At 53.6% G+C, this 115,343-nt stretch carries 113 protein-coding genes, 1 other RNA gene, 2 pseudogenes and 1 other annotated feature (1 of these 117 running past the window's edge); of the genes and pseudogenes, 54 read left to right on the forward strand and 62 right to left on the reverse strand.

Translation table 11 applies throughout. The annotated features are described in order from the left end of the window. Positions 1–210: 210 nt before the first annotated feature. From clpB to rluD, 3 genes are all read right to left on the reverse strand, one after another. Positions 211–2,784, reverse strand: coding sequence for an ATP-dependent chaperone ClpB (gene clpB / locus ACOTYH_RS09350; protein ID WP_017692862.1), 2,574 nt, complete (start codon positions 2,782–2,784; stop codon positions 211–213). Between the two features lie 129 nt (positions 2,785–2,913). Further along, entirely contained in the window at positions 2,914–3,645 is a 732-nt protein-coding gene (gene yfiH / locus ACOTYH_RS09355; protein ID WP_040118001.1) for a purine nucleoside phosphorylase YfiH, read from the reverse strand. After that, positions 3,642–4,622: a 23S rRNA pseudouridine(1911/1915/1917) synthase RluD gene (gene rluD, locus ACOTYH_RS09360; protein ID WP_003863165.1), complete on the reverse strand. Its 981-nt coding sequence runs from the start codon at positions 4,620–4,622 to the stop codon at positions 3,642–3,644. Before rluD ends, yfiH begins: the two co-directional genes overlap by 4 nt. 131 nt (positions 4,623–4,753) lie before the next feature. Here rluD and bamD point away from each other — a divergent pair, with 131 nt between their 5' ends. The 4 genes from bamD to pheA all read left to right on the forward strand — a co-directional run bounded on the left by bamD (position 4,754) and on the right by pheA (position 7,521). Beyond that, positions 4,754–5,491: an outer membrane protein assembly factor BamD gene (gene bamD, locus ACOTYH_RS09365; RefSeq protein ID WP_003863164.1), complete on the forward strand. Its 738-nt coding sequence runs from the start codon at positions 4,754–4,756 to the stop codon at positions 5,489–5,491. Between the two features lie 267 nt (positions 5,492–5,758). Then, complete coding sequence (gene raiA, locus ACOTYH_RS09370; protein WP_003863162.1) at positions 5,759–6,100, forward strand: ribosome-associated translation inhibitor RaiA; 342 nt, start codon at positions 5,759–5,761, stop codon at positions 6,098–6,100. Between the two features lie 104 nt (positions 6,101–6,204). Beyond that, positions 6,205–6,330: a sequence feature (Phe leader region), on the forward strand. Further along, positions 6,206–6,253, forward strand: a complete 48-nt coding sequence (pheL, locus tag ACOTYH_RS09375; RefSeq protein WP_100229775.1) for a pheA operon leader peptide PheL — start codon at positions 6,206–6,208, stop codon at positions 6,251–6,253. (Overlaps the previous feature by 48 nt.) 30 nt (positions 6,331–6,360) lie before the next feature. Next, complete coding sequence (pheA, locus tag ACOTYH_RS09380; protein WP_045906907.1) at positions 6,361–7,521, forward strand: bifunctional chorismate mutase/prephenate dehydratase; 1,161 nt, start codon at positions 6,361–6,363, stop codon at positions 7,519–7,521. On the opposite strand, the gene ACOTYH_RS09385 is transcribed toward pheA, so the two are convergent. Genes ACOTYH_RS09385 through aroF form a run of 3 tightly spaced genes read right to left on the reverse strand, consistent with a single transcriptional unit; the run spans position 7,518 to position 10,653 of the window. Then, positions 7,518–8,390 carry an SMP-30/gluconolactonase/LRE family protein gene (locus ACOTYH_RS09385; protein WP_058689497.1) on the reverse strand — a complete coding sequence of 291 codons (873 nt, stop codon included), beginning with the start codon at positions 8,388–8,390 and terminating at the stop codon, positions 7,518–7,520. The two genes, pheA and ACOTYH_RS09385, sit on opposite strands and share 4 nt — an antisense overlap. Before the next feature lie 60 nt (positions 8,391–8,450). Then, positions 8,451–9,572 (reverse strand): bifunctional chorismate mutase/prephenate dehydrogenase, encoded by a 1,122-nt coding sequence (gene tyrA, locus ACOTYH_RS09390; RefSeq protein ID WP_006811631.1) that lies wholly within the window; start codon positions 9,570–9,572, stop codon positions 8,451–8,453. Between the two features lie 10 nt (positions 9,573–9,582). Next, on the reverse strand, positions 9,583–10,653 hold the full coding sequence (gene aroF, locus ACOTYH_RS09395) for a 3-deoxy-7-phosphoheptulonate synthase AroF (protein ID WP_058689498.1): 1,071 nt from the start codon (positions 10,651–10,653) through the stop codon (positions 9,583–9,585). A gap of 213 nt (positions 10,654–10,866) precedes the next feature. Between aroF and ACOTYH_RS09400 the strand changes: the two genes are divergently transcribed. The 4 genes from ACOTYH_RS09400 (at position 10,867) to ACOTYH_RS09415 (ending at position 13,642) form a co-directional block, all read left to right on the forward strand. Continuing rightward, positions 10,867–11,241, forward strand: coding sequence for a DUF2799 domain-containing protein (locus ACOTYH_RS09400; protein ID WP_045333286.1), 375 nt, complete (start codon positions 10,867–10,869; stop codon positions 11,239–11,241). A gap of 153 nt (positions 11,242–11,394) precedes the next feature. After that, positions 11,395–11,931 (forward strand): YfiR family protein, encoded by a 537-nt coding sequence (locus ACOTYH_RS09405; RefSeq protein ID WP_015571570.1) that lies wholly within the window; start codon positions 11,395–11,397, stop codon positions 11,929–11,931. Next, a complete protein-coding gene (gene dgcN / locus ACOTYH_RS09410) occupies positions 11,924–13,144 on the forward strand; it encodes a diguanylate cyclase DgcN (protein WP_017692859.1) in 1,221 nt (406 codons plus the stop codon). The genes ACOTYH_RS09405 and dgcN overlap by 8 nt, the downstream gene beginning before the upstream one ends. A gap of 12 nt (positions 13,145–13,156) precedes the next feature. Then, a complete protein-coding gene (locus ACOTYH_RS09415) occupies positions 13,157–13,642 on the forward strand; it encodes an OmpA family protein (protein WP_017382956.1) in 486 nt (161 codons plus the stop codon). A 2-nt stretch (positions 13,643–13,644) separates the two neighbouring features. Here ACOTYH_RS09415 and ACOTYH_RS09420 read toward each other — a convergent pair whose 3' ends face one another. The 7 genes from ACOTYH_RS09420 to ffh all read right to left on the reverse strand — a co-directional run bounded on the left by ACOTYH_RS09420 (position 13,645) and on the right by ffh (position 19,062). Further along, positions 13,645–15,015, reverse strand: coding sequence for a PepSY-associated TM helix domain-containing protein (locus ACOTYH_RS09420; protein ID WP_047062398.1), 1,371 nt, complete (start codon positions 15,013–15,015; stop codon positions 13,645–13,647). 38 nt (positions 15,016–15,053) lie between these two features. Then, positions 15,054–15,458 (reverse strand): DUF2946 domain-containing protein, encoded by a 405-nt coding sequence (locus tag ACOTYH_RS09425; protein ID WP_032654636.1) that lies wholly within the window; start codon positions 15,456–15,458, stop codon positions 15,054–15,056. A gap of 132 nt (positions 15,459–15,590) precedes the next feature. Next, a complete protein-coding gene (gene rplS / locus ACOTYH_RS09430; RefSeq protein ID WP_002914145.1) occupies positions 15,591–15,938 on the reverse strand; it encodes a 50S ribosomal protein L19 in 348 nt (115 codons plus the stop codon). 43 nt (positions 15,939–15,981) lie between these two features. After that, entirely contained in the window at positions 15,982–16,749 is a 768-nt protein-coding gene (gene trmD, locus ACOTYH_RS09435) for a tRNA (guanosine(37)-N1)-methyltransferase TrmD (RefSeq protein WP_014832949.1), read from the reverse strand. Positions 16,750–16,780: 31 nt separating this feature from the next. Further along, on the reverse strand, positions 16,781–17,320 hold the full coding sequence (gene rimM / locus ACOTYH_RS09440; protein ID WP_015571575.1) for a ribosome maturation factor RimM: 540 nt from the start codon (positions 17,318–17,320) through the stop codon (positions 16,781–16,783). Between the two features lie 15 nt (positions 17,321–17,335). Next, positions 17,336–17,584 carry a 30S ribosomal protein S16 gene (rpsP, locus tag ACOTYH_RS09445; RefSeq protein ID WP_003863133.1) on the reverse strand — a complete coding sequence of 83 codons (249 nt, stop codon included), beginning with the start codon at positions 17,582–17,584 and terminating at the stop codon, positions 17,336–17,338. Positions 17,585–17,700: 116 nt separating this feature from the next. After that, positions 17,701–19,062: a signal recognition particle protein gene (gene ffh, locus ACOTYH_RS09450; RefSeq protein ID WP_003863132.1), complete on the reverse strand. Its 1,362-nt coding sequence runs from the start codon at positions 19,060–19,062 to the stop codon at positions 17,701–17,703. 166 nt (positions 19,063–19,228) lie between these two features. Between ffh and ACOTYH_RS09455 the strand changes: the two genes are divergently transcribed. Continuing rightward, positions 19,229–20,020: a cytochrome C assembly family protein gene (locus ACOTYH_RS09455; protein ID WP_014832951.1), complete on the forward strand. Its 792-nt coding sequence runs from the start codon at positions 19,229–19,231 to the stop codon at positions 20,018–20,020. 19 nt (positions 20,021–20,039) lie between these two features. Then, complete coding sequence (locus ACOTYH_RS09460) at positions 20,040–21,326, forward strand: HlyC/CorC family transporter (protein WP_026094274.1); 1,287 nt, start codon at positions 20,040–20,042, stop codon at positions 21,324–21,326. Between the two features lie 51 nt (positions 21,327–21,377). Here the strand turns inward: ACOTYH_RS09460 and grpE are convergent, their stop codons facing one another. Continuing rightward, on the reverse strand, positions 21,378–21,971 hold the full coding sequence (gene grpE / locus ACOTYH_RS09465) for a nucleotide exchange factor GrpE (protein WP_003863126.1): 594 nt from the start codon (positions 21,969–21,971) through the stop codon (positions 21,378–21,380). A 122-nt stretch (positions 21,972–22,093) separates the two neighbouring features. Between grpE and nadK the strand changes: the two genes are divergently transcribed. From nadK to bamE, 3 genes are all read left to right on the forward strand, one after another. After that, a complete protein-coding gene (gene nadK, locus ACOTYH_RS09470; RefSeq protein ID WP_017383004.1) occupies positions 22,094–22,972 on the forward strand; it encodes an NAD(+) kinase in 879 nt (292 codons plus the stop codon). A gap of 85 nt (positions 22,973–23,057) precedes the next feature. Continuing rightward, complete coding sequence (gene recN, locus ACOTYH_RS09475; protein WP_421637711.1) at positions 23,058–24,719, forward strand: DNA repair protein RecN; 1,662 nt, start codon at positions 23,058–23,060, stop codon at positions 24,717–24,719. Positions 24,720–24,857: 138 nt separating this feature from the next. Then, complete coding sequence (bamE, locus tag ACOTYH_RS09480; RefSeq protein WP_003863121.1) at positions 24,858–25,196, forward strand: outer membrane protein assembly factor BamE; 339 nt, start codon at positions 24,858–24,860, stop codon at positions 25,194–25,196. A 108-nt stretch (positions 25,197–25,304) separates the two neighbouring features. Here bamE and ACOTYH_RS09485 read toward each other — a convergent pair whose 3' ends face one another. After that, complete coding sequence (locus ACOTYH_RS09485) at positions 25,305–25,592, reverse strand: RnfH family protein (RefSeq protein WP_077580378.1); 288 nt, start codon at positions 25,590–25,592, stop codon at positions 25,305–25,307. Next, positions 25,582–26,019, reverse strand: coding sequence for a type II toxin-antitoxin system RatA family toxin (locus ACOTYH_RS09490; protein ID WP_003863117.1), 438 nt, complete (start codon positions 26,017–26,019; stop codon positions 25,582–25,584). Before ACOTYH_RS09490 ends, ACOTYH_RS09485 begins: the two co-directional genes overlap by 11 nt. Before the next feature lie 156 nt (positions 26,020–26,175). Between ACOTYH_RS09490 and smpB the strand changes: the two genes are divergently transcribed. From smpB to ACOTYH_RS09505, 3 genes are all read left to right on the forward strand, one after another. Next, a complete protein-coding gene (gene smpB, locus ACOTYH_RS09495) occupies positions 26,176–26,658 on the forward strand; it encodes an SsrA-binding protein SmpB (protein ID WP_003863115.1) in 483 nt (160 codons plus the stop codon). Between the two features lie 89 nt (positions 26,659–26,747). Further along, positions 26,748–27,111, forward strand: a transfer-messenger RNA (tmRNA) gene (gene ssrA, locus ACOTYH_RS09500). Positions 27,112–27,315: 204 nt separating this feature from the next. Further along, the gene (locus ACOTYH_RS09505; RefSeq protein WP_231668798.1) at positions 27,316–28,557 is read left to right on the forward strand and encodes an integrase; all 1,242 of its coding nucleotides are present in this window, start codon (positions 27,316–27,318) and stop codon (positions 28,555–28,557) included. A 166-nt stretch (positions 28,558–28,723) separates the two neighbouring features. On the opposite strand, the gene ACOTYH_RS09510 is transcribed toward ACOTYH_RS09505, so the two are convergent. Beyond that, complete coding sequence (locus ACOTYH_RS09510; RefSeq protein ID WP_231668800.1) at positions 28,724–29,446, reverse strand: hypothetical protein; 723 nt, start codon at positions 29,444–29,446, stop codon at positions 28,724–28,726. Positions 29,447–29,571: 125 nt separating this feature from the next. Here ACOTYH_RS09510 and ACOTYH_RS09515 point away from each other — a divergent pair, with 125 nt between their 5' ends. From ACOTYH_RS09515 to ACOTYH_RS09555, 9 genes and pseudogenes are all read left to right on the forward strand, one after another. Beyond that, the gene (locus ACOTYH_RS09515; protein ID WP_421637712.1) at positions 29,572–29,805 is read left to right on the forward strand and encodes a helix-turn-helix transcriptional regulator; all 234 of its coding nucleotides are present in this window, start codon (positions 29,572–29,574) and stop codon (positions 29,803–29,805) included. 167 nt (positions 29,806–29,972) lie between these two features. Beyond that, positions 29,973–31,187 (forward strand): hypothetical protein, encoded by a 1,215-nt coding sequence (locus tag ACOTYH_RS09520; RefSeq protein WP_231668801.1) that lies wholly within the window; start codon positions 29,973–29,975, stop codon positions 31,185–31,187. 604 nt (positions 31,188–31,791) lie between these two features. Further along, the gene (locus ACOTYH_RS09525; RefSeq protein WP_063162156.1) at positions 31,792–32,520 is read left to right on the forward strand and encodes a DUF3944 domain-containing protein; all 729 of its coding nucleotides are present in this window, start codon (positions 31,792–31,794) and stop codon (positions 32,518–32,520) included. A 59-nt stretch (positions 32,521–32,579) separates the two neighbouring features. Next, the gene (locus ACOTYH_RS09530) at positions 32,580–33,257 is read left to right on the forward strand and encodes a helix-turn-helix transcriptional regulator (RefSeq protein ID WP_045901451.1); all 678 of its coding nucleotides are present in this window, start codon (positions 32,580–32,582) and stop codon (positions 33,255–33,257) included. A 107-nt stretch (positions 33,258–33,364) separates the two neighbouring features. Beyond that, the gene (locus tag ACOTYH_RS09535; protein WP_421637765.1) at positions 33,365–33,775 is read left to right on the forward strand and encodes a hypothetical protein; all 411 of its coding nucleotides are present in this window, start codon (positions 33,365–33,367) and stop codon (positions 33,773–33,775) included. A gap of 54 nt (positions 33,776–33,829) precedes the next feature. Further along, positions 33,830–34,189, forward strand: coding sequence for a hypothetical protein (locus ACOTYH_RS09540; protein WP_063162155.1), 360 nt, complete (start codon positions 33,830–33,832; stop codon positions 34,187–34,189). A gap of 80 nt (positions 34,190–34,269) precedes the next feature. Beyond that, positions 34,270–34,482 carry a hypothetical protein gene (locus tag ACOTYH_RS09545; protein ID WP_063162154.1) on the forward strand — a complete coding sequence of 71 codons (213 nt, stop codon included), beginning with the start codon at positions 34,270–34,272 and terminating at the stop codon, positions 34,480–34,482. Positions 34,483–34,592: 110 nt separating this feature from the next. Further along, complete coding sequence (locus ACOTYH_RS09550; protein ID WP_063162153.1) at positions 34,593–35,414, forward strand: DUF932 domain-containing protein; 822 nt, start codon at positions 34,593–34,595, stop codon at positions 35,412–35,414. Positions 35,415–35,585: 171 nt separating this feature from the next. After that, positions 35,586–35,765 (forward strand): annotated as a pseudogene (locus ACOTYH_RS09555) (type IV toxin-antitoxin system YeeU family antitoxin); the annotation flags it as partial. A gap of 130 nt (positions 35,766–35,895) precedes the next feature. On the opposite strand, the gene ACOTYH_RS09560 reads toward ACOTYH_RS09555, so the two are convergent. From ACOTYH_RS09560 to ACOTYH_RS09580, 5 genes are all read right to left on the reverse strand, one after another. Next, positions 35,896–37,257 carry an anti-phage deoxyguanosine triphosphatase gene (locus ACOTYH_RS09560; RefSeq protein ID WP_421637713.1) on the reverse strand — a complete coding sequence of 454 codons (1,362 nt, stop codon included), beginning with the start codon at positions 37,255–37,257 and terminating at the stop codon, positions 35,896–35,898. A gap of 221 nt (positions 37,258–37,478) precedes the next feature. After that, the gene (locus ACOTYH_RS09565) at positions 37,479–38,396 is read right to left on the reverse strand and encodes a hypothetical protein (protein WP_231668802.1); all 918 of its coding nucleotides are present in this window, start codon (positions 38,394–38,396) and stop codon (positions 37,479–37,481) included. Between the two features lie 89 nt (positions 38,397–38,485). Beyond that, the gene (locus tag ACOTYH_RS09570) at positions 38,486–41,470 is read right to left on the reverse strand and encodes an AAA family ATPase (RefSeq protein WP_087760463.1); all 2,985 of its coding nucleotides are present in this window, start codon (positions 41,468–41,470) and stop codon (positions 38,486–38,488) included. Further along, positions 41,467–42,066, reverse strand: coding sequence for an ABC-three component system middle component 1 (locus ACOTYH_RS09575; RefSeq protein ID WP_063162150.1), 600 nt, complete (start codon positions 42,064–42,066; stop codon positions 41,467–41,469). The genes ACOTYH_RS09570 and ACOTYH_RS09575 overlap by 4 nt, the downstream gene beginning before the upstream one ends. A gap of 1 nt (position 42,067) precedes the next feature. Then, positions 42,068–43,975, reverse strand: coding sequence for an ABC-three component system protein (locus tag ACOTYH_RS09580; protein WP_063162149.1), 1,908 nt, complete (start codon positions 43,973–43,975; stop codon positions 42,068–42,070). Positions 43,976–44,504: 529 nt separating this feature from the next. On the opposite strand from ACOTYH_RS09580, the pseudogene ACOTYH_RS09585 reads away from it, so the two are divergent. The 8 genes and pseudogenes from ACOTYH_RS09585 to ACOTYH_RS09620 all read left to right on the forward strand — a co-directional run. Then, positions 44,505–44,745: pseudogene (locus tag ACOTYH_RS09585) on the forward strand (hypothetical protein); the annotation flags it as partial. 709 nt (positions 44,746–45,454) lie between these two features. Further along, complete coding sequence (locus tag ACOTYH_RS09590; RefSeq protein WP_421637714.1) at positions 45,455–46,693, forward strand: PfkB family carbohydrate kinase; 1,239 nt, start codon at positions 45,455–45,457, stop codon at positions 46,691–46,693. 121 nt (positions 46,694–46,814) lie between these two features. Then, positions 46,815–47,444: a hypothetical protein gene (locus ACOTYH_RS09595; RefSeq protein WP_421637715.1), complete on the forward strand. Its 630-nt coding sequence runs from the start codon at positions 46,815–46,817 to the stop codon at positions 47,442–47,444. A gap of 108 nt (positions 47,445–47,552) precedes the next feature. Beyond that, positions 47,553–47,738, forward strand: coding sequence for a hypothetical protein (locus ACOTYH_RS09600; RefSeq protein WP_421637716.1), 186 nt, complete (start codon positions 47,553–47,555; stop codon positions 47,736–47,738). Further along, a complete protein-coding gene (locus tag ACOTYH_RS09605; RefSeq protein WP_017692842.1) occupies positions 47,738–48,637 on the forward strand; it encodes a carbohydrate ABC transporter permease in 900 nt (299 codons plus the stop codon). The genes ACOTYH_RS09600 and ACOTYH_RS09605 overlap by 1 nt, the downstream gene beginning before the upstream one ends. 14 nt (positions 48,638–48,651) lie before the next feature. Further along, positions 48,652–50,052: an extracellular solute-binding protein gene (locus ACOTYH_RS09610; protein WP_040118006.1), complete on the forward strand. Its 1,401-nt coding sequence runs from the start codon at positions 48,652–48,654 to the stop codon at positions 50,050–50,052. Beyond that, positions 50,049–51,260, forward strand: coding sequence for an ADP-ribosylglycohydrolase family protein (locus ACOTYH_RS09615; RefSeq protein WP_045906902.1), 1,212 nt, complete (start codon positions 50,049–50,051; stop codon positions 51,258–51,260). The genes ACOTYH_RS09610 and ACOTYH_RS09615 overlap by 4 nt, the downstream gene beginning before the upstream one ends. A gap of 1 nt (position 51,261) precedes the next feature. Continuing rightward, entirely contained in the window at positions 51,262–52,317 is a 1,056-nt protein-coding gene (locus ACOTYH_RS09620) for an ABC transporter ATP-binding protein (RefSeq protein WP_421637717.1), read from the forward strand. A gap of 65 nt (positions 52,318–52,382) precedes the next feature. Here the strand turns inward: ACOTYH_RS09620 and ACOTYH_RS09625 are convergent, their stop codons facing one another. From ACOTYH_RS09625 to flgB, 19 genes are all read right to left on the reverse strand, one after another. Beyond that, the gene (locus ACOTYH_RS09625) at positions 52,383–52,886 is read right to left on the reverse strand and encodes a chemotaxis protein CheW (protein WP_015571587.1); all 504 of its coding nucleotides are present in this window, start codon (positions 52,884–52,886) and stop codon (positions 52,383–52,385) included. Continuing rightward, entirely contained in the window at positions 52,883–54,871 is a 1,989-nt protein-coding gene (gene cheA, locus ACOTYH_RS09630; RefSeq protein ID WP_421637718.1) for a chemotaxis protein CheA, read from the reverse strand. Before cheA ends, ACOTYH_RS09625 begins: the two co-directional genes overlap by 4 nt. Further along, on the reverse strand, positions 54,858–55,763 hold the full coding sequence (gene motB, locus ACOTYH_RS09635) for a flagellar motor protein MotB (RefSeq protein WP_017692838.1): 906 nt from the start codon (positions 55,761–55,763) through the stop codon (positions 54,858–54,860). Before motB ends, cheA begins: the two co-directional genes overlap by 14 nt. Beyond that, complete coding sequence (motA, locus tag ACOTYH_RS09640) at positions 55,760–56,656, reverse strand: flagellar motor stator protein MotA (protein WP_017692837.1); 897 nt, start codon at positions 56,654–56,656, stop codon at positions 55,760–55,762. The genes motB and motA overlap by 4 nt, the downstream gene beginning before the upstream one ends. A gap of 85 nt (positions 56,657–56,741) precedes the next feature. Beyond that, entirely contained in the window at positions 56,742–57,314 is a 573-nt protein-coding gene (flhC, locus tag ACOTYH_RS09645) for a flagellar transcriptional regulator FlhC (RefSeq protein ID WP_015571589.1), read from the reverse strand. Position 57,315: 1 nt separating this feature from the next. Continuing rightward, the gene (gene flhD, locus ACOTYH_RS09650; RefSeq protein WP_421637719.1) at positions 57,316–57,666 is read right to left on the reverse strand and encodes a flagellar transcriptional regulator FlhD; all 351 of its coding nucleotides are present in this window, start codon (positions 57,664–57,666) and stop codon (positions 57,316–57,318) included. A 356-nt stretch (positions 57,667–58,022) separates the two neighbouring features. After that, a complete protein-coding gene (gene fliA / locus ACOTYH_RS09655; protein WP_026094273.1) occupies positions 58,023–58,751 on the reverse strand; it encodes an RNA polymerase sigma factor FliA in 729 nt (242 codons plus the stop codon). Positions 58,752–58,920: 169 nt separating this feature from the next. After that, entirely contained in the window at positions 58,921–60,549 is a 1,629-nt protein-coding gene (locus ACOTYH_RS09660) for a methyl-accepting chemotaxis protein (protein WP_032649212.1), read from the reverse strand. 65 nt (positions 60,550–60,614) lie between these two features. Next, complete coding sequence (gene flgL / locus ACOTYH_RS09665) at positions 60,615–61,508, reverse strand: flagellar hook-associated protein FlgL (protein ID WP_017692833.1); 894 nt, start codon at positions 61,506–61,508, stop codon at positions 60,615–60,617. An 11-nt stretch (positions 61,509–61,519) separates the two neighbouring features. Next, complete coding sequence (flgK, locus tag ACOTYH_RS09670; RefSeq protein WP_017692832.1) at positions 61,520–63,160, reverse strand: flagellar hook-associated protein FlgK; 1,641 nt, start codon at positions 63,158–63,160, stop codon at positions 61,520–61,522. 104 nt (positions 63,161–63,264) lie between these two features. Continuing rightward, a complete protein-coding gene (flgJ, locus tag ACOTYH_RS09675; protein WP_015571592.1) occupies positions 63,265–64,194 on the reverse strand; it encodes a flagellar assembly peptidoglycan hydrolase FlgJ in 930 nt (309 codons plus the stop codon). Then, positions 64,194–65,258 (reverse strand): flagellar basal body P-ring protein FlgI, encoded by a 1,065-nt coding sequence (locus tag ACOTYH_RS09680; RefSeq protein ID WP_045324746.1) that lies wholly within the window; start codon positions 65,256–65,258, stop codon positions 64,194–64,196. Before ACOTYH_RS09680 ends, flgJ begins: the two co-directional genes overlap by 1 nt. A gap of 58 nt (positions 65,259–65,316) precedes the next feature. Further along, complete coding sequence (locus ACOTYH_RS09685; RefSeq protein ID WP_015571594.1) at positions 65,317–66,030, reverse strand: flagellar basal body L-ring protein FlgH; 714 nt, start codon at positions 66,028–66,030, stop codon at positions 65,317–65,319. A 62-nt stretch (positions 66,031–66,092) separates the two neighbouring features. Further along, entirely contained in the window at positions 66,093–66,875 is a 783-nt protein-coding gene (gene flgG / locus ACOTYH_RS09690; RefSeq protein WP_015571595.1) for a flagellar basal-body rod protein FlgG, read from the reverse strand. A gap of 18 nt (positions 66,876–66,893) precedes the next feature. Then, a complete protein-coding gene (locus ACOTYH_RS09695; protein ID WP_015571596.1) occupies positions 66,894–67,631 on the reverse strand; it encodes a flagellar basal body rod protein FlgF in 738 nt (245 codons plus the stop codon). 9 nt (positions 67,632–67,640) lie between these two features. Continuing rightward, positions 67,641–68,855 (reverse strand): flagellar hook protein FlgE, encoded by a 1,215-nt coding sequence (gene flgE / locus ACOTYH_RS09700; protein WP_015571597.1) that lies wholly within the window; start codon positions 68,853–68,855, stop codon positions 67,641–67,643. Between the two features lie 28 nt (positions 68,856–68,883). Beyond that, complete coding sequence (locus ACOTYH_RS09705; RefSeq protein ID WP_015571598.1) at positions 68,884–69,582, reverse strand: flagellar hook assembly protein FlgD; 699 nt, start codon at positions 69,580–69,582, stop codon at positions 68,884–68,886. An 8-nt stretch (positions 69,583–69,590) separates the two neighbouring features. After that, positions 69,591–69,995 (reverse strand): flagellar basal body rod protein FlgC, encoded by a 405-nt coding sequence (flgC, locus tag ACOTYH_RS09710; RefSeq protein WP_015571599.1) that lies wholly within the window; start codon positions 69,993–69,995, stop codon positions 69,591–69,593. A gap of 4 nt (positions 69,996–69,999) precedes the next feature. Then, positions 70,000–70,410, reverse strand: a complete 411-nt coding sequence (gene flgB / locus ACOTYH_RS09715; RefSeq protein ID WP_015571600.1) for a flagellar basal body rod protein FlgB — start codon at positions 70,408–70,410, stop codon at positions 70,000–70,002. 259 nt (positions 70,411–70,669) lie between these two features. On the opposite strand from flgB, the gene flgA reads away from it, so the two are divergent. The 3 genes from flgA to ACOTYH_RS09730 all read left to right on the forward strand — a co-directional run bounded on the left by flgA (position 70,670) and on the right by ACOTYH_RS09730 (position 72,199). After that, positions 70,670–71,368: a flagellar basal body P-ring formation chaperone FlgA gene (flgA, locus tag ACOTYH_RS09720; RefSeq protein WP_015571601.1), complete on the forward strand. Its 699-nt coding sequence runs from the start codon at positions 70,670–70,672 to the stop codon at positions 71,366–71,368. A gap of 73 nt (positions 71,369–71,441) precedes the next feature. Then, the gene (flgM, locus tag ACOTYH_RS09725) at positions 71,442–71,732 is read left to right on the forward strand and encodes a flagellar biosynthesis anti-sigma factor FlgM (protein WP_017692828.1); all 291 of its coding nucleotides are present in this window, start codon (positions 71,442–71,444) and stop codon (positions 71,730–71,732) included. Between the two features lie 23 nt (positions 71,733–71,755). Beyond that, on the forward strand, positions 71,756–72,199 hold the full coding sequence (locus ACOTYH_RS09730) for a flagella synthesis protein FlgN (RefSeq protein WP_015571603.1): 444 nt from the start codon (positions 71,756–71,758) through the stop codon (positions 72,197–72,199). 116 nt (positions 72,200–72,315) lie between these two features. Here the strand turns inward: ACOTYH_RS09730 and fliT are convergent, their stop codons facing one another. From fliT to fliD, 3 genes are read right to left on the reverse strand one after another with little or no spacing between them, the layout of a single operon-like run. Next, on the reverse strand, positions 72,316–72,624 hold the full coding sequence (fliT, locus tag ACOTYH_RS09735; RefSeq protein ID WP_032654672.1) for a flagellar protein FliT: 309 nt from the start codon (positions 72,622–72,624) through the stop codon (positions 72,316–72,318). Then, the gene (gene fliS, locus ACOTYH_RS09740; protein WP_017692827.1) at positions 72,617–73,024 is read right to left on the reverse strand and encodes a flagellar export chaperone FliS; all 408 of its coding nucleotides are present in this window, start codon (positions 73,022–73,024) and stop codon (positions 72,617–72,619) included. Before fliS ends, fliT begins: the two co-directional genes overlap by 8 nt. A gap of 44 nt (positions 73,025–73,068) precedes the next feature. Then, positions 73,069–74,571: a flagellar filament capping protein FliD gene (fliD, locus tag ACOTYH_RS09745; RefSeq protein ID WP_017692826.1), complete on the reverse strand. Its 1,503-nt coding sequence runs from the start codon at positions 74,569–74,571 to the stop codon at positions 73,069–73,071. A 310-nt stretch (positions 74,572–74,881) separates the two neighbouring features. On the opposite strand from fliD, the gene ACOTYH_RS09750 reads away from it, so the two are divergent. The 3 genes from ACOTYH_RS09750 to ACOTYH_RS09760 all read left to right on the forward strand — a co-directional run bounded on the left by ACOTYH_RS09750 (position 74,882) and on the right by ACOTYH_RS09760 (position 78,535). After that, positions 74,882–76,366, forward strand: a complete 1,485-nt coding sequence (locus tag ACOTYH_RS09750) for a flagellin (protein ID WP_033487533.1) — start codon at positions 74,882–74,884, stop codon at positions 76,364–76,366. An 863-nt stretch (positions 76,367–77,229) separates the two neighbouring features. Beyond that, positions 77,230–78,048 (forward strand): transcriptional regulator, encoded by an 819-nt coding sequence (locus tag ACOTYH_RS09755; RefSeq protein ID WP_039269992.1) that lies wholly within the window; start codon positions 77,230–77,232, stop codon positions 78,046–78,048. Beyond that, positions 78,014–78,535, forward strand: a complete 522-nt coding sequence (locus ACOTYH_RS09760) for a hypothetical protein (protein WP_015571609.1) — start codon at positions 78,014–78,016, stop codon at positions 78,533–78,535. The genes ACOTYH_RS09755 and ACOTYH_RS09760 overlap by 35 nt, the downstream gene beginning before the upstream one ends. Before the next feature lie 4 nt (positions 78,536–78,539). On the opposite strand, the gene fliR is transcribed toward ACOTYH_RS09760, so the two are convergent. The 13 genes from fliR to fliF form a co-directional block, all read right to left on the reverse strand. Further along, positions 78,540–79,319, reverse strand: a complete 780-nt coding sequence (gene fliR, locus ACOTYH_RS09765; RefSeq protein ID WP_080478573.1) for a flagellar biosynthetic protein FliR — start codon at positions 79,317–79,319, stop codon at positions 78,540–78,542. Next, positions 79,319–79,588, reverse strand: a complete 270-nt coding sequence (fliQ, locus tag ACOTYH_RS09770) for a flagellar biosynthesis protein FliQ (protein ID WP_017692822.1) — start codon at positions 79,586–79,588, stop codon at positions 79,319–79,321. The genes fliR and fliQ overlap by 1 nt, the downstream gene beginning before the upstream one ends. 9 nt (positions 79,589–79,597) lie before the next feature. Next, positions 79,598–80,341 carry a flagellar type III secretion system pore protein FliP gene (fliP, locus tag ACOTYH_RS09775; protein ID WP_152044132.1) on the reverse strand — a complete coding sequence of 248 codons (744 nt, stop codon included), beginning with the start codon at positions 80,339–80,341 and terminating at the stop codon, positions 79,598–79,600. Further along, complete coding sequence (gene fliO / locus ACOTYH_RS09780) at positions 80,338–80,733, reverse strand: flagellar biosynthetic protein FliO (RefSeq protein WP_045328321.1); 396 nt, start codon at positions 80,731–80,733, stop codon at positions 80,338–80,340. Before fliO ends, fliP begins: the two co-directional genes overlap by 4 nt. Then, entirely contained in the window at positions 80,733–81,116 is a 384-nt protein-coding gene (gene fliN / locus ACOTYH_RS09785; RefSeq protein WP_015571612.1) for a flagellar motor switch protein FliN, read from the reverse strand. Before fliN ends, fliO begins: the two co-directional genes overlap by 1 nt. 7 nt (positions 81,117–81,123) lie before the next feature. After that, positions 81,124–82,116, reverse strand: coding sequence for a flagellar motor switch protein FliM (gene fliM / locus ACOTYH_RS09790; protein WP_015571613.1), 993 nt, complete (start codon positions 82,114–82,116; stop codon positions 81,124–81,126). A gap of 5 nt (positions 82,117–82,121) precedes the next feature. After that, positions 82,122–82,628, reverse strand: a complete 507-nt coding sequence (gene fliL, locus ACOTYH_RS09795; RefSeq protein ID WP_421637720.1) for a flagellar basal body-associated protein FliL — start codon at positions 82,626–82,628, stop codon at positions 82,122–82,124. A 127-nt stretch (positions 82,629–82,755) separates the two neighbouring features. Further along, positions 82,756–83,817, reverse strand: coding sequence for a flagellar hook-length control protein FliK (locus ACOTYH_RS09800; protein WP_045341456.1), 1,062 nt, complete (start codon positions 83,815–83,817; stop codon positions 82,756–82,758). Next, positions 83,814–84,245: a flagellar export protein FliJ gene (fliJ, locus tag ACOTYH_RS09805; protein ID WP_015571617.1), complete on the reverse strand. Its 432-nt coding sequence runs from the start codon at positions 84,243–84,245 to the stop codon at positions 83,814–83,816. Before fliJ ends, ACOTYH_RS09800 begins: the two co-directional genes overlap by 4 nt. Positions 84,246–84,266: 21 nt before the next feature. After that, a complete protein-coding gene (gene fliI / locus ACOTYH_RS09810; protein ID WP_017692818.1) occupies positions 84,267–85,640 on the reverse strand; it encodes a flagellar protein export ATPase FliI in 1,374 nt (457 codons plus the stop codon). Continuing rightward, on the reverse strand, positions 85,637–86,341 hold the full coding sequence (locus ACOTYH_RS09815; RefSeq protein WP_017692817.1) for a flagellar assembly protein FliH: 705 nt from the start codon (positions 86,339–86,341) through the stop codon (positions 85,637–85,639). The genes fliI and ACOTYH_RS09815 overlap by 4 nt, the downstream gene beginning before the upstream one ends. Then, positions 86,328–87,314, reverse strand: a complete 987-nt coding sequence (fliG, locus tag ACOTYH_RS09820) for a flagellar motor switch protein FliG (RefSeq protein WP_015571619.1) — start codon at positions 87,312–87,314, stop codon at positions 86,328–86,330. Before fliG ends, ACOTYH_RS09815 begins: the two co-directional genes overlap by 14 nt. Then, entirely contained in the window at positions 87,311–88,981 is a 1,671-nt protein-coding gene (gene fliF, locus ACOTYH_RS09825; RefSeq protein WP_032669355.1) for a flagellar basal-body MS-ring/collar protein FliF, read from the reverse strand. The genes fliG and fliF overlap by 4 nt, the downstream gene beginning before the upstream one ends. A 264-nt stretch (positions 88,982–89,245) precedes the next feature. Here fliF and fliE point away from each other — a divergent pair, with 264 nt between their 5' ends. From fliE to ACOTYH_RS09865, 8 genes are read left to right on the forward strand one after another with little or no spacing between them, the layout of a single operon-like run. After that, entirely contained in the window at positions 89,246–89,569 is a 324-nt protein-coding gene (fliE, locus tag ACOTYH_RS09830) for a flagellar hook-basal body complex protein FliE (protein WP_020480519.1), read from the forward strand. A 15-nt stretch (positions 89,570–89,584) separates the two neighbouring features. Beyond that, on the forward strand, positions 89,585–90,439 hold the full coding sequence (locus ACOTYH_RS09835; protein WP_015571622.1) for a CheR family methyltransferase: 855 nt from the start codon (positions 89,585–89,587) through the stop codon (positions 90,437–90,439). After that, entirely contained in the window at positions 90,436–91,497 is a 1,062-nt protein-coding gene (locus ACOTYH_RS09840; protein WP_023295295.1) for a protein-glutamate methylesterase/protein-glutamine glutaminase, read from the forward strand. Before ACOTYH_RS09835 ends, ACOTYH_RS09840 begins: the two co-directional genes overlap by 4 nt. Then, positions 91,487–91,873 carry a chemotaxis response regulator CheY gene (gene cheY, locus ACOTYH_RS09845; protein ID WP_015571623.1) on the forward strand — a complete coding sequence of 129 codons (387 nt, stop codon included), beginning with the start codon at positions 91,487–91,489 and terminating at the stop codon, positions 91,871–91,873. The genes ACOTYH_RS09840 and cheY overlap by 11 nt, the downstream gene beginning before the upstream one ends. A gap of 5 nt (positions 91,874–91,878) precedes the next feature. After that, the gene (gene cheZ / locus ACOTYH_RS09850; RefSeq protein WP_015571624.1) at positions 91,879–92,520 is read left to right on the forward strand and encodes a protein phosphatase CheZ; all 642 of its coding nucleotides are present in this window, start codon (positions 91,879–91,881) and stop codon (positions 92,518–92,520) included. An 18-nt stretch (positions 92,521–92,538) separates the two neighbouring features. Then, complete coding sequence (gene flhB / locus ACOTYH_RS09855; RefSeq protein WP_015571625.1) at positions 92,539–93,684, forward strand: flagellar biosynthesis protein FlhB; 1,146 nt, start codon at positions 92,539–92,541, stop codon at positions 93,682–93,684. Beyond that, positions 93,684–95,777, forward strand: a complete 2,094-nt coding sequence (gene flhA, locus ACOTYH_RS09860; RefSeq protein ID WP_015571626.1) for a flagellar biosynthesis protein FlhA — start codon at positions 93,684–93,686, stop codon at positions 95,775–95,777. Before flhB ends, flhA begins: the two co-directional genes overlap by 1 nt. Further along, positions 95,774–96,193, forward strand: coding sequence for a flagellar protein FlhE (locus ACOTYH_RS09865; protein WP_223230136.1), 420 nt, complete (start codon positions 95,774–95,776; stop codon positions 96,191–96,193). The genes flhA and ACOTYH_RS09865 overlap by 4 nt, the downstream gene beginning before the upstream one ends. Here ACOTYH_RS09865 and ACOTYH_RS09870 read toward each other — a convergent pair. The 5 genes from ACOTYH_RS09870 to ACOTYH_RS09890 form a co-directional block, all read right to left on the reverse strand. Then, positions 96,190–97,560, reverse strand: coding sequence for an amidase (locus ACOTYH_RS09870; protein WP_015571627.1), 1,371 nt, complete (start codon positions 97,558–97,560; stop codon positions 96,190–96,192). The two genes, ACOTYH_RS09865 and ACOTYH_RS09870, sit on opposite strands and share 4 nt — an antisense overlap. Before the next feature lie 53 nt (positions 97,561–97,613). After that, positions 97,614–98,909 carry a histidinol dehydrogenase gene (gene hisD, locus ACOTYH_RS09875; RefSeq protein WP_063413152.1) on the reverse strand — a complete coding sequence of 432 codons (1,296 nt, stop codon included), beginning with the start codon at positions 98,907–98,909 and terminating at the stop codon, positions 97,614–97,616. Continuing rightward, complete coding sequence (locus ACOTYH_RS09880) at positions 98,910–100,052, reverse strand: ester cyclase (protein ID WP_033487538.1); 1,143 nt, start codon at positions 100,050–100,052, stop codon at positions 98,910–98,912. Between the two features lie 105 nt (positions 100,053–100,157). Then, positions 100,158–101,129 carry a nuclear transport factor 2 family protein gene (locus ACOTYH_RS09885; protein WP_015571630.1) on the reverse strand — a complete coding sequence of 324 codons (972 nt, stop codon included), beginning with the start codon at positions 101,127–101,129 and terminating at the stop codon, positions 100,158–100,160. Continuing rightward, on the reverse strand, positions 101,126–102,196 hold the full coding sequence (locus tag ACOTYH_RS09890; RefSeq protein WP_003862277.1) for a LacI family DNA-binding transcriptional regulator: 1,071 nt from the start codon (positions 102,194–102,196) through the stop codon (positions 101,126–101,128). Before ACOTYH_RS09890 ends, ACOTYH_RS09885 begins: the two co-directional genes overlap by 4 nt. A 308-nt stretch (positions 102,197–102,504) precedes the next feature. On the opposite strand from ACOTYH_RS09890, the gene ACOTYH_RS09895 reads away from it, so the two are divergent. The 7 genes from ACOTYH_RS09895 to ACOTYH_RS09925 all read left to right on the forward strand — a co-directional run. Next, positions 102,505–103,743, forward strand: coding sequence for an MFS transporter (locus ACOTYH_RS09895; protein WP_032669352.1), 1,239 nt, complete (start codon positions 102,505–102,507; stop codon positions 103,741–103,743). 75 nt (positions 103,744–103,818) lie between these two features. Beyond that, the gene (gene hisD, locus ACOTYH_RS09900) at positions 103,819–105,141 is read left to right on the forward strand and encodes a histidinol dehydrogenase (RefSeq protein WP_421637721.1); all 1,323 of its coding nucleotides are present in this window, start codon (positions 103,819–103,821) and stop codon (positions 105,139–105,141) included. A gap of 2 nt (positions 105,142–105,143) precedes the next feature. Beyond that, complete coding sequence (locus ACOTYH_RS09905; protein WP_332993658.1) at positions 105,144–105,908, forward strand: SDR family NAD(P)-dependent oxidoreductase; 765 nt, start codon at positions 105,144–105,146, stop codon at positions 105,906–105,908. An 8-nt stretch (positions 105,909–105,916) separates the two neighbouring features. Next, positions 105,917–106,660: an alpha/beta fold hydrolase gene (locus ACOTYH_RS09910; RefSeq protein ID WP_033487540.1), complete on the forward strand. Its 744-nt coding sequence runs from the start codon at positions 105,917–105,919 to the stop codon at positions 106,658–106,660. Then, the gene (locus tag ACOTYH_RS09915; protein ID WP_033487541.1) at positions 106,642–107,433 is read left to right on the forward strand and encodes an HpcH/HpaI aldolase family protein; all 792 of its coding nucleotides are present in this window, start codon (positions 106,642–106,644) and stop codon (positions 107,431–107,433) included. Before ACOTYH_RS09910 ends, ACOTYH_RS09915 begins: the two co-directional genes overlap by 19 nt. Before the next feature lie 11 nt (positions 107,434–107,444). Beyond that, on the forward strand, positions 107,445–108,620 hold the full coding sequence (locus ACOTYH_RS09920; RefSeq protein WP_040118015.1) for a hypothetical protein: 1,176 nt from the start codon (positions 107,445–107,447) through the stop codon (positions 108,618–108,620). A gap of 864 nt (positions 108,621–109,484) precedes the next feature. Further along, positions 109,485–115,343: the 5' portion of a BapA/Bap/LapF family large adhesin gene (locus ACOTYH_RS09925; protein WP_421637722.1), read on the forward strand. Its footprint extends 5,565 nt past the window's final position; the window shows 5,859 of its 11,424 coding nt (coding positions 1–5,859); the start codon lies at positions 109,485–109,487; its stop codon lies off the right edge, out of view.

A 115,343-nucleotide genomic window follows, 5' to 3' on the forward strand; every position in this document is an offset into this window, starting at 1 on the left:
TTGCTTTTCTCTGCTGACCCGGCGGCTTGCGTGCCGTTGTTCCGTGTCAGTGGAGGCGCATTATAGGGAGTAATTCCGAACCTGCAAGGATAAAGTGAAAATTATTTACTGACCGCTCATTTTCCAGGCAAATCACATCCCAGACCTCAATTTTCGCCTGGTTTTTAAACAAAAACGAGCCGCAAGCGGCCCGTTTTTGCGTTTTGTGACTTACTGCACTGCCACAATGCGATCGTCGTTGGCTTCCAGACGAATAACTTTGCCCGGAACCAGCTCCCCAGAGAGGATTTGCTGTGCCAGCGGGTTTTCGATCTGCTGCTGGATAGCACGTTTTAACGGACGCGCACCATAAACAGGATCGTAACCATTCTCGCTCAGCAGTTTCAGCGCATCGTCGGAAATGTGGATTTCATACCCACGCTCTTCCAGACGTTTGTACAGACGCTGCAACTGGATCTGCGCAATCGACGCGATGTGTTTCTCGCCCAGCGGATGGAACACGACCACTTCATCAATACGGTTGATGAACTCCGGACGGAAGTTTTGGCTGACCACACCCAGCACAAGATCTTTCATATGGCTGTAATCCAGCTCACCGAAGCGTTCCTGAATCAAATCGGAACCCAGGTTCGAGGTCATGATCACCACCGTGTTACGGAAGTCGACCGTTCTTCCCTGCCCGTCCGTCAGACGCCCATCATCCAGCACCTGCAACAGAATGTTAAACACGTCAGGATGAGCCTTTTCCACTTCATCCAGCAGGATGACGGAATAAGGACGACGACGAACCGCTTCCGTCAGGTAACCGCCCTCTTCATAACCGACATATCCCGGAGGCGCACCGACCAGACGCGAGACGGAGTGTTTCTCCATAAACTCGGACATATCGATACGCACCATTGCGTCATCGCTGTCGAACATAAAGTTAGCCAGCGCTTTACACAGCTCGGTTTTACCGACACCGGTTGGCCCCAGGAAAAGGAACGAGCCGATTGGACGATTCGGATCGGACAGCCCCGCACGGCTACGACGAATGGCGTTAGATACCGCTTCGACCGCTTCGTTCTGTCCAATGACGCGCTGATGCAGATCCTGCTCCATACGCAGCAGTTTCTCACGTTCGCTTTCCATCATGCGAGCCACAGGAATGCCCGTCCAGCGCGCCAGCACTTCGGCAATCTCGGCATCCGTCACTTTATTACGCAACAGACGCATGGTTTTGCCTTCCGACTGCGTGGCGATCTCAAGCTGTTTTTCCAGCTCAGGGATCTTGCCGTACTGTAGCTCGGACATCCGCGCCAGATCTCCTACGCGACGGGCCTGCTCAATGGCAATTTTCGCCTGCTCCAGCTCCGCCTTGATTGTCTGGGTGCCAGAGAGGGAGGCTTTCTCAGCTTTCCACTCTTCTTCCAGCTCAGAATACTGACGCTCTTTCTCGTCCAGTTCTTCGTTAAGCATATCGAGGCGTTTCTTACTCGCTTCGTCAGACTCTTTGTTCAGCGCCTGCTGTTCCAGCTTGAGCTGGATAATACGGCGATCGAGTCGGTCCAGCTCTTCCGGTTTCGAGTCAATCTGCATACGGATGCTGGACGCCGCTTCATCGATAAGGTCGATGGCTTTATCCGGCAACTGACGGTCGGCAATGTAACGATGCGAAAGCGTCGCCGCCGCAACGATGGCCGGGTCAGTGATCTGCACGTGATGGTGCAGCTCATAACGCTCTTTCAGACCACGCAAAATAGCGATGGTATCTTCAACGCTTGGTTCAGCGACAAACACCTTCTGGAAGCGACGCTCCAGCGCGGCATCTTTTTCAATGTACTGACGATACTCGTCCAGCGTAGTGGCGCCAACGCAGTGAAGTTCACCACGCGCCAGCGCAGGTTTCAGCATGTTCCCGGCATCCATTGCGCCGTCAGCTTTACCCGCGCCCACCATGGTGTGCAGTTCGTCGATAAACAGGATGACGTTACCTTCCTGTTTCGCCAGATCGTTCAGCACGCCTTTCAGACGCTCTTCAAATTCACCGCGGTATTTCGCCCCGGCCACCAGCGCGCCCATATCCAGCGCCAGTACGCGACGGCCTTTCAGCCCTTCGGGCACTTCGCCATTAACGATACGCTGCGCCAGCCCTTCAACGATGGCGGTTTTACCGACGCCAGGCTCACCAATCAGCACCGGGTTGTTTTTGGTACGACGTTGCAGTACCTGGATAGTCCGACGAATTTCTTCGTCACGGCCGATCACCGGGTCAAGTTTGCCCTGCTCGGCACGTTCGGTCAGGTCGACCGTAAATTTCTTCAAAGCCTGACGTTGGTCTTCGGCTCCCTGGTCGTTCACGCTTTCACCTCCGCGCATTTTCTCAATCGCCTGGGTCACATTAGCGGTGGTTGCACCGGCGGATTTCAGCAGGTCGGTTAAGGTACCGCGTGATTCAAGCGCCGCCAGAACAAACAGCTCTGACGAAATAAAGTTGTCCCCACGTTTTTGCGCCAGCTTGTCGCAAAGGTTCAGCACGCGCACCAGATCCTGCGACGGCTGCACGTCGCCGCCGGTACCTTCTACCTGCGGTAAACGGCTCAGCGCCTGATCGATGGCGGTGCGTAACTGGCCAGCATTAATGCCAGCGGACGTTAATAAAGGACGTACCGATCCCCCTTCCTGATTCAGCAAGGCGCTCATTAAATGAAGAGGTTCGATAAATTGGTTGTCGTGCCCCAGTGCAAGGGACTGGGCATCGGCGAGAGCAAGCTGGAATTTATTAGTAAGACGATCCAGACGCATAACTCCTCCCATAACAGGTCAAATTTGCTACTGGAGATTAAATGAGGTCATCCCTCAATTATTCAAGGTTAATAACCTGAATTATGTGAAAAGAAAACGGCGCGTACCGGATCGTCTTGATTCTTTAGGTTATATCAGCCAAATGAAACTTGCCATACGACCTGTCGTCTTGTCGCGGCGATAGGAGAAAAAATCACCCTTTTCGCTGAAGGTACAGCGATCTCCGCCGAAGATTTGGGTCACGCCGACGTTATTCAGGCGCTGGCGGGCAAGCTGATAAATATCGGCCAGATATTTATCTCCGGAAGCCACAAACGCTTCGACCGCTTGCGGATCTTTTTCCATAAAGGCATCGCGCACTTCGGGCCCGACCTCAAACGCCTGCGGGCCAATCGCCGGGCCAAGCCAGGCGATGAGATTTGCAGAATCGTCATGGAAGCAGGCAACGGTCTCTTCCAGCACGCCTTCGCACAGGCCTCGCCATCCGGCGTGGGCAGCAGCCACTTCAGTTCCTGCCTTATTGCAGAACAACACCGGCAGGCAATCAGCAGTCATCACCGCGCAAACCGTTCCCGGCGTATTGCTGTACGAAGCATCGGCGCGCTTAGACGCATAGGGCTCCCCCGTCAGCTTCAGCACCGCTTTACCGTGCACCTGCTCAAGCCAGACCGGTTTTGAAGGAAGGTTTCCCGCAGCAAAGAGGCGTTTACGGTTCTCTTCAACGTGCTCCAGGTTATCACCACAGTGCGCACCGAGGTTCAGAGACTCCCACGCGCCCTGGCTCACGCCACCTATACGGGTTGAACTACAGGCGGCCACGCCTTCAGGCAGTGGCCATTCCGGGACAATCAGTTTGGTCATAACCAGTCCACGTGATCCTTATGTTCTTCGAAATCTGCGCGCATCGCGTCGATAAGTTCCACCATATCCTGTGGGATCGGCGCATGCCATTCCATCTGAATTCCGGTGATTGGGTGGTAAAGACGTAGCATCGTCGCATGCAGCGCCTGGCGATCGAATTTACGCAGCACGGAGATGAATTCATCCGATGCGCCCTTTGGTGGACGCGGACGACCGCCGTAAACCGGGTCACCCACCAGCGGATGGGTAATATGCGCCATGTGTACGCGGATCTGGTGAGTACGCCCGGTTTCCAGACGCAAACGCAGGCGCGTATGAATACGGAAATGTTCCATGATGCGGTAATGGGTCACCGCCGGTTTGCCCATCGGGTGTACGGACATATGCGTACGCTTGGTTGGGTGACGGCTGATAGGCTCTTCCACCGTGCCGCCAGAGGTCATATGACCAATCGCCACCGCTTCATACTCACGGGTGATTTCGCGCAGTTGCAACGATTCCACCAGGCGAGTCTGGGCGGGAACCGTCTTCGCCACCACCATCAGACCCGTGGTGTCTTTATCCAGACGGTGAACAATACCGGCACGCGGTACGTCGGCAATCGGCGGATAATAATGAAGGAGTGCGTTAAGTACCGTACCGTCAGGATTGCCCGCGCCCGGGTGAACAACAAAGTCGCGCGGCTTGTTGATGACCAGAATATCGTCATCTTCGTAGACGATATCCAGCGGGATATCCTGGGGCTCGAAGCGGATTTCCTCTTCGATTTCAGCATTGATGGCGACAGCTTCCCCACCAAACACTTTCTCTTTTGGTTTGTCCCAGATCTTGCCGTTTACCAGCACGCGCTGGTCAAGGATCCATTCTTTTATGCGTGAACGCGAATAATCAGGGAACAATTCGGCCAAAGCCTGATCTAAGCGTTGACCGAGCTGATTTTCGGAGACTGTTGCGGTGAGTTCTACTCGTTGTGCCATAAACTGCTTCTTCGTTTAACGTTGGGTTTTACGGCTTTGCCGTTTAATATAGTGTGCTATTGTAGCTGGTCTTAATCGGGAGCAGGAACTGAGTTTCTCCCGGACAAACATTTGAGGAAAGTCAAAACGTCATGACGCGCATGAAATATCTGGTGGCAGCGGCCACGTTGAGCCTGGCTTTGGTGGGCTGCTCCGGTTCGAATGAACAGGTCCCTGACAATCCGCCGAATGAAATCTATGCGACTGCACAACAAAAGTTGCAGGACGGTAACTGGAAACAGGCGATAACGCAACTGGAAGCGTTGGATAATCGCTATCCGTTTGGTCCGTATTCGCAGCAGGTACAGTTAGATCTCATCTACGCCTACTACAAAAATGCCGATCTGCCGCTGGCTCAGGCAACGATCGATCGTTTCATGCGTCTGAATCCTACCCATCCTAACATCGATTACGTGATGTACATGCGCGGCCTGACTAACATGGCGCTGGATGACAGTGCATTGCAGGGCTTCTTCGGGGTGGATCGTTCCGACCGTGACCCGCAACATGCGCGTGATGCTTTCAATGACTTCTCCAAACTGGTGCGTAGCTACCCGAACAGCCAGTACATTACCGATGCCACTAAGCGTCTGGTGTTCCTGAAAGATCGTCTGGCGAAATACGAGTACTCCGTTGCGGAATACTACACCCGCCGTGGCGCATGGGTTGCCGTGGTTAACCGTGTAGAAGGCATGCTGCGTGATTATCCGGATACGCAGGCCACGCGTGATGGCCTGAAACTGATGGAGAATGCGTATCGCCAGATGCAGATGACGGCTCAGGCGGACAAAGTGGCGAAAATCATCGCCGCGAACAGCAGCAACACCTGATACCGCTACAACGCATAACGGCAGCCTGCGGGCTGCCGTTTTTTTATTCTTTCAGACTTACGCTGAAGCGGTTTAGCTTCAACACATCCATTCAACTATGACCGCAATTGTTGGCTTCGACAAGGTAAATCTCACCTCTTCCTGCCCTGCCTCACAAAAAAGATTCCCTGACAAAAACCGACAAAATAACGTGATCTAAATCACACATTTTGACATTAGGTCGGGTATGCTGGAATCACCAAGACGGAAAGACAAGAGGTAAAATTTATGACAATGAACATTACCAGTAAACAAATGGAAATTACTCCGGCAATCCGCCAGCACGTCGCAGACCGTCTCGCCAAACTGGATAAATGGCAAACACATTTGATTAATCCACATATCATCCTGTCCAAGGAGCCGCAGGGTTTCATCGCTGATGCAACTATCAATACTCCAAACGGCCATCTGGTCGCCAGCGCAAAACACGAGGATATGTACACCGCAATTAACGATTTGATCAACAAGCTGGAACGGCAGCTCAATAAAGTGCAACACAAAGGTGAAGCACGTCGCGCCGCAACCTCGGTGAAAGACGCCAGCTTCGCGGAAGAAGTTGAAGAAGAGTAATCCTCTAAAATTGAGTGTACCGACAACGCGCCTTCGGGCGCGTTTTTTATTGACAGGATCAAAACAGTGCAGGTACTTTAACCCTATCAATTTCAGGATGACTTTATGAAACAGACGCCGTTTTTCTTCGCATTCTTTTTTACCTTCCCCTGACCGGGAGGCGTTTCGTCGTGTGATAAAGAATGCGAAGACGAACAAAAAGGCCTCCCACACCGGGAGGCCTTTTTTATTGATAACGATAAAATGAGACAGACAACACTATGACACCGGAAAACCCGCTCCTGGATTTACGCGTAAAAATCAGTGCACTCGACGAAAAATTACTGGCCCTGCTGGCAGAACGCCGCGCGCTCGCCGTTGAAGTGGGCAAAGCCAAGCTCGAGTCCCATCGGCCGGTGCGCGATATCGATCGCGAACGTGATTTACTGGAACGGTTGATTCAACTCGGCAAAGCGCATCATCTGGATGCGCACTACATCACCCGCCTGTTCCAGCTCATCATCGAAGACTCCGTTCTGACGCAACAAGCCCTGCTCCAGCAGCATCTTAACAAAACCAACCCGCACTCTGCTCGTATCGCTTTCCTCGGCCCGAAAGGCTCCTATTCTCACCTGGCGGCTCGCCAGTACGCAGCCCGACATTTCGAAGAGTTTATTGAGAGCGGCTGCGCGAAATTTGCAGACATCTTCAACCAGGTCGAAACCGGCCAGGCAGATTACGCCGTGGTGCCTATTGAGAACACCAGTTCCGGCGCCATCAACGATGTTTACGATCTGCTCCAGCACACCAGCCTGTCGTTAGTCGGCGAGTTGACTATCCCTATCGATCACTGCGTGCTGGTCTCTGGCTCAACCGATCTGAGTCAGATCGAAACGGTGTACAGCCACCCGCAGCCGTTCCAGCAGTGCAGCCAGTTCCTGAACCGTTATCCGCACTGGAAAATTGAATACACCGAAAGCACCTCGGCGGCGATGGAAAAAGTGGCGCAGGCAAACTCTTCTGCCATCGCGGCTCTCGGTAGCGAAGCGGGCGGCGCGCTGTATGGCTTACAGGTGCTGGAACGCAATCTGGCCAACCAGACGCAGAATATCACCCGTTTCGTGGTTCTGGCCCGCAAGGCCATCAACGTGTCGGACCAGGTCCCGGCGAAAACCACCCTGCTGATGGCGACCGGCCAGCAGGCGGGTGCGCTGGTTGAAGCGCTGCTGGTGCTGCGTAATCACAACCTGATCATGACGAAGCTGGAATCCCGCCCAATACATGGCAACCCGTGGGAAGAAATGTTTTATCTCGACGTTCAGGCCAACCTGGAGTCTGCGTCCATGCAGAAAGCCCTGCGCGAACTGGGCGAGATCACACGCTCCATGAAAGTGCTGGGCTGCTATCCGAGCGAAAACGTGGTCCCGGTCGATCCGGCTTAACGTTCGATAAAGCGGCTTTTCTTCATCCCTGCCACATTTACAGGCAGGGTGAAGATGGCACCGGAAAGCGGATATTTCGCCAGCTCCTCCGCCTCCATATTTTCCCGCGTGGTGGTGATAAACAGCGTTTTCATATCGTCGCCGCCAAAGCACACCATTGTCGGGCAGCGTACCGGCAGCCGATACTCTTCCAGCTGTTCGCCTTGCGGTGAAAACCGTGCGATACGCCAGCCGTCAAACAGTGCGCTCCAGTAGCAGCCTTCCTCATCCATTGCCGCTCCATCGGGTATACCTTCTCCCTCGCTAAACCGGCGAAACTCTTTGCGCTTACCGGGTTCCCCCTGCTCATCAAGCGGCGTACGGTAGATTACACCGTTCGGCGTATCAGAAGTAAACATCCATCGTTTGTCAGGACTAAACGCTAAACCGTTATGCCCGTGAATATCGCACTGGATCACTTTCGGCGTCAGGTCGTTGTCGATACGCATCAGCATGGCGCCGTTATAATCCCCCGGCCCCCAGAAGGTGCCCGCATAAAACCGTCCCTGATGATCGGTACCGCCATCGTTAAAGCGTGCAAGCTGCGGGTTGGACGGGTTATCGCAAACCTTCCGCTGGAGCAGGCCGTGTTTATCGGTCAGCCAGATGGCGTTTCGCATCGCGACGATAAATCCGCCGCGTTCACGCAGGGCAAAACACCCAACTTCTTCATGGAATGAGAGCACCGAGTGTTCCGCGGTGGGCAGATGGTACCGATGGATCTCCCCTTCCAGGATATCCGCCCAGTAGAGCGCCTTCTCGTCTGCACTCCACGTCGGGCATTCGGGCAGATGCCCGGTATAGTTCAACAGCAGCTGCGGTTCGGCCATGACAGTTCCCCAAAATGAAAAAAGCCAGCAATGCTGGCTTTCAGTATATACATCATCGCATTACTGGCGACTGTCATTTGCCTGGCGCAACAGCGTACGGCTTTCACTCTGGAATCGCGTGGCGTAATCACCGAACCAGTGCTCCACTTTACGGAAACTGTCGATAAAGGCTTGTTTATCGCCGTGTTCCAGCAAGGTGATCGCTTCGCCAAAACGCTGATAATAGCGCTTGATCAGCGCCAGATTATTTTCAGACGACATGATGATGTCGGCGTAAAGCTGCGGATCCTGGGCAAACAGTCGCCCGACCATCGCCAGCTCCAGACGATAGATTGGCGAGGAAAGCGCCAGCAATTGTTCAAGCTGAACGTTCTCTTCCGCCAGGTGCAGCCCATAGGCGAAGGTTGCAAAGTGGCGCAGCGCCTGAATAAACGCCATGTTCTGGTCATGCTCTACCGCGCTAATGCGGTGCAAACGTGCTCCCCAGACCTGGATCTGTTCCAGGAACCACTGGTAGGCTTCCGGCTGCCGTCCGTCACAGTAAACCACTACCTGCTTCGCCAGGCTTCCGCTGTCCGGGCCAAACATCGGGTGTAACCCAAGCACGGGGCCAGTGTGCGCCGCCAGCATTGCCTGTAGCGGACCATTTTTAACGGAGGCCAGGTCCACCAGTATGCAATCTTCCGGCAGCGGAGGAAGTTTCGCGATTATTTGCTCCGTCACATGGATCGGCACGCTGACGATAACCATTCCGGCGTCTTTCATCAGCTCCGGCGCGTGCGACCAGTCCTCTTTCTCCAGAATACGCACCTGATAGCCAGAAAGCGTCAGCATTTTCTCAAACAGACGCCCCATCTGCCCGCCACCACCGACGATAACCACCGGGCGCAGCGACGGACAGAGGGTTTTGAAGCCCTTGTCGTTTTCGCTGGAATAGGACTCGCGCATCACGCGACGCAGGACGTCCTCAATCAAATCAGGTGATACGCCCAGGGCCTGCGCCTCTTTACGGCGGGAGGCGAGCATAGAGGCCTCGCGCTCCGGAACGTAAATCGGCAGTCCGTATTTACTTTTAACCTCGCCGACCTCAGCAACCAGTGCCATGCGGCGCGCCAGAAGATCCAACAACGCCTTATCCACTTCATCAATTTGATCGCGTAATGCGGTCAATTCAGCAACCATAACTACCCTCTTATGCCAGACGCGTCGCCAGCTGGCCGTTCAAATCTTTGTGGATCTCACGCAGCAGCGCATCGGTGGTTTCCCAGCTAATGCAGGCATCGGTGACCGAGACGCCGGGCTTCATCGCGCTACGCGGCTGTTCCGATGACTGATTGCCTTCATGAATATTACTTTCAATCATCAGGCCGATAATTGAACGGTTGCCATCTTTAATCTGAGCAATCACAGATTCTGCAACCGCAGGCTGGCGACGGTAATCTTTATTCGAATTACCATGACTGCAATCTACCATCAGCGCCGGATGCAGTCCCGCCTGTTCCATCTCTTTTTCACACTGCGCGACATCCGCCGGGCTGTAGTTTGGCGCTTTACCACCGCGCAGGATCACATGCCCGTCCGGGTTGCCCTGCGTTTGCAGCAGGCATACCTGGCCCGCCTGGTTGATCCCGACAAAACGATGGGGCATGGCGGCGGCGCGCATGGCGTTAATCGCCGTGGCCAGGCTGCCGTCGGTACCGTTTTTAAAACCAACCGGCATAGACAGGCCAGACGCCATCTCGCGGTGGGTTTGTGACTCGGTGGTGCGCGCCCCAATCGCAGACCAGCTAAACAGATCGCCGAGGTACTGCGGGCTGTTCGGATCCAGCGCCTCGGTTGCCAGCGGCAGCCCCATGCTGACCAGCTCTACCAGCAGGCGACGCGCAATCTTCAGGCCGGCTTCCACATCAAACGAGCCATCCATGTGCGGATCGTTGATCAACCCTTTCCAGCCAACGGTCGTACGTGGCTTCTCAAAATAGACGCGCATCACCAGATAGAGGCTATCGCTGACCTCCTCCGCTAATGCTTTAAATCGACGAGCGTACTCAATGGCGGTTTCAGGATCGTGAATAGAGCAAGGACCACATACCACCAGCAGGCGCGGATCGCGGCCAGCGATAATGTCAGAAATGGTCTGGCGCGAGTGCTCAATCTGAGCTTCCTGCGCGACGCTTAGCGGGAATTCCGCCTTCAGTTGATCCGGGGTGATTAACACCTGTTCGTCAGTGATATGTACGTTGTTCAGCGCGTCTTTTTGCATGATTGCGATCCTGTCAAACTCGTTTGCGATAGTGGTTTTCCTCGAAGAGGTGACACAACGATATCACATTAAGTAAAGATTTCAATCCAAAATACGTACACATTACTTTACACCAGCCCTTTAATTGCAAAAATCATTGCCTAAAATCGTAAAGTTAAAATTACACACGCACACCTGTAACCCAAGCTATGCTCACAAACAAGGAGAATAGCCATGCGTTCAATTGCTTTTATGTTGTTGTCGCTGATTTTGTCGGGTTGCCAGATCAATCCTTATACTTTTCAGCCTGACTGGACCAGCCCGGACTGGTTCACGGCCGGTAAAGAAGACGCTATGAATGGTGTTCCGGTTAAAGATAACCAGGCTCTGGCCGATAGTTTTAATGACCCTCAGGTTGATCGAGCGGAATATCTTCGTGGCTACGCTAACGGACAGAAAAAAATATGCGAAGAGGGCTTTATTCACGCCTGGGGATTAGCGGGCAAATCATTTCCTGCCAGCTGCGATGCAACTGAAAATGCAGTAAAACTGCATGAATCCTGGCAACAAGGATTGGATGAAAGTATGCGTTCCAGCAGGCTTAATTGAGCCTGCCTTAATTCCTCTGAATATAGCTCACTGTAAGATTTAGCTTAGGTCAAAACAGGGATATTTCTGACATAATGACGGCTTTGATAAACAATGGTATTCTGCCGACAATTCTTAAGGACATCTATTTCCGGGGCGGTTTGGCGGATTCTGATGAGAAATGCAATCTTGATCGCTTTGCTCCGACTCCCCCTGGTGCTAATACTGTTCATTTTAGTAGCCCCTGCAACGGCAGGCTCGTTCACGGAAACGGATAAATCAGTACGTTCGATTGTTTCTGGCATTGTGAGCTACACCCGATGGCCAGCACTGTCCGGCCAGCCTAAGCTCTGTATTTATGCCTCTTCCCATTACAGACAGGCGCTCAGCAGTGAAGATGAACACAACCCGTTGCCCTATAGTCCTGTCATTGTGCATAGCGATCGGGAAGCACTCGCAGCAAGGTGTGATGCCCTCTATTTCGGGAGCGAGTCGCCGGCAAAACAACAGGAAATAATAAATCAATATCAGGGCCAGGCGTTGCTATTAATGTCAGAACAAAATCCTGAATGCGTTATTGGCAGCGCATTTTGTCTGATAATAGAGCACAACCTCGTCAGGTTTTCCGTAAATCTGGATGCGCTGGCGCGCAGTGGCGTAAGAGTCAATCCGGATGTATTAATGCTCGCACGGAATAAGAAGCATGAATAAGGAAGTCGCACCAACACCGCGTCCGACGTTTAAAAGAACGTTGCGACGAATCAGCATGATAAGCGTCATTATAACGATGACGTTTATATGGTTGCTGCTGTGTTTCGCTTCCGTGGTGACATTAAAGCAATACGCGCAAAAAAACCTCGAACTTACCGGCGCCACCATGAGCCACAGCCTTGAAGCCTCTCTGGTGTTCAACGATGCCGTGGCGGCAAATGAAACGCTGGCGACCCTCGGCAAGCAGGGGCAGTTCGCCGTGGCGGAAGTGCTTAACGCACATCATAAACGGTTTGCCTGGTGGTCATGGAACCCGGCGGATAATACCGACACGCTGGGCGCGCTGGTCAACCGGTGGTTGTTCCCTGTTCCTGTCGCACAGCCCATCATACATAACGGCAATGTGATTGGCGAAATTCGTCTGACCGCGCGAGACAGCCTGATTAGCCACTTTATCTGGCTCTCATTTGCGGTCCTCACCGGCTGCATTCTTTTTGCCTCTGCCGTCGCATTGACCATCACCCGCTCGCTACATCATGGCATGGTTGTTGAAATGCAAAACATCACTGACGTTGTGCATGACGTTCGCACTAACCGCAACTTCTCTCGCCGGGTAACGGAAGGCCGCATTGAAGAGTTCCACCAGTTTGGTGAAGACTTCAACAGCCTGCTGGATGAAATGGAAGAGTGGCAGCTCAAGCTACAGGCGAAAAACGCTCAACTGTTGCGTACCGCCATGCACGATCCGCTCACGGGGCTTGCAAACCGCGCCGCGTTTCGCAACAACATTGCGGCATTAATGAACGACGCTTCAGCAAAAACCAATTCTGCCCTGCTCTTCCTGGACGGTGATAACTTTAAGGTTATCAATGACACCTGGGGTCATGCCGCGGGTGACTGCGTACTGATCGAAGCCGCCAAAAGGATGGTCGAGTTTGGCGAAAAACGTCATCAGTCTTACCGTCTTGGCGGCGATGAATTTGCCATGATCCTTTACGGCGTCCACACCGCACGTGAGGTCGAATTTATTTGCGCTGCGCTGTCGCAGCAATTTATCCGTCCGTTTGATCTGCATAACGGGCACACAGCATCAATGTCCCTCAGCATTGGCTTTGCTCTGGCGTGGGAAAATGCCTCCGTTGAAGCATTACTGGAGCAAGCCGATCGCAATATGTATCTGGTCAAAAACCAGCGTTCGAAAACAATATCCTGAAAGGAAGACGATATGTTAAAGCGATACTTTGCGCCGTTAATACTGGCATCACTGGTAATGTCCGGATGCCAGTCATCCCCTGAAGGGAAATTCACGCCAGAGCAAATTGCGGCCATGAAATCCTACGGCTTTAACGAACTGAATGGCGACTGGTCTCTGGGCCTGTCGGATAAGATCCTGTTTGATAAAAATGACGCCAGGCTGCGCCCGGAAAGTGAAACGCAGATCCAGACTATGGCCTCACGCCTGGCGGCAACCGGTCTGAACCACGCCAGGATGGATGGCCATACGGATAACTATGGCGAAGAGAGCTACAACGAAGCGCTTTCGTTAAAACGTGCCAATGTTGTGGCGGATGCCTGGGCGAAGGGCGCGAACATCCCGCGCAGCAATCTCACTACGCGGGGCTTAGGCAAAAAATACCCTGTCAGCAGCAACCGCACTGCGCAGGGGCGCGCTGAAAACCGCCGGGTTGCGGTAGTCATCAGCACGCCTTAAGGCTATTTAACGGATGTTCCGGCGAGCGACACGCCTGAAACCGCTCGCCAGCGCAGCCAGTCAATCACAATAAAGACCGCCAGACTGACGCCCATTACCGGCAACGCCAGCCCCAGCAGGAGGCTTATCAGGAACGTCACTCCCCTTCCCCACAGCGGCAATGCCAGCCAGCTTTGACAGAGCGTCTGTACCGGGTTCGCGGCTAACGTTGCAGGGCGACGCATCCACCACATCCGGTACCCCCAGATAATTAACACACACAGCGCAACGCCAAACGCGATGAGCAGCAGCTGATTTGCCAGACCAAACAGGATCCCCATATGGAAATCCACGCCCCAGCGGGTGAGTTTAGCCATCAGCGGGAAATCCCCGAAGCGAGTGCTGTCCAGCACCTTCAGTGAGTGGGGATCCACGGCAACGGCATCAACCTGCGTAGGCCAGCGGCGATCGATTTCCGTCACCGTCCAGGCCTGGTCGACCCTGCTTGCCGGACGGATCTCAACGTTGTTCGCATCAATCCCTGACTGGCGGGCGACCTGCAATACGTTGTCAAAAAGCGACAGTTTGACTGGCATTTCAGGCATCGTCATTCCCCCGTGATGACCACGATGTTCGGCGTGTTCATCCCTCATTTCCGGCGCACCGGAAAGGGTGGTGTTTACCTGCGGCGTCAGCCAGTTCATCTCTGCACGCAGCTTATCGACGTTGCCACCGGCCCATTGTGACCAGGTTAACCCGGTGACTGAGAACAGCAGCATTCCCGCCAGTAACGTCCAGCCTAAGATCACATGCAGGCGGCGACGATTCTGGAAACGATTGTTAATACGGCGCTTAGGTCGGGTGTAGAACCACAGCGCGATCCCGCCCAGGGCAGCAACCCACATCCACGAGGCGGCTAACTCGCTATAGAGGCGCCCGATGTTGCCCAGCATCAGCGAGGTATGCAGATAATCGATAGTCTGACGCAGCGGTAAAATCCCGCTGGTGCCGTACACGGTCATATCCCCTCGAATCTCAAGGCTGGTGGGATCAATAAAAATAGCCCGATGCTCGGAGGGACCCAGCGCCGGGTCGGCAAACATCACGCGGGTCGTTTCGCCCTCTTCCAGCCCCGGACGTACAGCATGTAAACGCAGCGCTGAACCCACGGCCTTTTCCGCCACGGCAATTTGTTCAGCAAGAGGCTGCGCCTCACCCACGGCATCCGTGTGGAGTGCATGATGGTACAGCGCCTTTTCAAGCTGCGGCGTGGCGACATACAGCGTTCCGGTCAGCGCTGCGAAGAAGATAAACGGACCGACAAACAGCCCGATATAGAAATGGAGGCGACGCAGCAGGTTTCCCCATGCCGCGCGCGGAGTGCAGGTAGTCATACTTTTCCTTTTTAAGGCAAAAAGTGAGTGATTTTGTTTTAAAGGGAGAAAGCAGACCGACGCGGCGGCGCGCGGGTATCGGGGTAAAGCCAGGGGAAAAAGTGCCAGTGGCTGACCGCCTGACGAGGCGGTTTCACGCGCAGCCGCTGCAACACCACGCTGAGCAGAACGATAAGCGCCAGCATCACGCCCGGCACATGCGCTAACAGCACGCAGTAGCCGCATGCTTCCGCATGGTCAACTGGCATAGAATGCGGCATATCACTATGTTGCTCGTCCATCGACATCATGCTCATGTCATGGTGCATACCCGGCATGGCGCTCATGGGATCTTTTTGCAGCGAGACGGAGATCAGCGGCGCCACGACGATCAGCAGGATCGCAAACAGCGCGGTCAATGCCGCTGCGCGTTTCCAGTTACGCTGATGCAGTACGTTATCCACTTACCCTCCACCCAAGAGGCGAACATTGTAAATGATTTATGACGGAAGGGTTAACGCGAGAGGTGCGATGGGATAAAAAAAGGGCCAGCCTTTCGGCCAGCCCTTTCTAACAGGATGTCGCTTAAGCGAATCTTAGTTCAGACGCTCTTTAATACGAGCAGACTTACCAGTACGCTCACGCAGGTAGTACAGTTTAGCTTTACGTACAGCACCACGACGTTTAACAGCAATGCTGTCAACTACCGGAGAGTGAGTCTGGAAGACACGCTCAACGCCTTCGCCGTTGGAAATTTTACGAACAGTGAATGCAGAGTGCAGACCGCGGTTACGAATAGCGATAACCACGCCCTCGAATGCCTGCAGACGTTTTTTGGAACCTTCAACAACCCATACTTTCACTTCCACGGTGTCACCTGGACGGAAGGAAGGTACGTCCTGCTTCATCTGCTCTTGTTCAAGTTGCTTAATAATGTTGCTCATAATTTAATCTCTTATCCTGGGTAAACTGATATTCGGGAGCGTATTACGCATTCCCATCATGTTCATGCTGCTGGTGCGCGTGTTCAGTTTTGAACTCGGCCAGCAACTTTGCTTGCTCTTCAGTCAGAGCCAGGTTTTCCAGAAGTTCAGGTCTTCTAAGCCAGGTTCGGCCCAGCGACTGCTTCAAACGCCAGCGACGTATCTCGGCATGGTTTCCAGACAGTAATACTGCCGGGACTTCCATCCCTTCTAACACTTCAGGACGAGTATAGTGTGGACAGTCCAGCAATCCATCGGCAAACGAATCTTCTGTCGCCGAAGCTTCATGGCCCAGTACACCCGGAATGAACCGGGCAACGGAGTCAATCAGCGTCATTGCTGGTAACTCACCACCGCTGAGAACGTAATCGCCGATAGACCATTCTTCGTCAATCTCGGTTTGAATTACGCGCTCATCTATCCCTTCGTAGCGACCACAGACCAGAATCAGCTTTTGATTCGTCGCCAGTTCGCTCACGCCCGCTTGATCAAGCTTGCGTCCCTGAGGTGACAGATAAATCACCTTCGCGCCTTCACCTGCCGCGGCTTTTGCTGTGTGAATGGCGTCCCGTAAGGGTTGCACCATCATCAACATCCCCGGTCCGCCGCCGTAAGGACGATCGTCCACGGTACGGTGCCGGTCGTGCGTGAAGTCACGAGGACTCCAGCTCTGGATGCTCAGCAGGCCATTCTTTACTGCCCGGCCAGTTACCCCGTAATCGGTAATCGCGCGGAACATTTCAGGAAACAGGCTAATTATGCCAATCCACATAGCGCCGTCTTTTACCGTTTATCCGGAGAATTTAAAAACCAGGATCCCAATCTACTTCAATGGTTTGAGTAGTGAGATCGACTTTCTTGATAACCTGTCCATCGAGGAACGGAACCAACCGCTCCTTGATGCCAAATGCATCTTTCAGGTTTGCCTTAATGACGAGAACGTCATTTGACCCGGTTTCCATCATGTCGATGACTTTCCCCAGGCTGTAGCCTTCAGTGGTCACTACCTGGCAACCCATAAGGTCTTTCCAGTAGTAGTCACCCTCTTCCAGCTGTGGCAACTGCGACGAATCCACGACAATTTCACAATTAGTCAGCGCATTCGCGGCATCACGATCGTCAATGCCTTTCAGCTTGATGATGATGTCCTGATTGTGGTGACGCCAGCTTTCCAGCTCGACCTCTTCCCACTTACCGGCTTTCTGGATAAACCAGGGCTGGTAATTAAAAATGCTATCAGCGTCTTCAGTGGAGGAAAACACTCTGAGCCAACCACGGATACCGTAGCAAGAACCCATTTTTCCCAATACGATCGGTTCAACAGGTGCTTTATTGCTCATCATGACCACCGTGACAGATTAAGCTGCTTTGTTTGCTGCTTTGATCAGCGTAGCAACGCGATCGGAAACAGTAGCGCCCTGGCCAACCCAGTGAGCGATACGATCCAGATCCAGACGGGTTTCTTCTTCTGCGCCAGCGGCCAGTGGGTTGAAGAAACCAACGCGCTCGATGAAGCGACCGTTGCGTGCATTACGGCTGTCAGTCACAACAACCTGGTAGAACGGACGCTTTTTAGCGCCGTGACGAGCTAAACGAATAGTTACCATAACATCCTCTTGTGTGAATAAAACAACCGGGCCCCATCGAGGAACGGAGCCCGGGTGTCATATTAAAAGCCCGAAAATTTTACTCATTTTCGGGCAAAAAGCAATCTCAAAAGCGATTAACGCCCAGGAAAACCGGGAGGCATCATGCCTTTCATGCCGCGCATCATCTTCGCCATGCCGCCTTTCTTCATTTTCTTCATCATGCGCTGCATGTCGTCGAACTGTTTCAGAAGGCGGTTAACGTCCTGCACCTGCATGCCGCAACCGGCTGCGATACGGCGTTTACGGGAACCTTTGATGATTTCTGGCTTCGCGCGCTCTTTCAGCGTCATCGAGTTGATGATGGCCTCCATACGCACCAGCACTTTGTCATCCATCTGGGATTTGACGTTGTCCGGGATCTGGCCCATGCCTGGCAGTTTGCCCATCAGGCTTGCCATGCCGCCCATGTTTTTCATCTGACGCAACTGCTCAAGGAAGTCGGTGAGATCGAAACCGTCGCCTTTTTTCAGCTTGCTGGCCAACTTCTCGGCCTGCGCGCGGTCAACCTTGCTCTCGATATCTTCGATCAGCGACAGCACGTCGCCCATGCCGAGAATACGGGAGGCAATACGGTCCGGATGGAACGGCTCCAGCGCTTCGGTTTTCTCGCCCACGCCGAGGAACTTAATTGGCTTACCGGTGATATGACGAATAGACAGCGCCGCACCGCCGCGGGCATCGCCGTCGACTTTGGTCAGCACCACACCGGTTAACGGCAGGGCTTCGTTAAACGCTTTCGCGGTGTTTGCCGCATCCTGACCGGTCATGGCGTCAACAACAAACAGGGTCTCTACCGGATTGATAGAGGCATGCACCTGCTTAATTTCGTCCATCATCGCTTCGTCAACGTGCAGACGACCGGCGGTATCCACCAGCAGCACGTCGTAGAATTTCAGCTTCGCCTCTTTCAGCGCCGCGTTAACGATATCGACAGGCTTCTGCGCCACGTCGGACGGGAAGAAGTCTACGCCAACCTGCTCGGCCAGCGTTTCCAGCTGTTTGATCGCCGCCGGGCGATACACGTCCGCCGACACCACCAGCACCTTTTTCTTGTGCTTTTCACGCAGGAATTTCCCCAGCTTACCGACACTGGTGGTTTTACCCGCACCTTGCAGACCCGCCATCAGCACGACGGCCGGCGGCTGAGCCGCCAGGTTTAGCACCTGGTTCTCTTCGCCCATCGCCGAAACCAGCTCGTTACGGACGATTTTGACGAACTCCTGACCCGGAGTCAGGCTCTTGTTCACTTCATGGCCAACCGCTTTCTCTTTCACGCGGTTGATAAAATCACGTACGACCGGCAACGCGACGTCTGCTTCCAGCAGCGCCATGCGCACTTCGCGCAGCGTTTCCTTGATGTTCTCTTCGGTGAGGCGTCCACGGCCGCTGATGTTGCGCAGCGTGCGCGACAAACGATCGGTTAAATTATCAAACATTGTCTCTCGCCTGGGGTAGAAACGTTAGGTCGCCTGGGCGACACATACACAGAATTTTGCCGGAGTATAACATGAAGGCGCCTTTGTTGTTATGCAACGGTTGGAGCAGGCGTCACGTAACGTTATACTGCTTCTCTTTCTTATTAAGACAACTGTCGACGCCTATATGCCTGTTTTCGCACTGATCGCCCTTGTTGCCTACTCTGTCAGCCTCGCGCTGATCATTCCTGGCCTGCTGCAAAAAAACAGCGGCTGGCGGCGCATGGCTATTCTTTCGGCAGTGATCGCACTGATTAGCCACGCGTTTGCGCTGGAATCACGCATCATTCCCGGCGACGGCAGCGTGCAAAATCTGAGCGTACTGAACGTCGGCTCGCTGGTCAGCCTGATGATCTGTACGGTCATGACCATTGTCGCGTCTAAAAACCGTGGCTGGCTGCTGCTGCCGATAGTCTACGCCTTTGCGCTGATCAACCTGGCGTTAGCCACGTTCATGCCCAATGAGTTTATTACTCACCTGGAAGCCACGCCGGGGATGCTGGTGCATATTGGCCTGTCGCTGTTCTCCTACGCGACGCTGATCATCGCCGCCCTTTACGCCATGCAACTCGCCTGGATTGACTACCAGCTGAAAAATAAAAAGCTGGCGTTTAACCACGAAATGCCGCCGCTGATGGTGATTGAGCGTAAGATGTTCCACATCACCCAGGTCGGTGTGGTTCTGCTGACGCTGACGCTGTGCACGGGCTTGTTTTATATGAAGAACCTGTTCAGCGTGGAGAATATCGATAAAGCGGTCCTCTCCATCATCGCGTGGTTTGTCTATATTGTCCTGTTATGGGGCCATTATCATGAAGGCTGGCGCGGTCGTCGCGTGGTCTGGTTCAACGTAGCGGGTGCGGGCATTCTCACGCTTGCCTATTTTGGTAGCCGCTTCATACAGCAATTTGCTGGCTAAGTAACAAAAGGAGTTCCCCCTGGAACACATCTCTACCACCACGCTGATCGTCATTCTGGTCATCATGGTGGTCATCTCCGCTTATTTCTCTGGCTCTGAAACCGGCATGATGACGCTGAACCGCTACCGGTTACGTCATCGCGCCAAGCAGGGTAACCGTGCCGCGCGTCGTGTCGAAAAGCTTCTGCGTAAGCCGGACCGGCTGATTAGCCTGGTGCTTATCGGTAACAACCTGGTCAATATTCTCGCTTCTGCGTTGGGCACCATCGTCGGGATGCGTCTGTACGGCAACGCAGGCGTGGCGATTGCCACAGGTGTGCTCACGTTTGTGGTGCTGGTGTTTGCGGAAGTGCTGCCCAAAACCATCGCCGCTCTTTACCCGGAAAAAGTCGCCTACCCGAGCAGCTTCCTGTTAGCACCGCTGCTTATTCTGATGATGCCGCTGGTCTGGCTGCTGAATATGGTGACACGGGTGCTGATGCGCATGGTCGGTATAAAGGCAGACGTCACCATTAGTAGCGCGCTCAGCAAAGACGAACTGCGTACCATCGTGAATGAATCCCGCTCGCAGATCTCCCGCCGCAATCAGGACATGCTCCTGTCGGTGCTGGATCTGGAAAAGGTCAGCGTTGACGACATCATGGTGCCGCGCAATGAAATCGTCGGGATTGATATCAACGACGACTGGAAGGCCATTGTCCGCCAGCTGACACACTCCCCGCACGGGCGTATCGTCCTCTATCGCGATTCCCTCGACGATGCCATCAGCATGCTGCGCGTGCGCGAGGCCTATCGTCTGATGACTGAGAAAAACGAGTTCACCAAAGAGGTGATGCTGCGCGCCGCCGACGAAATTTACTACGTGCCGGAAGGCACCCCACTCAGCACGCAACTGGTGAAGTTCCAGCGAAACAAGAAGAAAGTCGGCCTGGTGGTGGATGAATACGGCGATATACAGGGGCTGGTGACGGTCGAAGATATTCTGGAAGAGATTGTCGGGGACTTTACCACGTCAATGTCGCCTTCCCTTGCGGAAGAAGTCACCCCGCAAAACGACGGGTCAGTGCTTATCGACGGCAGCGCCAACATTCGTGAAATCAATAAAGCGTTCAACTGGCATTTGCCGGAAGACGAAGCGCGGACGATGAACGGAATGATCCTGGAAGCGCTGGAAGAGATCCCGGCGGCAGGCACGCGCGTGCGCATTGAACAGTATGATATTGATATTCTGGACGTTCAGGACAACATGATTAAGCAGGTGAAGGTCCTGCCCGTTAAACCTTTACGCGAAAGTATCGCCGAATAAAATGTAGGCCGGGTAAGGCGAACGCCGCCACCCGGCACTACAGGCAGCACGTTATGCTTTCGCTTTCGCCACGGTCACCATCGCAGCGCGAATAGTACGACCGTTCAGGGTATACCCTTTCTGCATCACGCCCAGCACGTTACCCGCGGCAACGTCTTCGGATTCCACCATCGCAATGGCCTGGTGAACGTTTGGATCCAGCGGTACATCCGTATCGGCAATCACTTCAACACCGAACTTACGCACCACATCCAGCATGGATTTCAGCGTCAGCTCAATGCCTTCAATCATCGCCGCGTTATCCGGGTTAGCTTTATCCGCCACTTCTAGCGCGCGATCCAGGCTGTCGATCACCGGAAGCAGTTCGTTGACGAATTTCTCCAGCGCAAATTTGTGCGCCTTTTCAACGTCCAGCTCGGTACGACGGCGCAGGTTTTCCATTTCCGCTTTGATACGCAGTACGCCATCGCGTTCGCGATTCTGCGCTTCTACCAACTGAGCTTCCAGGTTGGCAATTTTTTCATCGCGCGGGTCCACCTGCTCAGCAGACGTGTCTGGCTCTACTGCCTCAACTTCATCGTGCTGTTCCGTGATAATTTCTTCAGGGGCTTGCCCCTCAGGCGTTTTCTGTTCTTTACTACTCATGAATTTCTCCGCGTTTTTCTGCATTCATCTCGCTAACTTCGCTTATTATGGGGATCAGTTTCCTGGATTCAAGGGAACAAGGCAGATTGTCATCATTCATCAGGCACAAGGACCTCCAGAAAATGAATAATCATTTCAGGTGTATTGGGATCGTCGGCCATCCGCGTCACCCTACCGCATTGACGACACATGAAATGTTGTATCGCTGGCTGTGTGGTAAAGGCTATGAAGTGATGGTCGAGCAGCAGATCGCCCAGGAGTTGCAGCTTAAAAGCGTCAGAACCGGCACGCTGGCGGAAATTGGCCAGCAGGCGGATCTCGCCGTGGTGGTCGGTGGCGACGGCAATATGCTGGGCGCGGCGCGAACGCTGGCTCGCTATGATATTAAGGTTATTGGTATTAACCGTGGCAATCTCGGTTTCCTGACCGACCTCGACCCGGACAATGCGCAGCAGCAGCTGGCGGACGTGCTGGAAGGCCACTATATCAGTGAAAAACGGTTTTTACTGGAAGCCCAGGTGTGTCAGCAGGACTGCCAGAAGCGCATCAGCACCGCCATTAACGAGGTGGTTCTCCATCCCGGTAAAGTGGCGCACATGATCGAGTTCGAAGTCTATATCGACGAAATCTTCGCTTTCTCGCAGCGTTCTGACGGGCTGATTATTTCAACCCCGACGGGGTCAACTGCCTACTCGCTTTCAGCCGGAGGCCCAATCCTGACGCCATCGCTGGATGCCATTACCCTGGTGCCGATGTTCCCGCATACGCTCTCGGCGCGTCCGCTGGTGATCAACGGCGACAGCACCATCCGCCTGCGTTTTTCCCATCGCCGTAACGACCTGGAGATCAGCTGCGACAGTCAGATTGCGCTCCCCATTCAGGAAGGTGAAGATGTCCTCATTCGCCGCTGCGATTACCATCTGAACCTGATTCACCCGAAAGATTACAGCTATTTCAACACATTAAGCTCCAAGCTCGGCTGGTCAAAAAAATTGTTCTGATTTTGCATCCAGCACTTTACTGTATATAAAACCAGTTTATACTGTATACAAACACAGTTATGGTTTTTCATACAGGAAAACAATTATGCTGGCACAACTGACCATCAGCAACTTTGCCATTGTTCGTGAGCTTGAGATCGACTTCCATAGCGGAATGACGGCGATTACCGGAGAAACCGGTGCAGGTAAATCCATTGCCATTGATGCCCTCGGCTTGTGCCTCGGCGGTCGTGCTGAGGGGGATATGGTGCGCACAGGCGCCGCCCGTGCCGATCTCTGCGCCCGCTTCTCGTTGAAAGACACACCTGCCGCCCTGCGCTGGCTGGAAGCGAACCAGCTCGAAGACGGACGTGAGTGTTTACTTCGCCGCGTCATCAGCAGCGATGGCCGCTCCCGCGGTTTTATCAATGGTACAGCGGTTCCCCTTTCCCAGCTTCGCGAGCTGGGCCAGCTGCTCATCCAGATCCATGGTCAGCATGCGCACCAGCAGTTAATCAAACCCGAACAGCAGAAAGCCCTGCTTGATGGCTACGCAGGTGAGTACGCGCTTACTCAACTCATGGCGGAGCACTATCGTCAGTGGCATCAAAGCTGCCGCGAACTTGCGCAGCATCAGCAGCAAAGCCAGGAGCGTACCGCGCGCGCCGAGCTGCTGGAATATCAGCTGAAAGAGCTGAACGAATTTAACCCGCAGGCGGGTGAATTTGAGCAAATCGACGAAGAGTACAAACGTCTGGCCAACAGCGGTCAGCTGCTTTCCACCAGCCAGACTGCCCTTAATATGCTGGCGGATGGCGAAGACGTGAATTTGCAGAGCCAGCTGTATAACGTGCGTCAGCTTGTGACCGAACTGACCGGCATGGACAATAAGCTTTCTGGCGTACTGGAAATGCTGGAAGAGGCCGCGATTCAGATTTCAGAAGCCGGGGATGAACTGCGCCACTACTGTGAACGTCTGGATCTCGACCCGAACCGTCTGTTCGAACTTGAGCAACGCATCTCCCGTCAGATTTCACTGGCGCGTAAGCATCACGTAACCCCGGAAGAGCTGCCGAATTACTATCAGTCTCTGCTGGAGGAACAGCAGCAGCTGGACGATCAGGCCGATTCCCTTGAAACCTTGTCTCTGGCGGTTAATCTGCATCATCAGCAGGCGCTGGAAACGGCGAAACGGCTGCATGACGTGCGGCAACACTATGCGCTGGAGCTTAGCCAGCACATTACCGACAGCATGCATACGCTGGCGATGCCGCATGGGGTGTTCACCATAGATGTTCGCTTTGAAGAGAATCACCTGACGGCGGAAGGCGCAGATCGCGTAGAATTCCGCGTCACCACCAACCCGGGCCAGCCTTTGCAGGCGATTTCGAAAGTGGCTTCCGGCGGTGAACTGTCGCGTATCGCCCTGGCCATTCAGGTGATTACCGCCCGTAAAATGGAAACCCCGGCGTTGATTTTCGACGAAGTGGATGTGGGTATCAGCGGCCCGACCGCGGCCGTTGTCGGCAAACTGCTGCGTCAGTTAGGTGAATCGACGCAGGTCATGTGTGTGACTCACCTGCCGCAGGTCGCCGGTTGTGGTCATCACCACTTTATCGTCAGCAAGGAAACCGATGGCGAAATGACGGAAACGCACATGAAGCAGCTGGATAAACGCTCACGCTTGCAGGAGCTGGCACGCCTGCTCGGCGGCAGTGAAGTCACCCGCAATACGCTTGCGAATGCGAAAGAACTGCTGGCGGCATAAACTTTTTCGGGATCTCAGGGTCATACAGAACAACAAAAACGCCGCCAGACCGGTTTCAAAGTGGGGCAAGGTCTATTATCATCGGCATATTACATATGAGCCGCGTACTGCTCGGGCCCGAAAAGGAATCAAATCACTATGCGCTGTAAAACGCTGACCGCTGCCGCAGCGGTTCTTCTGATGTTGACCGCAGGCTGTTCCACTCTGGAGAAAGTGGTTTACCGTCCTGACATCAACCAGGGGAACTACCTTACCCCTAACGATGTGTCCAAAATCCGCGTGGGTATGACACAACAGCAGGTCGCTTATGCCCTGGGAACCCCGATGATGTCCGATCCGTTCGGCACAAACACCTGGTTCTATGTATTCCGCCAGCAGCCTGGTCATGAAGATGTGACCCAGCAAACCCTGACGCTGACCTTCAGCAGTGCCGGCGTGCTGACCAACATCGACAACAAGCCTGCCCTGACCAAATAATCAGGCGTCAGCAACGCAAAAAGGTGCTCATTGAGCACCTTTTTTGTATCTGAATTCTTACGCAGAATCGTAGTCCCGGTAAGCGAAGCGCCACCGGGGGAGAAAGCGTTACTTACCCGATTTCTCCGCTCGCTGACGGCGCAGCTCTTTCGGGTCAGCAATCAGCGGGCGATAAATCTCAACCCGATCGCCATCCTTCAGCGTATCAGCAAGCTTTACCGGACGGCTATAAATGCCGACTTTATTCTTCGCCAGGTCAATATCACGGCGAAGTTCAAGGATGCCGGAGGCCCGGATAGCCGCCTCAACGGTGGCACCCTCTTCAAGCATCATGCGCTGCAAATACTGCTTCTCCGGCAGCGCATACACCACCTCAACAGCAATCTTATGCGACACTGTAAACCTCTTTGGCGCGCGTGGTGAACGCCTGAACCATATTCGAGGCCAGCTCTTTAAAGATACGGCCAAACGCCAGTTCGATCAGCTTATTGGTAAATTCAAAATCCAGATGAAACTCAATGCGGCAGGCGTCAGCGCTCAGCGGCGTAAACTTCCACCCCCCCATCAGTTTTTTAAACGGACCATCCACCAGATGCATCAAAATACTCTGATTGCTCGTCAGGGTATTGCGCGTGGTGAACGTTTTGCTGATCCCCGCTTTGGAGACATCCACGGCCGCAGTCATCTGCGTCGGGCCGGATTCCAGCACCCGGCTACCGGTGCATCCCGGAATAAATTCCGGATAGGACTGAACGTCGTTCACTAACTGATACATTTGTTCCGCGCTGTAGGGAACAAGCGCGGTACGGCTAATCTGAGGCATAGCATTTTCCATGGTCACACAACAGACAAATAATAACATTTATCACCTGTTAAAAAAACGCTAAGCCTTATCTCGTGCTAAGATAGCGCGTTAGACCTCACAGGACGCAATGAGGTGACTTTTTAAAATCAGATTACCGACGGCTTTACGACACTTATGACGAAGAAAAAAGCACATAAACCTGGTTCGGCGACCATTGCGCTTAACAAGCGTGCTCGCCACGAGTATTTCATCGAAGAAGAATTCGAGGCCGGCCTTGCGTTGCAGGGCTGGGAAGTAAAATCGCTGCGTGCCGGGAAAGCCAATATCGGCGACAGCTACGTGATCCTGAAAGACGGTGAGGCCTTCCTGTTCGGCGCGAACTTTACGCCGCTGACCGTCGCCTCTTCACATTACGTCTGCGATCCTACCCGCACCCGGAAGCTGCTGCTGAACAAGCGCGAACTGGAATCCCTCTACGGACGCATCAACCGCGAAGGCTTCACCGTGGTGGCGCTCTCTTTGTACTGGAAAAATGCCTGGTGCAAAGTGAAAATCGGCGTGGCGAAAGGTAAGAAACAGCACGACAAACGTACTGACCTGAAAGCACGCGAGTGGCAGCTCGACAAAGCACGTATCATGAAAAACGCAGGACGTTGATTCTGCGCACTTATTGTACTATTCAATAAGTTAGCGTTTCGGGCTGGTGTCGAGGAAGTAAAATCTGGTATACTGAGTTCAACACTATTGGGGCTGATTCTGGATTCGACGGGATTTGCGAAACCCAAGGTGCATGCCGAGGGGCGGTTTGCCTCGTTAAAAGCCGCAAAAAAATAGTCGCAAACGACGAAAACTACGCTTTAGCAGCTTAATAACCTGCTAAGAGCCCTCTCTCCCTAGCTTCCGCTCTTAAGACGGGGATCAAAGAGAGGTCAAACCCAAAAGAGATCGCGTGGAAACCCTGCCTGGGGTTGAAGCGTTAAAACTAATCAGGCTAGTTCGTCAGTGGCGTGTTTGTCCGCAGCTGGCGTGCGAATGTAAAGACAAACTAAGCATGTAGTACCGAGGATGTAGAAATTTCGGACGCGGGTTCAACTCCCGCCAGCTCCACCAAAATTCTCCATCGGTGATTACCAGAGTCATCCGATGAAGTCCTGAAAGCCCGCACGGCGCAAGCCCTGCGGGCTTTTTTGTGCCTTGAATTTGTCCCGCGAAGTCTGATGCCAACTAATTAAATCCGAACCTTTTAGGCACCTTGTTAGGCACCTTATAAAGCTTTATTGTTTTTGAGGTGCCTAAAACTATGGAAACCCGGCAATGGCAAGACAAACCAAACCCCTATCCGTTAAAGAAATCGAATCTGCTAAACCCAAGGAAGCGGACTACGTTCTCTATGATGGCGATGGCCTTGAGCTACTGATCAAATCCAGCGGGAGTAAAATCTGGCAATTCCGCTACATTCGCCCCGTCACCAAGAAACGAGCGAAAAAGAGCATTGGCCCCTACCCGTCAGTTACGCTTGCCGATGCCAGAAACTATCGCGCAGAGTCTCGTTCTCTTCTGGCGAAACAAATCGACCCTCAGGAACATCAGCAAGAACAACTACGCAGCTCACTGGAAGCTAAAACCAATACTTTCCAACTCGTAGCTGAACGTTGGTGGAATGTGAAGAAAGCCAGTGTGACAGAGGACTATGCCGACGATATCTGGCGCTCTCTTGAAAGAGATGTCTTTCCTGCAATTGGCGACGTTAGCGTTACAGATATTAAAGCTCACACGCTGGTTCAGGCCGTCCAACCGGTTCAGGCCAGAGGAGCACTGGAAACCGTTCGTCGCCTGTGCCAACGCATTAATGAGGTCATGATCTATGCACAAAACACAGGGCTGATTGATGCTGTTCCCAGCGTTAATATCGGTAAAGCCTTCGAGAAGCCTCAGAAAAAGAACATGCCCAGCATTCGACCGGATGAGCTACCTCAACTGATGCAGACAATGCGAACAGCCAGCATTAGCCTTTCCACACGCTGCCTATTCATGTGGCAACTTCTTACTATTACCCGCCCTGCCGAAGCGGCTGAAGCTCGCTGGGAAGAAGTAGACATAGAAGCGCGGGAGTGGAAGATTCCTGCAGCACGCATGAAAATGAACCGCGACCATACTGTTCCATTGTCAGATGAAGCAATTGCAATACTGGAGATGATGAAGCCGTTGAGTGGAAATCGAGAATTTATCTTTCCCAGCCGCATCAAGCCTAACCAGCCGATGAACAGCCAGACAGTTAACGCATCGCTCAAACGCGCAGGTTTTGGTGGGGTGCTCGTTTCACACGGTCTTAGATCTATTGCCAGTACAGCCCTCAACGAGCAAGGCTTTCCGCCTGATGTTATTGAAGCTGCACTGGCCCACGTGGATAAGAATGAGGTTCGTCGCGCTTATAATCGCAGCGATTATCTGGAACAGCGGCGACCTATGATGCAATGGTGGGCTGACTTCGTGATGGCTGCAGATCGCGGAACTATCATTGAGGTGGGGATAAAAGGAATGCGGCTCGTTGGGTAGAAAACATACGATGATGTTAAATTATAGTTTAGTTAAAATGCCGCCTTCTGTGAAGGCGGCATTGATTCCATCTTTTAAAAGCGAGTTGCTTATAGGTGGATACTTACCGGTTTCGGCTGTTTAAATGTACTCCTTCACCACAATGCCAATGTCCATATGGGTAAAATCAATCCACGCGGTTATTTTTCATGTTCTTTTTTAAAGAACTCTCCAATACGTCTCGTAAATCATCATATCTCTTACACCATGTTAATATGGCATTATCAAGATTATCGGTTTTCAAATTTATTTTTTGTTTTTTAACAAAAACCTCAAGTTGATCTACAACGGCACCGATTGCTGCAGTTTTAGTTTTCCATCCTTCTGCCGGGCAGTTTATTTTAAGCAACCGCTTCAACTCATCCCGTGCGGGTGCTAAAGCCGAGCCTGTAGCCTCTCCTCCCTTCTTTCCATGATCTTGCTTTTTCTTTAACGCCAATTCAGCAGTCTCTACACGGTCAGCGTATAGCCCAGCCCCCTGCCAGACTCCACCACAACCAGCTGCTCTTGCCATAAATAGCAATCCTTCACGCCGGTGCCCAGAGGAATAACAATACTGCCCCCAGTGGTAAAAGAAGAATGCAATGGCAAGATACGTTCCAAACTTTCCATTCCATTGTGCAGAAAAATTAGCATCGTAAAGCATGCATTCAAAATCATCATCCATGATGTGGCAGCCTTCCTCCTTGAATTTATTAATTTTTTCTTTTGCTTTTCTCTCGCACCGGTCACGGAGTTCATTGTAACTACTGACATCATCATCATCACTACCGCTGTAGCACGATATAAAACGCTCAGCTTCGCTCTTTAGTGAATCAAAAATGCCATCCAGAACACTATCGTCTGTCATCCCAACCTCGCTTAAAACGTCACATTCCACAGTTTTTTTTTACTTTTGGTACATATCTGGATCCCATTTTGCCCTCTCGGTAAAGTTAGCCCCATCCATACAGGGCCAACAAGGAACAAATCGGTATGAAAACTCAACACATTAAAATCCTGCGTATGTCTAGTGTTGTCAACAAGATAGGCGTAGCCCGTTCTACCATCTACGACTGGATTAACCCCAAGTCACCACGATACGACGCCACATTCCCTAAACAACGTCGCCTAGGCATGCAATCTGTCGGCTGGCTTGAGTCTGAACTGGATGATTGGTTGCTGAAACGTCATCTGGCATCATCAACTACTATTGCCGAACGACCATAAATGCAGCGTTATCTGCTGTCCACTTAGCAATGACACGTGATAAAAAGAGCACTAACAATTAATTTATTATTACACCACTAGTATATTTCAGCTTCATTTGAGACATAAACACCTTAATTACTAACAATATATTAAAAAATGCCATCAATTATGATCATGATTAATGAGTGGCTATTTATTTATCATGCAACATGATTAACTGTGATAAGAGTCTTATTATGGCTATTTGTAAAAGAAATAACTGTACGCTCTCAATTGGTGAATTACCTGATGAGCGTAAATTCCGCTTATGTTCTGTACATTATCAGGGTAAGCTTTCTAAAGCAGCTAAAAGAGCGCAAAGGTGGAATCTGACGTGTCAGTACCCGCCCTGTGGTATTAGCCTGTCTGGTACTCGCAATCAACGGTATTGTTGTATTGGGCATCGTAATAAAGATAGAAGGCTCATAGATGACGATGCCATTGTCAGTCTGGTAAAACATTCTTACTGGATCAACGTAGAGTCCAAGCTAAAGAATAATCCCCTCGGGCTGGGAAGTATCACCAGCCCTGATGACATTGCTGATCTCATCCGGTTGTACCAGCGCAAAGCAGACTACCAGAAAGCTTACAATACTCTAAATGGGCAAAGGGTTATTGATTCACAGGGGCAGGTTATTAAACGCCTGATACCCTGGCTGGAGCTGGAGTTATGTCACATATATCCGAATTCCAAAGGGGGGGCCAATACAGCGGATAACATCATTATTGCCCCTGCGTTGATTAACAGGATGATGAAGGACACTATTCCCGTGAGCAAAACCCGAGGAACGTTCAGCGGCATAAAAGCGGCAGGTTCTCCCCTGCCTGTAAAATCGACGTTATTAAAGGCGCTCACTATGCAATATGGTCAGGATAAAATACAGGAAGCGCTAGCCTCTGTAAAACATGTGACCTTTGCAGATCTGAGTGTACCACGCAGGCTGTTTGGTACGGACATTTATGCTTACCCACCATTACTGAAACTTTTAAACGATCAGGCAATGCGCTTGGGTCTCTGGCGTTTGAGGGAGTCCATTAATTCTATTGAAAGCAGTCACTGGCTGTCTGCAGGTCCTGCAAATGAGTTATTTGCTGCTGCTGCTTTTCATGCCATGTTAAATGGGGATAAGGATGACTTAATTGAGGTATTTTCAAGTCTGCACGAAGACATAATTGAACGAGCCAGGAACAAAGAAAAATTAAACCATAATTATTATCAAAACATTCTGGAACGGTATGTATCCCGCTATTTCCAAATAGACTTACACAATCAGGAGTCGTGTATTTTATTTTACAATTCATTTTTCACAGTGCCGCCTTTGGACAAACATGGGGTTTTAATCATACCACATCACTTCTAATGGTAAGTTGCGCACTAGCATCTGGCACCTTACCTGGGACAGCTAAAGTCAGCTAAATCCGGCTTTCTTTCAACTAAAAAATGGAAAAAACCGGCCTATTGTTAACGCAAAGAGGTCAGATTTAACATATTAGAAAGGTGGCACCATCATACACTTTGCCACCTTACCTATTACGTTCCAAACGGATACCTTCCTGAAGCCTTACTCAGCAAGACCTCTCTTTTATACTTCAATCACTCCTCCACAAATAATCTATAGTACTAAAATTAAAATTGTCGTTAGCCATCAAAGTGGAAGACATCGATTACCAAACACTACGAAACAACACGCTACAAAAGAAAAAATGTAAGCTCATTAATATTTGGGAAATATATAATCACTCTAAAGCAGCAAAAAAAACAAACTCACTAGCCATTATCATTATATTGATAACACTCAGGCACGATAAAAATCGTTATGGCTGTTTGGTTCCTCCCATATTTTTCCAGCCACACCCTGTCCGTATATCTTTCTATAGAGCATATATTAACCATTTTTGACGACACATCCGTGCAATAGCCCCTTTTACAGTGTGACCTCACATCACACTGACTGAGGATAGATAATGGCTGTCTACCGTAATGACCCTGATTTGAATCTGCTGGGCCAATGCAGCAATGAAGAACTGCAATTGCTGATTTCCATCCTGACCACTGACCCACGAGACGGCGACACTCGTTGGACAGAGAGTCTTACCGGAACCCCGGAGTTTCGTCTGCTGGCACCAGACCATCGCCGCTACTGGCAACTGATAGCCGCTGAGCTTCAGCGCTACGGCGCGAATACCCTGGCGAGTCTGGTCCGGCTGGGGCAAGGCGTGACCTATCGGGAAATTCTCGTTGATGTCTGTGACAAGCTTGATGTGAATTACAACCAGAAAAGTACTACCGAAACCATTGAGCTTGCTCTGTTGATGAAGGTTCTGGAAAAAAGCTTGGATCAGATGTCACCGGAAGAGCTGGCTGCTTTCTCCCACAATATGCATCTGGATCTGACAAACCCCACGCCACAACTCATTCTTATCGCCGTTCAGGCCGCCATCCGGACTTCCTCGCTGGCTGCGCTCGAGCTGGCAACGATGTTGTCTGCTAGTGTCATCACCTCCCTAGGCGGTATTGCCACTTGGGGAACTGTTGTGGTTGCTTCACGTGCTCTTTCCGTTCTGGCTGGTCCTCTTGCCATCGCCCTGAGTTCAGCGTGGATGATTTCCGACATCGCCGGTCCGGCTTATCGGGTCACGATACCCGCATGCATCATCGTGTCCTGGCTGAGACAGCAGCACCTTTCCCGTTAACATCTTTTTACTTAACCACCAGCCCGACAGGGCTGCTATTTGCGCAGGAAGCATCCCTCATGTCTGAACAGGAACAACGCTATGACCGCCTGGCAAGCCGTCTCGCCATACTGGTCAGCCGCCTCTTTATGGGAGAAACGCTCAGTGTCAGGCAACTTGCTCAGGAGTTTGGCGTCTCTGAGCGTACCGTGCAGCGCGACCTGCGTGAACGACTGCGCTATATCGACACGGAATATTCCGGGGGTAATTTTCGCCTGCGGGATGCACGGGGCCCCTTTCGCACTAACTGCGACATTATCCGCTTTGCCCAGATAACCCAGGTGGCACATTACTTTCCGGCACTTGACCCTAAATTGTTGTCTGTCTTGCTCGACAGCGGCCAAGACTCCCCCTGCATTATCTGGAATACGCCACCCCGTCAGGCTCCGGCGTTGTTTGGCGGTTTTCAGGTCATTATCCAGGCCATCATCAGCAGTCGCCGCATTCATTTTCTGCACCACGGACACCATCAGTCCGCCGTTGCCCCTTACCGGCTTATCTGTCTGGAAGGCGAGTGGTACCTGACGGCAATAACTGGCGAGCGGATTCAGGTATTTACCCTTTCAGCCATCACCGATGTGGTTATGACCATCGGGGGCTTCACCAGAAGCAATCATATCCGGCGAATTTTTGAAGACCCGCGATTTATTCAGGCCCTGCCGCATTTTCAGTACATCAGCAGGCTCATCCGGGAATGAACCCGCATGTTCATTCGTCTGCACCGCAGTTTTACTAACAGAAGGAGTTTGTCTTGAAAAATGTATCACTCAGCATCCTGGTATTGGCTGGCAGTCTGCTGCCGGTTATGGCGCTGGCATCTGGCAGTCAGGGGACCTGGACCCGGGGTTGGGGACAGGGTGTATCAGAGTTTGTTATCAAAGGGAAAGGTCAGTCACAACTGTCTCTGAGTTGCGAGGATTATGGCTCGCAACCGGCCACGGTCATATTTACTGACGCAAGCGGACATCAGGTCAGTATGGATGAAGATAAAAGCCTTCAGGTCAGTATCGATGGTGGGGCACTTATTGATATCAGCGAATCTGGCAGTCGCGTGGGCGGTAATAACCTGGCGCTGGCCTGGGCTCAGTTACGTAATGGCAAACAGGTCTCAGTGACAGGAGACGGTGTTAAGCCTGCCGCATTCACGCTGGCCGGTGCGGCTAAGGTACTACCGGCATTCGGGACACACGGCTGCGTGGGTAAAGATGCACTCTAGCCTGTATCTAAATTTAACGGCTGTTGATGACGTTATTTTTAAAAGGAATAGATTATGAAATTTAAATATATGCTGGTATCCGCACTGCTTACATTGTCAGCCCAGGCGCTGGCAGAGCCAGCGCCGCCCATCAAAGTAGAGACCAGTAATCAGGTTCATCCTGCCGGAACACGCTATGTCACGGTCGTAGTCACCTCGCTGGATGACAGTATCAAAGTTGAAAATATAGATGTGAACCGGGGTAACTGTCGTATTGATAACCAGAAGTACCTATATTCCAGCAATAAGGAAACTATTCTGCCCGCCTCCTTGCGCTACGGGGAGTCCGTCAAAGTAAATTTTTATAATAACTGCGTTGCTTCAGAAGTCGTCGTCACCACTGATAAGGGGGGATGGCGTTACACCTACCACTGAGCCACTTTCCTGTATCAGCTTCCTCAAAGAAATCTTCACTCCACCAGAGGGCTGCCGCCAGGCAGCCCGGAGCAAACCCTATGACCTTTCTGAAAATGCTGGTGACGGCCCTGAGCCAGGCACTGGCTTGGTGCGGCGGACATCAGGCCCGGCAGTTTATTGAAATTCGCCTGCGTCAGGCAGGCTACGATGACAGCAGTATTGATACAGCCCGGGAAGCGGTCACGTTGCTGGTCACTGCACTTATCACCGCCCTGATGGCGCAGATACTGAAGATTCTGGATACGCTGTAGTCCTGTCCGCCATATCCCTCCCACTGTGAACAACATATCTGCCCCTGCCTCCTCACGGAGCAGGGGCTTTTGCTTTTATGCCTTCAGATTAATCAGATGAGGAATCAACTATGCGATTAGCCAGCCGTTTTGGTCGGGTGAACCAGATTCGCCGTGACCGTCCCTTAACCCGCGAAGAACTGATGCAGCATGTACCCAGCGTCTTTGGGGAAGACAAGCACGACTCCAGAAGCGAAAAGTACACCTACATACCCACCATTACCCTGCTGGATAACCTTAAACGTGAAGGGTTCCAGCCATTCTTTGCCTGTCAGTCACGAGTGCGCGACCAGAGCCGACTGGAACATACAAAGCATATGCTGCGCCTGCGTCGTGCCGGTCAGATAAACGGTCAGCAGGTACCGGAAATCATAATTCTGAATTCGCACGATGGCGCATCAAGTTTTCAGTTACTACCAGGGATATTCCGAAGCGTTTGCACCAATTCGCTCGTTTGCGGACAGTCGTTTGGCGAGATCCGCGTGCCACATAGGGGCGACGTTGTCGGTAAGGTGATTGAGGGGGCCTATGAGGTTCTCAGCGTCTTTGAGCGGGTGGAAGAGAAACGTGACGCCATGCAGTCCGTGCAACTCCCGTCACCCGCACAACATGCACTGGCTAAAGCGGCGCTCACATATCGTTTTGGGGAAGAGTGCCAGCCAGTGACTGAATCGCAAATTCTTGCACCTCGCCGCTGGCAGGACGAGAGCGATGACCTGTGGACCACTTACCAGCGCATCCAGGAAAACCTGCTGAAAGGCGGGCTACGTGGCCGTACCGCGCAGGGTAAACGCACCCATACACGCGCAGTAAACGGGATAGATGGCGACGTTAAGTTAAACCGTGCGCTCTGGGTGATGGCGGAGAACATGATGGACCTGTTGGGCAGGTAATCACCCGCGCCCCGCCACCGAAATCAATCCCCGGCCCGACAGCTCCATTCAACATATTCATGCATAGGGAAAAATTAACATGACCGACATTATTAATATTAACGACAACCATCAACGACCTCTGCAGGCTGGCGATAACGGTTCTGCACCGGCACTGACAGCCACGCCCGTAACCACCTGCATTACCTTGCTGACTGCTCAAGCATTGCTGGGACATTCAGCGACACAGATTTACGCCATCTGTACCAGGTATTTCCGGTACTGATGAAGCAGATGGAGCTTATGCTGACCAGCAACGAACTCACGCCCCACATTCAGCGCTGCATCACGCTCCACGCAAAAGGGCTGATAACGCCCAGATGAGGGCGTTTGCTGATGCCGTACGAACAAATTGCGAATGGGGCGATTTGGACATCCCCCTGACAGATGCCTTGGCTGCAGTTAATACTTAAATTGAGTTCAAGGCATCATTCTTGGCACATCAGAGGTGGTCAAAAATAGACCCTTTACGTGGAATAAGGATTTTCTCATAAAGCTTGGTCGCATAGTCATCCGTCATCCCGGAAACATAGTCGCAAATGACTCGCATTCCTTCCTGCTGACCTAAGCTACTCTGGCGCTCGTAAACTTCTCTTGTTGAGGTAGGTAAAAACCGACACGGATCGCTAGCAAGCACACTGAACAGCTCGACAATCAATTTTTGTCCTTTAAATTCAAGTAACTGTACATTTTCATGCTTAATCACTTTGTCCTTGACCAGCATGAAAATTTTCAACCGTAGTGCTTCGAGTGCTTCCGGAAGGACCGCATTATATTTGAGCATGCCACATTCGAATGCTCCATCTTTTACATTGAGCTCAACGCTTGTGATCATCAGGTGAACCAGCATGCCGATGCACTCTTTTCGCCTGTAACTTTCACCAAATAGGCTGTCCGAGACAGATTCGCATGTTCCGGAGAATGTAATGCCGTGGCAATCAGTAAATAATTTTTCATGTCCACTAAAATGCTCCATCCACATCGCTCGTGTCACCATTCCGAGAGAAATAGCGTCTTCCAAGTCGTGCAGTGAATAGGAAATCTCATCGGCAAGATCCATGATGGTTGTATCGAGCGCTTTATAAGAAGCTATTTTATGATCGGATTCTGTTTTACCAAGTTTAAAGGAAGTAAACAGCTCCCGATCCTCTTTAGTAAATGGTGAGAGAGCAAATTCTACGATGTCTCTCTCTGAATCTAAGTAGCATTTTGGAGGTTTAAAATCCGATGACTTAAAGAGCCAGTTCGGCTCTTTGGCAGGGGGCTGACTACTGGCTTTTTTACCCATGAGAGCTGAGTAATTAACCGGATATTTCAGCACGCCCAGCAGAAGTCTGCGGGTAGGATCTAAGCCGTGTTCCTGAGTGTACTTATCTAGTTTCGAGAGAATGCGCAGCGTCTGACCATTTCCTTCAAAGCCACCATGATTCAGCATGCAGTAGTTAAGAGCTACCTCACCGCCGTGACCAAATGGGGGATGGCCAATATCATGCGCGAGGCATATTGCCTGCATCAGATCCTTATCTGGTAAATACTGCTCTTCCTCTTTACCTTTATATTTGATTTTAAGCTTAGCAAGAAGACCTGAACCGATTTGCGCGACTTCCATTGAGTGGGTCAGTCGTGTGCGGTAGAAGTCACTTTCTCCCAGACCAAGAACTTGCGTTTTGGATTGCAAACGTCGGAAAGGAGAAGAGTGAATCAACCGGGAAAGGTCGCGCTGAGCTTCAGATCGGATCTCTTCCTCTCGAGGATTATTGGAGCCTCGTCTCTCATCCCAGGTGTTTATTTTACTCTGAGTCATATTTCTCCTTATGTTTTTGCTTTGTGCAGTACAGTGTTCTGACGTAACTTTGTCACCCAACTGGGTTTGTGCCGTTTAAAAATAAAGTGAACCGGAAGATTCAATCCTTTATTTCTCTCGACTGATGGAAGTTTCAAATTAACTAGGGCAAATTTTATTAAAGATGTATGTTTCGGTTCTCAACCTGTTAGAGGGTTACAACTCAACAATCTGATTTTACTTTAAATTCTCGGATAAGTGATATGCCCAATGATCGCACAAATCAGCCTGTAATCGGCTACGTAGAAGACCTCATGGTCCTCAGTACTTTGCTTACCGATGAAGAAAATCTGAGCCCTGTCTTTTAGCTTTTTCTTCCCCGCATCCTTCGCTTCTTCCAGGGCGGTCTCCAACTCGTTTCTAAGTGCTGTGCGTTTAGCTTGGGACCAGCCGCTCCATTCCACATGGAGTTTGTAACTTCGAGAAGGCTTGAGCTTTCCAGATTCATCTTTAACCCATTCTCCCGAAAGCGGAATGACAATCCGATTCTCATCTTGCTCAAATTTCTGCCACAACAACTGTGAGTAGAAAACTCGCAGTTCCGGATAGGGCTGAATCGGATCTTTAAGTTTTTTAAAGACAGTCATGTAAGTATCGGCATCAATATCCGGTATATGAAGTGACATACCTCGATCATACGGGAAGTGAATAAACGCTCTACAAATCTGACGAATAGCATTAACCGGACGACGCGATTGCCGTGTTGGTGCATTGTCTTTCCTGGATGTTGATGATGCAGAACGTGTTGTGCTCGAATTGTTTTCACTACCCGTTGCGTCAGGATCAACAACTGGACGTTTTTCAACCAACTTTAACCCTGCTGGCATCAAGCCCGGTGCACTGTCCAAGAGATGGCGGACACTTTTCTTCTTGCCCTGCTTAACAACAGTGCTCTCAGCATCAGCATCGCAGTTAATGTGTTCTTTTCCTGGCATTTTATTAAACGACGGTCTTTTCTTACTGCCTTTTTGCCAGGCGGAAGGATACATTTCGATTCCGCATCCCCAGCAGATATAACCACTGGTATCAACGATATCCAACAACCAGAGCTCTTCAGCATCCACTTTTTCTCCGGTGCGTTTGTCTCGAGCAGATTCCATCCTTTCCTCCGAAAATGAACAGCCCTCGAGTTTTCACAGGTTGAGAGCCCAACAGCCCGGCTTTATCACCTGGCCCAGCGCTATATAGGTTACCTTGTTATCCGCATCTCAGATGCCGTCACCCCTTCAGGTGTTGGAACGAGTGACCACAAACGTGCATCAATGCCATCATTTTGCAGTTTGCGCATGAAATAACGCGCCTGAAGGGCATCATGCGTTGCGATGACAACCTGAAAACCATGGTCAACGATGTAATCACGCAGCAAGTCGAATACGGACGCGGCGTGGACTAGATCATGATGCTGCGTAGGATCGTCCAGCAGCAGGCCGCGCCATGAGGACCACTGATGTTCAAGCGCCATTGAAAGCAGAAATGTCAACTGCAGATCTGTCAACTGAGCTTCGCTTGCAATCGCCGGGACCGGAGCAACTCCTCCATGTAAAGGCACGGACACTTCAGCATGCCCCTTTTTGTAAATACTGCGAAAACCTAGTTTGGTACCCGTAAAACGCTGCTCTCTGACGACGCGCTTCAGGAGCGACTGCCACCTTGGAATGACCGACAGTACATGTTTTTGCACATTCGATATTTCGGCAGACAGTTTGGTATTGAGCGTCTCCATTGCTTGAGATAATTGCAACAACTGCATTCGGCTCGAATTTTCGTTTTCAATGCGCTGCCGCAGGCTGGCAACAAACTCTTCCTCTGATAAGGAGCCACGACGACGATCTATGATGCCTTGCGCTATACGTTTCTGCTCCAGCTTAAACCAGGCTCCAATTTCGACTTTGAGCGTTTGTAACTGTTCTGTTTGGCGTGATAGCTCGGCAACAGATGATTGTAATTGAGTCTCTTTACTCTTCGCCACGTCGACCGCGGGATCGCCGGAGAAAGACAGCTGTCGCCATGAGAAGCGGATCGCTGCCAGCTTAGCCTGGGCGTCAGTAAACTGTTCTTCGACGCCAGTCAGTCGGTCATTAGTTTCGGTTAACTGAATTTGTTGTCGGTTTAAAGCAGATTGCTCTGCCGCAGCTTTCGTTTCGAGTTCACTGAGCTGGGCTATATTTTTGCTTTGCGCCGCCGACAATTCATCCAGTGTCCTCAAGGGACGCGCATCTGCAATGATTGCTGCTAATGCGGCTGTTGATTGCTCAAGGCTTGCCAGGGCCCCCGCTCGAGCCTCCCGAGCCGTATCCACAGAATGGATCGCCGATTGGTGAGTTGCTTTTGACGCTTCAAGCATTTCAGGTGTAGGAGGAGATGCAAGGTTATGCTGTTTTTCGTCGAGCTGAAGCTTGGCTGAAGCATTTGACTCGTCACGACGCTGAATAGCTGCTTTTGCTAATTCAATCGTATCACCTTCTAAAAGTATGTCCGTTTTGATTTGGTTGATTTCGGATGTTAAAAGAGATTGTCGGGAGCTCAATTCAGTCATGTTACGCTGGCACGTATCTAGTTCAGCTTTGGCATTAGTAACTGCCTCCGCGTACTGGCGTAACTGATCCAATGCAATCTTAACGCGTCGTTCAGCCTCGACAACTTTCGGATCGATAGCCTCCAATGATTTGGTAATTCTTTCATGGAGACTTGCAGCACCGTGATCTACGCCACAGACAGGACAGTCCCCTCGATCTTTAGGCAAATATGCCGCAATGGATGCAACAGATTGCCTTATGGTATCAGCCGTTGACGTTAACGTTTCGTGAGCCTGCTTCAACGTCAGTAGCTCTGCTTCAGCGTTGGTCTTTAATACAGTTGCTTGCCCAACTCGCTCCTGCAGTAATTTTTCTTGTGATTCTTCCTGTGTAATGGCTGAGGTAATGGAGATAAGGTGCTGAAGGTTATCCTCCCAGCGCCTGATGAGCTGTCGAGCGGCCAAAAGCTCAGTATCAATGATCTGCAGTGCCTTACGCTGTTTATTGATGAGTTCATGCTCGGCACTGAGCCGTTCACTCCCTTCATGTATATTCCGGAAGGTTGAGGCTAGAGATTCGGCATCGCTTAACGCTTTATCAGCCACTTCCAAGGCCTGCTTGCGTTGTTTAAGGGCCTCTTTGGTTTGCGCCTCCCGGTCAAGCCGGTTAAGCTGCTGGATAATTAAATCCCGCTCGCCTTCTGCCTGCAGCAACTCACGCTGAAGTCGCTCTTGTGTCCCGACGATAAGTGCTCGTTCCTGCTGTTTTTGCGTTAAAGCCTGTCTGGCCGCTATAAGTTCATGACCAAGCTGTTCTGATCGCGTCTGCTCAGCAATGAAACGGCCAATCAGTCCATCCACCTCCACAAGCCCTTCAATTTGCTCCCTGAGTCTTTTCAGACTGACTTGTACTGTTTGCTCTAACGCATCGCGCATGGTTTCCAGGCTATCCACTCCCACTGGCGGCACCAATAGTCCTGCAGGTAATGCCTCTGAGCCCTGAGTTTGCTTCGCGATGTTCGAGATGGATTCTGCGATGCTTTCTTTACTGCGCAGACCGCCCTGAGATTGGGTTGCGGCCATATCCCGTTCAAGCACTAGGCTTTGCCATTCCGCATATTCTGTTTCGAGAAGCTCAACTGCCTCCTTTGCATGCTTAAGCTTATCATTCAGGACTCGGCGAATACTGCCCAGAGCCGTGCTGACCTGGGATCCGTCCTTACCGATTGGTAAACGTTCCAGCTGCGAGCCCGCAATTTTGGCCTCTGCTTTGACAAGCCATTCTCCCTCGCGCTGATCCAATAAATGGGTCAGTCTCAGTAAAAAAGGGATATCTTCCGCGTTCGTTTCCGGGAAAATGGGGCTGAGATCACCCGCCCTTTCTACATTTCCTTGGGGAGTTACCTGGGCAGAGGCGCTTACATCACCGAAATCCAGAATAACTTTAGCCAAGGACTGATTGTCCCTGATGATGGGTGAAAGATTTGCCCCCAGTCTCGAGATACCACCTGTTAGGCTAAATTCAATCGCTTCGAAGAACGCGGTTTTCCCTGTGCCATTTGGGGCAAGAAGAATTGTTGCTCCCGGGCTGAGTTCGATTTTGGTGTTGGCACCATAACGGCGGATATTGGAGAGGGTAATAGATTTGAGCTGTTTCATTGGCGGCCCTTGTCTCCAAACGTCACAGTTTTCAGGGATTGAACTACTTCATCGCCTGTTTTTTCAGAGAGCAGCAGCTCACGCCATTGTTCAATATGAGGTTTAACCCAAGAGTGCACCTGACACAACGAGCTCAGGGATGCCAGCAGCGGATCGTTGATTTCATTCCCCACACTCACGGGTGTTAACGACGCCAGAAAGCTCCGGTCAAGGAAGGAGTCGATATCTTCCCCCTCTCTGAGCACTATCTTCCTGCAGAAACGATCGTCTGTTTCGAAGCGGGATGCATCTTCAGATTCAATACCTTTGATGAGCATAAACATATAAAGATCTACCGTTTGCGGCTCTGCGAGCATGTCTCGGACATCCGCAGCCCATCGGAAGGCGCTCTGGATATATTCCACACCATATGGACACTCTGTAATCAACACAGTCCGCCAACCGGCTTTGACTAGTTTGAGACGTTTGAGCCGTACTGCAGCCGTGCCGAAATCAATGGAGGGTGAAACCATGTCGTTCATATCTGGTACATGAACTTCATAGCGACCTTCAGCGCGCTGAGTTATCGCGGTAATGAGTTCTTGAATTGTCGGCATGTCAGGCTCCCTTTGTCGTCTTATCAATTGCCGCTTCACGCGCGCGTTGCCTTTCTATCCTTTGCTGGCCGAAGTATTTGCGTACGGACTCAAGCGTCCCCCTACTCAAATGGCGATACATTTCAGATCGGGTCACGAGCAGATGTGGCTGACGCTCAGCCGCCATGCTAGTCGCTGTCTCAGCGTCGTCAGCCATTCCTGCATTTAATAACATTGATGATGGTGCCCGCACGCCAGACAGGATGATGATAGGATCAGGGTCAGGACCGATCACGTCGATTAACGGATCATCAGACAACTCACGGACCCCAGTTCGACCGCTAGCTGGGCCAGACCAGTATTGAAGAGCGATACTCATTACTGTCCCTCCATCCTCAAAGAATTCCCAGTGGTTGTTGCGAGTTGAAAAACCCACAGATACCAACAACAAAATTTCCACTGCATCAACGAGCAGGCTTAAGGTTCGGGGTCCCAAGCGAAGCGCATGTTTTTCATTTTTATTCTCCGTTTTCGGATACAAAAGCCTGTCCAGAAATCTGCGGCGGCTTTCAGGTACAGCCGTGAATCCAACTAACCATGAATTCCAGACTGCGTCCATAGCATCGGCGAGTGCTGGATCGGAGATAGTGCCGAGTTTGTCCGCCACATGCTGAAGCAGACGCTGCCATAGCACATCGTCCATAGCTCTGGCGAGTGCTTCAGCTTCTTCCCTGACAGTGCGCAACGTATTGAATTCATGATCCTGCGCGCATGTTAGACATTCTGTATTCTCAATCCATGGCAAGCCGCTGAAATCATCCTCGGCCCCACCAAGTGTGTGACCGATTTCCTGGGCAATGCTGCTTCGCCATATGGATTCACCTAACATCAGGACCTGAATGCCATTTGGCAGATGCAAAGCCATACGCACAATCGCTGAGGAAAGAGAGAGATTAGCTACGGGAGGTTGGGAATATGCAGCATACACTCTGAGTGTTCGGGGGGCAGAATTAATCCCCCACATGTGTTCGACAATGGCCTTTGCTGGACTGACTGTAGTATTGGCAAGATCGAGCGTACCAGCTAATGACCAAGGGCCGCTGGCCGCTGAAGAACCGTCACTTAACTGATACTGAGCCCAAGTTACGGTATCAGGCCGAAGTTCGCTTCGCAGTGCATTGACAACGTCATGGCATCTTATCGCCGAAACGTCAGTTGTCTCGGTAGCAATGTAGTTAATCAGACGCTGCAGTGTGCGTTCCGGATTGCTAAAGTTACGCCCAAGCGAATGAAGCGTTCGTTCTTTTAGTGTTGCATCGTTACCTACACAAACGATCTCAACTCGGCGAAGCACATCTCTTATCTGGTCCCAGTCTTTAAATCCACACCAGGTCGTTAGCCATAAGTACGCATTCTGAGTTGGAATATCCTGTCTGCTGGCAAGATCATCAAGACTCAGCCCTGGGCGACGGCAAAGTTCACAAAGTTCTTCGAGGTGATTAACGGAGAGACTGTTTTTTATAAAAAGGTGTAGACCGACGAGGATTAGTTTGAACTTGCGGTCTGGTGTTTCGTCAAGTTTACCCGATGCAGCGTTGCGGGCTAGGCTCGAGAATGCAGTGTCTAGAACAGAGGGGGTTGGTTCGGTGTCTACAGAGCCGTTTCTGGGTTTCCTTTTGGGCTGTTTAGTCTGATCAGGATTTTTAGTACAAAAGTCAGTTGACTGACGTTTAATCTGTAAATGCTCGTAGTGGTCTGTTGAGTACATAATCACCACATCGTCCCACTCCTCAATGCTTCCCTGTTCGGCACCGATTGCAAGAGGTGTAAGCCTGCCGATCAAGAAATTTTCAAGCATATCTGCCAGACGTTGAGCAATCACCAGCTTCTCATAATCAGACTTCCGCTCTAACCGGAACCTTCTGAGCATTCAGATTTTCCTTATTGCATTTCTACCCCTAAAAAAATATCGGATATGCTAACTGAATTAGCAAGGGTTTTATAGGGAGCTTGATTTCATCTTGCAGTAAGAAATAAACGTTTTTTATGATTATTTGTGGCTTACAGCGCTGCTAACCTCTTGATAAAATATAAATTGAGTAGCATACCCGTGGTCAGCGCTACCTTTCTGTAAGGTGTGATAGAAGTTATGCAGGTGTCTGCATTCTCGGGTTCAATGACTTTAAACTTTTGGGGATACCCTGAATCACTTCAAAGAGTAATTCTCAGGGTTCGAATGACTCTACATCGCTCATAGCAGCCCCCTCATTCCTTCAGACGGTCCGCTTCGTGCTGTGAGTTCAACGAGTGGAAACGCACACCAGCATTATAAAAAATTTTAGACAGATATCATCTTCCTGAACATCCCCCTTAACGGCGGAGCCTCACGGTTCTGCTTTTTTGTATTCCTTTTCAGAGGAGCAGTAATGAAACAATTTGACGGTTTGAAGTGACTGTAGCAATCGCTTTCCGGTCTACCACTCTGGGCATCAGATAGTATTCTGCAACAGATAAACCAGCTTACTTCCTACGAGCCAATAATCGGCATTATGGATAAAACCGGAGCAAAAAAATCGTCGTTGTGCAATGCCCTCTGCCAGTATGGTTTCACACGTTAGCGATGTGGTCGCGTGCACACGCGTCCTCTTGCGACCTAGCCTGCATGTGGGAGCGCGCGTTATGACCCTTGTTCATCTCCCCCATACGCCAGCCATCGCCGCTGGCGCTTTTTATTGACGGAGAAAATTCATCACGACTCAAACTCAGTATGAGCTGGTAGACATTTTAAAAGCCAGACGAACTATGAGGGAAACGAGAACTTAAGCTGTGTCAGTCTTCTTCACACTCCCCATCTCTAAACTGGGCAAAAAGGGTAAAAATATTTTTAGGCACTACATTAGGCACCATCACAAAGTTGAATCAGAGATTAGATCAAATATTTCAGATAATTACAGCACCAATTCAGACTCCGCCAGCCCACCAAAATTCTCCATCGGTGAATACCAGAGTCATCCGATGAAGTCCTGAAAGCCCGCACGGCGCAAGCCCTGCGGGCTTTTTTGTGTCTGTCGTTGTCCGAGCCATTCGACTTAGTCCGGCGATTATCGCTATACGTTCAGGTATTCCGGTTCATGCCGGATCAGCCACAGCCCCCCAGACCTACACCAATGTTCTGCGTGCTAAAGCGCCCGAGAAAAATCTAACGTTGCGTCATGGCCCATGCCATCATTGAAATCCCCGCACTGCAAATCAAAGCCCGCCCCCCCTTCACGCAATCAACATAACCAATTGATATTAAATAGTTATCACCTCATATATTTCCGTTTCCTTTTGTTTTATCGAACGATCTGTGAACAACACCAAAACATTAACAACAAGGAAACAATAATATAACTACAGAGGTGACCTTATGCTCAATAAAGAACGGCATTATGCAATTTTGACCTGGCTTAACAGGTACGAACGGGCGACGGTGAATCAGCTTGCGAAAGTATTTAACGTCACCAGGGAAACGATTCGCAGCGACCTGAACTTATTAGCGCAGGAAGGCGGCATTGAGCGATGCCACGGTGGGGCAATTATCAAACGCCGTATTTTTCATACCCAATCAGTCAATAATTTAGATAGCAATATCATTCATTTTTTTGACTCCGCGCAGTCAAGAAAAACGATCAAATCCCGACATAAAGGGCGAAAGATGAAAGGTAAAGTCTGTATTCTGGGTTCATTCAACGTTGATATTATTGCTAATGTCGATCGTTTCCCGCAAAGCGGAGAATCTATTTTCTCCGAAAATACCATTATTGGACCCGTCGGCAAAGGCGCCAATCAGGCGCTGGCCGTAAGCAAATGCAATGTTAAAACCCATTTTGTCGGTAAGGTGGGTAACGATCAGTTTAGTCAGATGGCCTTTGAACATCTTTCATCTTCTGCTATCGACAGCTTCACGCTTTATCAGGATAAAGATCAGAAAACCGGCACCGCGCTTATTTATGTTTGTCAAAGTGATGGTGAAAATATGATTGCCATCAGCCCTGGGGCCAATCGGTCCATTACAGCCGATGAAGTTGAAGCGATTACCCCTGAAGTGAAAAACGCAGATATTTTTTTAACCCAGCTGGAAAATAATCTACCCGCTACCTTTCGGGCCATTGAAATTGCCCGCCGTAACGGGATTAAGGTGGTTTTGAACCCTGCCCCCTGGTCATCTGATGTGGTTAGCTGCCTGAAGAACGTGGACTTTCTGACCCCAAACGAGACTGAGGCCTCATTGCTGTCCGGCATTCATATCGTGGACCTTGCCAGCGCGAAGGAAGCCGCCAGAGCCATTAAAGCGAAAGGGGTAGGACACGTCATCATCACCATGGGAGCGAAAGGCGCGCTTATTTATGACGGTGAGCAATTTATTCATATCCCGGCGCTGAAAGCCGTATGTGTGGATACCACCGGTGCTGGCGATGCCTTCAACGGCGCATTCGCCGCCGCGATGGCGAAAGGGGAATCCATTATTCAGGCAGCAAAATTTGCCTGTGCTTTCGCCTCTTTGGCCGTCGAAAAAGAAGGCGCATCAAATATGCCCGAATATAAAGATGTCCTGACCCGCCTCGCGCAATATAACGATAAAAAAATTCTCACCGAGAAAATTTAACGCACGCATATTTCTGCAAACACAGATTATATTCACGACAACCATTTCAGTAATGGGAGTATGTCCGATGAAAGCCCTGACAGAATCTAAACCCGGCGGCGCGATACCGCAGGTAAATAACATGCCTCACCAGCAAACACTATCCCGCATGGCACGTTGCCGCCAGACGTTACGCCGGTGGTGGCCGTTCTACGTGATGGCCCTGCCTGGAGTTATCTATTTTTTTATCTGGCACTATTTACCCATTTGGGAAACCAAAATTGCGTTTGAGCAGTACCGTATTATCCCGCCGAATATCTGGGTCGGGATGCAGTATTTTGCCACGCTGATGTCATCCCCTGTTTTCTGGCAGGTGATACAGAACACCGTGATTATCGGCGCAATGAAGCTGATTTTTATTTTTCCGGTTCCCATTATCGTGGCGCTCTTGCTCAATGAAGTGCGCTCATCCGGTTACCGTAAATTTGTCCAGTCGGTGATTTATCTGCCGCATTATCTTTCCTGGGTGGTGATCGCCAGTATCGCGATTGCCACGCTCTCGCCGGTTGATGGCGCGGTTAACGACATCATTAAATCGATGGGCTACGATCCGATCCCCTTTATGACCGACAGCGGCTCTATCCGCTGGGTACTGGTGTTCACTGAAATGTGGCGCAGCGCGGGCTGGGATTCATTACTTTACATCGCGGCGATCCTCGCCATCGATCCACAGCTGTATGAAGCGGCGGAAATGGATGGTGCCGGGCGCTAGCGCAAAATCTGGCACATCACCCTGCCCGCTATCACCCCGACCATCGCCACGCTGTTTATCCTCAACGTCGGGCTGTTCCTGAGCCAGGGTTTTGATCAGGTCTTCAACATGACCAACGACGTGGTGAACGGTCAGATAGACATCATCGACACCTACGTCTACCGCATGGGCCTGCGCACCGGGGAGTTCTCGCTGGCGACCGCCGCAGGGTTATTCAAAGGCGTGATCGGCATGATCCTTATCGTGCTGGCACATAACGTTTCAAAACGCCTGACGGGTAAAGGAGTCTGGTAATGCGCATCTCATCACGAAGCACCCCTTTTGAGCGCATCGAATACGTGCTCATTCTCTCGGTACTGATGCTGCTGGTTGTCGTGACGCTACAACCGATCCTCAACCTGGTGGCGATATCCTTCTCCAGCCCGGCAAACGTGCCCGGCATGAGCGGCCTGGAAATTATTCCGCAGGGCTTTTCGCTGGACGTCTGGAAGCTGCTGCTGACCAACGAAGCCGTGCTGCGCGGGTTTGGCAATGCAATGCTGATTACCGTGGTGGGCACCATCATCAACGTAGTTTTCACCGTGCTGCTGGCCTGGGCGCTGGCGCAAAAACGCCTGCCGGGACGCCGCTGGCTGTTTATGTTTGTCCTGTTCACCATCGTCTTTGAGCCGGGCATCATCCCCGATTTTCTGGTGATGAAAAAGCTGGGGCTACTGAACAGCTACTGGTCCGTCATCCTGTATCGCGCCGTCTTCGCCTGGTACCTGATTATTCTGGTTCGCCTGTTCGAAGAGATCCCGGAGGAGCTGCTGGAAGCCGCCGAACTCGATGGCGCGAACCCGTTCCAGACGCTGTGGTACGTCATTATGCCGGTCGCCAAATCGTCCATTGCCATGATCACGTTATTTTACATGGTGCTGCACTGGAACGAGTTTTTCCGCGCCATGGTGTACCTCAACGACCCGGACAAATGGCCGTTGCAGGTGGTGCTGCGTCAGTTTGTCGTCGAGGGCGATAAGCTGGCGATGGTAGGCGTCGAAAGCATGTCGAACTACACCGATGCCAGCCAGATCAGCATCAAGGCGCTGAAAGCCGGGATGATCACCTTAACCATCGCCCCGCTGATTGCCATCTACCCGATTATTTTGCGCTTCTTCACCAAAGGGACCATGTCCGGCGCGGTGAAGGGTTAACAGGAGCGATGACGATGAAATTATTCACAGCAATCGCCTGCGGCCTGCTGTTATGCCAGGCCGCCTGGGCCGAGCCGGTCACTATCCGGATTGTGGAAAAAGATCTGCTGACCACCAACCGCGAAGATGTCGCGCATATTCAGCGAATCGAGCAGGCGCTGGCACGCCAGGGACACGATATCCACATTGAGATCGTCAACCTGTCGTCTTCCGGCTACTCCGACGTGCTGAACGTGATGCTGCTCTCCGGCACCATCCCTGATCTGATCTATTTCAACGGCAGCGACCAGAAGATGGTCGAACAGGGCATACTTGAAGACTGGCGTCCGTGGATTGCGCAAACCCGCTATCTGAAAGAGGCGTTGTGGCCGCACAACCAGCTTCGCCTGCAAAACCATCCGACCCTGCTGTATGTCTTTCCCCTGCGCGCGCGCCAGCCGGTGATCCGTGAGGACTGGTTACAGAAGAGCGGATTCAGCGCATCACCCAAAACGCTGGCGGAGTACGTCACGCTGTTCAATGCGATCCACGCCGGTGACTACAACGGCGACGGTAAGACGGATAGCTGGGGGATCACCTCCGAGAAAGACCTGCGCGATCTCGACGGTTTTATGAACCCGGCGTTTGGCATTCACGCCACCTGGCTCAAGGACGATCAGGGCAAGCTGATCAACGCCCAGATAAGCCCGCAGGAGCGGAGCAAGCTGGAGTTCTACCATTCGCTGTATCAGAAAGGATTGCTCTCCTCCCAGTACATCACCACCAACTGGGAGCTAAAAGAGGATGAGTTTTATACCGGCAAGGTTGGCGTGGTATCCGTCTCATCGCCGGGCAACGTCGGCGTGTACCAGGAAAAGATGCGCCAGATCCATCCTGACGCCACCCTCACCCTGCTCGACCCACCCGAAGGCCCGGCAGGTAAAGGGCTGGCGGCGACAGATGTTTCCATGGAAACGCGCGGCTTTGCCATGTCCTCGCTCTCGAAACATAAAAAGGAAGTGATGATCCTGCTCGATTTTCTGGCAAGCCCGGAAGGGCAAATGATGGAGCAGATGGGCTTCGAGAACACGCACTACGTTCGTAAGGGCAACACGATAAACGTGACGCCAAAAATTAATGCCTGGTATCCGCGGTTTATCCAGGCCGCCAACTGGAAGCCGCCGGTGGAGTGGCGGACGCCTGCGATGCTGCGCTATATCGACAATTCACAACGTTATTTTACGGCGGATAACGCCTTTATCTTCCCGGCGTCGTTTGCCGCCGCCATCGACTCAACCAGCAGTATTTATAACCAGTGGGCGTACCAGTTTGTCTCTGGCAAAGCGTCATTTGATCAGTGGGATCAGTATGTCAGCGCCTGGAAAGCCGCAGGTGGAAACGCCATGACCGAATATGCAGAGGAAAAATTAAAATGACCGTTACTCAAGCCGCTGATTTATCGTTCACGTCCCGCATTCTGGGCATGCTGTATGGCGTGGCGTTCGGTGATGCCTTAGGCGGACCGGTTGAGAAACTCTCCGCCCGGCAAATCGCGGAGAAATATGGCCGCGTCACCTCCATCCACCAGCGCTGGCACCGGATGGACGAGCCGTCCGCACGGCGCAACAACCGCGTACGCGGCAACGGTATCATCACCGACGATACGCTGATGACGCTCTGCCTGATGGAGGTTTACAGCGAGCTGGGCCGTCACGTTGATGCGTGGGATATGGGGGAGTCTTTTGTGCGGAAGATTGCCTGGGAACCGCGCTGGGTGCCGGAACTGGATCGGGAAGCGCTGGTTATTGAGCGCCTGTTTTATCCGGAAAAATGGATCTTCCATCGTCTGCAACTGGCCGCCTGCGATCCGCGCCAGGGCGGCGTGGGCAATATGGTGAACTGCGGCGCAGCCATGTATGCCGCCCCCATCGGAGCTATTAATGCCTGCAACCCTGAGGCAGCTTACCAGGAAGCCATTAATTTCACCCAGGGGCATCAGCAGAGCTATGGGCTGGAGGCCGCCGGGGTCTTCGCCGCCTGCGTTGCAGCGGCATTTATTCCTGGCATCACCATTGAGGCTATCACCAACATCGCATTGAAACTGGCTAAAGACGGCACCCGCCAGGCCATCGCGGCAACGCTTGAGGTCGCGCATCGCTACCGTGGAACCGCATGGGATTATCAACAGGTCGTTGACGCCCTGCACGATACGCTTTTGCCCTTCTCACCGATGGGAGATGACCTGATGCACGGCCCGGAAAAAGCGGGCGTCCCGACCATGGCCTACCAGCCCTCGCGCCTGATGTCGATTGAGGAACTGCCAATGGCGCTGGCCTTCTGCCTGCTGCGCGAAGGCGAGTTTCGCGGGGCGGTGGAAGACGCCATCAATTCAGGCCGTGATACCGACTCTATCGGGGTGATGAGCGGCGCGATTTTAGGCGCGCTGCACGGGGAAGCCATTGTCGAACCTGAGGTGCTGGCGGGTATTGATAGCGCCAACCGCCTGGATCTGCGTACGGCCGCGCTGCGCTTCAGCGAATCAGCACAAAGCATTATCCAGCAGGATCTCGCTGCGGCGGCGCTTTACCGCCAGCACGTCATGCCATTATTGCAGCCAGGCCACACCGCCGGGCGAGGAGAGTAACATGAGCCAAATCGTTTTAAATAATCTCGGTAAATCCTACGGCAACGTCAGCATCATTAAAGGGATCTCGCTGAGCATTCACGAAGGCGAATTTATTGTGCTGGTCGGCCCGTCCGGGTGTGGGAAATCCACCCTGCTGCGCATGATTGCGGGTCTGGAAGATATCACCTCCGGTGAACTGCTGATGCACGGCGAGGTGGTCAATACTCTGCCCGCCAAAAAACGCGATATCGCCATGGTGTTCCAGAGCTATGCGCTCTATCCACACATGAAGGTGCGGGACAACATGAGTTTTGCCCTGAAGCTTGCCAGCGTCTCAAAAGCGGAACGGATGGCGCGCGTGGAAGAGGCAGCGGAAATCCTCGGCCTGACGCATCTGCTCGATCGCCTCCCGCGGGATCTTTCCGGCGGCCAGCGTCAGCGCGTGGCGATGGGACGCGCGCTGGTGCGTGACCCGAAGGCCTTTTTGTTTGATGAACCGCTCTCCAACCTGGACGCCAAACTGCGCCATAAAATGCGCGGAGAAATTCGTAAGATCCACCAGCGGATGGGTCGCACCACCATCTACGTGACGCACGATCAGACGGAAGCGATGACCATGGCGGACAGGATTGTGGTGCTGAATGCCGGACATATTGAGCAGGTCGGCACCCCGGAAGAGCTGTACCGTAACCCGGATAACCTGTTTGTCGCGGGCTTTATCGGCACGCCGGAAATTAACACCCTTAAAGGCGTGATTCAGCACGGCGAGATTGTGCTCAACAACGGCTACCGCTTCCCCTGCCCCCTCCGCTCACATATTGAAGGGATGGAGATCATCTGCGCCACCCGACCGCACTATATCCGGCTCGGCGAGTCAGGGATGCCAGCGGAAATCGTGCTGATAGAAATGACCGGGGAAGGACAGGAGATCCGGGTGCGTATCAACGATCAGGAGCTGATCGTGGTGTCCCATGAAAAGCTGGATATCAACGTGGGTCAGAAGGTCTTCCTCACCGTAGACGCGGAAAAAATGTTCTTGTTTTATGCCCAGACCGGTAAGCGCCTGCGGTCATAGAATGCTTAATCAATCCCTCCTGCAATCGCAGGGGGATTTTATAATGGCGGTGGGTATATATCAGGCTAGGCCAGGCTAGTTTCCAGCATCGAATCCACCATATCCATCTCTTCACGGCTGAGCAGCATTTCGATATTGACCAGGATGATCATTCTGTTTTCCATCACGCCAAGCCCAAGAAGATAGCGGCTTGATAGCATGGACGCGAAGTCCGGCGTCGGTTTAATCTGATCCATGTCCATCGACAGCACGTCAACCACACCGTCTACCACGATTCCTACAACGCGATTATTGAGGTTAAGGATGATCACTACCGTACTGTCATCCTGCTGAACGTCAGGAAGACTGAAGCGCACGCGAAGGTCAACTATTGGCACTATCACACCGCGCAGGTTGGTCACGCCGGTGATAAAACCTGGCGCGTTCGGGATACGAGTAACGCTATCGCATCCACGTATCTCTTGTACCTTCAGAATGTCGATCCCATATTCTTCGTTACCGAGACGAAAAACCAGATACTCCTGCGCAATGGCGTCCGCGCCCGCAGGCTTTGTCGTTGTTTGGGTCATGCTGTTACTCCTTGCTTGCCGAACGTCGGCCTGACATGGTTTTCCTTTTGTCCGTTCATCGTCGACAGTTCAACCACGTCGAGGATTAGCGCAACGCTGCCATCACCGAGAATGGTCGCGGCTGAAACGCCCGGTACTTTGCGATAGTTCTGTTCGAGGTTTTTTACCACAACCTGTTGCTGACCAATGAGCTGATCGACCCACAGGGCGTAGCGGCATCCAGCGCTTTGGACGATCACCACAATGCCATCTTCAGGTGCGGTCTCGCCGGGCACCGATAGGCGCTGACGCAGCATCACCAGCGGAAGATATTCGCCACGAATTTGCAGCAGACGTTCCTCCCCGACGAAGCGGCAGAGCATATCCTCGCCGGGCCTCAGCGATTCCATTACCGCGCCGAGCGGCAGAACATAGATCTCCTGTCCAACTTTCACCAGCATGCCATCAAGGATTGCCAGCGTCAGCGGCAGAATAATGCGTATCGTCGTGCCTTCTCCCGGCTTTGAAAGGACTTCGACATGGCCGCCCATGGACATAATGTTACGACGGACCACGTCCATACCCACGCCGCGCCCGGAAACATCCGTCACGCTTTCTGCGGTGGAAAATCCCGCGGCGAAAATCAGCATCCATACGTCCTCATCGCTGAGGGTGTCGCTGATATTCATTCCCTGGGAGCGGGCTTTCGCGAGGATTTTCTCCCGGTTCAGTCCGGCACCATCATCAGTCACCTCAATGATGATATTGCCGCCATGATGTTCCGCCGAGAGGATAAGATTGCCCACTACCGACTTCCCCTTACGGGCACGTTCTTCTTTCTGCTCAATGCCGTGATCGAGACTGTTACGCACCAGATGAGTCAGTGGGTCGATAATGCGTTCGATCAGGCTCTTATCCAGCTCGGCCGAGCCGCCACGAAGAGTTAGCTCTACCTCTTTGTTCAGGCGAGAACCCAGATCGTGCACCAGCCGCGGGAAGCGGCTAAACACATAATCCATTGGCATCATTCGAATCGACATGACTGATGACTGAAGCTCGCGTGTATTACGCTCCATTTGCGCCACGCAGCTGGAGAGCATGTCGTAGCTCGCTGGATCAAGTTTTTTGGAAAGCTGAGATAGCATCGCCTGGGTGATGATGAGCTCACCCACCTGGTTAATGATCTGATCGACTTTACTGACCGCCACGCGGATGCTGCCCGATTCCTGACTATTACTGCGGGCTGGCACCGGCACGGCAGGTCGTGAAGGCGGTTCTGAATGGTCCGCGACTACAGAAGCCTTGTCCGTAACAGGAGAAGTCACTTCAACCGACGCTGGTTGAACGACATGCTCGATAAGGATTTGCGACTCTTCAAGCACAAAACACAGCACCGCGGAGATATCATCGGCAGAGGCGCTCGTGCGCAGCTGAACCACCATGCCATCATCAGCCTTCTCCGTAGCGACAATCTCTCCCATGTGGGATAACTCTTCCTGAAGCATTGCCCGCTCGCTTTCAGGAATTTTCTTCAACGTCACGCAGAGTAAAGGCTCACCATCAGCTGCCCCCTGCTGCGTCGCGGCTTTGTCTTGCAACTCGACTGCCGTCTGGGCATGTTTGTCTTCCAGAGCAATCTTGCGCAGGGCTTCACAAATATAGCGATAACTCGCTTCATCAGGTTCCTGCGAAGACTGATAGGCTTCCAGTTGCGCTTGCATAATGTCTTTACATTCCAGAAATAGATTAACGGTCGTTCGGTTAAGCGAGCGTTCTCCGGCTCGCACCTGGTCAAACAGGTTCTCAAGTAGATGCGTGGTCTCTTGCAGGGCATTAAAGCCAAAAGTCCCTGCCCCGCCTTTCAAAGAATGCGCTGCGCGAAAAATGGCATTTACCTGTTCAGGATTCGGCGATGCGGCATCAATCTCCAGCAAATGCTTCTCCATCTCGGCCAGCAGCTCTTCCGCTTCGGTAAAAAAGATCTCGGTGAAATCATTCATGTCCATCGCTATACCCCCTTACCTCCTGCTGCGTAGTGTTGTTCAGGACGTTTTCTGGGCGATGCATGCGCGTGTCTTCCAGACGGATATCCTGTTCTTTGGTTTTACTTAATACCAAAATGCTAATACGGCGATTCGCCGGACTTGAGGGATCACTGTTTTCTAAAGGCATACGGCTTCCCGTGCCGATCACGCGAAGAAAACGCTCATCGTCAAGACCTGCTTTAACCAGCACGCGGCGCGCGGCGTTGGCGCGTCCGGAAGAAAGTTCCCAGTTACTGTATCCGGAGGTGCCGCCCGCATAGGGAAGCGAGTCGGTATGGCCGGTGAGACTGATTTTATTGGGCAACTCCTGCAACAGCGGCACAAGCGCCTGCAAAATGCCGTTCATATAGGATTCCGGCAGCTCGCTGCCTACTCTAAACATCGGGCGATCCTGGCTGTCGGTGATCTGAATGAGCAGGCCGTCGTTGGTAAGACGCAGCATAATGTTGGATTTAAAGTTATTGAGCCGGGGATCGGTTTCGATCATCTGCTGCAATTTATCTCTGGCCTGTTTCAGGCTCTCCATCCAGCGCTGCCGCTCGCTCTGTACCCGCTTATGATTCGCCACTTCTCCGTCCTGCTTCATCAGATCGTCACCGCCGCCGGGGATGATGCTGTCGCTCAGGCTGGTTTTGTCGCCATTGGCCATAGATGGCTTAAGCGGCATGCGGAAGTAATCGGCGATCATCTCCCGCTGCACCGTGCTGGACTGAGAAATCAGCCACATTACCAGGAAGAACGCCATCATCGCGGTCATAAAATCGGCGTAGGCGATTTTCCACGTACCACCGTGATGAGCATGCTTTTTCTTCTTTCGCTTGCGCGAAATGATTATCGGGGAATCGTTTTTCATGCCGTGGCATCCGCAGACTTAGACTTAAGGCTGGCGCTGGATTTCACTTCCCGCACATGCTCTTCAAGCTCCTCAAAGGAAGGCCGTTCGCTGGTAAAAATGGTTTTTCGGCCAAACTCCACGGCAATTTGTGGCGCATAGCCGTTTAGACTGGAGAGCAGCGTGACTTTTATACACTGAAGGATTTTGACCTGATCGGAACTCATCTGACGCAGCAGGGTTGCGAGCGGTAAAACAAACCCGTAGGCAATCAAAATTCCGAGGAACGTGCCCACCAGCGCGTGGCCAATCAGCATTCCGAGCTCGGCTGCGGGTCGGTCCGCGGCACCGAGCGCGTTCACTACCCCCATGACGGCAGCCACAATACCAAAGGCCGGAAAGGCATCGCCGACGGTATTCAGACTGTGGGCCGGAACCTCAAGCTCCTCTTCGCAGGTTTCAATTTCTTCATCCATTAACGCTTCGATTTCATGCGAGTTCATACTTCCGCCAATCATCAGGCGGAAGTAATCGAGGATAAAGTTGCTTAACATCGGATCGCTCATCAGACGAGGATAAGCGCTGAAAATTTCGCTGCCCGCCGGATCTTCAATGTCTTTCTCAAGTGACATGAGTCCCTGAACACGACTTTTTGACAGCAGCAAAAACATAAGCGCCATCAGGTCCATATAAACCGTTTTGTTGTAGCGTTTCCCCACGAACAGCTTCACGATAGCTTTACCCGTCGCCTTAAGGGATTTCATGTTATTACCAACAATAAAAGCGCCGACCCCGGCACCGCCGATAATTAACAATTCCAAAGGCTGGAACAGCGCGAGCAGATTACCACCAGACAGTACGAACCCACCAAATACGGTAGCAATAACAACAAGATAGCCAAAGATAACTAACACACTCTCTCCTTTTTACTCGCTGACCGATGTCGAGTGCCGTGGCATCGAATAAAACGCCATCCTGTGCATTGCCATCGAACATCCGTCAGGCTGTCATAATTTCCGGCGTGGCATAATTGCCTGCGATTCCGCTGAGGTTGACCTGCGATTTCTTAAATGCCCGCGAAGGAGGGCTACACAAACTACAGGTGAACGGGTTTTTGATGAATTCCGTCGTGACCACAAAACCACCGGAACAAACGCTACAGGCCTTACGGGAAATAATACCGCAGTCGATAAAGCGTAATAATGTCCAGGCACGCGTTAGCCCCAGGACAGGTTTATCGTCGCAGCAAGAACCACACTGCTCCAGATAAAGACGGTAGGTTTTCATCAATATTTCAATAGGGCGCCCGCCCCCAGTTTTCTGAAGATAAAGGTAAATGTTATAGAACATGGAAGAGTGAATATTCTGCTCCCATGACATGAACCAGTCTTCAGAAAAAGGGAGCATCCCTTTTGGAGGCGGACAGCCGCGTAACTCTTTATACAAGCGCAGTAAACGCCGACGACTTAAAGAAGTTTCAGATTCCAGAACCTGCATTCTTGCCCCAAGGTTAATTAACCCCATGGCAATATTTACCTCTTCAATTTCTTGCAATAAACTTTTCTCGCACATTTTATGCATCTCCCGTCACAGCAGCATCGGACTCGCTTAATGAATTAAGTAAGTTTGTCGATAAAATGATGCCGGTATGAATTTGCTGAAGAGCTTCAATACGCGAATCTTTCGTCAAATTTTCGATGACCACTTCGTCATCGACGCGTAAACGACAAATCAACTGATTGGTCGCAGCCAGTTTCATCAACTGTGGTAAAGACAACTCTTTTAAATTATCAATCGTGCCTTCGGATAAGCCGAGACGAAAACTTGCAGCAAACTTGTCCTGTCTGATCAGCTGCTGCGCCAGTAATAAATAAGAAAGATTAATATCGTGAATGTTTTGCAGATACTCGTCAAAATTGGACACAAAAAGCTCCCACTGTTTTTCAACCACAAACAAGGCTAAATAGTTAAGGCAAAATGTTTACCCGGTCGATGCAGAGAGTCTTTTGGCATTGATAATCGCTGAATTCAGTCAAGCTGATTCAATAAATTATCGAAAAACTTTTCAATGCCAAAGGATGGCTACATCACAAATCTGACGAAATCATATTCATTAAGAATTTTCCTAGCAAGCTTTAAGAAAACAACGCGCACCAGAAAACTATCATAACTAAATGATTTACCTATAAAAATACACATTGTTAAACATTCTTAATTATCACGCAACGTAATTAACTTTACTTAGGAAATATTGTTAATCTTGTTAATGTTATCGCTATGTTATTCTTTCCTTAACCGATCCATTCTGCTTCGTAAGCGTTTTATCGCTAAACTGTGCAACTGGCTAACGCGCGTTTCGGTAACGCCCAAAATTAATCCAATCTCTTTCATGTTCAGATCCTGCTGATAATAAAACTGCAATATCTGCTGTTCACGCTTGGGGATCATTCGGATATGCTCAGCAATGTTGGCTATCAAGTTTTCCTGAATGGCCTCATTTAACGGATTAAGCTGTGCATTTTCGCCGTCATTACTCTCCCAACTGTCTGAATAGTTTTCCTGAAGTTCATCAATAGAGTACATCTGGCTGCTATTATTATCAGCCAGCATTTGCTGAAATTCCTTTAGCGAAACGCCCATCCGTTCAGCAATATCAGCTTCGGTCGCTTCTCCCCCCTTTTCCTGTTCGATCTGCTGAATAAGTGACACAATTTCCCGCGAATGCGATCGCACGCGCCGTGGAACCCAATCACTTTCCCGAAGCTCATCCATTAATGCCCATTTCACACGCTGTGAGATCCAGGCATTAAGGGCCACCCCTTTTTTAGGGTCAAAGCTATCAATGGCACTCAAAAAACCCATGGAGCCCGCCTGAATGAGATCGTCTAATTCGACATTGGCAGGCAGTCTCTTATGCAAACGCAGCGCTTCTTGCCTGACGATAAAATGGTATTTTGACCACAATGCCGTTTTATTCTCCAGCCCTTCAGCTGTGTATATACCGTCCACGCATTTCTTCCACCTAATCTTCACATTCTCAATTATCAGTTGAAACCACATAATCAAAAAGTGCGATAAGCTTTTATAAAAATGCGCATTCTGTTAATTTAATCATCGCGCTGCCTGACAGGAATAATTGGCGGCACTATTGACGCCAATTATTCTCTTTCCGCAGATGTCAGAACGTTTCCCACTGCGCATTATCATTTTCAACGTGACGCAACGTCATTTTTTCCGGCGCGGGCGTATGGCGTTTTTCAACTTTTTCATCTCGCAGGGTAAACTGGGCAACAAGTTGCTCAAGCTCGTCCGACTGAGATTCCAGTTTGCCTGCCGCCATGGCCGCTTCTTCCACCATCGCCGCGTTCTGCTGAGTCACCAGATCCATCTCGTTCACGGCCTGCGAAATCTGATTGATACCCGCACTTTGCTCGTCAGAGGCCGAACTGATTTCGCCCATAATCTGCGTCACCTCAGCAACCGAAGTCACGATGTCCTGCATGACGCCGCTCGCCTGGCTTACCTGGCGCGAACCTGTATCAATATTGTTAACGCTGGTATTAATCAGCTGATTAATCTCTTTCGCTGCATCGGCGCTGCGCTTGGCGAGGTTACGCACTTCTTCCGCAACTACCGCAAAACCACGCCCCTGCTCTCCCGCTCGAGCGGCTTCAACCGCTGCGTTCAAGGCCAGAATGTTGGTCTGATTGGCGATACTGTCGATGACGCCGTTAATATCAGCAATCTGACGGGAGCTTTCGGTAATCTGCGCCATGATAGCTTCCAGGTTTACCATCACCTCACCGCCATTTTGGGCATTCATGCTTGCCCCTTCTGCCAGACTGCGCGCCGCATGTGCGTTATCCGCATTCTGGCGTACGGTGGTTTTAATTTGCTCCATGCTGGCAGCCGTCTCCTGAAGGGCCGCAGCCTGTTCTTCGGTACGGGAGGAAAGGTCGCTGTTGCCCTGAGCAATCTCCTGGGCGTTAGAATGGATATTCACTACCCCTTCACGGATACCGGTAATGGTGTTGGTCAGGGAGACACGCATCTTCTCAAGCTCCCTGAGCATTTTGCCAATTTCGTTATCAGCGCCAGTCTCTATGGCATGACTCAGATCGCCTGCCGCTACGCGCTGAAGCATCTCAACGGTAGTTTCCATCCGGCGCACCAGCGCAATACGCAACCAGTAACGAACGGCTAACAATACGCAAATCGCGATAGCCATCATAACCACGCTTACCCAAATCATCATCTTGTAGCTGCTTTCAGCTACTGATACATATTCGTACCCCCGGTCAGATGAGATTTCTGAATACTTCTCAATTTTTTGACGCAGCTCGGTACGCAGTTCCATATCACCGTTCATCGAGCCCGGGTATCCTTCCGGTCGCTCAAGATAGCCGAGCTTGGTTTGGACGGTGTTATAAACCAGGTCAAATTTGGCGCGAAGCTCCTCAGCAGCCCTTGTCTCTGCCAGGCTGTTGAATTTCACCTGCGCGAAAGCATCCATCTCCTTGCGCGCCTCTTTCAGCAGGTTGTGGGTGTGTTTGATCATCTCTGGCGACAGCGGTTTATGCAGCGACGTCTGAAGCATCATCCCGTTCGTATTCGCCACCACCGAGTTAATGTTATATGCGGCGTTAGTCATATAGGCGTTGCTGTCATTAACGTCCACAACGCGTTTAAAATTTTTATTAATCGTCACCGAGTTATAAACGGAAAAAGCCGTAACGCCAAACAGCATGCAAGAGATCATGCCGATAATCAGGCTGATTACGGTATAGATTTTTAGTTTATTTAACATAGGTCCTCATAAGCCGCACATAAATATACGGCTAAAACTTTCATAAATAAGATGGAAAGATAATGTTATTTATTAAATAAATTCATTTTTTGCATTGACTGAAATACCATCATGGATGCGTTCAGCGCAAATTCTGACATTTTAGAATCCATTATGAGCGAGGTCATCGTGCTATAGTCAGCGCCAATGGCCGTCTGAACCTTGGTTATGGTGTCGTTGATCATGACGTCGCCACTCATATCAAGCGCGTCCAGTTGCTGAAGGTTGGTCCCCAGTTCCGCCTGCGCCTTACCCAGACGATCGATGCCGCCTGAAACCGCTTCGCTGGCGGCGCTCAACGCAGCATTCAGCGCATCACGGTCGATGGGATCGCGAGAAAGTTCTTCTACCGCTTTATCAAGAACAGAGAATATATCCCCGAAAACATCGCTGCCCAGGTGGCCCGTCTGCATATCCGTACCATCGGCAACGGTTTGTCGACGAGCGGTATCACCGCCGACATAGTTACCCGCATCGTCAAACGGCGCCGTATCGCTTTTAAATCCGCCAAAAATATAGCGCCCGCTCCCGTCGCGATTATTCGCGAGATCCATCAGATTGCCGCGAATACCTTTAATCTCTGCACCCAGCGCCCGACGATCTTCATCAGAGTAGCTTTCCGTTTTCGCCGCTACGATTTTTTCGGTGAGGGTGGTGGTCAGCAAATTGCCCACACCGTTCAGGATATTATCTTCATGCTCAAGTGAACTCCGCACCGTTGAACGTACGTTGCTGTAAAGCTCAAGCTTCGCCAGTGCGTCCTGATAATTTACCGCATCGGTAGCGGACTTTGGATCATCCGAGGCTCGCAGCAACGATTTTCCAGCAGAGAGTTGAAGATAAATATTATTATTATCACTCACGCGCTTTGACATGCTCTCGGCGCTCTGTTTAAACATATACAGCGTACTTAATCGCATCGGATAGCTCCTTATTTAATCGAAAGCAGCGAATCAAACATGGTGGTTGCGGTCTGTAGAATTTGCGCATTGGCCTGGTAATATTGAATAAACATCTGCATATTGACGGTTTCTTCGTTCATATCCACACCTGAAAGCGCCTGCTTCGCATCATATTTAGTTTGCAGGTCGATCTCAGCCGAGGAAATGCCCGATTTTACCGCCCGCGCGTTAGAACCAATGGTGCCCACCAGGCTTGAATAAGCCTCCGTCAGCGTGCTGCCGCCAATCAGTTTCTCATTCTGGATCTTAAGCATCTCTTCCAGATTAAGATTATTTCCCACCCCGCCCCCGGAGGCATCCGCTGCGGCAAAATCCTGTGCGCTGTTGATCGCGCGGCCAATACCCTCCGCAGCCCCAGCCATAGGATTAAAGGAAAAACTGTCGCCGGCGCTTGCGGTCACACCGGAGAGATCAATCTCAATGCCGTCAAACTCAAGCGTGGCGGAACCGGCCGGCACCTGCTTCACCAGGCGTCCGTCCTCCCCCATTACGTTCCAGTTTGTTCCATCAAAGTCGATGCTGTAATTTTCAGATTTTACGTTGGTGTAGTCCGTCACGCTGATAGCGTCGAGCGTTCCCCCACCGGCATTGCCTGCATTTGCCACCGCCTTCATAGGTGGCAGAGAGAAAAGATCGCCCCCCGGCACACCCGCTGGCGTCTCACCCAAACGGTGCTGCTCGTTCATGCGGCTCGCCATCATAAAGGCGATCTGGTTTAGCTCGTTTTTAGCGATCTCAAGATCTTCGCTGCGGAACTTAAACAACCCGGCCAGGCGGCCTTTGGTAATGCTCGCTTCGTTAACTGGCGTGGTAGTGCCGTTGCTATCAACGTAAGAGACAACGATTCTGTCAGGATCGCTTTCAGACGCTGTGGCCTGTAGCTTGCTGGCGTTTTCGCCAAAGACAAGGGGGCGACCATCCTGAAGCGTTACGTCGACGCGGCCAGATACGCTATTCTCGGTTACATCAATACCGATCTGCTCACTCAGTTTTTCCAGTAATGCATCACGTTGATCCAGCAGGTCCGCAGGCGGCGTACCGTTCTGCGCCTGTACGCGTTCCAGCTGTTTATTCACTTCTGCCAGCTGGTCGCTGATGCTATTAATTTCTTTAACGCTGGTTTCGATATTGGTGTTGGTGCTCTTTTCCAGCGCGGTGAGGCGCTTGCCGCTGTCATTGAAGCGCTGGGTCAATACGCCGAGTGAGCTGAATACTGCGGAACGGGCCGGGCCGTCATCTGGGGTTGCGCTCAGCGTCGCCATCGACTTGAACAGGTTATTGATGGAGACAGAGACGTTGTCGGATTCATCGCCCAACATATTATCAATATCGCTCAATTGCTCCATGCGGCCGTTAAGCGAGGCCCAGTTTGAGACGGAGCCGCGTAGCTGCTTGTTGGCAAAAGCATCGTAAGCGCGATCGACACCAGTTACCGTCGCACCGTAGCCATAAAATCCGTTTCCCGTGGTCATGCCACCGAGCTCACCAATCACAAGGCTGCGGCGGCTATAGGTATCGCTCATGCCATTGGTCAGGTTGCTGCCTACCACACTAAGAGCGGATTGCGCTACGCTAAGGCCACTTTTCGCGAGACTAAAGAGGTTGTTCATAAGGCACCTGGATATTCCGTTATTTCCAGCCCGATATTCGGGCAGGGTCAAAATTATTGCTCTGCTTTATTCATCGGTGATTGCGAATTTATCTAAAAACTTTTTTAAAATATTTTCGCGAGGTCGTTTTTATAGGCTTCTACACCCTGCTTAATATCACCTTTTACTTTCTGAATAATGGCGATCAGTTTTTTCGCATAGGCAGGATCGGTTGCGTATCCCCCCGCCTGAAGCGCTTTGGCCGCCTGCTCCGGCGAACGGGAATGCGCAACGCCCGCATAGCGCGGGTTCTTAGTGAGTAGCTTCGTATAATCGGCGAGGGCATGTTCATAGGAATCGTAAACGCGAAACGAGGCCTTTATCTTTTGCTTCACGCCGTTGATGTATTCGGTGGTCATCACCTCTGTGGTCTTGCCTTGCCAGTCACCTCCGGCCTTAATGCCGAACAGGTTATGGCTGGGGCGGCCGTCAGCGGTGGGGATTTCACGCTGCCCCCATCCTGACTCCAGCGCCGCCTGCGCGAGGATCAGTTGCGGATGAACCCCGCTCTGCCTGGCAGCGATCTGTGCTGGACGCAGCAGACGAGAAATAAAGGATTGAGCCCCCTGCGCTACTTTGCCGAAGGAGACCGACGCAGACGGCGCCAGCGGACCGGTGGCGGATCTGACGGAGGAGGAAAGTCCCGGCAAATTAAGCGGACCGCTGCCGGGCGTCGACACCGATGGGCTATCGATCTCCCCGCCTGACTGGCGCACAATCATATCCGCAAACCCAAGCTGTCCGCTCCCGGCAATATTTTGCGCCACCTGCTGGTCGTGCATCGCGGTAAACATATCGGTGGACTGGCTGTGCATGAGGTCATCTTTGATGGTGGCATCGCGCATGCTCTTCATCATCATCTGCACGAAGATCCCCTCCATCTGCTGCGCCGCCGCCCTGAGCGCCCCGGGTTCAGCGCGGCGTGCATCGCGCTTAAGCGCGTCGAGAGAGCGAACGTCAAAGGCTGGCTTATCCAGGCGATCGAAAGCGTTCATCACTCCACCTCCAGCTTCGCACGCAGGCAGCCTGCATTTTTCATTGACTGCAAAATGGACATCAGCTCATTTGGCGTCGCGCCAAGCGTATTGAGTGCCCTGATCACCGCGTTCAGATCCGTGCTGCTGCGCACGCTTTGCAGCGAGCCGCCGCGGTCGCGTACTGAGATATCGGTTTGTGGCACCACGACGGTCTGCCCTCCCCCGAGGGGAGTATCCGGCTGGCTCACAACATTATTCTGTGTAACCTCTACCGTCAGCGATCCATAAGCTACGGCACAGGCATCGAGGGAAACATGGCGGTTCATCACCACGGCGCCGGTACGAGAGTTAACAATGACCTTCGCATCCTGTATCCCCACCCGCAGCGGAATATCCTGGATATTGGCGAGGAAACGCACCCGGGAAGGACCATCCGGCGGTGCAAACAAACGTACAGTACGGGCATCTTCAGGGATTGCCGCCCCACCGCTATAGCGACGATTAATCTCGTCGCTGATCTGCTGCGCCAGCGAGAAATCTGACTCGTTAAGCTGTAGGCGCAGCGTGTTTTGCGTGGCGAAGTCATTCGGGACTTCGCGTTCAACCGTCGCCCCACCGCTAATGCGACCGCCGTTAAGCTGGTTAACCTGCACGCGACTGCCGCCAGCCTGCGCGCCAGCCCCGGAGATCAGCACATTGCCCTGCGCCATCGCGTAGATCTGGTTGTCCGCCCCTTTAAGTGGCGTCATCAGCAGCGTACCGCCACGCAGGCTCTTCGCATTCCCCAGAGAAGAGACCACGATGTCGATCTTATCCCCTGAGCGGGCGAACGGCGGCAGTTCGGCCGTCACCATCACCGCGGCAATATTTTTCAGCTGCATGTTGGTGCCCGCCGGTACGGTGATCCCAAGCTGGGACAACATATTATTGAGGCTCTGGCCCGTAAACGGCGCCTGCATCGTCTGGTCGCCCGTGCCATCAAGCCCCACCACCAGCCCATAGCCCATTAGCGAGTTGGAGCGTACCCCCTGCACCGTGGCCAGATCGCGAATTCGCTCGGCCTGCGCCGGCGTGTACAGCATCGGAATGCTGAGCAGCAGGCCGAGAAATAACAGAATGGATTTTGTATTCATCGTCGTATCAAAAAGGAGAAAGGTTCAGGAACAGGCGTTGCAGCCAGCCCATCGTCTGCGCTTCGTTGATGTAGCCGTTGCCGACATACTCAATGCGCGCATCCGCCACCTGAGTTGAGGGCACGGTGTTGGCCCCGCTGATGGTGCGAGGGTTCACCACACCCGAGAAGCGTATAAACTCGGTCCCCTGGTTTATGGCTATCTGCTTCTCACCGACCACCTGTAAATTGCCGTTCGGCAGGAGTTTATTTACCGTCACCGTGATGGTGCCGGTAAAGGTGTTGCGCGCTGCCGCCCCGCCCTTGCCGGAGAAGTCGCTTTTGCCCTCCGCGTTAAAGTCAGCTTTGCCGTTACCCAGCCAGCTGTTCGAGCTGCCCGGCATGGCCAGTAATCCCATTCCGGCCGATCCATTACGGTTGGCACTGGCGGAGGAGCTCTTGCTGGCGCTAACGTTTTCCTGAAGCAGGATCGTCAACGTGTCGCCCACGCTGCGCGGCCTGCGGTCTTCAAACATCGGCTGATAGCCATAGTTCATGGCCTGTCCTGCCTGGAACAGCGAGCCGCCGGTTGTGACCGGTGCCATCGGTAATGGTTCTGCCGACGTTGGTCCGTCCACGAGCGGTTTTTGCAAAATATGCGCGCAGCCGCTTAGCAGCAGCACGCCCGCCAGCAGTGCAGGACGCGATAGCCCTGTTGGACTGTATGTAAAAAGTGTTTTCATTTACGTGTCGATAAACCATCTATCCGCCCGAGCCTGCGCCCGGAGCGGTAAGAGAGAGGAAATTAAAGCTGGGTAAGCCTCTGCAACATCTGATCGGATGCAGAAACGGCCTTACTGTTGATCTCGTAGGCGCGCTGGACCTGGATCATATTGACCAGCTCCTCAGCCACGTTGACGTTAGACGTCTCAATGTACTTCTGCTTGAGCGTACCCGCATCTTCAAGGCCCGGATTCAGTTCATTCGGTGCGCCGGAGGATTGCGTTTCACGATAGAGGTTGCCGCCAATGCTTTCGAGACCGGCATCGTTGACAAAGGTCGCCAGGGTCAACTGCCCCACCTGCTGCGGCTGAGCCTGACCCGGGAGCGTCACGCTGACGATACCATCAGGGCTTATCTGCATCTCTTTGGCGTCCTGCGGTACTACGACGCCCGGCAGAATGGGATGGCCTTCTGCGTTTACCAACTGACCGTTTTCATTTTTATCGAAATGTCCGTCACGGGTGTACGCGGTGCTGCCGTCAGGCAACTGCACCTGGAAGAAGCCTTTGCCTTCGATAGCGACATCGGTATCGTTGCCGGTCATGTTCAGGCCGCCCTGAGTATGCACGCGCTGGGTAGAGACCGGACGCACGCCGGTACCCAGCTGGAGGCCGCTTGGCAGCGTTGTCTGTTCGGAAGCCTGTGCACCGGGCTGGCGCATGGTTTGATAAAGCAAATCCTGGAACACCGCTCGCTGGCGCTTAAAGCCGTTGGTATTGACGTTCGCCAGGTTGTTTGAAATCACGTCCATATTGGTCTGCTGTGCTTCCAGACCGGTTTTTGCGATCCATAATGACCGAATCATCTGTACTCCTTGCGCGGGTTAGCCCACGCTTAATAGCTGGTTGGCCTTTTGCGCGTTTTCATCCGCGGTGCGGATCACCTTCATGTTCATCTCGAAGCTGCGTGCGGTGGCGATCATCTCCGTCATGGCCTTCACCGGGCTCACGTTACTTCCCTCAAGGGATTCAGGACTCAGACGCATGGCGTCATCCTGGGGCAACGCATTGCCCGCCGCCGGGCGAAACAGCCCATCGTCGCCGTGGATCAGGGTGCTCATGGGAGCATTAACCATTTTCAGTCTTCCGACCGGCACGACGGCCGTTGGCTCATCACCCGCGCCAAGTGCAGAGACGGTACCGTCCTCCGCAATGGTGATCTGCGAATGGGGAGGAACCACCAGCGGTGCGCCATCGCCCATCAGCGGCTTCCCGCCAACCTGCAATGCGCCGTCCCGATCGATCTCAATGCCGCCGTTACGGGTGTACCCTTCACTACCGTCTGGCAAGGCTACCGCCAGCCAGCCGTTCTGCGGAAGTGCAACGTCGAGACTGCGTCCGGTGTGGGTAATCGGTCCCATGGTGTCGTCGTTATACGGCGTCGATTCCGCTACCAGCGCGCGAGTTTTCAGGGTCTGCCCCTCAACCGGCACAGCGCGAAACGCGGCCAGTTGAGCACGAAAGCCCGCCGTGGCGCTGTTAGCCATATTGTTCGACGTCACGGCCTGGCGGTTGAGCGCCGCGTTGGCAGCACTCAATGCGGTATATATTGCGCGATCCATCCGCCGCCCTTATCGCAGGTTAACCAGCGTCTGGAGTAGCTCAGACTGGGTTTTGATGGTTTGCGAATTCGACTGGTAGTTACGCTGGTAGACAATCATATTGACCATCTCCTGACCCAGATCGACGTTAGACTGCTCAAGCATATTCCCGTTAATCGTACCGAAGCTGCCGGAGCCGGAAGTACCAAGGAAAGGCTGGCCGGACTGCGGCGTTTCGCTCCAGACGTTATTACCTTCAGCCGCCAGCCCACCGCTGTTGGCGAAATCAGCCAGTACGATTTGTGCCACGGTCTGACGCTGACCGTTACTGTAGGTCGCGACCACTTCTCCGCTGTCGCCAATAACAAAGCTCTGATATTTACCCGGGGCCTGACCGTCGATGGTGTCAACTTTCACGAGGCTATCGGTGGCCCGGCGGGTCAAGCTGGAAAGATCCATGTCGATACTCAGCGGCGCGGAGCCATTAAACGCGGCCCCGTTAATGGTCATTTTGGTACTGGCCATCGCCGCCGTGTCCATATTGCCGTTGCTATCGAACTTTAAATCCAGGGAGGTCACATCAGGCGTGCCGGGCGCGGTTTCATCGCGCGCGTAAGCTTTCCACTCGCCTGCCGCGGTCTGCACGAAGTAGACCTTTACGGTGTGTTTATTGCCCAGCGTGTCGGTCGCCTCAATCTGGCTCTGGTAGTTGTAGGTTTTCGGATCGCTATAATCGAACGAGTCGGTGATGATGGTGGTGTCATCTGACTTCAGGTTACCCGTAAGGGATCCGGCGGTGGACGCCGCGGGGGGCATGTCTTCCGTCGGTATACGAATGGGTCCTACCGGTGCGCCAGGGGCGATTGTCGGCGGCGTACCGGTCGCCTGGTAGCCGGTCAGGTACAATCCATTGGTGCTGTTGATGATATTGCCGTTCTGATCCTGCTTAAACTGGCCGTTACGTCCGTAATAGACGGCGCCACCTTCGCTTACCATGCGGAAAAATCCTTTTCCCTGTAAGCCCATATCCAGCGAGCTATTGCCCGCCGTGAGGCCACCGTCGCCGAAGTTCTGGGTCACGCCCGCAACCTGAACCCCGAGACCCGTCGTTCCGGCGAAGATGTCGGCGAAGGCCACGGAGCCTGCTTTAAAACCTGCTGTCTGGGAGTTGGCGATATTGTTTCCAACCACGTCCAGCGCTTTGGCGGCTGCATTGAGGCCGCTAAGACCTTGTGAAAAGCTCATATTGAAGTTCCAGAGAGTAAATTATTCGCTATTTTTGGATAACAACCACGTCGCCCATGGTGATGGGGTCATGATTGAGCAGGTGCAGTACCGCGCCGTTGGCCGTCATCGTGACGCCAGACACCTGCTCCTGAATCAGGCCGGATATTTCCGGGTTATCGCCTTCCGGATTTTTCGCCTCAAAGGAGAGCGTGTATTCCCTGTCCTGAGGCGGCCCCGGCTCCGGCTGGAAGTTTTCCAGATCGTCGAGGGTGTAAGTCTTCACACCGGATTTCACGTCCTTCAGCTGCGCCGTATAGGCATTGCCTTCATCATCCGTCAGCGTGACGGTGACCGTTTCTGCATCCCCCGATAACAGGAAACTAAAGCTGTCTGATGGCTTCTCCTCCCCGTCCAGTGGCTGCGTGGCGTCACCAAAGGCGACTTTCGGATCGCCCTCGATCAGTACCCCACGGCCAACCCAGGAGGCGGCGCTCATACTGCCCAACTGCGCCATAAGCGCCTGAACGTTGCCGACAGATGCGTTGAGTTTTTCCACTCCCGCGGCGGTATTGAACTGTGCCAGCTGGGAGGTCAGCTGGTTGTTATCCATCGGGTTAGTCGGGTCCTGGTTTTGCATCTGTGCAACCAGCAGCTTCATAAACTGCTCGGAGAGGTCGGCTGCACTGCTGCCCGTGCCGTAGGTGCTGGTATTGCCGCTGGTGTCGTTTACCGTTGAAACTGTCATATCCTGCCTTACTGACCGAGGGTTAAGGTTTTCTGCATCAGGGCCCTGGCGGAGTTCATCACCTCCACATTTGCCTGATAACTGCGTGAGGCGGAAATGGTATTGACCATCTCATTGACCACGTTGACGTTAGGCATACGTACATATCCCTGTTCGTCCGCCAGCGGATTACCGGGCTCATAGACCAGGCGATCGGGCGCTGTACTTTCCACTACGTCGCTGACTCTGACGCCGCCGATGCCCTGGCCGGCAGAGGTGTCCGCTTCAAACATGACCTGACGGGCGCGGTAAGGCTGTCCGTCCGGTCCGGCAACGCTGTCTGCGTTCGCCATATTGCTGGCACTCACGTTGAGACGTTTTGACTGCGCGGCCATCGCCGAGCCTGAAATATCAAATACGCTAAATAACGACATTTATTTACCCCTGACTGACTACCGTCATCATTTTCTTAATATCTGCACCGAGGAATGTCAGGCTCGATTGATATTTCATGGCGTTATCCGCGAAATTAACTCGCTCGCGGTCCATATCCACGGTGTTACCATCAGCACTTGGTTGATCCGGTACGCGATATAGCAACTGAGCATCATCAAAAGGCATTTTTTTACCCTGCATATGCTTGCTGGACGTTAAAGCCATTGTGACAGGCCCTGATGCAGGTTTATTCCCTAACGCATTTTTAAGTTGCTGAGAAAAATCAATATCTCGCGCCTGATAGCCTGGCGTATCGGCATTCGCAATATTCGATGCCAGGACTTCCTGCCGACGCGAGAGCAGACCTAACGCTTGCTGTTGGAAGCGAAACGCATCGTCAAGTTTATTCATCATGCACTCTGGCCTCTGCCTTGCTTTATATAAACCGCGATAGTGTAGACAGCGCTGATGAAATATCACACTGCAAAGACCTGACAGAAATAGGCGCTATTAGCGAAATTAAGATAGATATTTAAAACATGCGGAACTGATTCATGAAAACGGCAGCAGAAGTGTCGTTATTTAACGCAATAAAAGCGTTTCTATCACGTATATAATTTAGTCAGAATAAGCATACCCGTTTACTTTACTGGTTTTACAATAAGGCAACAAGATGAAGCTTCCATTATTACGCGTAACGCTGGTAACGCTCCTTTTCGCGAGCCCGCTGTATGCCAGCGTGCCATCCGCGACAACGGCGAAACTTCGATTAGTGCAGAAACTGGAGGCGCTGGTTAAGCTCACGGAAAATCCAGGCAATATCGTTCGTACCGTTACGCTGCTGGCCTCGCCCGGACAGCTATCAGCGGTGTGCGAAAATCCTGACCTGAGCCTGGCCGGGCATGATGACCGCCTCACCGGCAAACGCACCGCAGTGGCGCGCTGCGGCATGCGTAAGTTCTATCTGCCGTTTAGCATTAGCGCCCAGGGAACCTTCTGGGTCGCCAGTCATAGTCTGAAGGGCGGGGAAATTGTGCAGCAGGGCGATATTACTCCCATGACCGGCAGCATAGACGATTTGCCCGTTGGTCTAATGTTTGAGGCGAGGGACATTGTCGGCCAACGCCTTTTGCGCCCCCTTTCCGCGGGCAAACCGGTGCTGCAAAACCAGCTGCGCCAGCAGTGGCGTCTTCGCGCCGGGCAGACGGTAGAACTGGTCATGTCGGGACCGGGTTTCTTTATCCGCAGCCAGGGCAAAGCGCTAAACAACGCTGCGGTTGACGATACGTTGCGCGTGAAAACCACGGGTGGACGTAACGTTACGGGAAAAGTGGGTCGTGACGGAGCCGTGACAATTTTTTTAGAACAATAATTTTAGTTTTTTCGTGTATTTCCGAAGACTAGTGTATAGGCAAGAGCAGTAACGATTACTGGCGAGGATAAACATGAGCATCGAAAGCACCCAACCCACCGCACCGATTGGCAATCTGGCTGGCGGACAGGAACTGCGTACACGCGGCACTACTCAGGAAAATAGTGTCGCGACGGGCGAAGCGCGCGGAAACAAAACCGAAGTGACCCTGAGCGCGCTGACAAAAAAAATTCAGACCGATGACAGCCGTGACGTGGATTATGCACGGGTGGATAAAATCCGTGCCGCAATGGCCTCCGGGGAACTCACTATCGAGCCAGAGAAAATTGCTCAGGCGCTGGTGCGACATATTTTTGAGTATTAATAACGGCAGGATTTTTTAACATTATGGATAAGCTGTACCCGATACTGACGCAAATGAAAACGTCCCTGGACGAGCTGGAAGCCATCATGATTGAAGAGGTCAATCAGCTCAGCCGCGTACAAATAAATCCCGTTTCGCTACAGGTATTATCGGATAATAAAAGCCAATTGCTTTCGTCGATTCAGTACTATGATGAAATGCGTCTCCAGCAGGAACAGCTTTCCGCCCTTCAGGCGCCCTATCACCATCACAGCAGGCTGTTCACCAGCTGGAAGCTGATCAGAGAACGGGTGCAAAGCACCAAAACGCTGAACGCGCAGGTCGAAACGCTTCTGCAAAACCATATGAAGAAGAATCAATATATGCAGAAGGTGGTAGACCGCGTGGGTCACGCCAACACGCTCTACGGCCCCGCCGGGGAATCCAGCCAGGCACCTGCGGGTCGTAAATACAATATCAGCATCTGATTCGCCTCTTGCTTACCCGTAACCGAGCTCGCCCATGGCGGGCTTTTTTTACGCGCTAACGTCATCTTGCAGAGGGATTGAGGCGGGACACGCTCCCGCCTTCAGGGGCGGGAGCGTCAGACAGTGTGGTATGCCTGGGCAGACGCGTTTGATTTAAGTAGAGCAGAAATGTTATTGCTGAGATGACCTAGCCGGACAGACATCCGCTGGCGCAGACGTTCGTCCTGGGCAAGAAGCTGCGCAAGCTGTGCGCGGGCGTCTTCAGCAAGCGGCGAGAGATCGAACTCACAGAGCGCCTGCATACCCCGGGCGTAGGCTGCAACCTCTTCGGTAAAGCACTCCCACGCCTCCTCGTCTGCTAACTGCTGTAGACGTTCGTTACTCTGCAACATCAGGGCGATTTGCCGCGTGAGTTTATCAGCCATGCTTCACCTGACGCGCCTGTGGGTCGATGGCTTTCCACGTCTCGGCCATATCCACCATCAGTGAGATAAGATGCGGGAGCATTTCCCCGGACTTATTAAGGTTCGCTTCCAGCAGAGAGCGCGAAATATACTCGTACAGTCGCTCCAGATCGGCGGCAATCTGTCCCCCAACCTCATGGTTAAGCCCGGCGCGCAGGCCATTATCAATAATGTTGATTGCACGGGAGATCATCTCACCCCGGCGAGCGATGTTTCCAGACTGGAAGTAGATCTCGGCGCGACGCATGGCATTGATTGCTCCGTCGTAGAGCAAAACGATGAGCTGGTGCGGGGTGGCGCCAGCAATCTGGCTGTCCAGAGAGACGGAGGAATAGGCGCTGTTGCCCGTTTTGGTGTACATCTTCGGTTCCTGCCGGGCAGTTGGCCTGCCCGGATGCGTTAAGTTTAACCCATGATCCCAAGCAGCGCGGACTGAAGCTGCTGGCTCGTACTGTTCATTTGCGTCAGGGCCTGGTCGAGACGCTGGAATTCCTTACGGCTGCGGTCAAGGCTGTCCTGAATGCGTTCCTGCATGCGGGCAATCTGTTTTTCAACGCGGGTATTTTGTTCCTTTACCCCCTTGAGAGCGGTAGAGATCGCCCCTTCAACCTTCGGGATCGAATCGTTATCGCCCAGATAGGTGGTGAACACCTCCTCCATGCGATCCTTGATCCCGCCCGTTGAGCCGGTGCCTAAAAACAGAGCTTCCACTTCCTTTGGATTTTTCTTCAGCGCTTCGTCGAGCTTTTTATTGTCGATGGTGAGTATGCCCAGGGTCCCGGTACGCTCCTCGCCGGGCTTGGTTTCGTTGAACTTCACCTCAATACCGAGCGCACCCAGAGATTTGTACAGATCGTCGGCATCGCCATAGCTCCCGGCGACAGCGGACTTCATCTGGCTGGTCAAACGGCGCAGGGTACCGTCACCGAAAAGCGCGCCGTTTGACGCATTGGCCTGCGGCAGTTCATCGCCGGTCGTCTTTTCCGGTTCGTTGTATGCACTGGCGCTGGATGCCGCGCTAAGATAGGCGTTATAGACATTCACAAACTCTTCAATCAGGCTTTTAACCTTAGAGGTATCGGCGGTGATCGACAGTGTTTCTGATTTCAGTTTTGATGCGTCGTCAGGATCTTTTTCTGAGACCTCGCGCAGATCGAGGGTGATCCCGTCAATGGCGTCAGAAATGGTATTGGAGCTGCGTTCAATCTTCGTACCATCAACGTAGACAATGGCATTCTGCGCCGGCGTAATCTCCCGGGCATTATCTGCCCCCGGCGTGACTGCCGGGTCGTAATCCAGCACTTTTGCCAGCTTACTGTCGCCGCTTACGCTGATGCTAATTTCGCCATCTTCGCCGGTCTTTTTCGACGTCACGACCAGCTGATATTTGCCATCTTCGGCAGGCATTACCGTCGCGGTAACATCGCCATTTTTAGCATTAATTTTTTTAGCAATCTGTACCAGAGAGGTTTCATCATCTTTCAGCTCCACCTCCATCGGCTTGCCTTTGCCTGCGGTGATGGTCACCGTACGCGGACCGGCGCCGTCACCCAGCTGGGTGTCGTTCGCATTTTGCGGTGCCGTCCCCACTTTATTGGCTTTTGCTAGCTGCTCAACCTGGACCGAGTAACTATTCGGGATCGCTCCCTTACCTGCCGTTGCGTTAAATGCCTTGTTGGTGCCAATGCTGACCCCGTTGAACCCTTCATCCTCCAGTTTTTTCAGCGCCGTTTTCACCGCATCCAGACTGCTGGAGATTTTACCCCAGGAGGAAGTTTGTCCTTCATAATTGCTCTGCTTCTGCAAATAGGGGTTTAATTTTTTATTCTCAGCTACCTGGAGCTGCGAAATCATACTTTCAATATCTAACCCGGAGCCGCCGAGGCCTGACATAGAGAACGAAGCCATGATTTGTATTCCTGTTACAGTGAAGATAGATATAGCGATATCATCGGGGTTTCGGCCATAAAGTTTAATTTTTTACAGTTCAGGCGACAACGAAACCACCACATTAATACACTCTTACACGCTTATCAGGCTATTGACTGTGGTAATCGGGAGAATTGCCATCACTTGTGAATGCTTTTCCTGGAATATAAAAAATTATGAAAAAATAATTTAGTCATTTCTTTTTCATCCGATTAATTCAGTATGCGCAACAGACATCGCATATTTAACTGGCGAATGCCGTCGTTACTTTATTTAAAAGGATATTGATATGGCCCAGGTCATTAATACTAACGCATTGAGCTTGATGGCTCAGAACAACCTGAACAAATCTCAGACTTCTCTGGGTACTGCAATTCAGCGTCTCTCTTCCGGTCTGCGTATCAACAGTGCGAAAGACGATGCAGCAGGTATGGCGATCTCTAACCGCTTCACCTCTTCTATCCGCGGCCTGACCCAGGCAGCACGTAACGCCAACGATGGTATCTCCCTGGCGCAGACCACCGAGGGCGCGCTGGAAGAAGTAACCGAGAACTTACAGCGTATCCGTGAACTGACCGTTCAGGCAAAAAACGGTACTAACTCCTCTGACGACCGTGACTCCATTAAAAAAGAGATCTCTGCACGTCTGGACGAAATCAAACGTATTTCTGAAACCACCAACTTCAACGGCGTTAACGTTCTCGATGGCTCCAAAGATAAACTGACCATCCAGATTGGCGACAAAGATGGCCAGACCATCGACATCGATCTGAAGAAACTGGACATCGACTCTCTGGGTCTGGACGGCTTCACTGCTGCATTCGATAAAATTGCCGGCTCTGCGGGCGCCACCAGCCAGTACACCAAGGCAGCCACTGCGAAAGCAGCGGGCGACGATACGGGTATCAGCACTGCTGCCGGTAACTGGAAAGTTGCCGCAGCTGACATCACCGCAATTGAAACGGCAGTGGGCGCAGCAGCAGGCGACGTCAAGCTGTACGTAGCTGATGGTGAAGCTTTCGCTTACGATAAAACTGCCGACAAAATGTTTAAACTGGACACCTCTGCCATCACCTTCAAGGATGATGGTGCTGGCAATGCGATCATTGACGGTGCTGTACCTGCTGGCGCCGTAACGGAAGTCAACGCGCTGGATGCCGATATCCTGTTGAACGGTCCATCTACGCTGAGCGATGCCACCAAGCTGAAAGAAGGCGCGACCTTCAAAGCTCAGGATGGTTCTGAAGTGACGCTGGATCAGGCTAAACTGGACGAGATCTCCAACGCGGCCTTTGGCGCTGACGCTGCTGACAGCAACATGCAGCTGTTCTCCGTGAAAGACGGTGCAAACACCAAATACTTCGCGCAGAGCACCGACGCAAGCGGTAACACCGTGGTGAAAGAGCTGACCTTCGCAGATAACGCAACTGCCCCTACCGTTGCGGATGCAGGCGCAGCGAACTCCGCGTTCATCAACACCGCCGCTAACGCTGCCGCAGCCGACGACCTGCTGGGTAACCTGGATGCAGCCCTGACTGAAGTGACTAACTTCCAGGCTGACCTGGGTGCGATTCAGAACCGTTTCAGCTCTATCATCGCGAACCTGAACACCACTGTTATCAACACCACCGAAGCCCGCTCCCGTATCCAGGATGCTGACTTCTCCGTGGAAGTGTCCGCAATGAGCCGTTCTAACATCCTGCAACAGGCCGGCGTATCCGTTCTGAGCCAGGCTAACCAGGTACCTCAGAACGTTCTGAGCCTGCTGCGCTAATCCCGAAAAGCCTCAACATTTTACGCGTATTTATTGCGCGTTAGCCCTCCCTGTCGGAGGGCTTTTTTCGTTTTGAACCTCGCTAATCGTCCTCAATCCTTCTCCCCTGCCCTGACCGTCTGTCAGGTAAGTCACAACCAACCAAAAACATTACAAATAATATGGTTAAAAAGGTCTCGCAAAACAATATAAAAACGCGTTTACCCTATTTGGAGACAATCGGTAATCGACCATAAATAGCATGCGTAAAGTGCCATTGAATACGAAATGAAAGAACGAACGCATCTCGTTTATTTATTATGAACGCAACCTTCCGCTAAACAGCTCATCTCAACATTGTTTAAATGATATGACCAGTGAGATAAAATTAACCAACTCATTTATAGCGACTGCCGATATTTAATGTTAAAATCGTTTTCGCTGCACAGCGTGCAAAAGGAGAAATTCCCTCCTGTTACTTATACATTTTTAAGCGTTTAGCTTATCTAACTTGAGCAGTCAGCAAATGCCCGTCAGTCATTGCCCTTCACGTACTAAGCCTCAGAAAAATAGGAATATAAGCGTCACCCCACTGCTATCGTGCCGCCAGGTTCAGCGAGAGGAATCACCGCATGCGCATCAAAATGGGAGGGCATTTACTTTATTTATCACACAAATACGCCAACCGAGGCCTGGCCATTTTTAACATCGGCATTAATAACATTAATATCGTTGAAATTTACCTTTAGCGATCCGCGAATAGTTGCGATATAAGCCTTAGGTAGCCCGAAATTGTTGCGCATTGTTAACGAAAAGACTTTACCCAATTAACATAAATACCCATTCAATTCACCTTATCTTTCATTACGAAGTATCAAGATATTATGGTCAATTACATTGCGATTGGATCGTTAGTGACGCTGGATTTACACACGAGGTTACTAACACGAACGCGCGACGGCGAGTGCGTGACGCTGCCTGCCAGCGCCTGCCTCTGCCTTGCCGCCCTGGTGGAAGCGCAGGGACAAATTTTGTCTCAGGAACAGTTAATGGATATCGGCTGGCGTAGCGCTGGCGTTGAGGTCACGGATAATAGCGTGCGCGTTATGGTGAACAAGCTTCGACGAGCGCTGGCCTCGCTAGAGATGCAGGATGCTATTGCGCTGGTTGCCGTAACGCGAAGCGGCTATCGCCTGATTATTCGTGAAGAGAGCCCGCCGGAACCCTCGGCTGAAAGCGTTGAGATCCTCCCCCCACCACAGTCGCCTGAAATGCCGGTGGAGGTTACGCCTTCTCCCCCCTCCGCTACGCCAGCACCGCGTCGAAAAAGGCTTTTACGAAGCGCTGCGTTCGCGGTCTGCGGCATGCTGATCGGTATTCTTATTGCCTTGTCCGTCAAAAATGCGTTTGTCCCCAGCCCGCAGAGTATCGAGTTTATCCTCTGGCAGGGAGAAGGGATCCCCCCCGGCCATATCGTGATGGTGCAAAAAAACCGAATAAGCCAAACAGAACTTATCCAGGCAACGCTGCACACCTATAGCGAATATGTGCTGGAAAGACGCGTCCATTACAGACCGGGTAAAATTTTATACATCACTACCGGCACGGGAAAGATAGATAAATATCAGGCAGTTATTGCCTGTCAAAAACCCATTCAGGAGCAAAAGAATGACTGTGAATCGTTCTATTTTCATCTTTATTAAACGCCCGCAGATCCTCTTTGCTGGCGGTCTGATGACAGGTTTAGCGTTAACAATCGGGTACACGATCGCCACGTCGCCGCTGAGACAGACGTGCTTTGCCCCAGCCTCGTTTTACACTATCAAGGACGAAAACAACGTGACGCTGGCGCGAGGAATTTATCGCTCATACCGCGATGGACTTCATGAGGGACACACGACCTATATCGGTAATATCCGCCATTTTCAGGACGGAAAACGCGTAGGGCAAGCTTCACCCGTACAGCGCAGCGTGAATTATACCATGTCCTTCTCCGGCAACCTGCTGCATCTGACGATGCTTAGCCACGCCCGTCGGCTGGGCGATCAAAGCAACGAAAAAGAGGTGACGGATTATATTTTTCCGCAGCTTAAGAGCGGCGAAACCTCCACCAGTTCCCTCTATTTGCTGGAAAACAGCATCCTGGCATCGGGAACGGAGACGGTAGTACGGATAGCCTGCACGAATTAAGCCCTCAAACCAGCGCCTGTAGTAACCCGCTCAGGATCTCGAAGCCGTGGCTCATAAGACGTTCAAAAAATGGAGCCAGCGTTTCGTCGATGAGCAACAGTGCCAGCATGCCAAAGGTCAGCGTGAGCGGGAACCCTACTACAAAGATCGAGAGCTGCGGGGTAAGTCGGTTTAGCAGCGCAAGCACCATGTTTATACTCAGCAGCAGGGCTATCACCGGGAGGCCCAGGATCAGTCCCTGACTGAAGATGAGTCCGGCATGATTAACGAGGTAAAACATCCCGCCAGCATGCAGCGGTTCTGAGTTAATGGGGAGAGCCTCGAATGTCTCTGCAAGCAGCGAAAGCAACCACAGATGGCCGTTAAACACCAGAAAGAGCAGCATCGCCAGCATGTTTAGCAGGCGAGCGATCACCGGGCTGTTACCGCTGCCCGGGTCGAAGAAGGTGGCAAACGAGAGTCCCATCTGCATCCCAATGATCTCGCCCGCCAGGCGAACGGCGGCAAACAGCAGTTGCATCGTCAGCCCCATCGCGGCGCCGATGAGCACCTGCTTAGCCATCGTCCAGACGCCCGCCCAGGAGTAAAGTCCTATATCCGCTTCAGAAACCAGCCCGCCCAGCAGCAGCGCGAGGGTTAAGGCCAATGCCGCACGCAGGCGGGCGCTTATCGCTTTTTCGCTAAATACTGGCGCAACATGCAGAAGCGCCGAGATACGCACCATGACCAAAAAGTAATGGCTTATCAGGGCGTAAAGCTGCTCAAGGGGAAGATTAAAAATCATTAGCCGATGGCGTAAGGAATGCTGGCGAACAACATGCGCGTGTATTCAATAAAGATTTTCATCATCCACGGACCGAGCAGTACGCCGACACCCACGATCATCAGGATTTTAGGGATAAAGGTCATGGTCATTTCGTTCACCTGCGTCGCGGCCTGAAGAATACTGATAATCAGACCGGTTGCCAGCGCGACCAGCAAAAGCGGCCCCGCAATCATTAGCCCAACCTTGATAGCTTCCATGCCCAATACCATGACGCTTTCGGGGGTCATATCAGGCTCCTATGAGTAAAAGCTTTGTGCAAGCGAACCGACCAGCAGCTGCCAGCCATCCACGAGTACGAACAGCATCAGCTTAAAAGGCAGCGCAATTGTCGCTGGCGGAACCATCATCATCCCCAGCGCCATCAGAATGCTGGCCACCACCAAATCAATAATCAAAAACGGAATAAAGATGGTAAAACCAATCTGGAAGGCGGTTTTCAGCTCGCTGGTGACGAAGGAAGGCACCAGAATACTCAACGGCACGTCCTCCGGGCCGGTAAGGGTCGGCGTTTTAGCAATGCGGGCAAACATCGCCAGATCGGCTTCACGCGTCTGCTCAAGCATAAAGGCCCGCAGCGGTTTTACGCCTTCCTTCAGGGCCGTTTCCATGGTGATTTTATTGGCCTGCAACGGCTGCCATGCCTGTTCATAGATCTGGTTGAGCACTGGCGACATCACAAAAAAGGTCAAAAATAGGGCCAGTCCCACTAATACCTGATTTGGCGGTGCGGTCGGCGTACCAAGCGCGTTGCGCATCAATCCCAGCACGATAACGATACGCGTAAAGCCAGTCATCATCAGCAGTACCGCAGGGATGAACGTGAATCCACTGAGCAACAATAGCGTCTGGATGGGTAGCGTCCAGCCAGCGCTCCCCGGCGAACTGGCCAGCGTAATGTCGCCGTTAGCGGCGAGCGCAGAGGCGACGGGCAGCAGCAGACCAACGCCCGCCGCAGCACGGGCAATCAACAGACGGTTCATTTTTGCTCACCACCCGAACGGTATTTATGAAGAAAGTTATCCAGCATGGCGGGGAAAGCCGCTGAAGGAGTCGCCTGCTCAGGCACCTCTGGCCTAACCTGTACGGTAAGACAGCTAATGTGGGTTGGGGTAACACCCAGCACCAGCCGCTGTTCGCCCACGTCAACCACCACCAGCCGTTCGCGCGAGCCGAGAGGTTTACTTGCCACCAGCGATACCGCAGCCTGGCTTTCGCGGGTGCAACGCGCCAACCCGCTGCGGCGAGCGATCCACGCCAGCAGTACCATCAGCATAATAATGAGCATGAGCGTACCGATAACCGATAGCGCGATTGCGCCGCCAGAGAGCACGTTCGTGCTCCCTGCGGCAAAAGGAGGTTGTGCTGCGTTCATTAGCGGCTCAGGCGATGCATTCGCTCGGATGGGGTAATGATATCGGTAATACGAATCCCGAATTTATCGGACACGACCACCACTTCGCCCTGGGCAATAAGGTAACCATTGATCAGAATATCAAGCGGCTCACCCGCCAGACCGTCAAGCGAAACCACCGAGCCCTGGCTTAAGCGCAGCAGCTCCTTGATAGTCATTTTTGTGCGGCCCAGCTCAACGGTCATTTTGACAGGGATATCCAGAATCAGGTTCATCTCTTCAGAAAACTGAGGAACCGCCGTTTGCTCTGTACTTCCCGCAGCGTTCTGCTCGTTCAGCGCCTCACCCCAAAGATTGTCCATAGACTTATCTTCAGATCCCGACGAGTTATTCATGTCGCTCATGGGGAAATCACTCCTTATTGAAAGATTTTAATGCTGGCTGATTCATCCGATCGACCTTCAGAGCATATTGATTATTTACAGAGCCATATTTCGCGGTAAATACCGGCACGCTGCCGACGTTCGCTTCTATAAACTCCTGCTTATCCAGTGGGATAATGTCGCCTTTTTTCATCTTCATGACGTTTGACAACCGCGTGTTGATGTCGGCAAATTGCGCCACCAGCTCCAGCTCGGTTTCACGCATCTGGCTTGCCAGCATGCTGCGCCACTCAGAATCCTCATGGCGCGAATTATCCATTGGCGGATTGCTTAACAGTTCACGCAGAGGCTCTATCGTGCTGAAGGGAATACAAATATTGAACTCCCCGCGATGCGAGCCGATTTCCACGGAGAAAGGCGTGGTGACAACAACATCGTTTGGTGAAGAGGTAATATTGGTAAATTTCACCTGTATCTCTGAACGGATGTATTCCGTCTTAATTTTATAAATAGAGCCCCAGGCAAACTCATACGCCTCGCGTGCCATTGTCAGCATACGGTGGATCACCCGCTGCTCGGTCGGGGTAAATTCCCGCCCGTCTGCCTTCGTCGGGAAACGCCCGTCTCCGCCGAACAGGTTATCCACGGCCATAAATACCAGACCGGAGGAGAATGCCATCAGCGCGGTCCCACGCAGGGGATTAAGGTGCAGCAGGTTCAGGTTAGTTGGCACCGGTAAATTGCGGGCAAACTCATGATACGGCTGGATCTTGATATTTCCCGCCGTAATATCTGAACTGCGGCGCAGCAGGTTAAATAGCCCCATCCTGAACTGACGGGCAAAGCGTTCGTTAATAATTTCCAGAGAATGAAGCCGCTCGCGAATCACGCGTCGCTGAGTATTTGGATCGTAAGGTTTTATCCCCGCATCTCCCATGCTTCCATGGAGGTCATCGGGACTCTCCGTATCAGCATTGAGCAGGCGATCGATCTCATCCTGTGATAAAAAACTATCAGCCATTGTGTTTACCGCAGAATAAATTCATTAATCAAAACGTCAGTGACGTTAATCTTTTTGTTGAACGCCAGCGGTTTTTTAAGCTCATTATTGATGTTGCTAATCAGCTGGCGTTTACCTTCATCCGTTGAGAGCGTTTCATACGTTTGCTGAGAAAGCAGCATAAACAATCGGCTGCGATATTCCGGCAGGAATTTCTCAAGCACCTGTACGGACGACGTATCGCCAAGTCGTACGGACAGACCAATGTAGAGCACGCGATCCGACTCGTGCTGCGTCGGGGTCAGGCTAACGGTAAAGGTATTCATCGACACGTATAACGGTTCAACTTGCTGTACCGCCGGGGCTTCGTGCTCACTTCTCGAATTGTTGTCCGTCTGCACGTGTGCATATTTCATCGACCAGAACAGATAGCCTGAAAAACAGCAGGCTGCGAGGGCAATCAGAAACATTAGTATTAACAGAAGCGAGCGCGCCCCTCCGCGAGCCGCAGCATTTTTATTTTTGTTACCCATTACGTAAACCCAATAAAATAAGAGAGGCAGCAACCTGCCCCTCGATAAATACGGCGGACATTGTAGTCCATTTAATCAGCAGAATAATCAGGAGATAAAATTTCATTCCTGTCGGCAATTCAGCAATTCAGGCAAAAGTGTTAATGCCGTATATATTTCCTTGCGTCGATGTTAATAATTCCGCCACAGCGTCTTCGTCCACGAACACGTTATCTGCACCTTGAGCGGTATGCTGCTCTCCGGAAGGATGACGTCCCTGCTCGCCACCGCCAGTATGTGGTCGATCGGGGCTCACGCTCGCCTGGCCCAACTGAAGCCCGGTTTCCGCTAAAGCCGCCCGCAGGTGCGGTAGAGCAGTCTCCATCATCTGCCGCACCTGGGCATGTTCGCTGACGATATGGATCTGCGCCTGGTCCTGCTGCACGCGCAAAGAGATATGCAATGAGCCCAGCTCCTGAGGATGCAGGCGGATCTCCGCATTGTGCAAATTGTCGCGGCTGAACAGGGCAATATGTTGGCTCACCGACTGTTTCCATTCGGGCGACTCCAGCGGATAACGGACGTTGACCACCTGCTGTGAGACAGGCTGACTGACCAGTCGCGCCGTTGATGGCTCCATCACGACGCTCTGAACCGTGGGATCGCACGTAGCGTGCTGCGATGCGTCTCCCTGATGAGCCGTTAAGCCTGGCATAACGGCGCTGGCGTCCGGGGCTTTCCCCCCTAACGCCTGTGCCTGCATCTGGAGAGGGGTATCTTCGCGTCGGGCGGGCTTCAGCTTAATATCGTCAACAGGGATCGTTAAAGGCGCCTTTTCGCCAGCTACCTCTTCACGTGGCAGAGTCGCATCAGCAAGGGTCGAAGCCTCTGTAGCGCCCCTCGCCTGGCGGGTGACTATCTGCTGAAGCTGCCACTGCGGGCTTTCATCACCGGGAGAGGTGCTGATTCTGACCTCCGCCAGCGTGTCGTCACTCTCCCCCGGCTCAGCTACCGGCGGCAAAACCGGCTGCGGAAGAGGGTATCCTTCATGACTCAACAGCTGCGCCGGAACGTCCAGCCCAGGTAACAACAGTCCCATCTGCGCCAACCTGTCGTCGAGCGTGAGAGCAAAATCCTCGCCGATGAGTTTTCCTTTGCCTGCTCTCGTCGGCGCTCCGCCGGACAGCAGAGCCGTAATATCAATATTCATAGCCTTTCTCTTTTCTGTCCGGCACGCTGGGCGAATTCGTCCATCATTTTTTGCTCCTGGCGGCTCTGTGCCATAGCCAGTGCCGCTTCGCGGCGATCGATGAGCGTCTCAAACGCATTAAGGCGCTGCTTTTTCTGTAGCCACTTCTCTTTGACCCGATCCACGGCTTGTTCGCAGGTGGAAACATGTGATTCGTGCTGCTTCACCACCTGGTTAAGTGACAAAATGAAAGACTGTTGATTAACCAGATCCGCCATCGACATACCGCTGCCCAGCAGGCCCTGACGCAAAGATTGCTGGTACTCGCGCTCATAGTGCTGAAGCTGTTCATGCTGGGCCACGGCTGCCATAAGCGTCTGCTGGACGCTGCCGAGGGCGCGAGTGGTCTCCGTAAGCTTTTCCTGAGCCATGTCACGCAGCATGACCATTGGATTATTCACTTTCACGTTTTATCCCGCCTGTTCAACGATGTCTGGGAAAAGTTGGCTCAGTGCGGCAATAGCCTCGTCGTAACCGCTCCGCTCGTGTATTGCCTGATGCAGGAAGGCTTCCAGCGCAGGATACTGGTCTATCGCTCTGTCGAGCAGCGGATCGCTGCCCTTCACGTAAGCGCCTACGCTGACCAGATCCCGGTTACGCTGATAGGTCGACAACAGCTGCTTAAAACGCTGAACCTTGCGGTACTGGACATGCGGAATTAGCTCCGTCATCGCGCGGCTAATAGAGGCTTCAATATCAATAGCAGGATAATGGCCCGCCTCAGCCAGGCGACGAGAAAGCACGATATGGCCATCGAGGATCGCCCGCGCCGAATCGGCGATCGGATCCTGCTGATCGTCCCCTTCGGTCAGAACCGTATAAAAGGCGGTTATCGATCCGCCGCCGCGCATACCGTTACCCGCACGCTCTACCAGTGCGGGCAGACGCGCGAAGACGGACGGTGGATAACCTTTCGTTGCCGGCGGTTCACCGATAGCCAGCGCCACTTCACGCTGCGCCATGGCATAGCGCGTAAGAGAGTCCATTATCAGCAGGACATTCATCCCACGATCGCGGTAATCCTCAGCAATTCGGGTGGCGTAAACCGCACCCTGCATACGCAGGATCGGCGAAACGTCAGCAGGTGCGGCGATCACGACCGCGCGTGAGAGCCCCTCTTCGCCAAGAATGTTCTCGATAAAATCTTTTACTTCACGTCCGCGCTCGCCAATCAGCCCGACGACGATGACGTCGGCGGTGGTGAAACGGGCCATCATGCCGAGCAGCACCGACTTACCGACGCCCGAGCCGGCAAAAAGGCCCATACGCTGTCCCCTGCCAACCGTCAGCAGGCCATTTATTGCCCTCACGCCCACATCGAGCACGGACTTGATGGGATCGCGGTGAAGCGGGTTAAACGAGGGGGTAAACAGGCCGGCTACGGGTTTTCCCGCCGGTGGACGACCATCCAGGGGGCGGCCCTGAGCGTCAAGCACGCGCCCCAGCAGGTGTAACCCCACCGGCAGCTGTTTACCCGCTCCCTTATCGGCCTCTGGCGCGTACACGCGCGCGCCGGGAAGAATACCGTCAACATGTTCAAGCGGCATAAGATAGAGCGTCTGACCGTTAAACCCGACCACCTCACACTCGACCGGTAAAATAGCCTGCCCGGTCTGACGTTCAACAATGCACAACGCGCCTATCGGCAGCTTCAGGCCAACGGCCTCCATCACCAGCCCGGTAGCACGCGTCAGCTTGCCGTACTGACGAAAGCGCGGGAGCTCTCCGAGCTTCTCTTCCACCCGATCCATGACCGAGAGCCAGTTTTTTAACTGCTGGCTCATTGGGACAATTCCTCTCGGGCGAGCTGACAGAGAGACTGCCAGCGCGTTTCCATGGTGGCGTCATACTCCACGTCCGGCGTGACCACACGACATCCCCCTGCGGCCAATTGGGGATCGCTTTGTAAGGACCACCCCATTGAGGAGAGCGTCTCACCGATCGCCTGGGAGACCATGGGCAGATCCTGCGGGTTCACATGCAGTTCTGTCGGGCCGTTGAGCAGGGTATCCTGCTTCATTAACTGGCGGATCTGCGCAAGCAGAGCATGGTTATCCGCCACGCTCAGGGTGCCGTACAGCTGCTGTACCGCCGTCAGCGCCAGCTGAACCAGACGTCCGGGAATAAGGCTATCGAGATTCGAAAGCGCAAGCTTGCACTGCGTCACCCATTCTCCAGCCTGGAGCAGTAAAGCCTGCCGTTCGTCACGAGCCTGTTCCAGCCCCTGCGCCAGACCCGCCTCACGCCCCTCCTTCAGCCCGGCCTCATAGCCTTCGCGACGGCCTTCCTCTTTGCCTTGCGCCAATCCCTGAGCAATACCCTGCTGCTCAGCCTGCTTACGCAGGCGTGCCAGCTCGGCCTTAAACTGCGCGTCAGAATGGCCGGTATCCTGCGTCTGCAACGGTACTTCAACCGTTTCGTTTAACAGATCCTCAGGCTGCCAGCTGCGCCACTGAGCGGCGCTATTGGCATCAAACGTAGGCATCGTCGCTGCCTCCAATGATGATTTCCCCAGTCTCCGCAAGGCGACGAACGATGTTCAGAATAGTCTTCTGCTCGGCTTCCACCTGTGACAAACGAACCGGGCCGCGCGATGCCAGATCTTCGGTCATCAGATCCGACTGACGGCGCGACATGTTACGGAAGAACTTGGCCCGCAGCGCTTCGTCTGCTCCTTTGAGGGCGATGATAAGGGTTTCACTTTCCACCTCCTGCAACAGACGCTGAATGCTGCGATCCTCGACATCTACCAGGTTTTCGAACAAGAACATTTCGTCGATAATTTTCTGTGCCAGCTCACTGTCGAAATCGCGAACCGCCTCAATGGCGGCCTCTTCCTGCTGGGATTTCATCAGGTTTAAAATCTCCGCAGCCGGGCGCACCCCACCCATTTTGCTGCGCTTAAGATTCTGACCGTGGAGCAGGCCGTTGAGTACCTCCGTCAGTTCCTGCAACGCGGCGGGCTGAACCCCGCCGAAGGTGGCGATACGCAGCATAATGTCGTTACGTTCACGATCGTCGAATTTGCTCAGGACGTCCGCCGCCTGGTTACGCTTTAAGTGGACCAGGATCGTGGCGATAATTTGCGGGTGTTCTTCACGAATCAGATCGAATACCGCCAGCGGATCCATAAAGTTGAGCGTTTCGATCCCGTTTCCACCCTGGTGGGTATCCAGCAAATCCTCAAGCAGCGTTGACGCACGCTCTTCACCCAGCGCCTTGACCAGCACGCTGCGCAGATACTCGTTCGTGTTAAGGCTCAGCGCGGCATACTCGCTTGAGTCATTTTTAAAGTCGCGCAGCACGGAGGCCATTTGATCGTGGGTAAACCCCGCCATGTTGACCATAGAACTGCTGATGGTCTTCACCTCATGCGCGTTTAGGTGCTTAAAGACTTCGGCGGCCAGGACGTCGCCCAGCGTCAACATAACGATGGCGCTTTTCTCTGCGGCATTCATGATTTGAGCTCCTGATTCATCCACTGACGAATAACCAGCGCAATAACCCGCGGCTCTTGTTCCGCCAGTTCGCGCAGCTGCTGACTGTTAAGTTCCGTATCCACACGCTGCTGAGCGCGGTCACGCGCATCCTTTTCGGACGCTTTCTTGCGGGCGGCCAGCTCTTCCTGACGCGCCTCTTTTTCCATTTCCATGCGGCGCAGGCTGGTTTCCTGATGGCGGATCCAGGCCGGATGAACAAGCTTACGCCACATAACCCAGGCGATAATCGCAATAACCAGATAACGCGCAATCGCCATCATCAACTGATAAAACTTATCCTGTTTCCAGAATGGCGGGAGTTCCTCTTCCTCAACCCCGTTAAACGGCGAGTTCAAAATATTGACGCTATCGCCGCGTGAGGCCGTATAGCCGACAGCCTCCTTAACCAGAGCATTAATACGGTTCAGTTCAGCCTCACTCAGCGGACCCGGCTTGCCCTCAGCGCCTTGCGGCAGATGGTTTATCACCACCGCGACTGAAAGACGATCGATGCGCCCCATGGCATTTTTAATGTGGGTTAGCGTGCGATCGACCTCAAAATTGGTGGTCTCATCGTTGTGATTGTTGTAGGGCTGTGAACGGTCATTTCCGGTACCAGCGGTACTGGTTTGAGCGGCAGGCTTGTTAAGCGGCTGCGTAAGTGGCGCAGTGGCAGGCGCTGGCGGCTGATTCGTCAGCGCGCCCGGTACGCCGCCATTGCCGCGTCCATTACCCTGCTCGGACTGGCTCGTCTGGCGGCTTCGAATCACCATTTTTTGCGGATCGGCGTTGGGCTGATACTGCTCCTGCGTCTGCTCCTGCTGGGTAAAATCAATCTGCGCCGTGACCTGGGCGCGAATATTTTTGCTGCCCACCAGCGGCGCCAGGATTCGCTGGATGCGCTGCTGGTAATCACTTTCGATCTCACTGGTGTACTTCAGCTGTGACGTTTGCAGGCCGCGCAAACCACTTTGGGTGAGCAGCTCACCCCGCTGATCGACGATAGTGACATTTTCTGCCGTCAGCCCCGTCACGGCGCTGGAAATCAGATGGGTAATGGCAATGACCTGTCCTTCATCCAGGGTACGCCCCTGAATCAGGTTGACGGTAACGGAAGCCGTTGGCTGTTTTTGCTCACGCACAAACATCGTCTGCTTGGGTGTGGCAAGATGAACGCGCGCCGATCTGATCGGCCCCAGGTTTTCAATAGTACGCGCCAGCTCTCCCTCAAGCGCCCGCTGATAATTAACCTGTTCGCTAAACTGGCTAATACCAAACTTTTCCTTATCCAGCAGTTCAAACCCTACGGAGCCGCCTTTTGGCAACCCCTGTTGGGCCAGCTTCATACGCACTTCATGGACCTGTCCTTCAGGAACCAGAATAGCGCCACCCGGCGCGTCGATGCGGTAAGGGACATTCATCTGCGACAGCTGGGCAACAATGGCCCCACCGTCTTCATCACTGATATTGCTAAACAACACGCGATAGCCTGGCTCTTTTGCCCAGAACATAAGCGCAATTAATACCGATACGGCAGCCGCGGCGCAAATGACCAGCGATAGCTTCGGGCTGGCGCGAAGCCATGACAGAGCCGATTTAATTCGGTCAGCCGGATTATTCGTTAAATCATTTAATGTGGCACTCATGCCGTGATCCTGTAAGAAATAGCACGCACAATAATGCGCGTCAGCGCCTGTGATATCGCAGGGCTGATAACGACGATTTCAAATTAAGAGAAATTTTCAGGCGGGCATTATCGTCTGAAAGGCCGATTTTTTAAGGATAAATAAGCTTAAAGTAATGTTCGCTTATTGGATTTTATGGCCATTTTGCCTACGTGTTAAACTATCAACGTTTAAAAGATATGTAATAAATGTGTGCTTTTCCCTTATTAATTCAGGAAGTCAACAATGTCAGCAACTTTAATGCGTGGCGTACTCGATCAAATTAACACTCAGTCACAGCAAATAGCCGGCATGAGCCGAAACCAGCCTGCCGCGCTGAAAAACACGCCGTCGTTCTCTGACATTTTATTCAATAGTATCAATGAAATTAATGAAACTCAGGTTAACGCGAAAGAAATGACGCAGCAGTGGATGTCTGGCAGTAGCGATATTGGATTAAATGACGTAATGCTGGCAATGCAGAAGTCCTCAATTTCTTTTAGCTTCGGTGTGCAAGCGCGCAATAAAATGCTCAGTGCCTACCAGGAAATCATGAATACCCCGGTATAAGGCCTCGCCCTGTCTATGAGTGAATTTAAAGACATTCCCGTGCGCTTATCGCCAAATAAGCTTACGTTATCCGATTCTGAATTACAGCGTATTGGGCAACTGATCTATCGCCGCGCCGGGATTGTAGTCAACGCACAAAAACGAGAGATGATTTTTAATCGTTTATCACGGCGGCTACGGGCGCTGGGGATTGACACATTTCTTGAGTACATCAGCATTCTGGAATCCCACAGCGAGCATCCGGAATGGCAGAACTTTGTCAACGCGCTGACAACCAATCTGACCTCTTTCTTTCGCGAAACCTACCACTTCCCGGTGCTCGCAGAACACGCCCGTCAGCGGCCCAACGGCTACCGCGTCTGGTGTACCGCCGCTTCCACCGGGGAAGAACCTTGCTCCATCGCCATGACGCTGGACGAGACTCTGGGGAGCGCGACGGGAGGGCCACGCGTCTGGGCCTCTGACATCGATACCGAGGTGCTGGCCAAAGCGGAGGCAGGGGTATACCGCATGTCCGACCTACACTCGCTGACCCTGGTGCAAAAACGCCACTATTTTTTGCGCGGCTCGGGTGAGAACAGCGATCGGGTGAAGGTAAAGCCAGAACTGCTGGCCGCTATTCACTATCAGCGGCTCAACTTGCTGGACAACAGCTGGCCGCTGCCCGGACCGTTTGACGCCATCTTTTGCCGCAACGTGATGATCTATTTCGATGCGCCGACGCAGAAGCGTCTGCTTGAGCGCTTTGCCCGCATGCTGAAGCCAGACGGCCTGCTGTTTGTTGGTCACTCTGAACATTTTAATCATCCGCACATTCCACTCAGGCTTCGCGGCCAGTCGGTGTATGAACTTACGGAGGCCTTACGGTGAAACGGATACGGGTGCTGACAGTTGATGATTCTGCGCTCATGCGCAACATCCTGAGCGCAGTGATCAATCAACAGCCAGATATGGAGATGGTCGGCACCGCGCCAGACCCGCTGATCGCACGCGAGATGATTAAGCAGTTGAACCCCGACGTGCTGACGCTGGATATCGACATGCCGAAAATGGATGGGCTGGAGTTTCTCTCCCGTTTGATGCGCCTTCGTCCAATGCCGGTGGTGATGATCTCCTCGATGACCACCCGAGGCTCGAAGGCGACAATGGCCGCGCTGGAACACGGCGCCGTCGATTTTTTGGCCAAACCCGATCAGCGTATCGCCGGAAATCTGGAACTGTGGGGTGTGCAGGTCGCAGAGAAGATCCGCATTGCCGCGAAGGCAAAACTGGGACGTCAGGCTGAAGTGGCCTCGCCGATACTGCGGGGCATTACCGTGGATCCGCAAAGCATTGTGGCGATTGGCTCCTCGACCGGCGGGACGGAGGCGCTGCGCCAGGTATTAACGCCGCTGCCAGCCAGCGTCCCCGGCATCGTCATCGCCCAGCATATGCCTGCTGGATTTACCCGCTCCTTCGCCCAGCGTCTTGATTCACTTTGCCAGATAAAGGTGCATGAAGCGGATGATGGCGAACCGGTACTTCCGGGTACGGCATTGATCGCCCCCGGCGACAAGCATATGGAGATCGTCCGTCACGGAAAAGGGTACGCCGTCAGGCTGACCGACGCGCCCCCCGTCAACCGTCATCGCCCGTCTGTAGACGTTCTCTTTAACTCCGTTGCACAGCTGGTGGGCGCACATGCCAGCGCCGCCATCCTTACCGGAATGGGAGCCGACGGCGCACGTGGGTTGCTGGCGTTGCGGGAGTCGGGCGCGTTTACCCTCGCTCAGAGCGAAGCGAGCTGCGTGGTGTTCGGTATGCCTCGCGAAGCGATTGCCCTTGGCGCTGCCCGAGAAATCGTCGATCTCAATAAAATTAGCCAGCGTCTGCTGGAAAGTTTCAGCCATAAACCACGACGTTCAGGAGAGAACACACATGTCGGATAAAAACCTGCGTTTTTTGGTGGTGGACGATTTTGCCACCATGAGACGTATCGTACGTAACCTGCTTCAGGATCTGGGCTATTCAAATATTGAAGAGGCGGAAGATGGCCAGGACGCGCTGAACAAGCTGCGCGCCGGTGAGTTTGATTTCGTTGTGAGCGACTGGAATATGCCCAACCTTGATGGCCTTGAGCTGCTGAAAACCATTCGCCTCGACCCGGCGATGTCAAAGCTGCCGGTACTGATGGTTACTGCGGAAGCAAAGCGCGAAAACATTATCGCCGCCGCGCAGGCGGGTGCCAACGGTTACATCGTTAAACCGTTTACTGCCGCCACGCTGGAAGAAAAGCTTGGCAAAATTTTTGAAAAACTCGGGTGAATACTATGACCACTCAGCCTGGCGAGATCGCGGAACCGCCAAAGGATCTCTTTTTGCGTATCGGTCAATTAACCCGGCTGCTGCGCGACAGTATGGCAAATCTTGGCCTGGAGCAGGCCATTAAAGAAGTCGCGGACGCGTTCCCCAACACGCGTGACCGTCTCAACTACGTTGTTGGCAAAACGTCTCAGGCCGCCGATCGCGCGCTGACGGCCGTCGAGGTGGCACGACCGCTCCAGGAAAGATTAGGTGAAAATGCCGGTAAGCTTACTGAACGGTGGGACGCCTGGTTTGAAGAGCCACAGCCGCTTGACGAGGCGCGAGAACTGGTGAAAGAGACACGTACCTTTCTGCTGGACGTGCCGGCCACCGCTCAGCAAACCAACCAACAGCTCACCGAAATAATGATGGCGCAAGACTTCCAGGATCTCACCGGCCAGGTGCTACAAAGCCTGATGCAGGTGATTCAGACCGTCGAAACCGAGCTGATCAGCGTGCTGGTTGAAAACATGCGCGAACGTGACGCGGGTATCGAACAGAGCGGTGACGCCCATCTCAAGAACGGCCCGCAGATTGATACCAGCGTCGCCGGGATTGTCGCCTCTCAGGAACAGGTGGATGACCTGCTGGAGTCGCTGGGCTTTTGATGACCCCAGGCCAACACTATGTCTGAAGAGAGCGAGAGCGACAAAACAGAAGACCCCACACCCCACCGAAAACAGAAAGCGCGGGAGGAAGGTCAGGTTCCGCGTTCGCGCGAGCTGACCACCCTTGCCATGCTTCTGGTGGGCTGGGGGCTTATCGTCGGCGCAGGTAGCCATCTGGCGACGCAGCTTGAATCTATTCTGCACAACGGGTTGACCTTTGATCGACTGCTGATCCGCGACCCGCAGAATATGTTACATCGTGCAGCCTCGCTGTTGAGCATGGCTTTTCTCGCCATTCTGCCCTTCGCCGGCGGGCTGTACGTGACCGCAATAACGGCACCGTCGATTATCGGCGGCCTGAACGCAAGCAGTAAGGCGCTAAAGGTTAATCTTAAAAAACTTAATCCCGTCACCGGTATCAAGCGTCTTTTCTCTGCCCAAATGGTATCAGAGATGATCAAAAGCATCCTCAAGGTGCTGTTGGCCGCCACGGGGGGAGGACTGTTTTTACTGCTCAATAAAAGCAGGTTCATCAATCTAATGTATGAACCGTTGGGCGGCGCGCTAAACGACATCAGCAACCTGCTGATTGGCTGCATGCTGTACGTGATTTTGTCACTGATCCCCATGGTGGCCTTCGACGTGATTTATCAGCTCTGGAGCAACTTTAAGAAGCTGAGAATGAGCCGCCAGGAGATAAAGGATGAATTTAAAAACCAGGAAGGTGACCCGCACATTAAGGGTCGCGTCAGGCAGATTCAGCGCCAGATGGCACAAAGCCGCATGATGGCCGAGGTGCCCACCGCCGATGTGGTCGTCAACAACCCGACCCACTATTCCGTGGCGCTGAAGTACCAGGAAGGCACCATGGGCGCACCGATCGTCGTCGCAAGCGGCAGTGGACTTATTGCCCTGCGCATCCGCGAGATGGCTGAAGAAAATCGGGTTCCGATGCTGGAAGCGCCACCGCTGGCGCGTGCGCTTTACCGGCACTGCGAGCCGGGTCAGCCGGTGCCCGGTGAATTATATAACGCTGTTGCCGAAGTCCTGGCCTGGGTATATAGCCTGCGCCGGTGGCGTAAAGGCTTTGGCTTGCGCCCAACAGAACCTAAAGATTTGCCGGTTCCCCCGGCGCTCGATTTTGCACAAGAGAGTAAAGAGTAATGGCTAATATCGCCACCAAATTACGTTTGCCCGGCATCAAGGAGACCCAGTGGCAGGTACTGGCCGGTCCAGTCCTGATCATGACGATCCTTGCGATGATGATCCTGCCGCTGCCAACCTTCGTGTTGGACTTGCTGTTTACCTTTAATATTGTACTGGCGATCATGATCCTTCTGGTCGCCATGTTTACCCAGAATACGCTGGAGTTTTCCGCCTTCCCGACGGTACTGCTCTTCTCAACGCTGCTTCGCCTGGCGCTAAACGTCGCCTCAACGCGCGTTATCCTGATGCACGGCCATAACGGCGCTGACGCCGCGGGCCAGGTCATCGAAGCGTTCGGCCACTTCCTGGTAGGCGGCAACTTTGCCATCGGCATCGTCGTTTTTATCATATTGATAATTATAAACTTTATGGTCATCACCAAGGGGGCCGGGCGTATTGCAGAAGTGGGCGCTCGCTTTACCCTTGACGGTATGCCCGGTAAACAAATGGCAATCGATGCCGACCTGAACGCCGGTCTGATCGGCGAGGAGGAGGCCAAACGCCGTCGAAAAGAGGTGACTCAGGAGGCAGATTTTTACGGCTCCATGGACGGTGCGAGCAAATTTGTGCGTGGCGATGCCATCGCAGGCCTGCTGATCATGGCAATAAACATTATCGGTGGCCTGATTATCGGCGTAATGCAGCATGATATGACCCTCAGCGCAGCGGGAGAGGCCTACACGCTGTTGACCATCGGTGACGGCCTGGTTGCGCAGATCCCTGGTCTTGTGATCTCCACCGCGGCAGGTGTCGTTGTAACGCGTGTGGTCAACGAGCAGGACGTAGGCGAGCAGATGGTCGGCCAGCTGTTTACCTCACCTCGCGTGCTTGCCCTCTCTGCGGCCGTAATTGGTTTGCTGGGGCTAATCCCAGGCATGCCCAATCTGGTCTTTTTACTCTTTACCTCCTCACTTTTAGGCATTGCATGGTGGCTGCGGGGCCAGGAAGGTAAGGCGAAAAAAACGGGCGCCGCCCCCTCCGCCCCTACCCGAGCTGAAGCTGACGTGGCGCAGGTTAATGAAGCGACATGGTCTGACGTACAGATGGAAGATGTACTGGGGCTGGAGGTTGGCTATCGACTGATCCCTATGGTCGATCATGAACAGCAGGGCCAGCTGTTAACCCGCGTACGGGGTATTCGTAAGAAGTTCGCGCAGCAGATGGGCTTTCTGCCGCCAGCAGTTCATATTCGCGATAATCTCGACCTGCCGCCGACTCACTATCGTATTCTGCTAAAAGGGGTGACGATTGGTAAAGGCGAGGTCCAGCCCGATCGCTGGATGGCGATCGATCCAGGCTGTGCAGAGGGAGAAGTGCCCGGTACGCCCTGTAAAGAACCAACCTTTGGACTTCCCGCTCTATGGATCGATGAAGTCCATCGCGAGCTGGCGCAGACGCTGGGCTATACCGTAGTCGATCCATGTTCCGTCGTCGCTACGCACCTGAACCACCTTATCAGCACCCACACGGACGAACTTTTCGGTCGCCAGGAGGCGCAGCAGCTGCTTGACCAGCTCACCAAACAGTCGCCGAAGCTGATAGAGGATTTGATCCCCGGGGTAATCAGCCTGACCACGCTGCACAAAGTACTGCAAAATCTGCTCTCCGAGCGCGTGCCGATCCGCGATATGCGGACCATCATCGACACGCTGGCTGAGTATGCCACTCCTCAGTCTGACGCTGACGAGCTGACGGCCCGCGTGCGCGCTCGCCTCTCCCGGGCGATTACGCAGCAGTGGTTCCCTGGCGACGACGATATCCAAATAATCGGCCTTGATATGTCACTTGAGCAGTTGCTGGTACAGGCAACCCAGAGCGGAAGCGCTATCGAGCCGGGAATTGCCGAGAATTTAATGAAACAGACCGAGCAGGCGTTGCAGCATCAGGAAGCGCTGGGTGCGCCGCCGGTTCTGCTGGTGAACCCGGCGCTGCGTTTGATGCTGTCCCGCTATCTTCGTCGCATCTTCCCTCAGCTTGCAGTGCTCTCCAGCCAGGAGATAAACACTCAGCGCAACGTGAGAATGACGTATCTCATTGGAGGTAAATCGTGATAAGAGCCGCCTTGCTTGTTCTGCTGCTTGCGCCACCGGCGTTTGCTGCGGACGGTTCATGGAGCAGCCATAGTTTTGGCGGCACGCTGTCGCGCGGCAAGCAGGTACTGAAAAGTCGTCCAGTTCAGCCCGCCACGCCCCTTCCGAAAGGGGTTACGCCGACGCATCTGCTGTGGAAGATTACACCGGACGGCCCCACGCCGCCGGGCTTTCGCATTCGCGTCTGTAACAACCTGCGCTGTCTGATGCTCAGGGAACTGGCGGGCGAAATCCCGTTGCCAGCGGGTTTCCCGGCCGCGGGCCCCTTTCGCTTTGAGTATCAGTCGGTAGCGCGCGGCGAAATGACGCCGCCGCTGACAATACTGAAAAATGAAATCACAATAAGGTATCGCGGCAAGGGGCCATCGGCGCCTTAAGAGAGGTTCTGACAAACGGTACCGCTCTGGCGATATCCTGCCTTAAACCTCAGCACCTCATTTATCCCGCCCAGCGCCCCCTCACATGCCAGCGCCAGCGTCATCAGCATCGTCTCATCCTCCTGCGCCGATAACATCTCCATCCCTACCGGCAGCCCGATACGGCTTACGCCACAGGGCAACGTAATGGCAGGCAGGCCGCTGATGGCGGCCAGTTCCGGCGCGCAGCCTGGCGGCATCTTCGCCATACTTTCTGGTAATCGTTGTACGGTGGGATACACAAATCCGTCGATGCGCTGCACCTCCGCCACCTGGCAAAGGTTCTGCCGCAACAGGCGCTGAAAGCGACGCCCCGCCAGCCAGAGCGGGGTTTTCAGCGTGTTACTCGCCAGCATCTGACGTAGAAACGGCGCAAACTCTGGCAGGAAAGCGCCGGAGTCCACAATGCTTGTCAGTCCGGAGGGAGCGCCAGGCTGTTTGCTAAGCCAGTCGTCAATCGCCACGCGAAATTCATACAGACTGAGGCAGGTGGCCTGCCTCACCTCTTCAAGGAAGGGGAGTGAAACCTCCACCAGCGTCGCTCCGGCACGGCGCAACGTGTGCAGCGCCGACTGCCAGACCTCCAGCTGTACCTCATCCTCTCCCTGTAACGCGGTCACCACGCCAAAGCGAACGCCTTTCAGCGAACGCACAGGAAGCGCAACCGGCGGCAGGCCATGGATCACCGCATGCAGCAAGGCGGCATCCTCAACGCTATGTACCATTGGCCCAACGGTATCTTTGCTGGGCGAGAGCGGCGCCACGCCGTCCAGCTGTGAACGGCGAAAGGCAGGCCGTAGCCCCACCAGCCCGGTATAGCTACAGGGAATGCGGATAGAGCCGCCGGTATCGGTACCCAATGCGCCATCCGCCATTCCAGCCGCCACCGCCGCGGCGCATCCTCCGCTGGAACCTCCGGCGGTGAGTGTCGGGCAAAGTGGATTCGCCACATCACCCCCCAGCGAGCTACGCGAGCGCACATCGAACGCGAACTCGGACATATTGGCCCTGGCAAGAATAATCGCCCCCGCTCTGCGCAATCGCTGCACGACCCGAGCATCCGCTGTCGCGTTAAGTGAGGCCAGCGCACGGCAGCCAAGGGTGATCGGCATCGGCGCGCAGGCAATATTATCTTTGACGATCAGCGGCACGCCGTGCAGGGGGCCGATCGGCTCTCCACGCCGACGCTGCTGCTGATGCTGTTCCGCCTGAGACATGGCGTCAGGGTTAACCCCGAGGATCGCGTTGAGCGCCCGGTGCTGCTGTATGACGTCGAGACGGCGGGCAATTTCCTCCGGACAGTCGTCTGGCGGTATCAGGCGCTTCATAGTCTCAGGCTCCCCGTGCTGAAAACCGGGCAGAAGGCTGCCCGGGATACGTTTTAGTCCCGCATGCCGGTAGTAATGGCATCAATGTCCTGCGGACGCAGACGAATTTCCGCCGCCCGTCGGTGCCCCTGCATCCCCTCGGTACGGCTCTGGCGGATCGCCGGTTGTGCGATTGCCGGGATACCCTGCTCGTCAATCCACTGATGGGTACAGATTTTGACGTATGCCCCTACCCACAGACCGCCGGTATAGCGTGCCGCCGCCATCGTCGGTAACGTATGGTTGGTGCCGCAGCATTTATCGGAGAACACCACGCTGGCGTTCTGACCAATAAACAGCGAGCCATAGTTGCGGATCTTCGCTGCCGTCGCGTGCGGATCGCGGGTATGCACCTGCAAATGCTCCGTCGCCATATGGTCAGCAAACGCAATCAGCTGCGCTTCATCTTCGCAGAGCACAATTTCACCCTGCCGACGCCACGCCTCGCCCGCCGTGGCGGCCGTTGGCAGGCTGGCAAGCTGACGCTCAACCTCCGCCAGGGTACGCTCAGCGATATCCCGGCTGGTTGTCGCCAGCCCGACGCGGGTATGAATATCGTGCTCTGCCTGCGCCAGCATATCGGCGGCCAGAATGCGCGGGTCGGCGCTGTCGTCGGCGATAGTAAAAATCTCGCTCGGCCCGGCGAGGGCATCAATGCCGACTCGACCAAACACCTGGCGTTTCGCTTCGTTAACGAAGGCGTTGCCTGGCCCAACGATTTTGTCCACCGACGGAATACTCTCCGTTCCCCAGGCCATAGCCGCAATGGCCTGCGCGCCGCCAACTTTGAAAATGCGGTGCGCGCCCGCCAGATGGCAAACGGCAATCATCGCCGGATGGGCGCCCGGGGGCAGACAGGCGATAATCTGTTCACAGCCCGCCACCGTCGCAGGAACAATCGACATCACGGGTGCGGAGAGAATCGGATACCGTCCGCCCGGCACGTAGCAGCCCACCGTCTGCACCGGGATGATCCGGTGACCGAGATGCACGCCAGGCAGCGTCTCTACCTCCAGCGGCAGCATGGTCGCCAGCTGCGCCTGCGCAAAACGACGCACCTGATTAATGGCAAACTCACTGTCGCGGCGCGTCTGGGCATCCATCCCCTCCAGTGCTTCGGCAATCTCCTGCTCGCTCACCTCAAACTGCGCCGGTACGACCTGATCAAACTGCTGCGAAAAGGCTCTTAGCGCCGTATCGCCCTCGGTTTTCACGCGCTCGATAATGGCGCTGACCTTCTCCGTCAGGGAACGATCGGCCTGCGCATCCTGCCCCTGCGGACGCTTAATCCAGCTCACCTGATTTAACATTTACGCGTCCTCCATCTGGCCGAGTTTGATCTGCGCCAGCAGCGCCAGATGGTCATAAACCACCCACTCATCAACAATTTTTCCGTTGACGATGTGGTAGTGCGACATGCCCATCACGAACAGTCGTTCTCCGGTCGGCTTGCCGAGTTCGCCGTAACCCAGGTGATGTCCTTCGATAATCCAGCGTACGGCCACTTTGACGCCGCCTTCATCGCATGGGTTGGAACAAATATGCTGCGGCAGCCACGCGCCGTCAGGGATCATCCCCACCAGCGCCAGCGTCTGATGGGTTACCGCCGCGGTGCCGTACAGCTCTTTCATCAGCGGACCGTGCCACTGTACGTTAGGCGCATACACTTCTTTGATCTTGCCAAACATCCGGCGGTTGTAGATCTCATGCAGCCAGCGCAGGCACTGCTCCTCCGTATCGGTGTGCGCAATGGAAACATCGCACTCCATCTCCGGCGGATATTGCCCCAGCATGCGGCCGTTTTCGCCGATGTCCATCACGCGGAAGCCTTTATCGAACTGCTCCTTTGCCATATTAAATGCGATTTGATCGGTATTCAGGCCAAGCTGTTTCATCAGTGACATATTGTCGCTGACTACCCACTCCCGATAAATTTTATTCTCGTGGATCATGCAATCCGCCACGGTACGCGTCACAAACGTACGGTTCGTCGGTTTGCCTAAATGGCTGTACTGTGTATGCCGCCCGCTTCCCGTCACCAGGTGAGAGGTATAAAAACCGTCAACATCATTTCCGTTCCAGATAACCTGGGTTGCCATTCCGCGCCGTTCCGGGAAGGCAATTAAGCGTTGCAGCGTATCCTGCACCACCTGTTCGCGGTTATAGAGTGTCCCCAGCGCGTTATACAGCACGCAGTTATGGGTATAGTGAGAATAAATTAAACCGACATCGCGCTCGTCCCATATTTTATGGGTGCAGCGAACGATATAATCGACAATATCGGTATAGCAGTCATCAAAGCCGCGTAATGATTGCACGCGCGGTCTTTTTTCCGGTACCAGATCGACAAAATCACGACGCTCCACCTGTAATACAGGTTCCTCTTTCAGCGATTTCACGCTGCTTTTTTCGGGTACGGCTGGTGCTTTATTTGTTGCTTCGGTGGAAGACATATAAACTCCTGCTCTGTTTTCAGACAATAAGAACCCGCACCCGTAAGTGAGGGTGAATTAAACACGGTTATTTTTTGCAGCCGGAATAAGGGGGCTGCCGCCCCATTAATTAAATATTTGCGACCAAATCGCTAATTCATCGATCCCCAGATATTCACGGAAAATTAAACCATCACGTAATTCAAGCTGGCTGATACCGGTAATTGATATGGGTTTACGGGTCGGCGCACCAAATTTGCCGTAACCGTCATGCCAGGTTAACAACGACCAGCGCAATGAAAGTCGAATCGGCTCATTAGGATCTTTACGCACAATCAGGTGATGAAGCTGCGTTTCGCTGTCGGCAAATGAAGCGCGATAACCGGAAAGCTGTGCGCCAATTTCCTGTTCGCCGGTGCAAAGGCAGTGCCCCGGCGCGTACAGCGTCGCCGCCGGGTGATAGAGACCGGGCACCACGCCGCTGTTACCGCCCGCCCACATCGTTAAGTAGCGCTCAACGACCCCGGCCAGCGCCCCTTCCACGTCGTCGCCCTCAGGCCCACCCGCCCAGCGGGCGTCAAGCGTCTCAGCAGACACAGATTCCAGCCCAAGCTGCTGGCGCATGGTCGCCAGGTTAAAAGCAAAGTCGCGGACATCCAGCCCCAGTTGCGCCACAATCGCGGCACGATCCTGAAGCAGCCACTCCTGGCGTACGGCACCATCAACACAGATGCGATCGGCCCAGGTGCGGACCCAGACATTTTTCCCGGTCGGCGGGCCAAAAAATCCCTCCCCCTGGTGCTGAATGCGGGCTACGGTACGCTGCGCCGCATAGTACTCGTCCCCCGGGTTCTGGCTGCACAGAATATCCTCCGTCAGCACCGCTCGCTGCGGGAAGCTGTGCATCGCCTCAAGCGTCAGGCGCATAAACTGGGAAAGCTCATGCAGCTGTTTTTCGGGTGTAGTGAAAACCACCGGCGTGGCGTAAAAATCCGCCAGCTGGCCGATATCTTTCTGCTCCCACACCACGTGCGTCAGCGTCAAAATGAACTGCTGGATAGAGTCGAATTGAGGGCTGAAGCCCCGCAATCTGGTCATGTGCGCTCCTTAGACTGGAATAGCGTTAAACCATTGGTTTCGATAACGCCGCTGCGTGGGCGACGCGCCGAGTGGCGTATCACCAGCGTACCGGGCACCGTAATCTGTTCAGGCTCTATGGTTCCGCTGTCAATTTGCTTCATTAACAGTTCCACCGTGGCATCCACCATCGCGCCGACCGGCTGCGACGCCGAGGTCAACGCATAAGAGGGCCAGCCGGAAGGGCCGATGTCGTCATAGCCGACAACGGAGACCTCCTCCGGAATGCGCAAACCAAACTCATAGCGCGCCACATCCATTACCGTGACGGCCATATGATCGTTGGCGACAAAGACCGCATCCGGCGCTGGCGACGTCGAAAACAGGGTATAGGCTGCCCGGGTGGTTTGCTGAGCGTCGTAATTCCCGTGCACCACCCGGACATCGGTGATGCCATGTTCTTCCAGCGTGGAAATGAACCCGCGCTGGCGGGCGATATTGACCGGGGAATCGGCCACGCCGCCCACGTAGGCAAAACGCTTGTGCTCCCCCGCCAGCAGAAACTCGGCAATCTGCCGCGCGGCCGCTTCGTTATTACTGTTGACGCTGGAGGCCATGCCACTCTCTTCGCTGCGGTTAAACAGCACTACCGGGATCCCGGCGGCAAGGCACTCCTCGGATAACTCCAGCGACAGCGTCACCGAGGCCAGCACAATGCCATCCACCCGGTACTGCATAATCTGGTCAAAAATACGGTCTACGTTACCTTCCCGGTCGCCAACGAACAGCAGCAGGTGATAGTTCAGCGTATCCAGCTTTTGCGCCAGCGCCTCCAGCACCTGCGAGTAAAAGGGGTTATCAAAGTAAGAAATGACGACACCGATAATGCGCGAACGAGCCGTGTTGAGCGAACGGGCGATCGCATTCGGGCGATAGCCCAGCTCGCGCGCTGCCTTCAGCACTTTTTCACGCGTTGCCGGTGAAATGCTGGCCCCCGGCGTGAACGTTCGCGACACCGCAGATTGCGATACCCCCGCCAGCTGAGCGACCTGTTGGGATGTGACTGCTGCAAAAGTCTTACGTTTCATTACCCCTGATTCCTTATCAACGTCCTGCCCATTTGCACGTGCTTCAAACGCCTCAGCAAGTGGGTGTTTTTTATACTTACACCACCTTTGCATGCGTATGCAACACAAAAAATTAAAATTATCACAACAAGATCGAGATCACTTTACAAATGTGAAACCTTTTCGTAACTTCAAATCTTGAATACGTATGCAAAGAGTTTTCATACCGTCAATGGTACCGGAGAGAACAGGAGTCGCCCAAAGGATTGAACCGGTAAACGTCGTCCCTGACTGGTTATAACCCATTAATTCTTAAGAGGTTCAAAACCATGTTTCAAGCACTGTTACGCCGTCGGGAAGCCCGGCTCTTTTTCATCATCAGCATCCTGTTCTTTATCTGCATTCATAGCATTGATGCATTCCTGGCCCCCATGATGATCAACCAGGGCATTGAGCCACAGATCATGGGCATCATCATGGGCGCGTCCGGTCTGGCAACCCTTCTGATACGCTTCCCGTTAGGCATTATTTCCGACGTGGTTAAAAGCCGCAGGATCTTCATCCAGATTGGCCTGCTGCTGCCAATTATCGCCTGGCCGATTGCCTGGCTTGAACCCAACGCCATTACGCTGTATCTGGCGAAAGCGGCAGACGGTGTCACGGCGGCGACCTGGGTGCTGTACAACATCCTGTTCATGCGTTACTTCGGTCGCAACGAAGCGCCTGCCGCCGTCGCGCTGCTGGCGCTGGCAGGGCCCATCGGCGTGTTTCTCGGTAACTGTATTGGCGCGGTGCTGATTCACTATTTCGCCAATAACATCGCCTTTTTTGTCTCCTGCATCTCCGCCCTGGTGGCGTTATTCCTGACGACCCGCATTCAGGACGTGCACGACCCGGTTCAGGCCCCCACGCTTAAAGCCTGCATTACCGGCGCGCGCCAGCAACTGGCCGACCGTTCCGTCTGGCTGATTGGCATCCTGGCGACCGTCGTCATTCTGGTGCCCTTCGCCACCCGCGACACGCTGACGCCGGTCTATGCCGAGCAGCTTGGCGCCCGGGCGGGGATCCTCGCGCTGCTGGGTAATATTCACCTTCTTTTTTACGGGCTGGCCATCGCCCTGTGCAGCTCGGTGTTTTATCAGCGCCTTGGGCTGGTAAAAACCGCCGTGCTCGGCATCGTTTTACAGGTGATCTCCACTTTCGGCATTCCCTTTACCAGCAATATGTATGTGATTTACCTGTGGCAGGCGCTGGCGGGGTTCTCGTTCGGTATGGCCTTTGCCGCATTCATGTCGCTCAGCGTAGTGAATACCTCGTCTGATGAACAATCCACGCGAATGGGACTATTCCAGACCATTTATTCCTGCGGCATGTTTGTCGGGCCGGTAATGATGGGCGTAATGATGCAACATATTAACCTGTCGTCCGGTTATATATTGATTGCCGCCCTTTCCGTTGTGGCCGCTATTGCCACGCCGCTGTCCGCTCGATGGGTATATGCCCGTAAAACGCAAACCTCAGCCCAATTATTAAAAAACGGTGCGTACGCTGCCGCGCCGGATCAATAACCCTTTCTGAAGTAAACACCCTTTCCCGGCTCGCCGGGAGGACAACTGACATCTGAAAAAGGTAAGGAGAAGCGAGTGTCCTGGAAATTAAAAACCGGTAAATCTACCGAAGAGCGCCAGCAAGCCAACCAGCAAATAAGGGAAACGGTTGAACAAATACTTGCGGATATTGAAAAACGCGGAAATAAAGCCATTCGCGAATTATCCATTAAATTCGATCGTTATGACCGTCAGGATTATCGTCTGACGTCCGCGGAGATTGACCGCTGCATAAAACAGTTAAGCCGCCAGGATATTCAGGATATTGAATTTGCCCAACAGCAGGTGGCAAATTTTGCCCGCGCGCAGAAAGAATGTCTGCGGGACCTGGAAATTGAAACGCGTCCCGGGGTAATCCTCGGACATAAAAATATTCCGATTAACGCCGTAGGATGTTACGTGCCTGGCGGAAAATATCCCCTGCTCGCCTCCGCGCACATGTCGATCATCACTGCCAGCGTGGCGGGATGTTCAAGAATCATCAGCTGTGCCCCGCCGTTTAACGGTCAGCCCGCCCCGGCGATTGTCGCGGCGCAAAAAATGGCTGGCGCAACGGAAATCTATGCCCTTGGCGGCATTCAGGCGATAGGCGCCATGGCGCTGGGCACGGACTCGCTGGCACCGGTCGACATGCTGGTCGGGCCCGGTAACGCCTTCGTTGCGGAGGCCAAACGCCAGCTGTTCGGCCGGGTAGGTATCGATCTGTTTGCCGGTCCGACGGAAACGCTGGTGATTGCCGATGACACTGTTGACGCGGAAATGTGCGCCACGGACCTGCTGGGCCAGGCCGAACACGGCGTCACCACCCCTGCCATCCTGCTGACGAACTCGCTTCAACTTGCCAAAGAGACGCTCAGCGAAGTGGAACGGCTGCTGGAAAAGCTCCCTACCGCCGACATTGCCCGCCAGTCGTGGCAGGACTACGGGGAAATCATCGTCTGCGACAGCCACGAAGAGATGCTGCAGGAGGCAGATCGTATCGCTTCCGAACATGTTCAGGTGATGACCGACCGGGACGACTGGTTCCTGGCTAACCTGACCAATTACGGCGCGCTGTTCCTTGGACCGCGTACTAACGTGGCCTACGGCGATAAGGTGATCGGCACCAACCACACCCTGCCCACGCAGAAAGCCGCACGTTATACCGGCGGCCTGTGGGTGGGCAAGTTCATGAAAACCTGCACCTTCCAGAAAGTCCTCAGCGACGAAGCCACCGCCGAAATCGGCAGCTATTGTTCCCGTCTGTCGCTGCTGGAAGGGTTCGCCGGACATGCCGAGCAGGCCAATATTCGCGTGCGCCGTTATGGCCAGACGGAAGTTCCCTACGCCACACCGGCCCCGGTCAGGGAAAAGGTGTAGTCATGACGCTTTTGCAAACGCCCTCTTTCACCCTGCACGGCAAACGCGCGCTGGTGACCGGCGGGTCAAGAGGGATTGGCTTCGCCGCCGCCGTCGCCCTCGCACAGGCGGGAGCAGAGGTATGGATCGCCGCCCGGGGCCGCGAGGCGCTGGCGCATGCCACAGGTCTGGCAGCGGAACACAGTCTCGCATTTCACCCGCTGGAACTGGATATTACCGACACTCAGGAGGTGGCGCGTGTGCTGGCGACGTTGCCCACGCCCGACATTCTGGTGAACAGTGCCGGGCTGGCCCGCCACCAGCCGTTTCTTGAGGTGAACGAGGAAAATTTCGATGCGGTGATGGCGCTTAACCTGCGCGCCACCTTTTTTATCAGCCAGCATGTGGCGCGCAGAATGCGGGTGGACGGTAAGGGGGGATCGATTATTCACATCTCATCGCAAATGGGACACGTTGGTGGCCCCGAGCGTAGCGTGTACTGTGCCTCCAAATTCGCGCTTGAAGGGTTAACCCGAACGATGGCGCTGGAGCTGGGCGATGCGGGGATCCGTGTCAATACGCTGTGCCCGACCTTCATTGAAACCGACCTGACGCGTTCGTCGCTCGCCGACCCGGCATTTCGCCGCTATGTGCTGGACAACATCAAACTGCGCCGGCCAGGCAGGCTGGAGGACATTATGGGGCCGGTAGTGTTCCTCGCCTCTGAGGCCGCCGGGCTGATCACCGGCAGCGCCCTGATGGTTGACGGCGGCTGGACGGCTACGTGAGGGATGCAATGGAATATCCGCTTCTGGACAATACCGATCTGCCGCTGGTGCTGCTTGGCGGCACGCTCTGTAACGCCCGGCTCTGGCAGCCCGTCATTGAACGGCTGAACGTCTCAGCGGTGCTGTGCATCACGCTGACGGGCGCAGAGTCCGCGCCGCAGGCGTCACGGCGGTTGTTAAAGGTTCTGCCACCGCGCTTTCTGCTGGCGGGCTTTTCGCTCGGCGCGATTGTCGCGCTGCAAATGGCCGCCGACGCGCCAGAAAGAGTGAACGGGCTGACGCTGATTTCCGTTAATCCGTTGCCCGTTGCGCCAGACACCCTTGCTTCACGCCGGGAAGCGGTACACACCGCACAGGCGCGGGGCCTGGCCGACTGGCTGGTCTCGTCGCTGTGGCAGAGCTATGTCGCCCCGTCACGTCTGTCCGATCGGATCCTGCAAGAGACTATTTGCCGAATGGCGCAAGAGTGCGGCATTGAGACCTTTGCGGAGCAAACGGAAATGGCCATTCACCGGCAGGACAACCGGGCTGCGTTTAACGCCCTCTCCTGCCCCACATTACTTCTAAACGGCGCGCAGGACGTTATCTGCACGCCCCATCATCATCAGCTACTGACAGCAGGCAACGCGAACGTGACCAGGCATACGGTGGAGGCTGGCGGGCATTTTATTCCGCTGGAAACCCCGGATGAGATCGCGCCGCTGCTGCGTCAGTGGATAACGGAGTGCATACAGTGCGCAAAAACAGTTTAAAGACCACATTTCTGGAAAATACCCCGATCGTTAACGGCTGGCTGGCGATCCCGTCCGGGTATAGCGCGGAAATTATGGGCCATCAGGGTTACGACGCCGTCACCGTCGATTTGCAGCACGGCATGATTGATTTTGCCAGCGCGTTGTCGATGCTACAGGCGCTATCGAGCACGCCTGCCGTGCCGCTGGTGAGGGTGGCAGATAACGATCCGGCGCAAATCATGCGCGTATTAGACGCCGGCGCGTATGGCGTAATCTGTCCGATGATCTCCAGCGCGGAACAGGCTCGCCGTTTTGTCGCTGCCTGTCGCTATCCACCGCTGGGTGTTCGCTCCTTTGGTCCGGCCAGAGGTCTACTCTACGGCGGCAGTGATTATCCACAGCACGCTAACGACGAGATCCTGACGCTGGCAATGATCGAAACCCGCGAAGGGCTGGCGGATCTTGACGCCATCCTTGATACCGAAGGACTAGACGGTGTGTTTATTGGCCCCAACGATCTCTCGCTGACGCTGACCGGCAGCGCCAGCGCCGAATCCCAACATCCCGAAATGCTTGCTGCTATTGAGCGGGTGATTCACTGCTGCCGCCAGCAGCAGAAGATTGCCGGTATTTTCTGCACTTCCGGCGCGGCCGCCGCAGCGCGTATTGCGCAGGGTTTCCAGTTTGTTACCCCTGCAAACGACGTTATGCAGCTGGGTCGCGCCTCACGTGAAGCAATTGCCCTCGCCCGCGGCAACGCCATCCCTACCACCGGTGCATCCGGGTATTAAAAGGAGAAATGATGAAAACTATCCATCTTAGCCAGAGCCAGGCACGAACACGGTTAATCGCCCCCGACGATATGGTTTCCTGCAATCTTGCTTTTATTGATTGCAAGCTGCCCGGTTCGCATCTCAAACAAAACTATTCCTTCATCGGCCCGGGTGTAACTCAGTCCAGCGAGCAGATTGTTAATATCCCCGAGCCGCACGGCTTTAACATTGGCGCGGCGGCTATGCCGAAAGGGGTAACCAATAACCTGCATCTGCATTTCACCGCAGAAGTGTTCCTGATCCATGAAGGGACATGGCGTTTTCGCTGGGGCGCCAACGGCGAGCATGAAGCGGAATTTAGCGCGCCCACCATCCTCTCAATACCGACCTGGATCTTCCGCGGTTTCACTAACGTCAGTAAAGAAGATACCTGCGGCATGGTATTTACCGTGCTCGGCGGGGACAACACGGGCGGCATCATCTGGCACCCGTCAGTGCTGGCGGCCGCCAGCGAGTACGGTATGTATCTCAGCAAGGATAATATGCTGATTGCGCAGGAGGCAGGTGAACCAACGCCCGATCCCGCCACGCTGCTGACGCCGCTGTCAGAGCAATATATTGCCGGTCTGCGTGACTACAGCGTTGAGGAGATGCGCCAGCGTGCGGTAACCGGCGATGATCGCTGCTGGTCAGCGCAGGGACTGCTGGACTCGGTGCTGCCGGGACACGGCGGCGAAATTGCGCCGGTTATCGGTTTCGGCATTTCACAGGATCGGGATTCCGCTCCCGCTATCCTGAGCCCGCACGGTTTTTCCGTCGAATGGCTGCGGCTTGCTGACGACCACATTGTCGGTCGCCATCTCTGCCCGGATATTCAGGTGATCATGGTCTTTAAAGGCCAGCTGGAGGTGACCTGGAACGAGGCGGGTAAGGAAGTCAGCATTATCGCCCCGGAACGTTCGGTGATCTCCATTCCGGCAAACAGCTGGCGCCGCTACCGCGCGGTTGATGGCAATGTGGAGTTTATTCTGACGACCCGGGGCGATCAGCGTAAGCGCCTGTACTGGGACGAAGCGATCCTGCACCAGGCGAGAGAACACAATCGCTGTCTCGATCCTGATGGCTACGTGGCGGATGCCGACATCCTGCCAGCCACGGCCCGTCGGGCCGGAGAAAAAGTAGAAAAAGTGCCAGCAGCTAACTGATTTTTACGGCAAAGTGGCGCAAAATAGGGGGGCAGGGATCGCCTGCACCATCATCAATAATGATGCACATAAAACGGATTGCATGATAAACATGGATGGAAAATCAAATGTACAGACCCATAGTCGTTATCCTTTTTATTCTTCTGACGCTCGCCGCACTGATTGAAATGGGGATTATCTCTTTCGGCTAAACCTCCCCCCTCAGAAAGGCCACATTTGCGGCCTTTTTATTTATGAAATATGTGAAGTCGACAGTTTATTTTTATGCGTAGCAGAATCCAAACCCAAACCGAAAATATATTACATTAATGCAATTCTTCGAAATATATCATACAGCAGATGATTCACCCTAACTTAAATCATTATTAAGCAGTCATTAATATTCGCTGTAATTATAAATAAAGCCTATGTATTCAGTATTATCCCCCTCTCATTTCTTCCACTACCTAATCCCGACCGCCTGTACGCCAACGCCTCTGTGGCGCGGCCCGCATAGCCAACAAAATATATTCGCGCTATCAATTAATTTTCTCTGCAATCACAGTGCAGGGTTTACAGACACTTAATTTGCACATTCAGATATTTATAGCTATATCATTTTTACAGCAAAACAAATAATACCTACACAAATAATAAGGTTTATAAATTACGAAAATATAAATAAATAACAGTTACTCATGTAAATAATTAGCTTCGCCCTGATGTTGCCACGTTGATTGCTGGCGGGTCTCGGTCGCTCTAAAGAAAGCAACGGTAAATACTGTTTTATTCACAGTATTTTCGCCGGGAGCGCCCTCATCCCTCCAGAAAATATGGCCACGTCTGACACGCCGTAAACAATAACTCTGCTGGAGTAATAACTGTATGAGCCAAATATCTGTTATATCGAAACTAACTGGCGTGGAAACGACCACGGAGGGAACACAGGTAACACTCGGCCATTCGTCTATTGTTAAACTTAACGTGGATCGCGCCGATATCTCAGGTTACTCCCGCAGCGGAAACGATCTGGTGATTACCCTCCACTCGGGCGAAGTGATTACCCTCAAGAATTTCTACGTCACCGACGCGCAGGGCGTGAGCCAGCTGGTGCTTGAGGAGAGCGACGGTGCGCTGTGGTGGATTGAAGATCCAACCGGTGCCGCCACCTATGAATCCATCGCCTCCACGGACGCCCTACTGGCGGCGTCAGGGAGTGATACCGGCGGCGCCGCAGCGTGGCCCTGGGTGCTGGGTGGCCTGGCCGTCGCAGGTGGGATTGCCATTGCGGCGGGGACCGGCGGTGGAGGTGGCGGGGATGACGATAACAACAGTCCGAATCCCGGCAATCCGGGAAATCCTTCCGAGCCAGATACCACGCCTCCGGATGCCCCCACCAATCTACAGGTCTCACCTGACGGCAAAACCGTTACCGGTACCGCTGAGCCGGGCAGCACGATTACCCTGAAAGATGCCGATGGCAACACCATCGGAACGGGCAAAGCGGGCAGCGACGGGAAATTTACGATTGATCTCGGTACGCCACTCACCAACGGGGAACAGATCACCGCCACCGCCACCGATCCGTCCGGCAATACCAGCCAGGGCGGTCAGGTTACGGCACCGGATCTCACCGCGCCGGATGCCCCGGCCAATCTGGAGGTCTCACCTGACGGCAAAACCGTTACCGGTACCGCTGAGCCGGGCAGCACGATAACCCTGAAAGATGCCGATGGCAACACCATCGGAACGGGCAAAGCGGGCAGCGACGGGAAATTTACGATTGATCTCGGTACGCCGCTTACCAACGGAGAACAGATCAACGCTACCGCCACCGATCCGTCCGGCAATACCAGCCCGGGCGTTCAGGTCACGGCACCGGATTTAACCGCGCCGGATGCACCCGAGATTGTCACCGTCAATGATAACGTGGGCGCCGAAACAGGCCCGCTGAGCAACGGACAACGCACGGACGATGCGCGTCCGACGTTCAGCGGCATCAGTGAAGCCGGCACCGTCATTACCTTCTATGACAACGGGAAACCGATTGGCACCGCCACAGCCGATGCCACCGGGAAATGGAGCTTTACCCCGTCGACCAACCTGTCTGAAGGCAGCCACGCCATTACCACCACCGCGACCGATGCCGCAGGCAATACCAGCCCGGCGTCCACGGCGGTAACCTTCGTGGTCGATACCGTCGCGCCTGGCGCGCCAGCGATCGTCAGCATCACCGATGATGTTGCGCCTGGCACCGGCACGCTCGGGAGTGGAAGCAGCACCAACGACCCGCGGCCACAGCTCACCGGCACGGCGGAAGCGGGCTCGACGGTCACCATCTATGATAACGGCATTGCCATTGGCACAGCGGTTGTGGGCAGTAACGGAAGCTGGAGCTTTACGCCGTCGGTGAATCTGAGCGAAGGCAGCCACCAGCTTACCGTGCGCGCCACCGACGTCGCCGGTAACACTGGCCCGGCCTCGCCGGTCTTTACCGTCACGGTAGATGTCACCGCGCCGCAAACGCCTTCCGGATTTATCATTAACGACGACACGGGCGTACTGAAAGGGGCGATCGGTGCCGGGCAGTTTACCGATGCCTCAGAGCCGCGCCTGACGGGCAGAGGCGAACCGGGCAGCACGATCACGGTTTACGATAACGGCGTTGTTATCGGCACCACCACCGTTCTGCCGAACGGTACCTGGAGCATCACGCCGACGAATCCACTGGCAGAAGGCGCACACTCGATTACCCTGCGGGAAACCGATGCGGCAGGCAACCAGAGCGGTCTGTCTCAGCCGATCAACTTTACCGTCGATCTTACGCCGCCAGACATGCCGGTTGCGACGCTCAACTCCGCAGGCACCCAGATCACCGGTACCGCCGAGCCGGGCAGTAAAATCGTCATCACCAACAATGCCGGGCTGCAAATCGGGACCGCCACTGCCGACAGCAACGGCAACTATGTCGCCAACCTGAACCCTGCGCAGACCTACGGTGAGATTATCTCCGTGGTCGCCTCCGATGCCGCAGGCAACCAGAGCTCACCGGCGCTGGTTAACGCAGCGGATATCACCCCGCCTGCCGCACCGGGCAACCTGGTGGTGGCGGAAGACGGGGCCAGCGTCAGCGGAACCGCCGAGCCAAACAGCACGATTATCATTAAAGCGCCGGACGGTACGATCATCGGCCAGGCCACCGCCGGTCCGGACGGCACATTTACCATCCCGATTTCGCCAGCCCAGACCAACGGCGAAGCCCTTGAAGTGACGGCCACCGACGGCAGCGGTAACACCAGCCCGTCTGGCTTTGCCGACGCGCCAGACAGCACCCCACCGCTGGCGCCGGAAAACGTGGTGATCTCTGCCGACGGCACCACCGTAACCGGTACAGCCGAGCCGGGCAGTACCGTCACCATTCGTGAAAATGGCGTGAAGGTCGGGGAAGCGGTCGCCGACGATCAGGGGAATTTCAGCGTAGATCTGATCCCGCCGAAAGCCAACGGCGAAGCCCTGACTGCCGATGCCACTGATACCGCCGGAAACACCGGTCCGACCGCGCCGTTTGACGCGCCGGACATCACCGCGGCACAAACCCCGGTCATCACGGGCGTGGTGGATGATGCCCCCGGCGTCACCGGTCCTGTCAGCCAGAACGGTCTCACCAACGACAGCACGCCTACCATCAACGGAACGGGCGAGCCTGGCACCACCATCACCCTCTACAGCGGTACTACCGAAATTGGCACCGCAGTCGTGTCGGCGAACGGTCAGTGGTCCATCACGCTGGAAACCGCGCTACCGGACGGCGGGCACGTACTGACGGCGACGGCGGTTGACGCCAACAATAACCTCAGCGGGACATCGAACACCTGGAGCATCACGGTGGATACCGCCGCCCCGGGCGCGCCGGCCATTACGCAGGTCATTGATGACGTACCGGGCCGCACGGGTGCGCTCGACACCAATGAAACCACCAACGACACGCTCCCGACGCTGAACGGTACCGGCGAGCCGGGCTCTACCGTGACGATCCGTCTGGACGGACAGGATATTGGTACTGCCGTTGTCAACAGCGGTGGCGCATGGACCTTCACGCCTACTACCCCATTAGTGAACGGGCAGCATACGTTCACCGTCGTCGCGAGCGATGCGGCCGGTAACGCCAGCGCACCATCAGCCGGCTTTACCTTTACCGTCGATACGACTCCGCCACCAGCGGCCACCATTGACACCGTTTCCGATAACGTGGGGCCCGTGCAGCTTCCGCTTAACAGCGGGGACACCACCGACGACACGCTGCCGCAGTTGCAGGGAACCGCACCGGACGGCACCACCATCACGATCTATGACGGAACCACCCTGCTCGGCACGGCCGTGCTCGACGGCAGCGGCGGCTGGAGCTTTACGCCAACCACGCCGCTGACGGACGGCCCGCACTCGCTGACGGTCCACGCAACGGATGAGGCGGGTAACACCACCATTTCGCCGCCGTTTGAACTGGCGATCGACACCACCGCGCCTGCAACGCCGGATATTCCTGAGATCACCGTCAACCCGGACGGCGGCACGCCGGGGACGGCCCTGAATCCTGGGGAGACCACCCGGGATACCACGCCAACCCTGAGCGGCTCGGGCACGCCGGGCGATACCGTCAACATTTACGATGGTGCCACCAAAATTGGTGAAGCCGAGATCGATGGCGACGGTAACTGGAGCTGGACACCCACCACTCCGCTGCCTGACGGCACCTACGATCTCTCCCTGACGGTGACCAACCAGGACAGCGCCGGGAACGAAAGCGCCCCGTCCACGCCGGTGACCATTACCATTGATACCGACGCGCCTGCCCAGCCGGGAACCCCAACGGTGACAGACAGCGTAAGCCAGATCACCGGCCCCGTGCTGGATGGCGAATCCACCAACGATCCGCGTCCGGTCCTGAGCGGCACCGGTACGCCGAATGACGTCATTACCATCTATGACCAGGTGGGTACAGGCGAGCCGCAGGCCGTGGGCAGCGTTACGGTGGACGGTAACGGTAACTGGAGCTGGCGTCCTGAGAACAACATTGGCGAAGGGACGCACGAATACACGGCGACCGCCACCGATGAAGCCGGGAACGAATCTGTGCCATCAGCCGGTATCACGATAACGGTCGATACCCTCGCCCCGGACACCCCTGTTATCAGCGACATCGCCGGCGCGCAGAACGGCGGGTCCACTAACGACACCACACCGACCCTGAGCGGAACCGGCACCACCGGCGAGACGGTGATCATCTACAACAACGGCGTGGAAGTGGATCGCGTTGAAGTCGTCAATGGCGGATGGTCCTATACCCTGCCGACGCAGACCGACGGCCCGCTGAATATCACCGTCGCCGCGGTGGACGATGCCGGTAACGTTAGCCCGGTAAGCCCGGTCTTTACGGTGGAGGTTGATACGCAGGCGCCAACCGTGCCGCAAATTGACGCCGTCTCTGACAGCCAGCTGACCAACAGCGTGCTTTACACCCGCGACGGTACGCCAACCCTCACCGGGATTGGCGAGCCGGGTTCGAGCGTCACCGTTTCTGTTGATGGTGTCGCCTCGCCGGTGGTCGTGGAGGTTCAGCCGAACGGGACATGGTCCTGGACCGCCGACCCTGCGCTTACCGAGGGGCCGCATACCTTCTCAGTGGCCGCGAGTGACGCGGCGGGGAATACCTCCGCCAGCTCCGGGGATCTCAGCGTGACGGTGGATACCCTGCCGCCTGCAACGCCAACTGATATCGCCATTGCCGCGGAGGGCACCCCGCTGACCGGGACGGCAGATGACGGAACCACGGTGACGGTTCGTGACGCCAACGGCAATGTCATCGGGACCGGGGTCGCGACGGGAGGCACCTTCTCCATTGCCCTCTCCCCGGCCCAGTTGGATGCCGCGACGCTGACGCTCACCGCCACGGACCCCGCAGGCAATGCCAGCCCGTCAACCACCTTTGACGTGCCGGACTCTCCGCTCGAGCTGCCTGCGGTACCGGTGATTACGGCGATCAACGATGACGTCGATCCCGTCACGGGTGATGTGAAAGATAAAACCACCAATGACACCACGCCTACCCTTACCGGCACCGCCGATCCGGACAGCGTGATCGCCATTTATCAGGATGGATCGCTGCTTCCGGTGACCACTGTCGTTGCGGATACAAACGGCAACTGGAGCTACACGCCACCGTTGCCGCTGACGGAAGGGCCACACACCTTCGCCGTCACCGCCACAAACATCACCACCGGCGCGACCAGCGGGCAGTCGCCGATCGCGACCGTGACCGTCGACCTTACCGCCCCGACAGCGCCAGCCATCGGTGCGGTGACTGATGACGTAGGTCCGATCACCGGCCCAATCGCCGACGGGCAGAGCACCAACGACAACCGTCCTACCCTGACCGGGACAGGCACGGCCGGGGACACTATTACGGTGTACGATGACGGCGACCCGCTGGGCACCGTTGTTGTCGGTCCGACCGGCACCTGGAGCTACACGCCGCCTGCGCTGGACGACGGCAGCCACACCCTGACCGTGACCGCCACCGACCCGGCGGGCAATGAGAGCACCCCGTCGGCCGGGATCACCATTGTGGTCGACACCGTCTCCACCACGCCGGTGATTACCAGCGTGACGGATAACGCAGGCAATGCGGCAACGCCTGTCCCAAGCGGCGATCCAACCAACGACACCACGCCAACCCTGACCGGTACC

This window comes from Enterobacter cloacae complex sp. SHL001, from assembly GCF_049236825.1.
In the GTDB taxonomy this organism is placed as follows: domain Bacteria; phylum Pseudomonadota; class Gammaproteobacteria; order Enterobacterales; family Enterobacteriaceae; genus Enterobacter; species Enterobacter hormaechei_C.

Coding starts and splice junctions, on each gene's coding strand:
- clpB (WP_017692862.1), bottom strand. CDS start 2,784: ATGCGTCTGGATCGTCTTACTAATAAATTCCAGCTTGCTCTCGCCGAT.
- yfiH (WP_040118001.1), bottom strand. CDS start 3,645: ATGACCAAACTGATTGTCCCGGAATGGCCACTGCCTGAAGGCGTGGCC.
- rluD (WP_003863165.1), bottom strand. CDS start 4,622: ATGGCACAACGAGTAGAACTCACCGCAACAGTCTCCGAAAATCAGCTC.
- bamD (WP_003863164.1), top strand. CDS start 4,754: ATGACGCGCATGAAATATCTGGTGGCAGCGGCCACGTTGAGCCTGGCT.
- raiA (WP_003863162.1), top strand. CDS start 5,759: ATGACAATGAACATTACCAGTAAACAAATGGAAATTACTCCGGCAATC.
- pheA (WP_045906907.1), top strand. CDS start 6,361: ATGACACCGGAAAACCCGCTCCTGGATTTACGCGTAAAAATCAGTGCA.
- ACOTYH_RS09385 (WP_058689497.1), bottom strand. CDS start 8,390: ATGGCCGAACCGCAGCTGCTGTTGAACTATACCGGGCATCTGCCCGAA.
- tyrA (WP_006811631.1), bottom strand. CDS start 9,572: ATGGTTGCTGAATTGACCGCATTACGCGATCAAATTGATGAAGTGGAT.
- aroF (WP_058689498.1), bottom strand. CDS start 10,653: ATGCAAAAAGACGCGCTGAACAACGTACATATCACTGACGAACAGGTG.
- ACOTYH_RS09400 (WP_045333286.1), top strand. CDS start 10,867: ATGCGTTCAATTGCTTTTATGTTGTTGTCGCTGATTTTGTCGGGTTGC.
- ACOTYH_RS09405 (WP_015571570.1), top strand. CDS start 11,395: ATGAGAAATGCAATCTTGATCGCTTTGCTCCGACTCCCCCTGGTGCTA.
- dgcN (WP_017692859.1), top strand. CDS start 11,924: ATGAATAAGGAAGTCGCACCAACACCGCGTCCGACGTTTAAAAGAACG.
- ACOTYH_RS09415 (WP_017382956.1), top strand. CDS start 13,157: ATGTTAAAGCGATACTTTGCGCCGTTAATACTGGCATCACTGGTAATG.
- ACOTYH_RS09420 (WP_047062398.1), bottom strand. CDS start 15,015: ATGACTACCTGCACTCCGCGCGCGGCATGGGGAAACCTGCTGCGTCGC.
- rplS (WP_002914145.1), bottom strand. CDS start 15,938: ATGAGCAACATTATTAAGCAACTTGAACAAGAGCAGATGAAGCAGGAC.
- trmD (WP_014832949.1), bottom strand. CDS start 16,749: ATGTGGATTGGCATAATTAGCCTGTTTCCTGAAATGTTCCGCGCGATT.
- rimM (WP_015571575.1), bottom strand. CDS start 17,320: ATGATGAGCAATAAAGCACCTGTTGAACCGATCGTATTGGGAAAAATG.
- rpsP (WP_003863133.1), bottom strand. CDS start 17,584: ATGGTAACTATTCGTTTAGCTCGTCACGGCGCTAAAAAGCGTCCGTTC.
- ffh (WP_003863132.1), bottom strand. CDS start 19,062: ATGTTTGATAATTTAACCGATCGTTTGTCGCGCACGCTGCGCAACATC.
- ACOTYH_RS09455 (WP_014832951.1), top strand. CDS start 19,229: ATGCCTGTTTTCGCACTGATCGCCCTTGTTGCCTACTCTGTCAGCCTC.
- grpE (WP_003863126.1), bottom strand. CDS start 21,971: ATGAGTAGTAAAGAACAGAAAACGCCTGAGGGGCAAGCCCCTGAAGAA.
- nadK (WP_017383004.1), top strand. CDS start 22,094: ATGAATAATCATTTCAGGTGTATTGGGATCGTCGGCCATCCGCGTCAC.
- recN (WP_421637711.1), top strand. CDS start 23,058: ATGCTGGCACAACTGACCATCAGCAACTTTGCCATTGTTCGTGAGCTT.
- bamE (WP_003863121.1), top strand. CDS start 24,858: ATGCGCTGTAAAACGCTGACCGCTGCCGCAGCGGTTCTTCTGATGTTG.
- ACOTYH_RS09490 (WP_003863117.1), bottom strand. CDS start 26,019: ATGCCTCAGATTAGCCGTACCGCGCTTGTTCCCTACAGCGCGGAACAA.
- smpB (WP_003863115.1), top strand. CDS start 26,176: ATGACGAAGAAAAAAGCACATAAACCTGGTTCGGCGACCATTGCGCTT.
- ACOTYH_RS09505 (WP_231668798.1), top strand. CDS start 27,316: ATGGCAAGACAAACCAAACCCCTATCCGTTAAAGAAATCGAATCTGCT.
- ACOTYH_RS09510 (WP_231668800.1), bottom strand. CDS start 29,446: ATGACAGACGATAGTGTTCTGGATGGCATTTTTGATTCACTAAAGAGC.
- ACOTYH_RS09515 (WP_421637712.1), top strand. CDS start 29,572: ATGAAAACTCAACACATTAAAATCCTGCGTATGTCTAGTGTTGTCAAC.
- ACOTYH_RS09525 (WP_063162156.1), top strand. CDS start 31,792: ATGGCTGTCTACCGTAATGACCCTGATTTGAATCTGCTGGGCCAATGC.
- ACOTYH_RS09530 (WP_045901451.1), top strand. CDS start 32,580: ATGTCTGAACAGGAACAACGCTATGACCGCCTGGCAAGCCGTCTCGCC.
- ACOTYH_RS09535 (WP_421637765.1), top strand. CDS start 33,365: ATGGCGCTGGCATCTGGCAGTCAGGGGACCTGGACCCGGGGTTGGGGA.
- ACOTYH_RS09540 (WP_063162155.1), top strand. CDS start 33,830: ATGAAATTTAAATATATGCTGGTATCCGCACTGCTTACATTGTCAGCC.
- ACOTYH_RS09545 (WP_063162154.1), top strand. CDS start 34,270: ATGACCTTTCTGAAAATGCTGGTGACGGCCCTGAGCCAGGCACTGGCT.
- ACOTYH_RS09550 (WP_063162153.1), top strand. CDS start 34,593: ATGCGATTAGCCAGCCGTTTTGGTCGGGTGAACCAGATTCGCCGTGAC.
- ACOTYH_RS09560 (WP_421637713.1), bottom strand. CDS start 37,257: ATGACTCAGAGTAAAATAAACACCTGGGATGAGAGACGAGGCTCCAAT.
- ACOTYH_RS09565 (WP_231668802.1), bottom strand. CDS start 38,396: ATGGAATCTGCTCGAGACAAACGCACCGGAGAAAAAGTGGATGCTGAA.
- ACOTYH_RS09570 (WP_087760463.1), bottom strand. CDS start 41,470: ATGAAACAGCTCAAATCTATTACCCTCTCCAATATCCGCCGTTATGGT.
- ACOTYH_RS09575 (WP_063162150.1), bottom strand. CDS start 42,066: ATGCCGACAATTCAAGAACTCATTACCGCGATAACTCAGCGCGCTGAA.
- ACOTYH_RS09580 (WP_063162149.1), bottom strand. CDS start 43,975: ATGCTCAGAAGGTTCCGGTTAGAGCGGAAGTCTGATTATGAGAAGCTG.
- ACOTYH_RS09590 (WP_421637714.1), top strand. CDS start 45,455: ATGCTCAATAAAGAACGGCATTATGCAATTTTGACCTGGCTTAACAGG.
- ACOTYH_RS09595 (WP_421637715.1), top strand. CDS start 46,815: ATGCCTCACCAGCAAACACTATCCCGCATGGCACGTTGCCGCCAGACG.
- ACOTYH_RS09600 (WP_421637716.1), top strand. CDS start 47,553: ATGACCAACGACGTGGTGAACGGTCAGATAGACATCATCGACACCTAC.
- ACOTYH_RS09605 (WP_017692842.1), top strand. CDS start 47,738: ATGCGCATCTCATCACGAAGCACCCCTTTTGAGCGCATCGAATACGTG.
- ACOTYH_RS09610 (WP_040118006.1), top strand. CDS start 48,652: ATGAAATTATTCACAGCAATCGCCTGCGGCCTGCTGTTATGCCAGGCC.
- ACOTYH_RS09615 (WP_045906902.1), top strand. CDS start 50,049: ATGACCGTTACTCAAGCCGCTGATTTATCGTTCACGTCCCGCATTCTG.
- ACOTYH_RS09620 (WP_421637717.1), top strand. CDS start 51,262: ATGAGCCAAATCGTTTTAAATAATCTCGGTAAATCCTACGGCAACGTC.
- ACOTYH_RS09625 (WP_015571587.1), bottom strand. CDS start 52,886: ATGACCCAAACAACGACAAAGCCTGCGGGCGCGGACGCCATTGCGCAG.
- cheA (WP_421637718.1), bottom strand. CDS start 54,871: ATGGACATGAATGATTTCACCGAGATCTTTTTTACCGAAGCGGAAGAG.
- motB (WP_017692838.1), bottom strand. CDS start 55,763: ATGAAAAACGATTCCCCGATAATCATTTCGCGCAAGCGAAAGAAGAAA.
- flhC (WP_015571589.1), bottom strand. CDS start 57,314: ATGTGCGAGAAAAGTTTATTGCAAGAAATTGAAGAGGTAAATATTGCC.
- ACOTYH_RS09660 (WP_032649212.1), bottom strand. CDS start 60,549: ATGTTAAATAAACTAAAAATCTATACCGTAATCAGCCTGATTATCGGC.
- flgL (WP_017692833.1), bottom strand. CDS start 61,508: ATGCGATTAAGTACGCTGTATATGTTTAAACAGAGCGCCGAGAGCATG.
- flgK (WP_017692832.1), bottom strand. CDS start 63,160: ATGAACAACCTCTTTAGTCTCGCGAAAAGTGGCCTTAGCGTAGCGCAA.
- flgJ (WP_015571592.1), bottom strand. CDS start 64,194: ATGAACGCTTTCGATCGCCTGGATAAGCCAGCCTTTGACGTTCGCTCT.
- ACOTYH_RS09680 (WP_045324746.1), bottom strand. CDS start 65,258: ATGCTGTACACGCCGGCGCAGGCCGAGCGAATTCGCGATCTGGCCACG.
- ACOTYH_RS09685 (WP_015571594.1), bottom strand. CDS start 66,030: ATGAAAACACTTTTTACATACAGTCCAACAGGGCTATCGCGTCCTGCA.
- flgG (WP_015571595.1), bottom strand. CDS start 66,875: ATGATTCGGTCATTATGGATCGCAAAAACCGGTCTGGAAGCACAGCAG.
- ACOTYH_RS09695 (WP_015571596.1), bottom strand. CDS start 67,631: ATGGATCGCGCAATATATACCGCATTGAGTGCTGCCAACGCGGCGCTC.
- flgE (WP_015571597.1), bottom strand. CDS start 68,855: ATGAGCTTTTCACAAGGTCTTAGCGGCCTCAATGCAGCCGCCAAAGCG.
- ACOTYH_RS09705 (WP_015571598.1), bottom strand. CDS start 69,582: ATGACAGTTTCAACGGTAAACGACACCAGCGGCAATACCAGCACCTAC.
- flgC (WP_015571599.1), bottom strand. CDS start 69,995: ATGTCGTTATTTAGCGTATTTGATATTTCAGGCTCGGCGATGGCCGCG.
- flgB (WP_015571600.1), bottom strand. CDS start 70,410: ATGATGAATAAACTTGACGATGCGTTTCGCTTCCAACAGCAAGCGTTA.
- flgA (WP_015571601.1), top strand. CDS start 70,670: ATGAAGCTTCCATTATTACGCGTAACGCTGGTAACGCTCCTTTTCGCG.
- flgM (WP_017692828.1), top strand. CDS start 71,442: ATGAGCATCGAAAGCACCCAACCCACCGCACCGATTGGCAATCTGGCT.
- ACOTYH_RS09730 (WP_015571603.1), top strand. CDS start 71,756: ATGGATAAGCTGTACCCGATACTGACGCAAATGAAAACGTCCCTGGAC.
- fliT (WP_032654672.1), bottom strand. CDS start 72,624: ATGGCTGATAAACTCACGCGGCAAATCGCCCTGATGTTGCAGAGTAAC.
- fliS (WP_017692827.1), bottom strand. CDS start 73,024: ATGTACACCAAAACGGGCAACAGCGCCTATTCCTCCGTCTCTCTGGAC.
- fliD (WP_017692826.1), bottom strand. CDS start 74,571: ATGGCTTCGTTCTCTATGTCAGGCCTCGGCGGCTCCGGGTTAGATATT.
- ACOTYH_RS09750 (WP_033487533.1), top strand. CDS start 74,882: ATGGCCCAGGTCATTAATACTAACGCATTGAGCTTGATGGCTCAGAAC.
- ACOTYH_RS09755 (WP_039269992.1), top strand. CDS start 77,230: ATGGTCAATTACATTGCGATTGGATCGTTAGTGACGCTGGATTTACAC.
- ACOTYH_RS09760 (WP_015571609.1), top strand. CDS start 78,014: ATGACTGTGAATCGTTCTATTTTCATCTTTATTAAACGCCCGCAGATC.
- fliR (WP_080478573.1), bottom strand. CDS start 79,319: ATGATTTTTAATCTTCCCCTTGAGCAGCTTTACGCCCTGATAAGCCAT.
- fliQ (WP_017692822.1), bottom strand. CDS start 79,588: ATGACCCCCGAAAGCGTCATGGTATTGGGCATGGAAGCTATCAAGGTT.
- fliP (WP_152044132.1), bottom strand. CDS start 80,341: ATGAACCGTCTGTTGATTGCCCGTGCTGCGGCGGGCGTTGGTCTGCTG.
- fliO (WP_045328321.1), bottom strand. CDS start 80,733: ATGAACGCAGCACAACCTCCTTTTGCCGCAGGGAGCACGAACGTGCTC.
- fliN (WP_015571612.1), bottom strand. CDS start 81,116: ATGAGCGACATGAATAACTCGTCGGGATCTGAAGATAAGTCTATGGAC.
- fliM (WP_015571613.1), bottom strand. CDS start 82,116: ATGGCTGATAGTTTTTTATCACAGGATGAGATCGATCGCCTGCTCAAT.
- fliL (WP_421637720.1), bottom strand. CDS start 82,628: ATGGGTAACAAAAATAAAAATGCTGCGGCTCGCGGAGGGGCGCGCTCG.
- ACOTYH_RS09800 (WP_045341456.1), bottom strand. CDS start 83,817: ATGAATATTGATATTACGGCTCTGCTGTCCGGCGGAGCGCCGACGAGA.
- fliJ (WP_015571617.1), bottom strand. CDS start 84,245: ATGGTCATGCTGCGTGACATGGCTCAGGAAAAGCTTACGGAGACCACT.
- fliI (WP_017692818.1), bottom strand. CDS start 85,640: ATGAGCCAGCAGTTAAAAAACTGGCTCTCGGTCATGGATCGGGTGGAA.
- ACOTYH_RS09815 (WP_017692817.1), bottom strand. CDS start 86,341: ATGCCTACGTTTGATGCCAATAGCGCCGCTCAGTGGCGCAGCTGGCAG.
- fliG (WP_015571619.1), bottom strand. CDS start 87,314: ATGAATGCCGCAGAGAAAAGCGCCATCGTTATGTTGACGCTGGGCGAC.
- fliF (WP_032669355.1), bottom strand. CDS start 88,981: ATGAGTGCCACATTAAATGATTTAACGAATAATCCGGCTGACCGAATT.
- fliE (WP_020480519.1), top strand. CDS start 89,246: ATGTCAGCAACTTTAATGCGTGGCGTACTCGATCAAATTAACACTCAG.
- ACOTYH_RS09835 (WP_015571622.1), top strand. CDS start 89,585: ATGAGTGAATTTAAAGACATTCCCGTGCGCTTATCGCCAAATAAGCTT.
- cheY (WP_015571623.1), top strand. CDS start 91,487: ATGTCGGATAAAAACCTGCGTTTTTTGGTGGTGGACGATTTTGCCACC.
- cheZ (WP_015571624.1), top strand. CDS start 91,879: ATGACCACTCAGCCTGGCGAGATCGCGGAACCGCCAAAGGATCTCTTT.
- flhB (WP_015571625.1), top strand. CDS start 92,539: ATGTCTGAAGAGAGCGAGAGCGACAAAACAGAAGACCCCACACCCCAC.
- flhA (WP_015571626.1), top strand. CDS start 93,684: ATGGCTAATATCGCCACCAAATTACGTTTGCCCGGCATCAAGGAGACC.
- ACOTYH_RS09870 (WP_015571627.1), bottom strand. CDS start 97,560: ATGAAGCGCCTGATACCGCCAGACGACTGTCCGGAGGAAATTGCCCGC.
- hisD (WP_063413152.1), bottom strand. CDS start 98,909: ATGTTAAATCAGGTGAGCTGGATTAAGCGTCCGCAGGGGCAGGATGCG.
- ACOTYH_RS09880 (WP_033487538.1), bottom strand. CDS start 100,052: ATGTCTTCCACCGAAGCAACAAATAAAGCACCAGCCGTACCCGAAAAA.
- ACOTYH_RS09885 (WP_015571630.1), bottom strand. CDS start 101,129: ATGACCAGATTGCGGGGCTTCAGCCCTCAATTCGACTCTATCCAGCAG.
- ACOTYH_RS09890 (WP_003862277.1), bottom strand. CDS start 102,196: ATGAAACGTAAGACTTTTGCAGCAGTCACATCCCAACAGGTCGCTCAG.
- ACOTYH_RS09895 (WP_032669352.1), top strand. CDS start 102,505: ATGTTTCAAGCACTGTTACGCCGTCGGGAAGCCCGGCTCTTTTTCATC.
- ACOTYH_RS09905 (WP_332993658.1), top strand. CDS start 105,144: ATGACGCTTTTGCAAACGCCCTCTTTCACCCTGCACGGCAAACGCGCG.
- ACOTYH_RS09910 (WP_033487540.1), top strand. CDS start 105,917: ATGGAATATCCGCTTCTGGACAATACCGATCTGCCGCTGGTGCTGCTT.
- ACOTYH_RS09920 (WP_040118015.1), top strand. CDS start 107,445: ATGAAAACTATCCATCTTAGCCAGAGCCAGGCACGAACACGGTTAATC.